This window comes from Pseudomonas sp. SST3 (assembly GCF_003325755.1).
On the sequence record NZ_QORI02000008.1, the window covers coordinates 115,344 to 228,759 of the forward strand.

The 113,416-nt window shown below is 60.2% G+C and carries 97 protein-coding genes and 7 pseudogenes (1 of these 104 running past the window's edge); 64 read left to right on the top strand and 40 right to left on the bottom strand.

Going from position 1 to position 113,416, the window contains the following annotated elements:
* From DQ405_RS10320 to DQ405_RS10330, 3 genes are all read left to right on the top strand, one after another.
* Positions 1-106, top strand: partial view of a helix-turn-helix domain-containing protein gene (locus DQ405_RS10320; protein ID WP_168424139.1) — the 3' end only. It extends 323 nt beyond the left edge of the window; the window shows 106 of its 429 coding nt (coding positions 324-429); its start codon lies beyond the left edge, outside the window; it ends in the stop codon at positions 104-106.
* A gap of 242 nt (positions 107-348) precedes the next feature.
* Entirely contained in the window at positions 349-795 is a 447-nt protein-coding gene (locus DQ405_RS10325) for an SRPBCC family protein (protein ID WP_168424140.1), read from the top strand.
* Between the two features lie 234 nt (positions 796-1,029).
* Positions 1,030-1,773 carry a class I SAM-dependent DNA methyltransferase gene (locus DQ405_RS10330; RefSeq protein WP_168424141.1) on the top strand — a complete coding sequence of 248 codons (744 nt, stop codon included), beginning with the start codon at positions 1,030-1,032 and terminating at the stop codon, positions 1,771-1,773.
* A 222-nt stretch (positions 1,774-1,995) separates the two neighbouring features.
* On the opposite strand, the gene DQ405_RS10335 is transcribed toward DQ405_RS10330, so the two are convergent.
* Positions 1,996-2,439: a DUF2846 domain-containing protein gene (locus DQ405_RS10335; protein ID WP_168424142.1), complete on the bottom strand. Its 444-nt coding sequence runs from the start codon at positions 2,437-2,439 to the stop codon at positions 1,996-1,998.
* 215 nt (positions 2,440-2,654) lie between these two features.
* Positions 2,655-3,349, bottom strand: a pseudogene (locus DQ405_RS10340) (GNAT family N-acetyltransferase).
* A 258-nt stretch (positions 3,350-3,607) separates the two neighbouring features.
* Here DQ405_RS10340 and DQ405_RS10345 point away from each other — a divergent pair.
* Positions 3,608-4,525 (top strand): hypothetical protein, encoded by a 918-nt coding sequence (locus DQ405_RS10345; protein WP_168424144.1) that lies wholly within the window; start codon positions 3,608-3,610, stop codon positions 4,523-4,525.
* A gap of 255 nt (positions 4,526-4,780) precedes the next feature.
* Here the strand turns inward: DQ405_RS10345 and DQ405_RS10350 are convergent, their stop codons facing one another.
* Positions 4,781-5,506, bottom strand: coding sequence for an FMN-dependent NADH-azoreductase (locus DQ405_RS10350; protein ID WP_168424145.1), 726 nt, complete (start codon positions 5,504-5,506; stop codon positions 4,781-4,783).
* Positions 5,507-5,623: 117 nt separating this feature from the next.
* Here DQ405_RS10350 and DQ405_RS10355 point away from each other — a divergent pair, with 117 nt between their 5' ends.
* Positions 5,624-6,529, top strand: coding sequence for a LysR substrate-binding domain-containing protein (locus DQ405_RS10355; RefSeq protein ID WP_168424146.1), 906 nt, complete (start codon positions 5,624-5,626; stop codon positions 6,527-6,529).
* A 164-nt stretch (positions 6,530-6,693) separates the two neighbouring features.
* On the opposite strand, the gene DQ405_RS10360 is transcribed toward DQ405_RS10355, so the two are convergent.
* The 6 genes from DQ405_RS10360 to DQ405_RS10385 form a co-directional block, all read right to left on the bottom strand.
* Positions 6,694-8,319, bottom strand: a complete 1,626-nt coding sequence (locus DQ405_RS10360; protein ID WP_168424229.1) for a BCCT family transporter — start codon at positions 8,317-8,319, stop codon at positions 6,694-6,696.
* A 448-nt stretch (positions 8,320-8,767) separates the two neighbouring features.
* Positions 8,768-9,625 carry a DMT family transporter gene (locus DQ405_RS10365; protein WP_168424147.1) on the bottom strand — a complete coding sequence of 286 codons (858 nt, stop codon included), beginning with the start codon at positions 9,623-9,625 and terminating at the stop codon, positions 8,768-8,770.
* Between the two features lie 196 nt (positions 9,626-9,821).
* Positions 9,822-10,280, bottom strand: coding sequence for an ABZJ_00895 family protein (locus DQ405_RS10370; RefSeq protein WP_168424148.1), 459 nt, complete (start codon positions 10,278-10,280; stop codon positions 9,822-9,824).
* Positions 10,281-10,970: 690 nt separating this feature from the next.
* Positions 10,971-11,369 carry a hypothetical protein gene (locus DQ405_RS10375; RefSeq protein ID WP_168424149.1) on the bottom strand — a complete coding sequence of 133 codons (399 nt, stop codon included), beginning with the start codon at positions 11,367-11,369 and terminating at the stop codon, positions 10,971-10,973.
* Complete coding sequence (locus DQ405_RS10380; protein WP_241729920.1) at positions 11,366-12,391, bottom strand: hypothetical protein; 1,026 nt, start codon at positions 12,389-12,391, stop codon at positions 11,366-11,368. Before DQ405_RS10380 ends, DQ405_RS10375 begins: the two co-directional genes overlap by 4 nt.
* Positions 12,392-12,879: 488 nt before the next feature.
* The gene (locus DQ405_RS10385) at positions 12,880-13,233 is read right to left on the bottom strand and encodes a MerR family transcriptional regulator (protein ID WP_045162980.1); all 354 of its coding nucleotides are present in this window, start codon (positions 13,231-13,233) and stop codon (positions 12,880-12,882) included.
* Between the two features lie 84 nt (positions 13,234-13,317).
* On the opposite strand from DQ405_RS10385, the gene DQ405_RS27470 reads away from it, so the two are divergent.
* Positions 13,318-13,578 carry a hypothetical protein gene (locus DQ405_RS27470; RefSeq protein ID WP_241729922.1) on the top strand — a complete coding sequence of 87 codons (261 nt, stop codon included), beginning with the start codon at positions 13,318-13,320 and terminating at the stop codon, positions 13,576-13,578.
* Positions 13,542-14,132 carry an aminotransferase class IV gene (locus tag DQ405_RS10390; RefSeq protein ID WP_241729924.1) on the top strand — a complete coding sequence of 197 codons (591 nt, stop codon included), beginning with the start codon at positions 13,542-13,544 and terminating at the stop codon, positions 14,130-14,132. The genes DQ405_RS27470 and DQ405_RS10390 overlap by 37 nt, the downstream gene beginning before the upstream one ends.
* A 203-nt stretch (positions 14,133-14,335) precedes the next feature.
* Here the strand turns inward: DQ405_RS10390 and DQ405_RS10395 are convergent, their stop codons facing one another.
* Positions 14,336-15,373, bottom strand: coding sequence for a Kelch repeat-containing protein (locus DQ405_RS10395; protein ID WP_206678903.1), 1,038 nt, complete (start codon positions 15,371-15,373; stop codon positions 14,336-14,338).
* A gap of 80 nt (positions 15,374-15,453) precedes the next feature.
* Positions 15,454-15,900 carry an ester cyclase gene (locus tag DQ405_RS10400; protein ID WP_168424152.1) on the bottom strand — a complete coding sequence of 149 codons (447 nt, stop codon included), beginning with the start codon at positions 15,898-15,900 and terminating at the stop codon, positions 15,454-15,456.
* Between the two features lie 94 nt (positions 15,901-15,994).
* Here DQ405_RS10400 and DQ405_RS10405 point away from each other — a divergent pair, with 94 nt between their 5' ends.
* Complete coding sequence (locus DQ405_RS10405; RefSeq protein WP_168424153.1) at positions 15,995-16,906, top strand: LysR family transcriptional regulator; 912 nt, start codon at positions 15,995-15,997, stop codon at positions 16,904-16,906.
* A 17-nt stretch (positions 16,907-16,923) separates the two neighbouring features.
* The gene (locus DQ405_RS10410) at positions 16,924-17,439 is read left to right on the top strand and encodes an aminotransferase class IV (protein WP_168424154.1); all 516 of its coding nucleotides are present in this window, start codon (positions 16,924-16,926) and stop codon (positions 17,437-17,439) included.
* A gap of 155 nt (positions 17,440-17,594) precedes the next feature.
* Here the strand turns inward: DQ405_RS10410 and DQ405_RS10415 are convergent, their stop codons facing one another.
* The 5 genes from DQ405_RS10415 to DQ405_RS10435 all read right to left on the bottom strand — a co-directional run bounded on the left by DQ405_RS10415 (position 17,595) and on the right by DQ405_RS10435 (position 26,344).
* A complete protein-coding gene (locus DQ405_RS10415; RefSeq protein ID WP_168424155.1) occupies positions 17,595-18,506 on the bottom strand; it encodes a hypothetical protein in 912 nt (303 codons plus the stop codon).
* A 259-nt stretch (positions 18,507-18,765) separates the two neighbouring features.
* Positions 18,766-19,287 carry an REP-associated tyrosine transposase gene (locus DQ405_RS10420; protein ID WP_168424156.1) on the bottom strand — a complete coding sequence of 174 codons (522 nt, stop codon included), beginning with the start codon at positions 19,285-19,287 and terminating at the stop codon, positions 18,766-18,768.
* Between the two features lie 185 nt (positions 19,288-19,472).
* Complete coding sequence (locus tag DQ405_RS10425) at positions 19,473-21,719, bottom strand: nSTAND3 domain-containing NTPase (RefSeq protein ID WP_168424157.1); 2,247 nt, start codon at positions 21,717-21,719, stop codon at positions 19,473-19,475.
* Between the two features lie 95 nt (positions 21,720-21,814).
* Positions 21,815-23,062: a ribonucleotide-diphosphate reductase subunit beta gene (locus DQ405_RS10430; protein ID WP_168424158.1), complete on the bottom strand. Its 1,248-nt coding sequence runs from the start codon at positions 23,060-23,062 to the stop codon at positions 21,815-21,817.
* Positions 23,063-23,449: 387 nt separating this feature from the next.
* Positions 23,450-26,344 (bottom strand): ribonucleoside-diphosphate reductase subunit alpha, encoded by a 2,895-nt coding sequence (locus DQ405_RS10435; RefSeq protein WP_168424159.1) that lies wholly within the window; start codon positions 26,342-26,344, stop codon positions 23,450-23,452.
* 726 nt (positions 26,345-27,070) lie between these two features.
* Here DQ405_RS10435 and DQ405_RS10440 point away from each other — a divergent pair.
* Positions 27,071-27,793 (top strand): response regulator, encoded by a 723-nt coding sequence (locus DQ405_RS10440; RefSeq protein WP_168424160.1) that lies wholly within the window; start codon positions 27,071-27,073, stop codon positions 27,791-27,793.
* Positions 27,790-29,391 (top strand): ATP-binding protein, encoded by a 1,602-nt coding sequence (locus tag DQ405_RS10445; RefSeq protein WP_168424161.1) that lies wholly within the window; start codon positions 27,790-27,792, stop codon positions 29,389-29,391. Before DQ405_RS10440 ends, DQ405_RS10445 begins: the two co-directional genes overlap by 4 nt.
* Positions 29,392-29,501: 110 nt before the next feature.
* Here DQ405_RS10445 and DQ405_RS10450 read toward each other — a convergent pair whose 3' ends face one another.
* Positions 29,502-30,257, bottom strand: a complete 756-nt coding sequence (locus DQ405_RS10450; protein WP_168424162.1) for a 4'-phosphopantetheinyl transferase family protein — start codon at positions 30,255-30,257, stop codon at positions 29,502-29,504.
* A 182-nt stretch (positions 30,258-30,439) separates the two neighbouring features.
* Positions 30,440-31,342, bottom strand: a complete 903-nt coding sequence (locus DQ405_RS10455) for an HTH-type transcriptional regulator ArgP (RefSeq protein WP_168424163.1) — start codon at positions 31,340-31,342, stop codon at positions 30,440-30,442.
* Positions 31,343-31,465: 123 nt separating this feature from the next.
* Between DQ405_RS10455 and DQ405_RS10460 the strand changes: the two genes are divergently transcribed.
* Together DQ405_RS10460 and DQ405_RS10465 are read left to right on the top strand one after the other, a co-directional pair.
* Complete coding sequence (locus DQ405_RS10460) at positions 31,466-32,092, top strand: TRIC cation channel family protein (RefSeq protein WP_168424164.1); 627 nt, start codon at positions 31,466-31,468, stop codon at positions 32,090-32,092.
* Positions 32,093-32,222: 130 nt separating this feature from the next.
* Positions 32,223-34,976, top strand: coding sequence for a response regulator (locus DQ405_RS10465; RefSeq protein ID WP_168424165.1), 2,754 nt, complete (start codon positions 32,223-32,225; stop codon positions 34,974-34,976).
* 70 nt (positions 34,977-35,046) lie between these two features.
* Here the strand turns inward: DQ405_RS10465 and ggt are convergent, their stop codons facing one another.
* Positions 35,047-36,837: a gamma-glutamyltransferase gene (gene ggt / locus DQ405_RS10470; RefSeq protein ID WP_168424166.1), complete on the bottom strand. Its 1,791-nt coding sequence runs from the start codon at positions 36,835-36,837 to the stop codon at positions 35,047-35,049.
* Between the two features lie 218 nt (positions 36,838-37,055).
* Here ggt and cysM point away from each other — a divergent pair, with 218 nt between their 5' ends.
* The 5 genes from cysM (at position 37,056) to DQ405_RS10495 (ending at position 43,605) form a co-directional block, all read left to right on the top strand.
* Positions 37,056-37,958, top strand: coding sequence for a cysteine synthase CysM (gene cysM, locus DQ405_RS10475; RefSeq protein WP_168424167.1), 903 nt, complete (start codon positions 37,056-37,058; stop codon positions 37,956-37,958).
* Between the two features lie 30 nt (positions 37,959-37,988).
* Positions 37,989-39,344, top strand: a complete 1,356-nt coding sequence (gene rlmD, locus DQ405_RS10480; RefSeq protein WP_168424168.1) for a 23S rRNA (uracil(1939)-C(5))-methyltransferase RlmD — start codon at positions 37,989-37,991, stop codon at positions 39,342-39,344.
* A 99-nt stretch (positions 39,345-39,443) separates the two neighbouring features.
* The gene (relA, locus tag DQ405_RS10485; RefSeq protein WP_168424169.1) at positions 39,444-41,690 is read left to right on the top strand and encodes a GTP diphosphokinase; all 2,247 of its coding nucleotides are present in this window, start codon (positions 39,444-39,446) and stop codon (positions 41,688-41,690) included.
* Between the two features lie 422 nt (positions 41,691-42,112).
* Entirely contained in the window at positions 42,113-42,943 is an 831-nt protein-coding gene (gene mazG, locus DQ405_RS10490) for a nucleoside triphosphate pyrophosphohydrolase (protein ID WP_168424170.1), read from the top strand.
* 122 nt (positions 42,944-43,065) lie between these two features.
* Complete coding sequence (locus tag DQ405_RS10495; RefSeq protein WP_168424171.1) at positions 43,066-43,605, top strand: DUF2058 domain-containing protein; 540 nt, start codon at positions 43,066-43,068, stop codon at positions 43,603-43,605.
* Positions 43,606-43,935: 330 nt separating this feature from the next.
* Here DQ405_RS10495 and DQ405_RS10500 read toward each other — a convergent pair whose 3' ends face one another.
* Both DQ405_RS10500 and DQ405_RS10505 read right to left on the bottom strand, forming a co-directional pair.
* Positions 43,936-44,619 (bottom strand): phosphoribosyltransferase, encoded by a 684-nt coding sequence (locus DQ405_RS10500; protein WP_168424172.1) that lies wholly within the window; start codon positions 44,617-44,619, stop codon positions 43,936-43,938.
* 3 nt (positions 44,620-44,622) lie between these two features.
* Positions 44,623-45,954 (bottom strand): erythromycin esterase family protein, encoded by a 1,332-nt coding sequence (locus DQ405_RS10505; RefSeq protein WP_168424173.1) that lies wholly within the window; start codon positions 45,952-45,954, stop codon positions 44,623-44,625.
* 184 nt (positions 45,955-46,138) lie between these two features.
* Here DQ405_RS10505 and DQ405_RS10510 point away from each other — a divergent pair, with 184 nt between their 5' ends.
* Complete coding sequence (locus DQ405_RS10510) at positions 46,139-46,372, top strand: hypothetical protein (RefSeq protein ID WP_168424174.1); 234 nt, start codon at positions 46,139-46,141, stop codon at positions 46,370-46,372.
* 4 nt (positions 46,373-46,376) lie between these two features.
* Here the strand turns inward: DQ405_RS10510 and pdeM are convergent, their stop codons facing one another.
* From pdeM to mfd, 8 genes and pseudogenes are all read right to left on the bottom strand, one after another.
* Entirely contained in the window at positions 46,377-47,033 is a 657-nt protein-coding gene (gene pdeM / locus DQ405_RS10515; protein WP_168424175.1) for a ligase-associated DNA damage response endonuclease PdeM, read from the bottom strand.
* Between the two features lie 356 nt (positions 47,034-47,389).
* Positions 47,390-49,986, bottom strand: a pseudogene (locus tag DQ405_RS10520) (ligase-associated DNA damage response DEXH box helicase).
* A 244-nt stretch (positions 49,987-50,230) separates the two neighbouring features.
* A pseudogene (locus DQ405_RS10525) lies at positions 50,231-51,939 on the bottom strand (ATP-dependent DNA ligase).
* A gap of 229 nt (positions 51,940-52,168) precedes the next feature.
* Entirely contained in the window at positions 52,169-53,182 is a 1,014-nt protein-coding gene (locus DQ405_RS10530) for a ligase-associated DNA damage response exonuclease (RefSeq protein ID WP_168424176.1), read from the bottom strand.
* 195 nt (positions 53,183-53,377) lie between these two features.
* Positions 53,378-53,940: pseudogene (locus DQ405_RS10535) on the bottom strand (hypothetical protein).
* Between the two features lie 168 nt (positions 53,941-54,108).
* The gene (locus DQ405_RS10540) at positions 54,109-56,439 is read right to left on the bottom strand and encodes a DEAD/DEAH box helicase (protein ID WP_168424177.1); all 2,331 of its coding nucleotides are present in this window, start codon (positions 56,437-56,439) and stop codon (positions 54,109-54,111) included.
* Between the two features lie 18 nt (positions 56,440-56,457).
* Positions 56,458-56,757 carry a hypothetical protein gene (locus tag DQ405_RS10545; protein ID WP_168424178.1) on the bottom strand — a complete coding sequence of 100 codons (300 nt, stop codon included), beginning with the start codon at positions 56,755-56,757 and terminating at the stop codon, positions 56,458-56,460.
* 31 nt (positions 56,758-56,788) lie between these two features.
* Positions 56,789-60,235 (bottom strand): transcription-repair coupling factor, encoded by a 3,447-nt coding sequence (gene mfd / locus DQ405_RS10550; protein WP_168424179.1) that lies wholly within the window; start codon positions 60,233-60,235, stop codon positions 56,789-56,791.
* A 157-nt stretch (positions 60,236-60,392) separates the two neighbouring features.
* Between mfd and DQ405_RS10555 the strand changes: the two genes are divergently transcribed.
* The 10 genes from DQ405_RS10555 to sthA all read left to right on the top strand — a co-directional run bounded on the left by DQ405_RS10555 (position 60,393) and on the right by sthA (position 70,831).
* Positions 60,393-61,844, top strand: coding sequence for a glyceraldehyde-3-phosphate dehydrogenase (locus DQ405_RS10555; RefSeq protein WP_168424180.1), 1,452 nt, complete (start codon positions 60,393-60,395; stop codon positions 61,842-61,844).
* A gap of 309 nt (positions 61,845-62,153) precedes the next feature.
* On the top strand, positions 62,154-63,491 hold the full coding sequence (locus DQ405_RS10560; RefSeq protein ID WP_168424181.1) for a Na(+)-translocating NADH-quinone reductase subunit A: 1,338 nt from the start codon (positions 62,154-62,156) through the stop codon (positions 63,489-63,491).
* A gap of 3 nt (positions 63,492-63,494) precedes the next feature.
* The gene (locus DQ405_RS10565; protein ID WP_168424182.1) at positions 63,495-64,706 is read left to right on the top strand and encodes an NADH:ubiquinone reductase (Na(+)-transporting) subunit B; all 1,212 of its coding nucleotides are present in this window, start codon (positions 63,495-63,497) and stop codon (positions 64,704-64,706) included.
* A complete protein-coding gene (locus tag DQ405_RS10570) occupies positions 64,699-65,487 on the top strand; it encodes a Na(+)-translocating NADH-quinone reductase subunit C (RefSeq protein WP_168424183.1) in 789 nt (262 codons plus the stop codon). The genes DQ405_RS10565 and DQ405_RS10570 overlap by 8 nt, the downstream gene beginning before the upstream one ends.
* Complete coding sequence (locus DQ405_RS10575) at positions 65,484-66,158, top strand: NADH:ubiquinone reductase (Na(+)-transporting) subunit D (protein ID WP_174824663.1); 675 nt, start codon at positions 65,484-65,486, stop codon at positions 66,156-66,158. The genes DQ405_RS10570 and DQ405_RS10575 overlap by 4 nt, the downstream gene beginning before the upstream one ends.
* The gene (nqrE, locus tag DQ405_RS10580; protein WP_168424185.1) at positions 66,158-66,766 is read left to right on the top strand and encodes an NADH:ubiquinone reductase (Na(+)-transporting) subunit E; all 609 of its coding nucleotides are present in this window, start codon (positions 66,158-66,160) and stop codon (positions 66,764-66,766) included. The genes DQ405_RS10575 and nqrE overlap by 1 nt, the downstream gene beginning before the upstream one ends.
* Before the next feature lie 12 nt (positions 66,767-66,778).
* Positions 66,779-68,005, top strand: coding sequence for an NADH:ubiquinone reductase (Na(+)-transporting) subunit F (nqrF, locus tag DQ405_RS10585; protein ID WP_174824666.1), 1,227 nt, complete (start codon positions 66,779-66,781; stop codon positions 68,003-68,005).
* A gap of 1 nt (position 68,006) precedes the next feature.
* The gene (locus tag DQ405_RS10590; RefSeq protein ID WP_168424187.1) at positions 68,007-69,032 is read left to right on the top strand and encodes an FAD:protein FMN transferase; all 1,026 of its coding nucleotides are present in this window, start codon (positions 68,007-68,009) and stop codon (positions 69,030-69,032) included.
* Complete coding sequence (gene nqrM / locus DQ405_RS10595; protein ID WP_168424188.1) at positions 69,029-69,259, top strand: (Na+)-NQR maturation NqrM; 231 nt, start codon at positions 69,029-69,031, stop codon at positions 69,257-69,259. The genes DQ405_RS10590 and nqrM overlap by 4 nt, the downstream gene beginning before the upstream one ends.
* 177 nt (positions 69,260-69,436) lie before the next feature.
* The gene (gene sthA, locus DQ405_RS10600) at positions 69,437-70,831 is read left to right on the top strand and encodes a Si-specific NAD(P)(+) transhydrogenase (protein WP_168424189.1); all 1,395 of its coding nucleotides are present in this window, start codon (positions 69,437-69,439) and stop codon (positions 70,829-70,831) included.
* 124 nt (positions 70,832-70,955) lie between these two features.
* On the opposite strand, the gene DQ405_RS10605 is transcribed toward sthA, so the two are convergent.
* The 3 genes from DQ405_RS10605 to DQ405_RS10615 are packed head-to-tail and all read right to left on the bottom strand — an operon-like array spanning position 70,956 to position 72,556.
* Complete coding sequence (locus DQ405_RS10605) at positions 70,956-71,678, bottom strand: glycerophosphodiester phosphodiesterase family protein (protein ID WP_168424190.1); 723 nt, start codon at positions 71,676-71,678, stop codon at positions 70,956-70,958.
* Entirely contained in the window at positions 71,675-71,980 is a 306-nt protein-coding gene (locus tag DQ405_RS10610) for a phosphodiesterase (protein WP_168424191.1), read from the bottom strand. The genes DQ405_RS10605 and DQ405_RS10610 overlap by 4 nt, the downstream gene beginning before the upstream one ends.
* Before the next feature lie 3 nt (positions 71,981-71,983).
* A complete protein-coding gene (locus tag DQ405_RS10615) occupies positions 71,984-72,556 on the bottom strand; it encodes a PilZ domain-containing protein (protein WP_168424192.1) in 573 nt (190 codons plus the stop codon).
* A 100-nt stretch (positions 72,557-72,656) separates the two neighbouring features.
* On the opposite strand from DQ405_RS10615, the gene DQ405_RS10620 reads away from it, so the two are divergent.
* Genes DQ405_RS10620 through DQ405_RS10630 form a run of 3 tightly spaced genes read left to right on the top strand, consistent with a single transcriptional unit; the run spans position 72,657 to position 75,857 of the window.
* Complete coding sequence (locus DQ405_RS10620; RefSeq protein ID WP_168424193.1) at positions 72,657-73,904, top strand: lipoprotein-releasing ABC transporter permease subunit; 1,248 nt, start codon at positions 72,657-72,659, stop codon at positions 73,902-73,904.
* A gap of 7 nt (positions 73,905-73,911) precedes the next feature.
* Positions 73,912-74,610 carry a lipoprotein-releasing ABC transporter ATP-binding protein LolD gene (gene lolD, locus DQ405_RS10625; RefSeq protein WP_168424194.1) on the top strand — a complete coding sequence of 233 codons (699 nt, stop codon included), beginning with the start codon at positions 73,912-73,914 and terminating at the stop codon, positions 74,608-74,610.
* Positions 74,610-75,857 (top strand): lipoprotein-releasing ABC transporter permease subunit, encoded by a 1,248-nt coding sequence (locus tag DQ405_RS10630; RefSeq protein ID WP_168424195.1) that lies wholly within the window; start codon positions 74,610-74,612, stop codon positions 75,855-75,857. Before lolD ends, DQ405_RS10630 begins: the two co-directional genes overlap by 1 nt.
* Before the next feature lie 9 nt (positions 75,858-75,866).
* Here the strand turns inward: DQ405_RS10630 and DQ405_RS10635 are convergent, their stop codons facing one another.
* The gene (locus DQ405_RS10635; protein ID WP_168424196.1) at positions 75,867-76,382 is read right to left on the bottom strand and encodes a DUF2062 domain-containing protein; all 516 of its coding nucleotides are present in this window, start codon (positions 76,380-76,382) and stop codon (positions 75,867-75,869) included.
* Between the two features lie 180 nt (positions 76,383-76,562).
* On the opposite strand from DQ405_RS10635, the gene DQ405_RS10640 reads away from it, so the two are divergent.
* The 8 genes from DQ405_RS10640 to murB all read left to right on the top strand — a co-directional run bounded on the left by DQ405_RS10640 (position 76,563) and on the right by murB (position 83,398).
* A complete protein-coding gene (locus tag DQ405_RS10640) occupies positions 76,563-78,788 on the top strand; it encodes a DNA internalization-related competence protein ComEC/Rec2 (RefSeq protein WP_174824664.1) in 2,226 nt (741 codons plus the stop codon).
* Between the two features lie 71 nt (positions 78,789-78,859).
* On the top strand, positions 78,860-79,492 hold the full coding sequence (locus tag DQ405_RS10645; protein WP_168424231.1) for a MotA/TolQ/ExbB proton channel family protein: 633 nt from the start codon (positions 78,860-78,862) through the stop codon (positions 79,490-79,492).
* Entirely contained in the window at positions 79,489-79,917 is a 429-nt protein-coding gene (locus tag DQ405_RS10650; protein WP_168424197.1) for an ExbD/TolR family protein, read from the top strand. The genes DQ405_RS10645 and DQ405_RS10650 overlap by 4 nt, the downstream gene beginning before the upstream one ends.
* Positions 79,917-80,921: a tetraacyldisaccharide 4'-kinase gene (gene lpxK / locus DQ405_RS10655; protein WP_168424198.1), complete on the top strand. Its 1,005-nt coding sequence runs from the start codon at positions 79,917-79,919 to the stop codon at positions 80,919-80,921. Before DQ405_RS10650 ends, lpxK begins: the two co-directional genes overlap by 1 nt.
* A 47-nt stretch (positions 80,922-80,968) precedes the next feature.
* Entirely contained in the window at positions 80,969-81,154 is a 186-nt protein-coding gene (locus tag DQ405_RS10660) for a Trm112 family protein (protein ID WP_168424199.1), read from the top strand.
* Positions 81,151-81,915, top strand: coding sequence for a 3-deoxy-manno-octulosonate cytidylyltransferase (gene kdsB, locus DQ405_RS10665; RefSeq protein WP_168424200.1), 765 nt, complete (start codon positions 81,151-81,153; stop codon positions 81,913-81,915). The genes DQ405_RS10660 and kdsB overlap by 4 nt, the downstream gene beginning before the upstream one ends.
* Before the next feature lie 2 nt (positions 81,916-81,917).
* Complete coding sequence (locus DQ405_RS10670; protein WP_168424201.1) at positions 81,918-82,382, top strand: arsenate reductase/protein-tyrosine-phosphatase family protein; 465 nt, start codon at positions 81,918-81,920, stop codon at positions 82,380-82,382.
* Complete coding sequence (gene murB / locus DQ405_RS10675) at positions 82,379-83,398, top strand: UDP-N-acetylmuramate dehydrogenase (RefSeq protein WP_168424202.1); 1,020 nt, start codon at positions 82,379-82,381, stop codon at positions 83,396-83,398. Before DQ405_RS10670 ends, murB begins: the two co-directional genes overlap by 4 nt.
* A 317-nt stretch (positions 83,399-83,715) precedes the next feature.
* Here murB and rne read toward each other — a convergent pair whose 3' ends face one another.
* On the bottom strand, positions 83,716-86,835 hold the full coding sequence (rne, locus tag DQ405_RS10680) for a ribonuclease E (RefSeq protein ID WP_196240172.1): 3,120 nt from the start codon (positions 86,833-86,835) through the stop codon (positions 83,716-83,718).
* A gap of 552 nt (positions 86,836-87,387) precedes the next feature.
* Between rne and rluC the strand changes: the two genes are divergently transcribed.
* The 3 genes from rluC to sppA are packed head-to-tail and all read left to right on the top strand — an operon-like array spanning position 87,388 to position 89,996.
* Positions 87,388-88,341 carry a 23S rRNA pseudouridine(955/2504/2580) synthase RluC gene (gene rluC / locus DQ405_RS10685; RefSeq protein WP_168424203.1) on the top strand — a complete coding sequence of 318 codons (954 nt, stop codon included), beginning with the start codon at positions 87,388-87,390 and terminating at the stop codon, positions 88,339-88,341.
* Positions 88,334-89,023: an HAD-IA family hydrolase gene (locus tag DQ405_RS10690; protein WP_168424204.1), complete on the top strand. Its 690-nt coding sequence runs from the start codon at positions 88,334-88,336 to the stop codon at positions 89,021-89,023. Before rluC ends, DQ405_RS10690 begins: the two co-directional genes overlap by 8 nt.
* The gene (gene sppA / locus DQ405_RS10695) at positions 89,013-89,996 is read left to right on the top strand and encodes a signal peptide peptidase SppA (RefSeq protein WP_168424205.1); all 984 of its coding nucleotides are present in this window, start codon (positions 89,013-89,015) and stop codon (positions 89,994-89,996) included. The genes DQ405_RS10690 and sppA overlap by 11 nt, the downstream gene beginning before the upstream one ends.
* Before the next feature lie 15 nt (positions 89,997-90,011).
* Here sppA and DQ405_RS10700 read toward each other — a convergent pair whose 3' ends face one another.
* Positions 90,012-90,593, bottom strand: coding sequence for a Maf family protein (locus tag DQ405_RS10700; protein ID WP_168424206.1), 582 nt, complete (start codon positions 90,591-90,593; stop codon positions 90,012-90,014).
* 103 nt (positions 90,594-90,696) lie between these two features.
* Here DQ405_RS10700 and DQ405_RS10705 point away from each other — a divergent pair, with 103 nt between their 5' ends.
* The 14 genes from DQ405_RS10705 to DQ405_RS10770 all read left to right on the top strand — a co-directional run bounded on the left by DQ405_RS10705 (position 90,697) and on the right by DQ405_RS10770 (position 102,471).
* Positions 90,697-91,224, top strand: a complete 528-nt coding sequence (locus DQ405_RS10705; RefSeq protein ID WP_168424207.1) for a YceD family protein — start codon at positions 90,697-90,699, stop codon at positions 91,222-91,224.
* A 12-nt stretch (positions 91,225-91,236) separates the two neighbouring features.
* The gene (gene rpmF / locus DQ405_RS10710) at positions 91,237-91,419 is read left to right on the top strand and encodes a 50S ribosomal protein L32 (protein WP_019342480.1); all 183 of its coding nucleotides are present in this window, start codon (positions 91,237-91,239) and stop codon (positions 91,417-91,419) included.
* Between the two features lie 3 nt (positions 91,420-91,422).
* Complete coding sequence (gene plsX / locus DQ405_RS10715; RefSeq protein ID WP_168424208.1) at positions 91,423-92,493, top strand: phosphate acyltransferase PlsX; 1,071 nt, start codon at positions 91,423-91,425, stop codon at positions 92,491-92,493.
* A gap of 60 nt (positions 92,494-92,553) precedes the next feature.
* Positions 92,554-93,492, top strand: a complete 939-nt coding sequence (gene fabD, locus DQ405_RS10720) for an ACP S-malonyltransferase (RefSeq protein WP_168424209.1) — start codon at positions 92,554-92,556, stop codon at positions 93,490-93,492.
* Positions 93,493-93,506: 14 nt separating this feature from the next.
* Positions 93,507-94,250 carry a 3-oxoacyl-ACP reductase FabG gene (gene fabG / locus DQ405_RS10725; protein ID WP_168424210.1) on the top strand — a complete coding sequence of 248 codons (744 nt, stop codon included), beginning with the start codon at positions 93,507-93,509 and terminating at the stop codon, positions 94,248-94,250.
* Between the two features lie 191 nt (positions 94,251-94,441).
* Positions 94,442-94,678, top strand: coding sequence for an acyl carrier protein (gene acpP / locus DQ405_RS10730; protein ID WP_003283670.1), 237 nt, complete (start codon positions 94,442-94,444; stop codon positions 94,676-94,678).
* Between the two features lie 183 nt (positions 94,679-94,861).
* A complete protein-coding gene (fabF, locus tag DQ405_RS10735) occupies positions 94,862-96,106 on the top strand; it encodes a beta-ketoacyl-ACP synthase II (RefSeq protein WP_168424211.1) in 1,245 nt (414 codons plus the stop codon).
* On the top strand, positions 96,106-96,924 hold the full coding sequence (gene pabC, locus DQ405_RS10740) for an aminodeoxychorismate lyase (protein ID WP_168424233.1): 819 nt from the start codon (positions 96,106-96,108) through the stop codon (positions 96,922-96,924). The genes fabF and pabC overlap by 1 nt, the downstream gene beginning before the upstream one ends.
* Positions 96,921-97,988, top strand: coding sequence for an endolytic transglycosylase MltG (gene mltG / locus DQ405_RS10745; protein WP_168424212.1), 1,068 nt, complete (start codon positions 96,921-96,923; stop codon positions 97,986-97,988). The genes pabC and mltG overlap by 4 nt, the downstream gene beginning before the upstream one ends.
* Positions 97,985-98,617 (top strand): dTMP kinase, encoded by a 633-nt coding sequence (gene tmk / locus DQ405_RS10750; RefSeq protein WP_168424213.1) that lies wholly within the window; start codon positions 97,985-97,987, stop codon positions 98,615-98,617. The genes mltG and tmk overlap by 4 nt, the downstream gene beginning before the upstream one ends.
* Positions 98,610-99,599 carry a DNA polymerase III subunit delta' gene (locus DQ405_RS10755; RefSeq protein ID WP_196240173.1) on the top strand — a complete coding sequence of 330 codons (990 nt, stop codon included), beginning with the start codon at positions 98,610-98,612 and terminating at the stop codon, positions 99,597-99,599. The genes tmk and DQ405_RS10755 overlap by 8 nt, the downstream gene beginning before the upstream one ends.
* A 31-nt stretch (positions 99,600-99,630) precedes the next feature.
* On the top strand, positions 99,631-99,987 hold the full coding sequence (locus DQ405_RS10760) for a PilZ domain-containing protein (protein ID WP_019342489.1): 357 nt from the start codon (positions 99,631-99,633) through the stop codon (positions 99,985-99,987).
* A gap of 124 nt (positions 99,988-100,111) precedes the next feature.
* Positions 100,112-100,897, top strand: coding sequence for a TatD family hydrolase (locus DQ405_RS10765; protein ID WP_168424215.1), 786 nt, complete (start codon positions 100,112-100,114; stop codon positions 100,895-100,897).
* A 176-nt stretch (positions 100,898-101,073) separates the two neighbouring features.
* The gene (locus DQ405_RS10770) at positions 101,074-102,471 is read left to right on the top strand and encodes an amino acid permease (RefSeq protein WP_168424216.1); all 1,398 of its coding nucleotides are present in this window, start codon (positions 101,074-101,076) and stop codon (positions 102,469-102,471) included.
* Between the two features lie 224 nt (positions 102,472-102,695).
* Here the strand turns inward: DQ405_RS10770 and DQ405_RS10775 are convergent.
* Positions 102,696-103,828 (bottom strand): annotated as a pseudogene (locus tag DQ405_RS10775) (aminotransferase class V-fold PLP-dependent enzyme).
* 70 nt (positions 103,829-103,898) lie between these two features.
* Between DQ405_RS10775 and DQ405_RS10780 the strand changes: the two are divergent.
* Complete coding sequence (locus DQ405_RS10780) at positions 103,899-104,519, top strand: TetR/AcrR family transcriptional regulator (RefSeq protein ID WP_168424217.1); 621 nt, start codon at positions 103,899-103,901, stop codon at positions 104,517-104,519.
* Between the two features lie 228 nt (positions 104,520-104,747).
* Here the strand turns inward: DQ405_RS10780 and DQ405_RS10785 are convergent, their stop codons facing one another.
* Both DQ405_RS10785 and DQ405_RS10790 read right to left on the bottom strand, forming a co-directional pair.
* Positions 104,748-105,644 (bottom strand): MBL fold metallo-hydrolase, encoded by an 897-nt coding sequence (locus DQ405_RS10785; protein WP_174824665.1) that lies wholly within the window; start codon positions 105,642-105,644, stop codon positions 104,748-104,750.
* Between the two features lie 128 nt (positions 105,645-105,772).
* Positions 105,773-106,762, bottom strand: a complete 990-nt coding sequence (locus DQ405_RS10790; RefSeq protein ID WP_168424218.1) for a GlxA family transcriptional regulator — start codon at positions 106,760-106,762, stop codon at positions 105,773-105,775.
* Between the two features lie 106 nt (positions 106,763-106,868).
* On the opposite strand from DQ405_RS10790, the gene DQ405_RS10795 reads away from it, so the two are divergent.
* Entirely contained in the window at positions 106,869-107,417 is a 549-nt protein-coding gene (locus DQ405_RS10795; RefSeq protein WP_168424219.1) for a cysteine hydrolase family protein, read from the top strand.
* A gap of 129 nt (positions 107,418-107,546) precedes the next feature.
* Here DQ405_RS10795 and DQ405_RS10800 read toward each other — a convergent pair whose 3' ends face one another.
* Positions 107,547-107,798, bottom strand: a complete 252-nt coding sequence (locus DQ405_RS10800) for a hypothetical protein (protein ID WP_168424220.1) — start codon at positions 107,796-107,798, stop codon at positions 107,547-107,549.
* Positions 107,799-107,912: 114 nt separating this feature from the next.
* Between DQ405_RS10800 and DQ405_RS10805 the strand changes: the two genes are divergently transcribed.
* From DQ405_RS10805 to DQ405_RS10815, 3 genes and pseudogenes are all read left to right on the top strand, one after another.
* The gene (locus tag DQ405_RS10805; protein WP_168424221.1) at positions 107,913-108,872 is read left to right on the top strand and encodes a GlxA family transcriptional regulator; all 960 of its coding nucleotides are present in this window, start codon (positions 107,913-107,915) and stop codon (positions 108,870-108,872) included.
* A 115-nt stretch (positions 108,873-108,987) separates the two neighbouring features.
* Positions 108,988-109,589: pseudogene (locus DQ405_RS10810) on the top strand (DUF4823 domain-containing protein).
* Positions 109,590-109,598: 9 nt separating this feature from the next.
* Entirely contained in the window at positions 109,599-110,162 is a 564-nt protein-coding gene (locus tag DQ405_RS10815) for a DUF1285 domain-containing protein (protein WP_168424222.1), read from the top strand.
* 72 nt (positions 110,163-110,234) lie between these two features.
* Here the strand turns inward: DQ405_RS10815 and DQ405_RS10820 are convergent, their stop codons facing one another.
* Entirely contained in the window at positions 110,235-111,890 is a 1,656-nt protein-coding gene (locus DQ405_RS10820; RefSeq protein WP_168424223.1) for an electron transfer flavoprotein-ubiquinone oxidoreductase, read from the bottom strand.
* Between the two features lie 333 nt (positions 111,891-112,223).
* On the opposite strand from DQ405_RS10820, the gene DQ405_RS10825 reads away from it, so the two are divergent.
* A complete protein-coding gene (locus tag DQ405_RS10825) occupies positions 112,224-112,973 on the top strand; it encodes an electron transfer flavoprotein subunit beta/FixA family protein (RefSeq protein ID WP_168424224.1) in 750 nt (249 codons plus the stop codon).
* A pseudogene (locus DQ405_RS10830) lies at positions 112,974-113,416 on the top strand (electron transfer flavoprotein subunit alpha/FixB family protein); the annotation flags it as partial.

The following is a 113,416-nucleotide window of genomic DNA, read 5'->3' on the forward strand; positions in this document are numbered from 1 at the left end:
GCCGAGTCATGCCGAATGTCCCACCTTTCAGCGATTGCTCGGTGCGGCGGTGCCGGGACCCCGTAAGCGCGGGCAGACCACGCGCGTCGGTCGCGTGGAAAAGTGATCGAACGATACATGGCGCCTAAGCGTCCTCGGGCTCGCCATGCAGCGGCCTCGTCCGGCGGATTCGCGGCGCTGCTCAACGGGATGGGGTCGACGTGAAACGGGGGGACGGGGGACACGACCTTCTTGGCAGCCACGGCGCAGCGCTGATCTGGCAAAAATGTTGGCGCGGTGTCGAAATCCGCTTGCTCCTTTCGACTATCAGAGCCATTGCGGCAAACACCCAGCCAAAGGAGACCCGCCATGCCCAGCACTATCCGCCTTCATCGCGTATTGCGAACTACGCCCGATCGCCTCTACCGCGCATTTTTAGACCCGGACGCCAAGGCCAAATGGCTGCCGCCGAATGGCTTCACCGGCAAGGTGCATGAGATCGACGCTCGTGTCGGTGGTCGCTACCGGATGTCCTTCACCAATTTCTCCACGGGCGCGACCCACAGCTTCGGTGGCCGATACCTCGAACTGCTGGAAAATCAGCGCATCCGTTACGAGGACACCTTCGATGATCCGGGCCTACCGGGCACCATGGAAGTGACGGTGACGCTCACCTCGGTTTCCTGCGGCACCGAGCTGAACATTACTCAGGAGGGCGTCCCCGACATGATTCCAGCCGAAGCCTGCTACCTCGGCTGGCAGGAATCGCTGACGCTGCTGGCGAAGCTGGTCGAGGCAGAGATTCCGGATGAGTGATTGACCGCAAAGGAGAGGATGGGAGGCGAAACTTCAGGTGCTTTGCGGCGAAGGGGCCTGCCATCTTTCTCTTATCTACACGGCTGCTTCGTTATATCAGGCGCCTGGGGGCGGGCATGTTCTCCGGTATGTCCCCCCGTACCTGACAGCCGCCACCATGGCGATTCCCTCATGGCGGGGTTGAGATTATGATGCGCGCCCGCCAACGCCTCACGTCTAAAATCTCAGGTCATCATGCCCGGCAATGCGCTCTATACCGACTTGTCGGGTTATTACGACCTTATGTGTGCCGATATCGACTACAGAGCGCAAAGCCACTGTGTTCACCGACTTCAGCGCCTATTCGGTAACGCCGGAAACCGGCACCTGGATCTCGCCTGTGGTACCGGACCGCATGTCCGGCATTTCATCGATGCCGGCTACGAAAGCAGTGGCCTCGACATCAATCAGCCCATGTTGAACCGAGCAGCCATTCGCTGCCCCGAAGCGCGCTTTACCCTGCAGGACATGTGTGAGCTCACCGTGGCTGAGCCGGTCGACCTGGTTACCTGCTTCCTGTACTCCATCCATTACAGCGGTGGTATCGAGCGCCTGAAAGCCTGCATCGCCAGTGTGCATAGTGCGCTGATAACGGGTGGGCTTTTCTGCTTCAACGCCGTCGACAAACACAGCATCGACAACCGCTCATTCGTCTCGCACAGCGCCCAGCACGCCGAGGGCCTGTTCAGCTTCAGCTCCGGTTGGCATTACTCAGGCACTGGCGAGCGGCAGTCGCTCAAGCTGCGCATCGAGAAAACCATTGCCGGCGAAAGCCAGCTATGGCACGACGAACACGCCATGGTAGCGGTCAGTTTTGACGAACTGATCGAGCTGCTGCAGCCGTACTTCGAAATCCACGTGCTTGAGCATGATTACGAGAAGATCGCTCCTTGGGATCAGATTTCCGGGAATGCGATATTTGCTTGCGTGAAGGTTTGACAGATGATTCGTCGGGGAACGAGCATTGCTAGGGTTTACGTCACGTGAGTGGCTGTGCTTCTTTCCCTTTTTTGTATGCCGAGGATGATCCGAACATTACTACCGAGCGATGAAAAAGCCCCGCGATTGCGGGGCTATCTTTGCAGCGGTGGCGGGTTCGGCCCGGGCTTGTAGCGTGCCGGGATCAGCAATCTGCCGGGCATTCCCGCTCGAACATATGAACTAGCGCGCTAGTTCGGTTCCCGCCACAGCTTTCTGGCCTTCGCTTTCTGAGACTTCGGTCAGCTTGGCGCCGCCGACGAACAGCCCCATCTTGATTGACTGACGTACGTAGTGGTTTTTACCACCCAAGGCATTCAGTTCAAGAAGGTTGTCGCTGAACTCCGACTCGGTGGCCAGTGTGTGTGGCCCTGGCGTGACGAGGCGATAGAAGTAGGTGTTGGCGGCGGTTTCGCCGATGACTTCACCGTCTATCTTCACGGACTTCTTCAGCGCAGCCCCAAGCATGGAGTCGCGGAAAATGTACAGACCGGCCTGATCCTGCGGTGGGGCCGGGAAAGCCTTGAACGCCTGGTCTTTTTCGGGGGATTCCATTGGTACCGACGCGCAGCCGGACAACACGGCGAAGCTCAGCGCCGCGGCGCTCATCATAAAGTGCTTGAACATGGATACTCGTTCCTGAGTGTTAGGCAGAGAGCTGGTGAGATATTAAATTGCCGGCACGCGCACATTAGTCTCGAAATCTAAGCGAACAAGGTTTGGTAGGGGGTTTGGTGGTACGGATCACGCTTTTTACGCTACGCCGGACAGACGGTGCTGCTGAGCGCTCTGGGTACGCAGCTACAAAACGACGGCGTCTTGGGGGCCGCCTGATCAGGCGATCAGTGCAAGCGTTTGGCTGCGCGTGGGTCTGGATCAGGTGTTCGGCCTGCAGGGCCAGTTCGTCGAATAGATGATCACGGTCTTTCTCCGCGTCGCCCATGGCTTGAGCACCGTGTTGCTTCACCAGATAGCTGTGAATCTGCCGGACCTCCTGAGACTGGAAAATCGGCTGCAGGTCCTGCACCGCCACCGTGCCGCTAGATGCCTGGCTCCGGGTGTTCATCACCACTTGTGGGCCGCGAGCCGCTAACGGCATGAAGCCCAGCGCTTCGAAGTACGGCACTTTGCCCGCCACGCACGCCACTTCCGCATGGGGATAACGCGCCATCATTGCCTCGGCCATGGCCCGGCCAATGCCCTGTCGGCGATGGCTGGCCTGGACCGCCAGATAAAGCAGCGCGCAGGCTTCGGCATCATCGACATAGGGCAGGTACAGCGCAAAACCCAGCAGGCTGGCCGGGTCGTCAGCATCCAGGGCCATGATCAGTTCGGGCTTGCCCGGCTGCGCGCCGTCCATGCTGTCCAGATAGCGATGCACCTCATAACCCACCACGTATTGATAGAGCTGATACAGCGGGTTGCTCGGTGGAAGCGATACCGGACTGATGTCACCCAGATAGTCCACTACCATCTGGAGCACCTGGCTCTTCATTGATTCCGGTGGCGGGGTGGTCAGGTGGGTGAGGGTGAACATAGTCGGAGGCTCTGGAATGATGCATAAGGGCGGCATTGTACCGGGCGAGGTGGAGGAGGCTTGGTGATTCTGCGTGCGTACTGATCGCAAGGACCGGCGATCTGCCAGTGGAAAATCCGCCGTTCGGTTTATGGTTGGTGGAGGCGACGGCGGCTATCTTGCCGATGCCGTGCCGTATCACGGTCGGTATTCCCCAGTCCCGAGCGGATTGGTTGTGGGAACAGGATGTAAACCACTACTCCCCGATTGGAGCTACACATGTTCAATAAAAAAACGCTACTTGCTCTCCTTATCTCTGCCGCTTCTGCCAACGCCATGGCGGCGGCCAGCGAAGCTTACGTAGACCAGACTGGTGATAACCAACAGGCTACCGTGACCCAGGCTGGCAGCACGCAATTGTCGTTGGTTTACCAGGATGGTGACGGCAACATCGGCACTACCGACCAGACTGGCTCGGACAACCGCTCCGGTGTCTACCAGTCGGGCAATACGAACCAGGCTGCTGTCACACAAAACAGCGTGAGCTCCGACTCCACGGTCGCCCAGGCTGGCGATTCAAACCAGGCCTTGATCGTGCAAGTAGCGTCTGACAATACATCCCTGGTCTTCCAAACCGGCGAAGGCAACGAGGCCCAGGTCACTCATGGCGGTGGCGGCCATCACTTCTCAATCGTGACTCAGGACGGCACAAGTAACGATGCCAACCTTAGCCAGGGTGGCAATGGGAACTGGTCGTTCATCACGCAGAGCGGTAACGACAACGTCGCTAACGTTGGACAATATGGCGACGGCAATCTGTCGAATGTATTTCAGGCCGGCGACGACAACGTTGCTACTGTCAACCAAAAAGACACCGGTATTGTTTCTGCAGAGCAGTTCGGAACAAGCAACGAGCTGCGTGTTACCCAAGGCGATTTAGCCACGGCTGACATACTCCAGGTTGGTGACGATAACTACGCTGAGATTGACCAGACAGGCAGCGGCAACTACGCCAATGTTGACCAAGATGGCCAGCTAAACGACGCCTTTATCACTCAATCTGGCATGACCAACGAGGCATATATTGCTCAAAGCGGCATGAGCAACACCGCCTTCGCCGTGCAGTCTGGTATGAATGATCACGCTTCGATCATTCAGGCTGGCTCCAGCAACTTGGCAACCATCACCCAGCAGTAAGTGCAATTGCAGTGATGCAAAGCCCGGCAAGTGCCGGGCTTTCTGCATTTAGTCCGTTGACGGCCCAAAAGGTCTGGTCACGCCGGTGTTATTCGGCGCGCCATTGTTCGCGTACAGCTTGAAGGCGTCAGCGAACAGAGCTCGCTGAGCGTATTGTTTTTTTTTGCAGCAGGCCTTCTCGCCGCTTCCTGTTGATAAATCTCGTTGCGCAGGGTGGCATTTGGCGGCCTTTTCCCATGTCTCATCCGGGCTGTCTCACTGGATAGGTTCGACCTCCCTTTGGAAGGTCTGGCTCAGAGCAGCACTCTCAAATTCTCCCTGAAGCTCCGCCACCAAGGCATCGACCTGACGTTGCGCCTGAGCCACCGAAGTAGCCAGCAGTTCGCCACCGAGTTCCTGCCCCTCGATCGCGATCTGGTGCATGCGGGTAATCCCGATAAAACCAAGCGCCGTCGCCAGGCTCGGCTCCAAGTGGTTCATGTGAGCCATCTCCCCGCCGGGGCCAAAACCTATGCCGCCCCTGGCGGTAAGAATGACCGCGTGTCGCGGCCGGTCCGCCAGCATTGGAACGTAGGGATCGGGCTGTATGCTTTCGTCGAACCCAATCGTCCGGCCCAGGCGCACCACTTGATCGATCCAGGCCTTGAGCGCCGCGGGCATGCCGAAGTTGTAGAGCGGCGTGCCGATTACCAGCACGTCGGCAGCGATCAGCTCATCCACCAGCTGGTCGCTTTCTGCCAGCGCCTCCTTCATCCACGGCTCGCGGCGCTCTTCGGGCGTGAAGGCTGCGGCGATCCAGTCGTGGCTGACGAAAGAGGGCGGGTTTTGGCCTATATCCCGATAGCTCACGCTGTCCTGCGCGCGGCGGGATAGCCATTGGCTGACGAAACGCTGGCTGATATTGCGGCTGTGAGAACCGTGTGCGTCCTTGCCGGCAAGGCCGGGGCGGGCGCTGGCATCGAGGTGCAGAAGGTGCGTCATGGTGGGTCTCCTCTGTAGATGAATTCACCTGTCATTCGCGGTAGACCCAGGCTAGGTTTAGGCTCTGTAGGCGACAAACGATGATTATTTCCGGGTACAGATGAGGAAAACTCAGCCATGGCGAACCGTCGATTACCTTCGCTTTCCGCACTGCGGGCCTTCGAAGCGGCCGCCCGCCATGAGAGCGCCAAACAGGCAGCAGAGGAGCTGTCCGTCACCGCCACGGCCATCAGTCACCAGATTCGTTTGCTGGAAGAATCGCTCGGTGTTGCGCTATTTCTGCGAAAGCCACGAAAGCTGGAGCTGACCGACCCGGGGCGTGAGTTGCAACAGACGCTGGAAACGGCATTCGACACCATCAGCGCAACGGTTGAACGACTCCGCGCGGGGCCCTGCCGTCAGGCGATCACGCTCAGTACCACTCCGGCTGTGGCGGTGCGCTGGTTATTGCCGTGGGTGTGCATGCTGCGCGATTCCCGTCCCGATATCGATCTGCGCTTCCACGCCTCGCATGAGCCGGTGGCGCTCGATGGTGCCACGGCGGATATCGCCATTCGCTATGGCGATGGCCGCTGGCCGGGGTTGGTGGCAGAAGAGCTGTTCGACAACACCTTCGTCCCGGCTTGCAGCCCATTGCTTGGCTTGCGCGATGCCGCCGAGCTACCCAAACACTCGCTGATTCACTTCCGTCCCCAGGGCGCGGCATCCGCCCCGATTCATTGGGCTTCGTGGCAGAAGCTGGCCAATGTGCCGGGGCTGGACGTCAGTGCTGGGCTGGTCTTCTCCGACGAAACCCACGCCATATCAGCCGCCATTGGCGCCCAAGGAGTGGCCCTGATGAGCCGTCAGCTGATTGAGGATGAGCTTAAGGACGGGCGGCTGGTGCAGCCGTTTGGGCCGGAGATAGAGGGCAAGCCGTTTCACCTCGTGTATCCGGAAAGCCGTCGGGACGATCCGACGATTCAGGCAGTGCGGGATTGGGTGATGGCGGTGCCGGGCGGGTTGTGTGAGTTGACGGGATGATACCGACAACGCCGGGCCGCGCTACGCGAGGTCCGGCCGTAGGGTGGAAAACGGCGAAGCCTTTTCCACGCGTATCTTCCAGGCTACTTGCTAGCTCTCCAGCGCGCTAAATGCACAACGAGGCGGAGGAAGACGCGGCGCGGTGTAATCGCGCCGCCCTTGCATCAGGTTCGGCGCGGTGCGATGAGCTCGCTTTTCAGGCCGATGATGATGCTGACGCACATCAGCAGCAGGACAAAGGTGAACGGGAAGCCAGTCGTTACCACCATGGACTGCAGGGCTTTGAGGCCACCACCCAAGAGCAGAGCGATGGCAACGAGGCCTTCGAACACGCACCAGAATACGCGCTGGGGAATTGGGCCGTCGTCTTTGCCGCCTGAGGTAATGGTGTCGATGACCAGCGAGCCGCTGTCCGATGAGGTGATGAAGAAAACGGCGACAAGCACGATGCCCAACAGGGACATCGCTTGAGTAAACGGCAAGAGGTCGAACATTGCGAAGAGTTTTACCTCCAGCGCTGCATCCGCCACCGCGCGGTAACTGTCATTGATGTATTGGTCGAAGGCGACGCCGGAAAAGATCGACATCCAGAGGATGCAGACGGCAGAAGGCACGATAAGCACGCAGATCATGAATTCGCGCACCGTGCGGCCGCGGCTCACCCGTGCGATGAACATCCCAACAAACGGTGACCACGAAACCCACCACGCCCAGTAGAACGACGACCAGCCCTGTGCGTAGTTCGCGTCCTCGCGACCAAAGGGCTGCGACAGTGCCGGCAGATAGGCGAAATAGCTCACGACCGAGTCCGCGACCCGCTCCACGATGGCGCCTGTCGGGCCAAACACGAACACGGCGACCAGCAGTACGAACGCCAGGATCATGTTGATTTCCGAGGCACGCTTGACGCCGCCTTCGAGTCCACGCAGGACGGAATAAGTCGCGATACCGGTGATCACCGTAATCAGCACGATTTTCGTCGTGTCGCTAACCGGAACACCATAAAGGAAGAACAGGCCCGCGTTGATCTGTTCGGCGCCAAGCCCAAGCGAGGTCGCAAGGCCGAATAGCGTCGCAAGCACGGCCAGAATGTCGATGGTATGGCCGACCCAGCCCCAGACCCGCTCTTTGAAGATCGGATAGAAGGTGGATCTTATCGCCAGCGGAAGGCCTTTATTGAAGGCAAATAGCGCTAGAGCAAGCCCTACGACGGCATAGATGGCCCACGCCTGAAGTCCCCAATGGTAGAGCGTGGCGGCAAGCCCGAGCCTAGTAGAGCCTTCCACATCGCCGGGCAATCCACCCAATGGAGCCCAACTGTCAGGGCTTCCGGCGTCCTCCGCTACGGAGCTCACGAAGTGCGTCATCGGCTCACCGACGCTCCAGAACAGGAGCCCGATACCCATGCCCGCCGCGAACAGCATGGAAAGCCATGCGAGTACGGAGAAATCGGGTTTCGCATTCACTCCGCCGAGCCTGACCTTGCCATAGGGCGACAGAGCAACCGCGATGGCGAACACCAGGAAGATGTTGGAGGCAAGGATGAATAGCCAGTCGAAGCGGACCGTCACCCAACTCATCGCGGCGGTGAAGATGCCGGTGGCGAAGTCTGGAAACCCGAGCGTGAAGATGACAAATATGATCGTCATCAGACCGGAGATAGCAAACACAGGGTTGTGGATGTCGACATCGAAGGGGCCGATGTTCGTGACTAGATTGTCCTGGCCGATCTGATAATCGGTGTCGATCAGATTCCCGCCTGGCGCCGGGATTTCGCTGGTATCGGCCATTGCTTGTTCTCCAGTGATGTTGAAACCTGTCCGTGCGCGCGTACTGCCCCGCGCTTGCTTTCCACCCTTGGTATCGGTATTGACGAGTTTGCTGGCCGTGAGGCCAACAAGAATAACCACGGTTCCGGCACCAGTGGTTCCTGCCTGCTTGTGCAGCCATCCTTACACAGGATTCATAGCCGAAACCGCTCCCCTTGCGACAGCGGCGTCTTTGTCACCGTCAACAGTGGCGTTTATTTCGAGCGTTCAGGGAACTGACCGGCCTTTGTTCGAATGCACGGCGTTTGGCCGGTTGCGGCGTGGATATGCTCCTGACTGCCCATCGATGCGTGAAGAGGGCGGTCTGCCGGAGCAAGCCTTCCCGTGCTTCCTTCGGGCTGGCTCGCGCGAGGCAGCCGAGCTAGCCATGCACCAATCCAGGCGGTTATCCGGACGGCTCGCGGCTCGTTCAGGCCGGCAGCGCCGAGCGTGGGCGCAACGTCCAACCGGCGTGTACCACCAGCGTTGCGATGACCAGTGCTCCGCCGTAGAGCGTCGCACTGGCGGGCATCTCCTGCAGGAAATACCAGGCCCACAGCGATCCCAGCACGCTCTCCAATAGATAGAAGAGCGCCACTTCAGCCGAGGGCAGATAGCGGGTCGCGTTATTGATCAGCAGCGTGGCCAGCGGCATCTGGACCAGACCCATGAGGGCCAATACCCAGTAGCTGGTGGCGCCCAGGCTAAACGGCTGGGAATTGGGTAGGGCAATCAGCGCGGCGGCCAACCCGCCGAGCGCGATCAGCGGCATCCGATCAATAGCCGGATGGCGGCGTAGCAGCGTGAGGTTGGCGCCCACCGCCGCCGAGGACAACAGCGCATAGCCGTTACCGGCCAGATCCGTCGGGGTGAAGGCGCCGGCGAATACAATCATGATCCCCAGCGCCGCCACGCCGATCGCCAGCCAGGTGTGCAGCCCCACGTGCTCGCGCAGGAAAAAGCGCGTGAACAGGGCGGCAAACAGCGGCGCCGTGCTGAGCACGACCACCACATTGGCAACCGTGGTGTGAATAACAGCCAGCACGAAAAAGATCGAAGTAAACGCCAGCAGCAGTGCGGAGCCAGCGCTGATCAGCGGTTGCGCCTTGATACTTGCCCGGCTTTTGGCGGACAGCGAGAACACGCCCAGGGCCACGAACATCAACAGCCCGCGCCAGAACACGATGTTCCAGCCGTCTGCCTGCGCCAGACGCACCAATAGGCCATCGAAGCTGAGTAAGACGATACCGCTCGTCACGAGCAACAAACCGCGTGCTGAATCTTTCAATCGTATTCCTCGGCGTGCCGCTGACCGGCGTCGTGGCCTAGCCCGGGCGCGCCCTTGAAGTAGGTCGTCCAGACGCTGCGACGATGATGGCCTTGGTTGTCTTCTCGAACCTGTCCAGAAGCGCCCCCGGGTGCTGCGGTTCGCGACCTGTATAAGTCATCACGCTAATGAACGACCGGGTCAAGCGATTGTTACGCTATCCCTTTAACTGAGATTTCGTGGCGGTTTTATTCGCATGCCATCCAAAAGAGAGGTTTAGCATTAAATAATAGAGCAAACTTACTGCGGTTATAATGACGAGCCACGTCAGCGTAGACAATGCGGGAATAATGCTTGTTATTTCAGTAAGCCCTTGTGGGCCTAATGCAACGGAAATAAATATCGCAACGCCAGCAGCCGATATGGTAACTGATGATAATAGGCAGCCTAATATCAACTTGTTTTTTTCTGTCTTATCTGGAGCTCTTTTGTTGATTGCTACAAATTGATTGGAGGTGACTATAGAAGCGCCCATAAGCATTGCTATGTTTGCTCCGGAGCCAAGGTCAATGTCGAAGCCGTGCGCAAGCACGTTAAAAAAGACCATCAATATTGTATTTAATAATGCAAATAGTCCTACATATTTAGCTACTGATACTTCGTTTTTTGATGTCATGGAACGTCCTTGTAGTGTATGTTGAATGGATAAGCTAGAAAAAATTCAGCTTTTGTAGTCTAGTTGCAAAGCGATCAATTGAATTGTGGTGGATGCTGGTGTGTCGTCTTCAATCTGCCGTGAGCTTTAGTAGGCCAACTGTCAAAAGTAGCCAAGTCATACCAGCAAAGCATAGCCACCAAGCTATTACCATGCGGGGTTTAATGAAGCGGGGCAAGTTGCGAACTTCGCTTTCCAAAAGGTCTCCGCGGTTTATGTGACCATTGAGGAACAATGCTAGCTGCCAAACTGCTGGTTAGAATAAAACGAGAGTAAAGACCGCTATTACCCCAGAGCATTTTCTGTCTTAGCACATATTCGCTGTTCGGTAACGTGTGGAGAATCGTGTCGAGATTTCGGTATGCCATGACAAGAATCATGAGCATGCCGGAGGACCCAATCACGAACGGAGCCAGAAGAAAGGCGATTTGGAAGTCTAAGGGCCAAGTTTCAAACCAAGCACTGAAATTTATCACTGGCTCCTTTTGAAAATTTTGTCCCCGGCCAGTTCTCCCGCCCAGCCATCACCGGCACCGCCAGCAACCGAAGCCGCCCGGCTACTACCAGATCGCAAACAATTCCATCTTCGCCACCCGAAGCTATTCCTATCGCAGCACAAATCGGTGGTGTATGAATCGACTGCCGGCCTCTTCAGCTTCCGGCGTACTTGATCAGGACAAATGCCAAAGAAAGCCACGCCATGCCAATAAATGCGAGCTTGGTGGACAACGTCATGATTCGCCGTAGCGAGGGTGGAAAGTTGCTGACATCGTTGGCATCGAGCACACCTTTACGGACGTTGAATTCTGAGAGGAGCAGGGCTCCGCTGAGCGAACTGACCAAGTAGCATCGCGAAGCCAGACTCGTTGTTCCCACAATATCCTGCTGTCTTGCCCAGGCGCTGTTTGGAAGCGCTGAGAGCATCGTGTCGAAATGCCGGGAACAGGCTATGTAGATACCAATGGCCACACCAGATAGTCCAATCACGAAAGGGGCCAGCAAAAAAGCAAATGCCAATCCAGGGTGCCATGTATCGATATCAAAATTCATGGCTGCATCCACTCGTACAATATTTCTCCGCCCTTTTCCCCGGATCCGCCGCCAATAGCTCCTCCCGCCGCCGAAGCTCCGCCTACTACAACTAGGGCGCAAATAACACCGCCGATACCGCCAGAGCCCAGTCCGATGGCTGCGCAAATAGCCGGGGCAGCGCCGCTCCCCATCCAAACGCCTACAGATCCACCACCCAACGCTCCAGCAACACTTCCCGTCTCTGTAAATCTAATCCTCTGACATGCCTGGGTCTCGCCGGCCTGACAAACCTCTTGGACTTTCAAGGCAGAGGCCGTGCCGCCCAGGGCAATACCTATATAGGTGCCGTTCTTGAGGTACTTCGCCGCCTTAGCAATTTCATTCATGTGGGTCGCGTATCCGGGAATCTGCCCCGGTGCGCCGCCTTTGCTCCAATGGTGCACCAAGCTACGGGTGGAAATACCGAGGTCCTGGCGCAGGGTTGGGTAGTTGCCCAGTCCCAGTTGCTTGCCGAGAAAGGTCGCCTTCAGCTGATTGTCGAGCTGTCGGTATAGCTGTTGGCGGGACGTGAAGAATAGCTGGCTGCGTAGATGACCATGCGCTGCGAACTCGCGCTGATGAAGGTATTCGATATCGCGCAGCGTGTTCTCGATTTGCTTCAAGCCGTTCCCGAGCACGTCAGTGCCGAGCCCCAGCGACCCGCTTGCGCCACCCACCATCAAAGCGATTTCGGCTTGATGGTCAGCCATGAAATTGGCTTCGCTCTCGCTCAATGACTTCAGAGCCGCGCGCACCTCGGCGGCAGCCGCCATTAGGTCAGCTTCTTCACGTGAGCACGCGGCTGGGTTGATCAGGTTGCCCAGGACGAACATTTCCCCGGCTTTGAAGCCTTTCGCAAAGGTTGGATTCAGCGCCTTGATGCGATTGACCAGGTGTTTGTGAGGCGCGTCGGCGAACAGCCTGGCAAGCACCCGCTCGCCGGACATGCTGCGCGGCACCCGGTAGAAGCCGGGCGGCAAAGCCTCGGGAACCTTGAGCATATCGGGCGGCGGCCAATCCGATAGTTCTGGAGCGGCTTCGACCTTTTGCTCCCAGGCGGCAAAGGAGGCGCCACCGCTACCGGGCTTGCTCTTCGGCATCTCAGCCTGTCGGCTCCAGCCACGATCAGGCAGCCAACTTGAATCGCGGCTGCCAGTGCTGTCAGGCTTCCAGCCGGTGTCCAGATCCCACCCCTGATCGAACGGGTAGGCTGCGTCTTTGAGGGTGTCCGTCCCCATGAAAATCTTCCTTGTGCTGTCGAATCAGGGGCAGTCTATCTGTATGAGGGCCTCGGCTAATCAGCGCTTGTTCACGAAAGTTGCGCGTGACGCTGCCAGTGGCTATTTCGTTCGGAGTCAATACCTGCCTGTCACTGTCGCTTCTTCCGCCCACTTCGCACGTCGTGCAAAGGCGAAGCTGTCGGTAGGGCTGACGGAAGTGAGGCAGGACCCAGTGATAGGGCCAGGAAATAACTAGTGCCCAGGACTGCTTAGCCTCGCTCAACTTCGTGCAGAAAACTCTCCAGAACCTTTCGGCTTTGAGCCAGCTCTGCGGCCTTCTGATCGGCAACGCGGATTTGCTCATACAGGACGTTACGCAGCTCGTCACAGGGCTCGAACGCCAAGCCTTCGCCTCTCACGCATGGCAAGAACTTCAATATGGTCGCTAGGGTCATGCCGGCCGCGCCCAGTAACCTTATGCGCTCGACGGTGCGTAATTCTTCCGGAGCATAATCGCGATACCCGCTGGCTGTGCGTTTGGGTTTCAGCAGTCCTTCGCCTTCGTAGTAACGGAGCATTCTGACACTGACGCCAGAACGCTTGGATAGCTCGCCTATTTTCATCGTTTGTTTCGCCTTGACTCTGACAGCGCTGTCAGAGTCGATGATAGGGGCTCGATCAACTGAGCACCATCAGGAGCTGTTCTCATGGCGACCCAACCGAACCCTTACCCTTCATTCATCAATGGTCAACCTGTCACCGCGTTGCAACTCAACCCGCTGGCTTTTGCTGGGTTTGCACACTTCACGGCGATGCAGGTGAGAAACGCCAAGGTCAAGGCGCTGGATCTTCACCTGGACCGTCTGCGCAATGCCTCCCTGGCGTTTTTTGGCCGGGCGCGTCTGATGAGCTTCTGCGCTCATACATTCGGATGGCGATTCAAGAGGGGGCGAGAGACCAGTCGCTGACGGTCACCGTCTTCTCTCCCCATGGCGAATTCACCGCCGATAGCATGGATGTTGAGCCTGGCGTGCTCGTGCGTACCGCCGCTCCGTCTGATGGACCGAAAGGCCCGTTACGCTTGAGTGCCATCGCGCACCAGCGGCCTCTGGCCACGATCAAGCATGTCGGCGAAGTAGGCAAGACCTACTACCTGCACCAAGCTATACGGCAGGGCTTTGACGATGCGGCGTTTCTCGATGATCGCGGGCATCTGAGTGAGGCCACCATCTGGAACCTGGTGTTCTGGGATGGAGATACGGTGATCTGGCCCCGGGCCGAAATGCTGAAAGGCACCATGATGGGCATGGTTCAGCGTCAACTTGCACGCCTGAATGTGCCGCAGCGCCACGAGTTCATCACGCTTGAACGCCTGAACGAACTCTCCGGTGCGGCGGTGATGAACTCATGGACGCCGGGGATTCCCGTTACCGCGATCGCCTCCCATACCATTGACGAGGCAAGACCTTTCATCGAGCTGCTGCACAAGGCCCACGAGGCTGAGCCAGCCGAGTTTCCCTAAGAATGGCTGGAGACATTGCCCCCTGATATCCCGCCGGCTTTGGCGGGTTCCCTCGTTGCTCGAGGGGCACCGAGCGCTGCTTAACCTGTTAGTCGGGTCGAGGAAAACGTGAGCGGAAAGAGGACAGGAAAATAAATCTGTCCCCTTTTCCAGTGATGATACGAGCACTCTTAATGTTATTCCTAATGCACATGAGCAGGTTTTTATCGAGCCGGGATTACAAGCACTTCATGGACGCGGCTGGCCTGAGCGCCGCCGACTTTCTCGCCCCCACCGATCAAGAAGATTCGGTCATCTACCGTCGCGGCACCGAGTCCATGCCGCGGCGTAGGCAGAGGGGGAAGCTCCGACCATTTGTCCTCACCCGGGTCGTAAGCCCAGGCTTCGGCGAACACCTTCTTGTCTGGCACCCACTGTTCCCCACCGAAGACGTACAACCGTCCTCCATGCGCTGCAGCTGCCAGGCCGCCTCGGGCCTGAGGCATCGGTGCTTTGACCTCCCAATGGTCGCTGGCAGGGTCGTAGACTTCCAAGGTTGCCACGTTCACCTGGCGCAGACTGCCATCTGGCTCCTTCAATGCCTGGCGCCCGCCGACGACGTAGATTTTGGCGTCGATGACAGCAGCAGCGGCGCTATTTCGGGCGCTGGGCGCGTCTGCGGTTCGGGTCCATTGGCCGGTCAGTGGATTCAGCACGTCCGCGCGAGCCGTATCAGCATGGTCATTGAAATGCGAGGCACCAGGCGTTGCAGCGGCACGCCCGCCAATCGCATAGATTTTTCCATTCACGTTCGCCACCACGCCTTCGGCACGCGCCACCGGCAAGGCTGGGCCCGTGGACCAGCGGTCGGCGCGGGGGTCGTAGACAAACACGGTGGCCTGCGCGTACCAGAAGGGAAATCCGCCGGAGAATCCCCCAACGCCATAGATCAGCCCTCCGGCTTCGGCAAGGGCAATGTGGTGCCGCGCCTCGGGCAGCGGCGTCAGCGGGGTCCAACGGTCCGACTTTACGTCATATGCTTCGAAGTGCGCCGAGAAGCCCGTTGGAGGAGTCAGTACACCGCCTGCGACATAGACATTGCTATTCAACACGGCTGGATAGATTTCCTGGCGCGCTAGGGACGCGTCGGCTGCACGTGACCAGCGAAACGATGTGCCCGCTTCTGCATTTAACTCCGCCGAGGCTTTGTCAGGACTTGCCGCGAGTGCCACAGCAAGCAGCACTGGAAAAATCGGTTTCAAAATAAGGACTCCTTTAGTTTTTGGAGTGAGCTGTAGGCACATATCCGGCGGAGGTTTCCGATTGTCCTGGGAAATCCAGATCAGGCCTGTGGCGGGAATTGGTTGAGCTGGAGGAAAAGGCCGAACCAGTCCTCCAAATGCCATGTGGTGGTGATGCGCCCTCCGTCGAGGGAGTGAAACTCGTGCAGGCGAAAGCTCACCTTCTTGCCGGTGGGTGCGATGCGGAAGAGTTCACCCTGATGCGTGCCGCTGATTTCGGCGCGCACGGCAGTCCGTCCGGGCTCCTGAACCATGTCGTGGACGGTGACCTCTACGTCCGGAAACGCATGGATGACACTGCGGATGATGGACTTGATACCTTCCGGCCCAGGCCCTTGGCCCGGCGCCAGCGGAATGTCATCCCATGCAGGCGCGAGGACTTCATCCACCAAATCGGGATTTTTGTCACTGAACGCGCGATAGAAGGTTTCCACTGCTAGTCGCTCAACGCGGAGTCGGTCGGAGACGTTAATGCCGGATGTATTCATGGTCGGTGCTCACTGGGTGATGCGGATAGTGGCATCGTGTCGTTGTTGGTAAAATCCGTCTAACAAATAATCGATATAAATGCATATTTGATTTATGAATTTTCACGGCATTGACCTAAACTTGCTGGTGGCCTTCGACGCCTTGATGAGCGAGCGAAACGTGAGTCGCGCTGCTGTCCAAGTTGGCGTGAGCCAGCCCGCCATGAGTGCGGCGTTGTCGAGGTTGCGAAAGCTCTTCGGTGACCCGCTATTCCTGCGTAGCGCCAAAGGCTTGCTGCCCACCCCGCGCGCAAGGGATCTGGCCGAACCGATCGCGCAAGCCTTGCTACAGATCGAATCCACGCTCGTGGAGAAGCCCACGTTTTTACCCGGAAAGGCAGCGTTGACGTTCAAACTGGGGCTATCGGACTACCCGGCCTTCGTGCTGCTGCCCTTGCTGCTGCAAGCGCTTGCGGAGATAGCGCCCGGAGTGTCTTTGAACGTACATGCGTTCACGGACCGAGATCACGCTGTCGATCTGTTGGATGCAGGCGTGATCGACGCGGCCATCGGCGTGCCGCCAACACAGGCCGATGGCCGGATACTAACGCGTCGGTTACTCAGGGACGAGTTCGTCACGATTGTCTCCAGCGGTCACCCGGCTGCCAGGCATGGGATGACCCTGAGAAACTATCTAGATCTACCGCACGTTCTCGTGTCTCCCGAAGGGGAGTTATACGGCCTTGTCGATCAAGCGCTCGCGCAGCAGGGCAGGAAACGCAAGCTCGGACTGACGCTCCCACAGATGTTTGCCGTACCGGCGATCGTGGCGCGAACCAGCATGTCGGCCACGGTATTGAAGCGGGTTGCTCGCTACTCGCCGGCTGGGCAAGAACTGATGTTATTTCCGCCCCCGGTCCAGCTGCCCGAGGTCGTATTCGACCTCATCTGGCATAGACGCAGTGATTCTCATCCTGCTCAGTGTTGGCTCAGGAACTTTATCGACGAGCAGGCTAGGTTTCTGTAACGACCAATCAGCTAAAAGTGCAGTTTCGAGAATCCGCTTATGTTCAATGGGCTAGGGCGTTTGTTCGCTTTCGCAAGCGTCGCCATCCTGCGGAGATGGGAGCGGCCGAAGTCGAGCATTTTTTGACTCACGTCGTGTTAGAGCGGAATGTATCGGCCTCGATCCAGAACCAGGCCATACGGCAGGGCTTTGACGATGCGGCATTTCTCGATGATCGCGGGCATCTGAGTAAGGCCACCATCTGGAACCTGGTGTTTTGGGATGGCGAAACGGTGATCTGGCCCAGGGTCGAAATGCTGAAAGGCACCATGATGGGCATGGTTCAGCGTCAACTTGCACGCCTGGATGTGCCGCAGCGCCACGAGTTGATCACGCTTGAACACCTGAAAGAACTCTCCGGTGCAGCGGTGATGAACTCATGGACGCCGGGGATTCCAGTTACCGCTATTGCCTCCCATACCATTGACGAGGCAAGACCGTTCATTGAGCTGCTGCACAAGGCCCACGAGGCTGAGCCGGCCGACTTTCCCTGAGGATGGCTGGAGAGATTTTGTCCCAGATAACCCGCCCGGCTTGGGCGGGTTCCCTTATTGCTCCAGGGGTCCGAGCGGTGCTTAACCTGTTAGTCGGGTCGAGGAAAACGTGAGCGGGAAGGGAGCAGGAAAATAAATCTGTCCCCTCTTTCTCGTTAGTCCGCTGGTTTGATTATTGCCCGAACGAACCTGGAGGGAATCTGTATAACGCGACCGTCGTCGCGCCGCAGTATCAATGTCTCGCCAAGGGCCCATATGACGTGGATGTCATTCATCGCACAGGCTGCATCCAAGGGCAGGTGCTCCACTTGCTCGTCACAGTAGTCCCGGTCCAAGAGAATCGCTTCGGCTTGAAAGTTACCCAGCCCCAGTGCACGTACCGTCTTCTCGGGCAAAGTAGTTAGCAGACCGCTGTAGAGCGCAATCAGCAGTGCGAAGAAAATGGAGAAGTGCAGGGCTGCGTTCCAACCCGCAACGAAAACGAACGCGCACAAAGCTGCTATGAGCGGAACGACTAAAACTACGGCTACGTAGATTGCCCATTTCCACACGCCGATCTCAAAGCCTCCAATGATCGGAGCGGATTGACCGAGCGTAAAGGTCGTCAGAAGGCCTGCAATCATCACCCCAATGTCTGCTGCCCACATGTATCGAAGAAAGCTGAACGGCTTCAGTTCGAAGACGATTTGGATGATCAGGCCAAACAAAAGTGTTACCACTATCGGGACCAGAACGACTGATAACGGGAATAGTGATGGCGCCAGGATTAGCATGGCCATCAGGCCTAACGTGCAAGCTATGAACGGCCCCCAAAAAACCAGGCTTCCTAGTTTTAGAACCCACCAACCTCGACGGTCTTCCAGATACGGCAGTGAGTACTTGAGATCGCCTTTGACCTGCTTGTGCTGGAGAAATTGGTAATAGATCCATATGCCTGGACTAAACAAGGCCAAGACAAGCAAGCCGATAATCGTGAATCCAATAGCGGCCGCGGCGATCAATAGCGAGGAAAATTGGAAAAGATCGAAGCTCGGATAAAACTGATGACGGTAGAAATAGAAAGACAAATATCGCGAAGCCGAACAGTGGTGGCCCGGCCTTGAGAATGATCGATATATGCCGATTGAGGAACGCGCTGGATGATTCAAGAAAGCGGTCAAACACCTCTTCATCTGACGCTGGCTGGTCGATCCATCGCTGTTGCATCACGTCATCCTTGAAGCCGATTCGAAGGCGGCCACGCTACGGGAGCGCGCGGAGCGCTGCAATATACATCGCGCGGAATGCGTTAGTTCTTACCTTGGGTCACAGCATATGGGCTTGTGCTTAAGGCATTGGAGCAGGCAGCTTTTCCCCGCCCCAGTCGCTGGGATAAACCCCAGCCCTGACGGCACGATGAAAGCTGGAGTAGGGCCAATCGGCGACGCGGGTAACCCAACCATGCTTCAGCGGATTTAGGTGGACATAGTCGACGTGATGGCGGTAATCGCGTTCGTCACGAATCAGATGCTCCCAATAGCGCCGTTGCCAGATCCCTCGCTCACCACGGGATCGTTGCGTTGCGGTCAGTACCTCGGTTTTTGGCAGGCGTCTGGCGAAGGCGAATTTGATGACCTTCCAGCGTAGCGCGAAATCAGCGTCGCCTTCCGGCAGCGTCCAGACGCAATGCATGTGATCCGGAAGGACAACCCAGGCATCGATATGAAACGGGTGGCGTTCCCTGGTGGCCCGCACCGTCTCGCGGAGAAGGTCGATGTGACGGACAAGAAGATCGCTTCGGCGATTACGCAAGTTGATCGTGAAGAAATAGGTTGCGCCCGGCACTTGGGCGCGGCGGTATCGGGACATGCGGCTCATCCTTGAGCGTTGTGTTGGCGGTAAGTCCGTATTGGTGGATAAGAAAACGTTATCCACCCTACGCCATCTCACCCGCCCACACCGTCGACGCATCGACGTTGCCGGAGCGTAGGGTGGGAAACGGCGGAGCCTTTTCCACGCGCCTCTTCCAGGCTACCTCGCTGTTCCCTTGTCGCTCAGTTGCGGGCAAACAAGTCGTCTATTTCGTCGATGTAGCTGTGTTGCCTTGGATAATTTCTGGAATAATTTTGTTCGTCGGGAGAAAAGTAATTATCCCTTCGTGAGAATACATCATAGGCATCGGTTATGGATGAGTGGTCTATGTCCCAGTCAATTCCTAACTCAGCGAATTTCTCTACTATAATTGTCGAGAGATTTTCTTCTGCGGATTGAATGTCTATATAGCCTTGATGGCCGAAAACCCTGCTGTCTTCAAATTCATCGTGCGCATGTTCTTCGAAGTAAGCAATGATTGCTTCCTCTAGATGACAGCGCAGCACATCCACAGGGGTGTCATTAGGCAGTTCTTTGTACATGGACAGCAAGCTTCCGAGCTCATCGATAGTCGGTGATTTATCACACGCTTCGATTACGAACTCAATCGCCCTCTCAGTGGTAATAATTTTTTTTGGTAAAGCTAGCTTGAAAGCGAGAGCCGTGAACTCGAAGTATGTAGGTGTTGGTTCTGAGCAGACAAAAGCTATTGCTCTATCCAGTACCGCCGAAACGTTATGGGTGACAGCATGATCGGCTATATTTACCACTGCGTTGGCAATATATTCCGGGTGATAACCAGCAAAGTCTAGTCGCGATGCATGGCGCAGTATTTCTAGTCGGATGCTTTGGTGCGTAGAGGCGGAAATTATTTTGTTTGAGGCTAGGTTTTCTAGAGTTGAAAGTGATGAGTTAGATCTAAGGCAAATGAAAGCCGATCGTAGCGTTGGAGTATCGTGCGAGTATCTTTTTAATAGATAGTCGCCTAGCGAAGGGTTGAATAGGTCAAAAAAAACGTCGCTGGTTTTAGGTTTTATAATTCTATTGAGCAGCGAGCCGGTTAAATGCCTGGTATTTGTCACAAAGTCTCTGCGGCCGCTTAGGCTTGAATTCTCCGGTAAAGATATGTATCGAGAATATGCTTCTGATAGATCAGCTTCAGAAACTGCTCTTCCATTCAGGGAAACTATGAGAGTCAAAGCTCTAGAGAAATCGTCTTGTTGCGCGTTAAAAGGGTTCTCCCAGACATCGATTGGATCTCGAAGTGTTTTAGTTATATAAGTCCAATATTCCGAGGCGGGGACGTGGGTTATTCTTTCTGGATCGAGAATGAACCTAATGAGGCGGGGATTGAAATTGCGATGGCTAATTATTGTTCGGTAGCGTTTGTCTAAGTATATTTCATCCATGTGCTCGGCGCTTATTCCGGAATGCCACATGTGGTTGTATAGTATTTTTGCCTTGTCTATTTCTGTCAGTTGGCTTGCTGATAGTTCGTATTCATTCTTGTCGATATTTTGGCTTTTGAACAAGTCAATTAATATCTTCCCTTGGTTCAGGATGGTGCTTCTTGAAGTTAATATGAATCTTTTTGAGCTCTTGTCTTTGGATATTCTTCGCATGAAGTTAACGATATGGCTGCCTTCGTGGCCAGACAGGGCTTCAAGATAATTTCTTCCAAGAAAGTCGTCGAAATAGAAAGCTTGTTTTTTTTCTATTTCGAATAACGACTCGGCTTCTCTGATCTCATCTGATATCTTTATTACTTCAAAGTCTTGAGTTGCGTAACTTAGACATAGCTGTTCAGCGAGAGTGGTTTTTCCGATCCCGGGCTCGCCTGTTATTATAACAGTGCCTAGCTCTTCAAGTTTCCGAATGGCATTTTGGTGATTGGATGTCAAAACATATATTTGAGAGTTAGCAAGTGCTTCTTCTAATGCGAAAGAGCTTCTATCTGCTATTGCTTTATTTAGTAGGTGTTTTAAGACAGTAGTACTGCTGATCCAAAGCTTGTAGTGCCTGAGTTCGATCTCGCTATTTTTAGAGAGGAGATCGTTTAAATCTTCTCTTCCAAAAATGTCGCTGTCATTTGTGATGTGCGGGGCCAGCGCAGTTTGTAAAAGTTTTTTGTCTGCTCTTGATAATGGATTGGAGACTGCCAAGAAATAACGGGTGGGATTCAGTTTTTCTACTTTTGATAATTCTTTGGTTCGGAGATGTCTAATCAGTTGCTCTATAGGCGTATTTGCCCAATGTTTGCATTGAATTATCATCTCTTCTGTTGGTGCGGTAAAAAATCTTCCGTCAACGCCGGAGTCTCGGCCTGGTTTGAAGCGCTCGAAACGTTTGCCTAGCTGGGAGCCTATTAGATCAACACATAAAGCTTCGAACTCTTTGTCATTTAACGCTTTAAAATCATATTCTTGCATACGAGTCTCAACGATCCTTACAAAGACTGTATGCGAAAAGCCCCGCTGAAGGCGGGGCTTTTCGCTTTATAGATCCGTCTTCTCAGTGGAGAAAGTCAATCCCAGCTCAAAGCCCCACCCGTCTGATACTCAATAACCCGCGTCTCAAAGAAGTTCTTCTCCTTCTTCAAGTCCATGATCTCGCTCATCCACGGGAACGGGTTGGTGGTGCCTGGGTACTCTTCCTTCAAGCCAATCTGCGTCAGACGACGGTTGGCGATGAACTTGAGGTAGTCCTCCATCATCGAGGCGTTCATGCCGAGCACGCCGCGGGGCATGGTGTCGCGGGCGTATTCGATTTCGAGCTGCGTACCCTGGAGGATCATCTGGGTCGCTTCGTCCTTCATAGCGGCGTCCCACAGGTGCGGGTTTTCGATCTTGATCTGGTTGATCACGTCGATGCCGAAGTTCAGGTGCATGGACTCGTCGCGCAGGATGTATTGGAACTGCTCGGCGGTGCCGGTCATCTTGTTGCGGCGGCCCATGGAGAGGATCTGGGTGAAGCCGCAGTAGAAGAAGATGCCTTCGAGTACGCAGTAGTAGGCGATGAGGTTGCGCAGGAACTCTTTATCCGTCTCGACGGTGCCGGTCTGGAAGGTCGGGTCGGAGATGGAGCGGGTGTACTTGAGGCCCCAGGAGGCCTTCTTCGCGACGCTCGGGATCTCGTGGTACATGTTGAAGATCTCGCCTTCATCCATGCCCAGCGATTCGATGCAGTACTGGTAGGCGTGGGTGTGGATCGCCTCTTCGAAGGCCTGGCGCAGGATGTACTGGCGGCACTCGGGGTTGGTGATCAGGCGGTACACGGCCAGCACGAGGTTGTTGGCGACCAGGCTGTCGGCGGTGGAGAAGAAGCCGAGGTTGCGCTTGACGATGCGGCGCTCGTCTTCGGAGAGGCCGTCCGGCGTCTTCCACAGGGCGATGTCGGCGTTCATGTTCACTTCCTGCGGCATCCAATGGTTGGCGCAACCATCCAGATACTTCTGCCAGGCCCAGTCGTACTTGAAGGGTACGAGCTGGTTGAGGTCGGCGCGGGCGTTGATCATCTGCTTGTCGCCGACGTGAACGCGGGCGGAGGCGCCTTCGAGGTCGTCCAGGCCTTCCTGGATGTCGAGGTCGTCCAGGGCTTTCTTGGCGCGGGCGACGGCCGCGGAGTCGTCAGAGGCGACGGCGCGGGCTTCTTCGACGGAGCCGGCGGCGTCCTGGTCGAGCTTGGCCGGCACGTCAGTATTTGCGGCAGCGGCTTGCGGTGCAGCCGACGTGGCGGTGGTGTCTTCTTCGTCGAATTCGTCCCAGCTCAGCATGGCGGTTTCTCCTGATTGGGGACCGGTCGTGGCCGGTCGGAAGTGTTTGGGTGGCTTTTGGTTTGCGCGCAAAAGCGGAAAAAAATTAATGGGCGGTGGGTGCCCGGTGCCGCCGCGGTGTTATCCGATGGATCGGAGCGGCGGCGGATCGCGAGCAAGCTCGCTCCTACAGGTGACTCAATCGCGAGCAAGGACTAGGCGTCCCCCTCGTCCTACGAAAAGCAAAAGCGGACGCAGCGGCGGCTCGGTGCAAGCGGTTTCCAGGGCGAGGCAGCGCTAGGCGCCTGGCGGGACGGAGCCCCTGAGCGTACGCATGTACGTGATGGGGGCCGGCCTGCCGGGCAACAACGCGCGGTCCGCTCTGGGGACCGCGACTTCCTTAACTACTTATTGGCAGGCTTCGCAGTCTGGTTCATCAATCGCACAGGCTTTTGGGACCGGTGCTGGGCCGGCGGACATTTCAGGTGCCGGGGCTGCTTTGGCCGGGGCGTTGCTGAAGCCGTCGCCGCTACCGTTGGAGACTGCGTTGAGCTTGCCGGTGTTGACGGTGGACTTCTCGGTGCTGGTCGCGGCCAGGGCACGGAGGTAGTAGGTGGTTTTCAGACCACGGTACCAGGCCATGCGGTAGGTCACGTCCAGCTTCTTGCCGCTGGCGCCGGCAATGTAGAGGTTCAGCGACTGGGCCTGGTCGATCCACTTCTGGCGGCGGCTGGCGGCGTCGACGATCCACTTGGTTTCCACTTCGAAGGCGGTCGCGTAGAGGTCTTTCAACTCCTGCGGAATGCGCTCGATCTGCTGCACGGAACCGTCGTAGTACTTGAGGTCGTTGATCATGACCGCATCCCACAGGCCGCGCGCCTTGAGGTCGCGAACCAGGTAGGGGTTGATCACGGTGAACTCGCCCGAGAGGTTCGATTTCACGTACAGGTTCTGGTAGGTCGGCTCGATGGACTGCGACACGCCGGTGATGTTGGCGATGGTCGCGGTCGGGGCGATGGCCATGATGTTCGAGTTACGGATGCCGTTCTTGACGCGGGCACGCACCGGGGCCCAGTCCAGGGACTCGGTCAGGTCGACGTCGATGTACTTCTGGCCACGCGCTTCGATGAGGATCTGCTGCGAATCCAGCGGCAGGATGCCCTGGCTCCACAACGAACCCTGGAAGGTCTCGTAGGCACCGCGCTCGTCGGCCAGGTCACAGGAAGCCTGGATGGCGTAGTAGCTGACCGCTTCCATGGACTTGTCGGCGAAGTCGATGGCGGCGTCGGAACCGTAGGGGATGTGCTGCAGGTACAGCGCGTCCTGGAAGCCCATGACGCCCAGGCCCACGGGGCGGTGCTTGAGGTTGGAGTTGCGCGCCTGCGGCACCGAGTAGTAGTTGATGTCGATGACGTTATCGAGCATGCGCACGGCGGTGCGCACGGTGCGCTCCAGCTTGGCGGTGTCGAGCTTGCCGTCGACGATGTGGCGCGGCAGGTTGATCGAGCCCAGGTTGCAGACGGCGATCTCGTCCTTGTTGGTGTTCAGCGTGATCTCGGTGCAGAGGTTGGAGCTGTGCACCACGCCGACGTGCTGCTGCGGGCTGCGCAGGTTGCACGGGTCCTTGAAGGTCAGCCATGGGTGGCCGGTTTCGAACAGCATGGAGAGCATCTTGCGCCACAGGTCTTTGGCCTGCAGGGTCTTGTAGTTCTTGATCTTGCCGTATTCGATCAGGGCTTCGTAGTACTCGTAGCGCTCCTCGAAGGCCTTGCCGGTGAGGTCGTGCAGGTCGGGTACTTCGCTTGGCGAGAACAGGGTCCACTTGCCGTCGTCGAAGACGCGCTTCATGAACAGGTCCGGAATCCAGTTGGCGGTGTTCATGTCGTGGGTACGGCGACGGTCGTCACCGGTGTTCTTGCGCAGCTCGAGGAATTCCTCGATGTCCAGGTGCCAGGTTTCCAGATAGGCGCAGACCGCGCCCTTGCGCTTGCCGCCCTGGTTGACCGCGACGGCGGTGTCGTTGACCACTTTCAGGAAGGGCACGACGCCCTGGGATTTGCCGTTGGTGCCCTTGATGTAGGCGCCCAGTGCACGCACCGGGGTCCAGTCGTTGCCCAGGCCGCCAGCGAACTTGGAGAGCAGAGCGTTATCGCGGATGGCGTCGTAGATGCCGCCCAGGTCGTCCGGCACGGTAGTCAGGTAGCACGAGGACAGCTGCGGACGCAGGGTGCCAGCGTTGAACAGGGTCGGCGTGGAGGCCATGTAGTCGAAGGACGACAGCAGGTTGTAGAACTCGATGGCGCGGGCTTCGCGCTGTTCTTCCTCGATGGCCAGGCCCATGGCGACGCGCATGAAGAAGATCTGCGGCAGCTCGAAACGCACGCCATCCTTGTGGATGAAGTAACGGTCGTAGAGGGTCTGCAGGCCCAGGTAGGTGAACTGCTGATCCTGCTCGTGGTTGATGGCGGCGCCCAGCTTGGCCAGGTCGTATTCCTTCAGGCGCGGGTCGAGCAATTCGAATTGCACGCCTTTTTCCACGTAGGCCGGCAGGGCCTCGGCGTAGAGGTCAGCCATTTCGTGATGGGTGGCCGATTCGGCGACTTCCAGGAAGCTCAGGGCTTCGGCGCGCAGGGTGTCCATCAGCAGGCGAGCGGTGACGTAGGAGTAGTTCGGCTCACGCTCGACCAGGGTGCGGGCGGTCATCACCAGGGCGGTGTTGACGTCGGTCTGCTCGACACCGTCGTAGAGGTTCTTCAGGGTTTCTTTCTGGATCAGCGCGCCATCGACTTCTTCGAGGCCTTCGCAGGCTTCGGTGATGATGGTGTTCAGACGGCCCAGGTCCAGCGGTGCCAGGCTGCCGTCGGCACGCTTGATGCGAATGCTCGGGTGGGCTTCAACCGGTGCGTCGACCGCGCCGCGCTTGCGCTCCTGGCTGCGGGATTCACGGTAGATCACGTAGTCGCGGGCGACTTTCTGCTCGCCGGAACGCATCAGGGCCAGTTCGACCTGGTCCTGGATTTCTTCGATATGGATGGTGCCGCCGGAAGGCATGCGGCGCTTGAACGTGGCAGTGACTTGCTCGGTCAGGCGGGCCACGGTGTCATGGATGCGCGACGAGGCGGAGGCATTGTTGCCTTCCACTGCGAGAAACGCCTTGGTGATGGCGACGGTGATCTTGTCATCGGTATAGGGGACGACAGTACCGTTGCGCTTGATCACGCGCAGCTGGCCCGGCGCAGTGGCGGCCAGGTCCAGCGTGCTGTCGGCTGCCTGCGGGTTCTCGCGAATGGACTCGTTCTGCATGGGGTCTCCGGATTCTCTCTGTCTCGGTAGCTCGTTAGGTGTCAGGGCCTTTCTTCAGCGGCCCGCGGTCTCGTATTGCATGAACCATGCCCCGGCGAGCGGGCGCATGGGTGTTCCAAAAAAGGGATGACTCGCGCGCGAGGGCGGCGAATCGAATGTCACGAAGAATAGTCACGACTCATGCAGATCACAACTCTAAAACACTACATGTAGTGTGACGTACTCATCGGCTCCACCATTGCTGGACTTGAGCGAAATCAACGTCGGGCTAGGCAAGCCTGGGGCTTGCGGGGGTAGATTTTCTGCACCCAAGGGGTGTTGGCCGGCAAAAGAACAAGGCAAAACTTTTTTGCTTGCTTTTTTCGGCGTTTGTGTCTGCTGGGCTGTTTGCACCCTACATATAGGGTTGAAACGGCCAGGAGCGACACGATAGTGGCGCCTCAGAGCTAAAGCAAGGCGCCCAGGATGAACAACCTGTGGATAACATGTGGGCGATTTGTGGGCGAAGGGCCGTTTCCGGAGGCGAGACCGCAGTGGCAAAGGGCTGCACCGCAACCCGACGAACTACCGAGTATTTTCAAGGATTTGCAGCGCGATTTCGGTACGGCCCTTAACACTATATGTTGTGTTTTTTGCAAGTCCTTTCGAGGGGCTCGTCTGGCGGGTTTGCTTGAGTACAATGACCCGCCCCTCGACGGGCGTGGCGGTGCTGTTGCGGAGGCGCAAATGGATCAAGAGGCTTGGCGAATTCTCATCGTCGAAGATGATCAGCGGTTGGCCGAGCTGACCCGGGAATATCTCGAAAGCAATGGCTTGCAGGTAACGATCGAAGCGGACGGTGCTCAGGCAGCCGAGCGGATCATCAATGAGCGACCCGATCTGGTCGTACTCGATCTGATGCTGCCAGGCGAGGACGGCCTGTCCATCTGCCGCAAGGTGCGAGACCGCTATGACGGGCCGATCCTGATGCTGACCGCCCGCGCCGACGATCTCGATCAGGTGCTCGGCCTGGAAATCGGCGCAGACGATTACGTTTGCAAGCCGGTGCGGCCGCGGCTGTTGCTGGCGCGCATTCGGGCGCTGCTGCGCCGGCGCGAAGGAGCGGAGACGCCCACGGCAACGAGCAGCAAACGGTTGCAATACGGCCCGCTGGTGGTCGACAGCGCGCTGCGCGAGGCCTGGCTGCGAGGCGAGGGCATTGAGCTGACCGGGGCGGAGTTCGATTTGCTGTGGTTGTTGACCTCCAATCCCGGGCGCATCATGTCCCGCGAACATATCTTCACCGAGCTGCGTGGGATCGAATACGACGGCCAGGATCGCTCGATCGACGTGCGTATTTCACGTATCCGTCCGAAGATCGGCGACGATCCGGATCATCCCCGATTGATCAAGACGGTGCGCGGCAAGGGCTATCTGTTCGTATCCGAAGCGGCTGAAGCGCTGCAGTGAATTCAATCTTCCTGCGCATCTACGGCGGCATGCTCGCCGTGTTGGTGCTGGTCGGGCTGCTGGGCGCCGGCGGTCTGCATCTACTCAACGAGGTGCGTGCCGACCGGCACCGCGAGGCGCTCGCTGGCGGCACCTTTCGCCTGATGGCGCACAACATGAGCAGCATGACGCCGATCGAGCGGCGCCAGGCAGCCAATCTCTGGGGGCGTTTGCTGGGCATACCGCTGCGGGTCCGTACGCTGGGAGACCTCAGCCTGGAAAGCCGATTGGAGACCCGGCTGCTGCATGGGCAGGTGCTGGTGGAGCAAATGCGTCCGCACAGCGTTACGGTGTTCTCCCTGGTCAGCGCCGAGGACCGTCTGGTGCTGACCGGCGAGGTCGAACAGCTCAGTGAGCAACTGGCGCGCGCGACCATCTATCTGCTGATCGACGAGCTGATCCGCTATCCCGAAGATGAACAACCCCAGCGCCTGGCTGAACTCAAGGAGGTGCGCGGTTTCGGTTATCCACTGGAACTGCTGACCCGTAACAGTGCCAGCCTCGATGACGATCAGCGCCGACGGCTGGATGAAGGCGACACGGTGATGGCGCTGGTCGGTGGTGGCGAGGCCATTCGGGTATTCGCGGCGATCGCCGGGACGCCCTGGATCATGTCCATGGGGCCGCTGTACCAGTTAAATCCCTATCCGCCGCAATTGCTGGTGCTGATCGGCGTGCTCGGCCTGTCGCTGATCGGGCTGATGGTCTACCTGCTGGTGCGTCACCTGGAGCGACGTGTGCGTGAGGTAGAAAGCGCCGCCACGCGTATCGCCGGTGGGCATCTGGAAGCTCGCGTGCCGGATGCCGGCACGGATTCGGTCGGGCGGCTGGCGAAGGCATTCAATGGCATGGCCAGCCACCTGCAGCGCCTACTGGCGGTCCAGCGGGAAATGGTCAGTGCGGTGGCTCATGAGCTGCGCACGCCGGTCGCGCGGTTGCGCTTCGGGCTGGAAATGGCCGGTTCGGCGCAAACGCCGGAGGCGCGAACCCGGTACCTCGACGATATGGACGGCGACATCGACGACCTGGATCGTCTGGTGGACGAGATGCTGGTGTACACGCGTCTTGAGCGCGGTTCGCCGGAACTGACCTTTCAGAGGGTCGACCTCCGTGCGCTGGTGGATCAGGTCATTGGTGAGCTGGCACCCCTGCGGCCAGACGTACGGGTAGAGCGCGGGCCCTGCGTGACGTTCGATGACGGCGGCAGCCTTGTCGAGGCCGAACCGCACTATCTTCGCCGTGCCTTGAGCAATCTGGTGACCAACGCCATGCGCCATGCTGAAACGCGGGTACAGGTGAGCTTCACTATTGATAACGAACGGGCGCAGCTTGCCGTCGACGATGATGGCCCGGGCGTGCCAGAGGAGGCGTGGGAGAAGGTCTTCGCGCCGTTCCTGCGCCTGGACGACAGCCGCACCCGCGCCTCTGGCGGGCATGGCCTCGGGCTGTCCATTGTCCGGCGGATCACCTACTGGCACGGCGGCCGCTCGCAGATCGGCCACAGCGAACTGGGCGGCGCTCGCTTCAGCCTGGTCTGGCCGCGCAAACAGTCGGGATAGTTCTGAGGCATCGGTGCGAATCGATTCATCGAGACTGCAAAGAACGACATGCGGATGATGGGTTGCACCGATTGGCGTCGATGTCCTGCCGGGTGGGTCGTCATCAGCCGTCAAGCCGGGGGCGAGGGTTTTCGACGATGTTCGCGTTCTGAGGCGGCCGGAATGCTGACCAGACTGAGCAGGTAATCGTCGAACTGCACGAACTGGCCTTCCAGTTCTGCGCCGGTTCTCCATTCTTCCGAGAGGTCATTGAGCAGGCGCAGACGCGCGTTGCCGTCTGTGTCGTGGTGGGTCAGTTCGGCCTCCTGAAAATAGAAGCGCGTCTTCACCAGCGGATAGAGCGCCTTGAACAGGCTTTCCTTGATCGAAAACGTCAGCGTCACCCGCATTGCCCGCTGCGCGTCATCGAGCCCGGCATAGCCTTCCAGCTCCCGCGGCGTGAGAATCTCAGCGGCCAGCCGGTCGGCCCGAGCGACGGGCAGCATCTTCTCTACATCGAGGCCAAGTCCGCGCCACTGATCGCTCCGTGCCACGACCACCGCGGCCCAGCCGGCGCCGTGGGTAATCGAGCCGACTATTCCGGACGGCCAGCAGGGCGAGCGGTCTTCCGCGGTCGTCGGAATGCCCGGCACGCCGGTAACCCTGCGCAGGGCTTCGTAGGCGCAGATGCGTCCGGCGAGAAATTCGGTCTGGCGCTTGCTCACCGCCCTCATGGCAGGAATGCCCCAGCGGTCGAAATCCTCCGGGTCGAGCAGGTCCGGTTCGAAGCGAGTGCTGATCAACTGCACACCCGACAAGGCAAGCGGCAGCGGCCAGTGATCCCGCAGTGGCGTGCAGCAGGCGGGATGTGGGGGATGGGAATTCATGGCGCTAGTGTGCCTCACTACCGGGCCCTGTGCAGTTCCGGAAATGCACTTCCCGTTGCATGGATCTCTTCGCGAGCAAGTTCGCTCCTACGCTGCCGAGGTTAGCGCCTGACCGTTTTGTAGGCACGAGCTTGCTCGCGAACCAGGGGCGCGCTGGCGGGGTGATCAACCGGCCTCGTGCACTACGTCCCCTCAGGCCGGGCGAGAATTTTCGGTGCGGCCTCGACGATCTGCCGCGACAGGTTTTCCATCCGTGGCGATTGCACCTTCCAGGTATGCCAATACAGCGAAATATCCAGCGGTGTGTCCGCGGCCAGATCGACCACCTCACCCTGATTCAGCGCATTGTGCAGCAGCAGCTCCGGCACCATGCCATAGCCCAATCCACAGCGAATCGCATTGAAACGTGGCTCTGAGCCTGGCACGTAATGGCAGGGATAGGCGCCTTCCGGCAGGCCCAGCTGGCGCAGCAGGAACGACGAGGTGAGACGGTCCTTGCGCGTGTAGGCGACTACCGGCGCCTTGCGCGCGGCATTGCGGGTCAGGCCATTGGCGAAGTGCTGCTGGCGAAACGCGGCGGATGCCACCAGGCGATAACGCATGCTGCCCAGTGGTTTGGCCGTACAACCACGCATGGGCTTGGGTTCGGTGCTGATGCAGCCGATCGCCAGGCCGGTTTCCAGCAGGCTGTAGGTATGGTCCTGGTCCTCGATGGTGAGATCCAGCAGCACCCGCTCGCGGATCAGCACGTCGGCCAGCGCCGGAAAGAACCAGGTGCCCAGGCTGTCGGCGTTAAGCGCGGCGACCACCACCAGCGGCGCATCGCTGCGCTCGGCGAGGTCCGCCATCAGGTCGGCTTCCAGCAAAGTGGCACGCTTGAGGTACTGCAACAACCGCTGGCCGGTCTCGGTTGGCCGGCACGGCCGGCTACGCACCACCAGCGCATTGCCCAGAGCACTTTCCAAGGCACGCACCCGTTGGGAAATCGCCGGTGGGGTCAAATGCAGGCGCAGGGCCGCCTGCTCGAAGCTGCCGGTATTGATGACAGCGCGGAAGGCTTCGGTCTGCTTCGGATCGAGATTCAAGTGGCTTCTTCCAGCTTAAGAAAATGTTTGTATAGCCTAAATTTACTTAGCTGAGTCGATTAAACCCGGGTCGGGCCCATAATGGCGCACCTTTCACTGTTATGCCCCGTTTGGAGTCTCGCTGTGACGCTGCTGCACATCATCTATCTGATCGCCATCACGGCCGAAGCCATGTCCGGCGCCATCATGGGCATGCGTCGTGGCATGGACCTGTTCGGTATCTGCCTGCTGGGCACCGTCACCGCGCTGGGCGGCGGCACGGCGCGCGATGTCCTGCTGGGGCATTACCCGATTGGCTGGATCGCCAACCCCGAATACCTCGGCTTTACGGTCGGCGCGGCGATTGTCACCGCCATGGTCGCGCGCCACATGCACCACCTGCGCCAGGTATTTTTGCTGGTCGATGGCCTGGGTCTGGTGGCCTTCACGGTGATCGGTTGCGGCGTGGCGATGGAGATGGGCGCGCACCCCACGATCGTCGTGCTGGCCGGCTTGATTACCGGCATATTCGGCGGACTGCTGCGCGACATCCTCTGCAATGAGGTACCAATGGTGCTGCAGCGCGAGCTGTATGCGACCGTGGCGCTGTTTACCGGCGTGCTTTACGTCGGCCTGTTGTGGCTGGGCGTCAGCAACTCCATCGCCTCGCTTGCCACGCTCTGTGCCGGCTTCCTGTTCCGCGTGCTGGCGATGACGTTCCAGTGGAGGCTTCCGCATTTTCAAGGGCGCGACATCCGCGGTCTGGACTGAGCGACAGCGACCCGCCCCAGGCGACAGGGGCGGATGGATCTCTCACGGTTGTCACTCGGCCGCTCTGGCAGGCAGATTCCCGCTCGGGGAGCCGCTACACTAGCGCTCTGGCCACCAGGGGAATGGATCCGTGCTGAAAGATCTAGGAATAAAGAGTCGCGTACTGGTGCTGATATTGCTGCCCAGCACGGTGCTGGCCGTGGCGCTCGGCATCTACTTCACCTGGATGCAGCTGTCGGAGATGCGCCACCAGCTGGACGAGCGCGGCAAGCTGGTCGCCGAACAGCTTGCGCCACTGGCGGCGCCGGCCATGGCGCAGGGTTATGGCAAGCGCCTGCAGCGAATCCTCAATCAGGTGCTGGACCAGCCCGATGTGCGCGCGGTGTCTATCCTCGATACCGAGCGCAACATGCTGGCCCATGCCGGGCCGAACATGATCACCCCCTCGCCGCCGACCGACCCGGAGGCGCTGACCCAGGTCAGTAGCGTCGACACCACGCGCATCCTCTTGCCGGTACTCGGCAAACACCTGAATCTTGCCGCGGACGATCCGGAAGACGACCTCCGCCAGATTGGTTGGCTGGAGCTGGAACTCTCGCACCAGGGCACCTTGCTGCGCGGTTACCGCAGCCTGTTCACCAGCCTGCTGCTGATCGGCGCCGGGCTGATCATCACCGCGCTGCTGGCGCTGCGTATGAGCACGGCGATCAGCAAGCCGCTGCACAAGGTCAAGGTCGCTGTGGCGCAGCTCAAGGACGGCTATCTGGAAACCCGGCTGCCGCCGCTCGGCAGCCACGAGATGGATGAGGTTGCAGCGGGTATCAACCGCATGGCCGAGGCCCTGCTCAGCGCTCGCGAAGAACTGCAGCAAAGTATCGACCAGGCCACTGAAGACGTTCAGCAGAACCTGGAGACCATCGAGATCCAGAACATCGAACTGGACCTGGCGCGCAAGGAGGCGCTGGAAGCCAGCCGGATCAAATCCGAATTCCTCGCCAACATGAGCCACGAAATTCGCACCCCGCTCAACGGCATCCTCGGCTTCACCCATCTGCTGCAGAAGAGCGACCTCACGCCGCGACAGCAGGATTATCTGTCGACCATCGAGAAGTCCGCCGACAGCCTGCTGGGGATCATCAACGAGATTCTCGACTTCTCGAAGATCGAGGCCGGCAAGCTGGTGCTCGACAGCATTCCGTTCAACCTGCGCGACCTGATCGAGGACACGCTGACCATCCTCGGCCCGGCGGCACATTCAAAGCATCTGGAGCTGGTCAGCCTGGTCTATCGCGACACGCCGCTGTCGCTGGTGGGCGATCCGTTGCGGCTCAAGCAAGTGCTGACCAACCTGGTCAGCAACGCCATCAAGTTCACCAACGAAGGGACCGTCGTCGTTCGCGCCATGGTCGAGGACGAACGCTCCGATCGCGCGCAGCTGCGCATCAGCGTGCAGGACACCGGGATCGGCCTGACCGATCAGGATCTGCGCGCGCTGTTCCAGGCCTTCAGCCAGGCGGATAACTCGCTGTCGCGTCAACCCGGCGGCACCGGGCTCGGGTTGGTGATTTCCAAGCGTCTGATCGAACAGATGGGCGGGGAAATCGGGGTCGACAGCATTCCGGAGGAGGGCTCCGAATTCTGGATCAGCCTGAGCCTGCCCAAGGCTCGCGACGATATCGAGGACCTGCCTCGCGCGGCGCTGCTGCAACGCAGGGTCGGCTTGCTCGAACAGCATCCGCTGGCGCGTCAGGCCTTGCAGCATCAGCTGGAAAGCTGCGGTCTGAACGTGCTGCCCTTCGATACTCTGGATCAGCTGCAGGAGGCGGTTGCGACGGCACAGTCAACCGACACGCCAATCGAAATCGCCGTGCTCGGCGTGACCCACCGCGAAATCGCACCCCAGCAACTCTGCCAACGGCTATGGGAATTTGAGGCGCTGGGCTGCAAATGCATCGTGCTCTGCCCAACCAGCGAGCAGGCGCAGTACCACGAAGCCCTGCCCGAGTCGCACACGCATACCCAGTTGCAGAGCAAGCCAGCCTGCACCCGCAAGCTGCAGCGGGTCTTGCTCGATCTGCTGCGTCCGCCACAGGCGCTGGCCGAGAACATCGTCATGCCCGAGACGCGGCCGCCTCGCGTGCTCTGCGTCGACGACAATCCGGCCAACCTGTTGCTGCTCGAAACCCTGCTGACCGACATGGGCGGCGAAGCCGAGGCGGTAAGCAGTGGCAGGGAAGCGCTTGAGGTGGTCAAGCGCAAGCCTTTCGACCTGGTGTTCATGGACGTGCAGATGCCTGGCATGGACGGGCGTCAGACCACCGAAGCGATTCGTCGCTGGGAGGATGACAGCGGCCAGCCACCGATGCCGATCATCGCGCTCACGGCACATGCGCTGTCCAACGAAAAGCGTTCGCTGTTGCAGAGTGGTCTGGACGATTACCTGACCAAGCCGATCAGCGAGCGGCAATTGGCGCAAGTGATTTTGAAGTGGACTGGCCTGCCGCTGTCGCGCAGCTTCCTCGCCGCACCAGCCGATGTGCTGCTGCCGGACAATAACCTCAAGGTACTGGACGCCGAAGAGGGCCTGCGCCTGGCGGCAGGCAAGGCCGATCTGGCGGCGGACATGATGAGCATGTTGCTGGCGTCGCTGGAGGACGACCGTCAGGCCATTCGCGAGGCGCGTCTGATAAACGATCGTCAGGCGATGATCGACCGGGTGCACCGTTTGCACGGCGCCACCCGCTACTGCGGTGTTCCGCAATTGCGGGCGGCCTGCGAGCGCAGCGAAACACTACTGAAACAGAACCACCCGAGCGCGGCCCAGGCGATGGATGAGCTCGACAGCGCTATCGAGCGCCTGGAGGTCGAGGCCCGAGTCGTCTAGGCCTTGGCGTTCGCTTGAATCCATTCGCCCCGCGGCGAATGGTGGCCGCAGGCCTGTCCGGCGGTCTGGTTCAGTCGCCCATCACCACGCCTTCCCGACGCGGGTCGGCTCCGCCGAACCAGCCGCTGTCGGTGCGCTGGATGGCTTGCAGGCCGCTGGTCATCTCCGTCTCGTTGACCTGATGGCCTCGCGCTTTCAATGACTCCACGGTGCTAGCTGGAAAACGCCCGGCTTCGAGGACGGTCGGGCCATTGAAGCTGCCGAAGTTCGGCAGATCGATCGCCTTTTGCGCATTCAGGCCCCAGCCATACATGCCCAGCAGCGTCTTCGCCGTGAAGTGAATGATCGCCGCACCGCCGGGCGAGCCGACGCTGGCAAGCAGCCGGTTGCCGGCGGCGTCGAATACCAGCGTCGGGCTCATGCTCGAACGGGGTCGTTTGTTCGGCTCGACGCGATTGGCAACCGGCCGGCCCTGAGCGTCACGCGGCTCGAAAGCGAAATCGGTGAGTTCGTTATTCAGCAGATAACCGCCGGGCAAGCCGGTTCCGCCGTCATTGAGCAGGCGTGAGCCGAACGCCTGTTCGATGGTGGTGGTCATTGCCAGGGCATTGCCTTGATCGTCGACGATGCTGATGTGGCTGGTGCCGTATTCCGGTTGCGCAGGCTGGGAAGCGAAGGCGATGGGCATCGTTCCAGGCTCGCCCGGTTCGGCGGTGCCCATGCTGCGCGGCCCGATCAGCCCGGCGCGCTGCTTGAGGTAGTTGGGGGCGAGCATGCTGTTCCATGTGCGCCCCGGTACCGGGACGAAATCCGGGTCGGCCAGGTACTTGGCACGGTCTGCATAGGCCAAGCGCGACGCTTCGGTATAGCGGTGCAGGAACTCTGCCGATGGCACACCCTGATCCAGTGCCGGTAACGGCGACAGCTGCTCGAGAATCCCGAGAATCTGCATCTGGGTGATATGCCCGGAGGACGGCGGAGGAAAGCCGCACACCTGATAGCGCTGCTGCCAGAGGTTACAGAGCGGATCACGCTGGCGCGGTTCATAGACCTCCAGATCGCTGAGCGTGATGGTCCCGCGGTTGTGGTGTTCGCTCACCTGCCGGACCAGCGCCTGGGCGTTAACGCCGCGATAGAAGGCGTCGCTGCCTTGCTCGGCAATGTTGCGTAGCAGCTCGGCGAGCGCGGGGTTGCGCAAACGATGGCCCACCGGCCAGGGCGAGCCGTCCGGTTGGTAATAGAAGGCCGCTGCCGGCGGGTTGTCGCGAAGCGCCGGGTCGCTCTTGAGTAATCCATGCAGGCGCGGGCTGATCTCGAAGCCGTCCTCGGCGAGCCGGATAGCCGGCTGCAGCAATTCTCGCCAGGGCAGCTCGCCGTATTGTTGGTGCGCCTGTTCGAGCATTTTTACCGTGCCGGGGACCCCCACTGAGCGGCCACCGACGACTGCCTCCTGGAAAGCCATGGGCGTGCCGTCGGCTTTTATGAACAGGTTTTCGTCGACTGCGGCCGGGGCCGTCTCGCGCCCGTCCAACGCGGTCACCTGTTCGCCATCCCAATGCAGCAGAAAGGCGCCGCCGCCGAGACCGCTGGATTGCGGTTCGACCAGCGTCAATACCATCTGCACGGCAACAGCCGCGTCCATTGCGCTGCCGCCGGCCTTGAGAATTTTGTAGCCCGCCTCGGTGGCCAGCGGATTGGCGGCGGCCACGGCAAAGTGTTCGGCGGCCCAGCCGGCTTTGGGGGTATAGCCGCTAGAGCCTTCCGGCGCAGGTGGCGTCTGGCTAGGGGAGTCCGACGTGGTGCAGGCGGTCAGACTGGCGAAGAGAAAGGTAAAGACCAGTGCAGCAGGACCGGCGGGCATAAGGGTTTCCTTGTGGAAGAGTGGATAGAAGTGCTGCTTATAGAGCTAGACCACTGACAACTATCTGCCAAGCCTGATCGCTGCGTTTGATACGAGATAGCGCCGATTGCAGCGGCTCAGGAGTGCTACAGCTGCGACGAAGGCTAAGCGGTCTGCCCGTGTCCGGTCGTTGCCGGTATCATGTGCGCCTTCCAAATGCCGCTCGGTTCATCGACGCCATGACAATTCAGTACCCGACCATTGCCGATTGCGTCGGCAACACGCCCCTGGTTCGCCTGCAGCGTCTGCCTGGCGAAACCAGCAACACCATTCTGGTTAAACTCGAAGGCAACAATCCCGCGGGTTCGGTGAAGGATCGCCCGGCATTGTCGATGATTGCGCGTGCAGAGGCGCGCGGGGACATCAAACCCGGCGATACCCTGATCGAAGCCACTTCCGGCAATACCGGCATTGCCTTGGCCATGGCCGCGGCAATCAAGGGCTACAAGTTCATCCTGATCATGCCGGACAACTCCAGCGCCGAGCGCAAGGCAGCGATGACCGCCTACGGCGCCGAGCTTGTTCTGGTGAGCAAGGAAGAGGGCATGGAAGGCGCCCGTGACCTGGCGGTGAAGATGGCAGCCGAAGGCCGCGGCAAGGTCCTCGATCAGTTCGCCAATGGCGACAACCCCGAAGCGCATTACAGCAGCACCGGCCCCGAGCTGTGGCGGCAGACCGGCGGCAGCATCACTCACTTCGTCAGTTCCATGGGCACCACCGGCACCATCATGGGCGTGTCGCGCTACCTGAAGGAGCAGAACCCGGCGATCCAGATCATCGGCCTGCAACCCATGGAGGGCGCGGCGATCCCTGGAATTCGTCGTTGGCCGCAGGAGTACCTGCCGAAGATCTACCAGGCCGAGCGTGTCGATCGCATCGTCGACATGGCCCAAGCCGAGGCCGAACACGTCATGCGCCGTCTGGCGCGCGAAGAAGGCATCTTCTGCGGCGTGTCATCAGGCGGTGCGGTTGCCGCTGCGCTGCGGCTATCGCAGGAAGTCGAGAACGCGGTGATCGTCGCGATCATTTGCGACCGTGGTGATCGCTACCTGTCGACGGGCGTGTATGACCAGCCCAACTGACCAGGCGATACGCGAAGGCGGTAGCTGCTGATGGCCAAACGCAGCGGCGGTTTGCGCTTCCAGCCCAGCGGTGGCGAGAAAAAGCCTCAGATTCCGACCGGCAAGAAGCAACGTCTCAGCATCGAGCGCCTGGCCAACGACGGTCGTGGTATCGCCTTCGTTGATGGACGTACCTGGTTCGTCGACGGCGCCTTGCCGGGCGAAGAGGTCGAGGCGCGGGTTATGGGCGCGCGCAGTCAGATCGTCGAGGCGCGCAGTGAGCGGGTGTTGGCCGCCAGCGCGCAGCGCCGCATGGAGCCTTGTCCGCATGCGCGCGTTTGCGGCGGCTGCAACCTGCAGCACCTTTCGGCTGCCGATCAGTTGGCGCTAAAACAGCGCAGCCTCGCCGAGCAGTTGTCGCGGCTGGCGGGTATCGAACCACAGGTCTGGGCGCCGCCGTTGAGCGGGCCCGAGTTCGGCTATCGCCGCCGCGCCAGGTTGGCGGTGCGCTGGGATAACAAGGCGCGGCGGCTGGACGTAGGCTTCCGCGCCGGCGCCAGCCAGGACATCGTTTCGATCCGTGAATGCCATGTGCTGGTACAGCCCTTGCAAACGTTGTTGCCGGCTTTGCTGTCCGTATTGCATGCGCTGGACAAGCCGCAAGCGATCGGGCACGTGGAACTGTTCAGCGGCACAGCCGACGCGGTACTCGTGCGTCACACAGCCGCGTTGGCCGAGGCGGATCTGCAGCGGCTGACGGCCTTTGCCCAGGCGCAGGGCGTGCAGCTCTGGCTGCAGGGCGAAGGACCGCCGCAACCGCTGGATCCCGCCTATGCGCTGGGCTATCGCCTGCCGGCCTGGGATCTGGAGCTGGCGTGGCGGCCGGGTGATTTCATCCAGGTCAACGCCTCGGTGAACGAGGCGATGGTGGCGCAGGCGCTGGATTGGCTCGCACCAGAGGCGGGCGAGCGGGTACTGGACCTGTTCTGCGGCCTCGGCAATTTCGCGTTGCCGCTGGCACGTCAGGGGGCGACAGTCGTGGCGGTGGAGGGCGTTGATGAGATGGTTGAGCGGGCCCGCACCAATGCGGCGCATAACGGTCTGGTGAATGCGCACTTTTATCGGGCGGACCTGTCGAAGCCGCTGGCCGACGCGCAATGGGCCGACGGCGGCTTCGCGGCCGTGCTGCTGGACCCACCGCGTGACGGCGCGCTCGAACTGGTTCGGCAGATGGCGACTTTAGGCGCAAGGCGCGTGGTCTATGTTTCGTGCAATCCTGCAACGCTGGCACGTGATGCGGCTGAGTTGGCCCGCCAGGGGTATGAACTCAAGCGGGTCGGGGTGCTGGATATGTTTCCGCAAACGGCACACGTCGAGGCGATGGCTCTTTTCGAGCGGTTGGCTTAGCGGTTTTTTCTGACAGGCAGGCAGCCTGTGGTTCAACCGACCGACTCCCAGAAAGTCGGCGTATTCGACGCAGATCATGCGTAGAGGGAAGGTATATAGATGGTCCAGGTCAGAGCGCTTCAGCCGGTCAACACCGACGGCAGCATCAACCTCGATGGCTGGCTCGATCATGTGCTGGGGATGGACCCAGCACTCGACCGCGATGCACTCAAGCAGGCCTGCGAGTTCGCCCGAGCGGCGGAACAGCAGGCTAACGCGGTACAGAATCTGTGGAGCGAAGGCACCTCCAGTTACCAGACGGGCCTGGAGATCGCCGAGATACTCGCCGACCTCAAGCTCGATCAGGACAGCCTGGTCGCCGCGGTGATCTACCGAGGCGTGCGCGAAGGCAAGGTTCAGCTGGCAGAAGTGCACCAGCAGTTCGGGCCGGTGGTGGCCAAGCTGATCGAAGGCGTACTGCGCATGGCCGCCATCAGCGCCAGTCTCAACCCGCGAGAATCACTGGTGCTGGGCACCCAGACTCAGGTGGAAAACTTGCGCAGGATGCTCGTGGCCATGGTCGACGACGTGCGCGTCGCGCTGATCAAGCTGGCCGAGCGCACCTGCGCGATCCGCGCGGTGAAAAATGCCGACGACGACAAGCGTCACCGCGTCGCCCGCGAAGTCTTCGATATCTATGCACCGCTGGCTCATCGCCTGGGCATCGGTCATATCAAGTGGGAGCTGGAGGATCTGTCCTTCCGCTATCTCGAACCCGAGCAGTACAAGCAGATCGCCCAGCTGCTGCATGAGCGCCGGCTGGATCGCGAGCAGTACATCCAGAGCGTGGTTCAGCAACTCAGGGATGAACTGACCGCCACCGGCATCCATCCGGAAATCGATGGTCGCGCTAAACACATCTATTCGATCTGGCGGAAGATGCAGAAAAAGGGCCTGCAGTTCAGCCAGATCTATGACGTTCGCGCCGTGCGCGTGCTGGTGCCGGAAGTCCGCGACTGCTACACCGCCCTGGGTATCGTGCATACCCTGTGGCGACACATTCCAAAGGAGTTCGACGACTATATCGCCAACCCCAAGGAGAATGGCTACCGCTCGCTGCATACCGCCGTGCTCGGCCCGGAGGGCAAGGTGCTGGAAGTGCAAATCCGCACCCAGGCCATGCACGAGGAAGCCGAACTGGGCGTCTGTGCGCACTGGCGGTACAAGGGCACCGACGTCAACTCCGGCTCCAATCACTACGAAGAGAAAATTTCCTGGTTGCGTCAGGTGCTCGAATGGCACGAGGAACTGGGTGATATCGGCGGCCTCGCCGATCAGCTGCGAGTGGATATCGAGCCGGACCGGGTCTATGTGTTCACCCCGGATGGCCATGCGATCGACCTGCCCAAAGGTGCGACGCCGCTGGATTTCGCTTACCGCGTGCACACCGAGATCGGCCATAACTGCCGTGGCGCCAAGATCAACGGGCGCATCGTACCGCTGACCTACAGCCTGCAAACCGGCGAGCAGGTCGAAATCATTACCAGCAAGCATGGCTCGCCGAGTCGCGACTGGCTGAACCCCAACCTGGGCTACATCACCACCTCGCGCTCGCGGGCGAAGATCGTCCACTGGTTCAAATTGCAGGCTCGTGATCAGAACGTCGCGGCCGGCAAGGCGCTGCTCGAGCGCGAACTCGGACGCCTCGATCTGCCGCCGGTGGACTTCGACAAGCTGGCCGAAAAAGCCAACCTGAAGACTGCCGAGGACATGTTCGCCGCGCTGGGTGCCGGTGATCTGCGCCTGTCGCAGCTGGTCAACCATGCGCAGCAACTGGTGGAGCCGGATGGCCACGCCGCCGATCAGCTCGAACTGATTCCCCGTCGACCCACCAGCACCAAGCCGGGCAAGCGCGGCGATGTACAGATCCAGGGCGTCGGTAACCTGCTCACGCAGATGGCCGGCTGCTGCCAGCCGCTGCCGGGCGACCCCATCGTTGGCTATATCACGCTGGGTCGGGGTGTCAGTATTCATCGCCAGGACTGCGGCTCGGTACTGCAGCTCGCCGGGCGCGAGCCGGAGCGGATCATCCAGGTCAGCTGGGGCCCGATCCCGGAGAAAACCTATCCGGTCGATATCGTCATTCGTGCCTATGACCGTTCCGGCCTGCTGCGCGACGTCTCGCAGATTCTGCTCAACGAGCGAATCAACGTGCTCGCCGTCAACACCCGCTCGAACAAGGAGGACAGCACGGCCCAGATGACGCTGACCATCGAGATCCCAGGGCTGGACGCGCTGGGCCGACTGCTTAGCCGCATTTCGCAGCTGCCCAATATCATCCAGGCCAAGCGCCAACGCACCACCTGACCTGCTGCGCTCGGCCATATGGCGTTGCAAGCCTGCTGAAAAATGCTCATTGGCAACAGCCAACTCCGCTTTTTCAGCAGGCGTGCGCCTTGTCTGGCCTTCGCTCGCGACGGTCAGGCCAGTGTATGGTTAAAGCGATCCGCTCCAGGCTGCTGCGCTCGATCTGGCGTTGTTAAAGGCCTACCGAAAATGCTCATTGGCAAAAGCCAACTCCGCTTTTTCAGCTGGCTTGCGCCTTGTCTGGCCATCGCTCGTGACGCTCGGGGCCGGGCGCGCGCACGTCTGAATCCGTAACGCAGAGCGCACGTAGGGTGGATGTCGCTTTTTACATCCACATGATGAGGCGGCGGTGGATGGGTGAAGCGTCATCCACCCTACGTTGGCCGCAAACTTCGATCTTCAAGCTTTCACCGAGGATTTTCATGTACCAGCTCAACGACCTCCTGCATCTGATGGCTCGGCTGCGCGACCCGCAGCATGGCTGCCCTTGGGATCTGCAGCAGGACTACGCCAGCATCGTGCCGCATACGCTCGAAGAGGCTTATGAGGTGGCGGATGCCATCGAGAGCGGTGACTTCGATCATTTACCGGGCGAGCTGGGCGACCTGTTATTTCAGGTCGTGTATTACTGCCAACTGGCGAGGGAGGAGGGGCGGTTCGAATTCGATTCGGTGGTCGACGGCATCACACGCAAATTGCTGCGGCGCCATCCTCATGTTTTCCCTGACGGTGATCTCTACGGCTCGCCTGAACTGCCACGTCTCGACGAGGCGACGATCAAGCAGCGCTGGGAAGAGATCAAGGCGGAGGAACGCGCAGAAAAATCCGCCGAGCCGGAGCAGCTGTCGTTGCTCGATGACGTGCCCAGTGCGCTGCCCGCCTTGAGCCGCGCGGCCAAACTGCAGAAGCGCACCGCTCAGGTCGGTTTCGACTGGCCGGACGCGTTGCCGGTGGTCGACAAGGTCCGCGAGGAGCTCGACGAAGTGCTGGAAGCCATGAGCGAGAACGACCCCGAGGCCATCGCCGAGGAGATCGGCGATCTGCTATTCGTCACGGTGAATCTGGCACGCCATCTGAAAGTCGACCCCGAGAATGCGCTGCGCGCGGCCAACCGAAAGTTCGAGCGACGCTTTCGCTTCATCGAACAAGCCTTGCGGGAAAGTGGCCGCGCCATCGAGAATTGCGACCTGGAAACGCTCGACGCGCTGTGGGGCGAGGCCAAGAAGGCGGAAAAGTCGCCTTCCTGCGGTTAACAGCAATGGCGCTTTGTAGGGTGGATGTCGCTTTTCACATCCACCACAATGCTGCCCGGTGGATCGGTAGCGCATGATCCACCCGACGTCTAATTTGAATCCACGACGAGACGAGCCGAAACATGAGTCTTTCCCTTCGCGATCAGCTGCTCAAAGCCGGGCTGGTCAATGAGAAGCAGGCCAAGCAGGCCGGCAAGCAGCAGCAGAAACAGCAGCGCCTGGTGAAGAAAGGCCAAGCCGAAAAGGATGACTCTCAACGTGAAGCGGCACTCAAGGCTCAGGCCGAGAAGCTCGCCCGCGATCAGGAGCTGAACCGTCAGCAGAAGGAAAAGGCCGAGCAGAAGGCACGCACGGCTCAGATCAAGCAGCTGATCGAAACCAGCCGTCTGCCCAAGCTGACCACCGAGGATTACTACAACTTCGTCGACGACAAGAAGGTCAAGCGTCTGTCAGTGAACAAGCTGATGCGCGACAAGCTGTCCAGCGGCTCGCTGGCCATCGTCCGGCACGGTGGCAGTTACGAAGTGATCCCGCGAGAGGCGGCGCTCAAGATTCAGGAGCGCGATCCGCGCCGTATCGTCCAGCTCAATGTTCAGACCGAAGCCCCGGACGCGGACGATCCTTACGCCGCTTACCAGATTCCCGACGATCTGATGTGGTAAGGGCTGTTTCCGACAGACCTCCCGCCACGGCTCCTTCGCTTTTGAAGGAGCCAGCTTGCTGGCAATCCGCTGTCAGCTGCTGCCACGCCGACAAAAGGACGGATTTCTGCCGGCCATAGAGCCTCTACTGCTATAGCCAATCCGGGCTTTCCGGTTACAGCAGGAGGACAGCGACATGGAAACCATCCCTTATACGGACGAGACGCTCAGTTGGCAGGCCCAGGGCGTGCCGGGTGACCCGGAGGAGCCGGCGTGCCGGATCTACCGAGTGAACCCGGCGAGCCGACCATTCCAGACCAGCCACCGCCGGCGCCGGTGGCCTGAATCGCGCTATAGCGGCGCGTCTGTGAAAGTCTGAGCCCGCTCGAGCAGGTCGATGACCTGCTCGTCGTTCGTCTGATCGAAATCTCCGTAATGGCGTCCGACGCCAATGAACGGCTCGGGCATTGCCAGACAGACCAGTTCGTCCACTTCCGATCTCAACATCTCCATTTCTGCGCGCGGACCGACCGGTACGGCGAGGACTATTTTGCTCGGGTTCGATTGCTTCAATCCCTTCAATGCGGCCCTGACCGTCGCACCCGTGGCGACACCATCGTCGATCACGATCACGCAGCGGTCGTTGAGCACCGGCGCAGGCCGGCCGCCACAGTAACGTTGCCGGCGACGTTCCAATTCGGCCAACTGGCGCTGCATTTCCTCCTCGAACCAGTTCGGCGGCGGTGCGATCTGGTTGATCAGCTCCTGATTGATCACCCACTTCGGTTCGGCGCCGTCGATCACCGCGCCCAGTGCCAGCTCTTCGTTGCCGGGCGCGCCGATCTTGCGCACCAGGACCAGATCGAGCGGGGCATTCAGCCGGTGCGCCACCTCGAAGGCAACGGGCACGCCGCCACGTGGCAAGGCCAGCACCAACGGTTTCAAGTCGGCCAGGTGTTGCAGCGCTTCGGCCAGTTCCTGGCCTGCATGGCTGCGGTCGCGGAATAGATAGGATTCAGGCATGAACGCACGCATGACTTACTCTCCGAATGGGTAGGTATCCGGAACGATCTGGTCGTCGATCAGCTGCGGGCCGATTGGCGTTACCGCAGTGGTCTGTTCCAGCCAGATCAAGGCATCGAACTGTTCGGACAGTATGGCCTGGAAATAGTGACTCTGCCGCTCGGTAGCTGGGCGGTAAATAACCCCGATCGCCCGTTCCAGACGGGGTCTGGCCAGCGCCTGACGTAGTGAGGCATCGTTGCGCCAGGTGGTCAGCGACGCCGCGATACCGGTACGCAGGAACAGCTGCTCCCAGCTGTCCGGACGCGATGGGCGAACCTGCTTGATCTGCATCGGCTCGTCCCAATTATCGGCAGCCGCAACTTCGCCCCGATCGGTGGCCATGCCGATCAGCACAGCGTCGTTGCCGAAGGCGGTACGGCACAGCTCGCCGATATTGAATTCTCCGCCCCAGCCCATGGAGGTGGATGCCGCATTGCCGATGTGCGAATTGTGCGCCCATACGACTGCCTTGGCGTTTTCGCCGCGGTGTTCCAGCAGGGCGCGAAGGGTGTCGAACATGTGCCGGTCGCGCAGGTTCCAGGATTCTGCCGAGCCCTGATACATCGCCCGGTAATACTGTTCCGCGGCGAGTACCACTCGGGCGTTTCGCTCGGCGTTGAAGAAGCTGCCGCCGCCTCGCTCCAGGTATTCCAGCCGCTGATCGAGCAGTGCGCGCAGTTGCTCGACTACGGCGTCTTCGCAGGACGGCTCGCCAAGCATCACCTTGTGACCGTAGATGGCCGGTTCCTCGTGCCATGGACTGAGGCAGCCGTAGCGACGACGCGCGGCGCTGGCGGCTTGCGGGTCGACGCCGTCGAGATATTCCAGCACTTCCCGTATCGAGGAGCCGAGGCTGTAGACGTCCAACCCACGAAACTCGACCCGCTGCTCGGGGCCCAACGCCTCGTTGTGATTGCGCAGCCAGGCGGCGAAATCTGCGACTTCCTGATTGCGCCACATCCAGGTCGGGAAGCGTTTGAAGCCTTCTTCGACCCAGGTCGGGGGCTGTTGGTGACGCACGTAGCAATCGATTTTCGTTGCATCCGGCCAATCCGCTTCCGCAGCGATGATATTGAAGCCGTGGTGCTCGACCAGTCGTCGGGTAATTTGCGCCCGGGCGCGGTAGAACTCCGACGTCCCATGGCTGGCCTCACCGATCAGCACCACTTTCGCATCGCCGAACTGGTCGAAGTGCTCGGCAAAGGCCGGGTCGTCGATGGCCGGAAGCGGCGTCGCATGGTGGCGTAGCTGCTTGACCAGCTGTTCTTCGGGGATCTCGGTGGATCGTGGGCGTGAACCAATCATGGCCTTTACCTCCTGTCTCATATCTACCGATGACCTGCGTCCCAGAGCCCTGTTCAGACCGTTCAGCAGGTCGTCTGATCAAGCGTAAGCGGCAGAACTGAATACGACGGGCTAGTCTCTAAACAGAGCGACGCCAATCTCGGCGAGCGGCTTAGCCGAAGGCGCTAGAAAAAAGGGGGCATCAATGACGACCTGGATCATCGCGTACAGCAAAGACGGCAACACATCCATTCTCAGGACCGAATCCGATCGCCAGCCGGATATAGAGGAGGCAGTAGCGCTGGTAACGCAAAAGGCCGAACGTGACTATGCCGGAGAGGAGGATGCGTACGAGCATGACCCGGATGTAGAGGAGACACCGGCCACTCGCCTGGCCGAACGCTTCGGTATCACCGTCACAGGCATCTCCCAGGCCTGATCGATCAAGCCACCCGCCACACGCTGTTATCCCCAACCACGTACAGACGCCGACCGGGGTCGGCGTCGACTTCCATCATGCCGGTGAAGCTGCCGAAGGCTGGCAGCAGACTCATGCGCTCGCCAATGCAGAAGCAGGGCAGGCGCAGGCTCTGCCGTCCGCGGCCGCTGAGTCGAAAAGCGGGATGCAGATGGCCGGCAAGGACATGATGGCTGGGGTGCGGATCGGGTTCGTGCTGCAGAGCAAAAGGACCGAGCAGCAGCGGCTCGGGGACGACATTCATCCCGAGGCTGGCGGGCGGATCCCCGGCTCGGCGGTCGTGGTTGCCGCGGATCAGGGTGATCGCCAGATCGGTGTGGATGGCGCGCCAGTCATGCAGCTGGCTGAGCGTGGCGGGCGTCTGCGACTCCGGCGCGTGCAGGAAGTCGCCGAGAAAGATCAGCTGCCCGCAGCGGTAACGGGCGAGCAGGGCATCAAGCCGCTGCAGGTTGGCCTGGGTAGTACCGTGGGGCACGGGTTGGCCAAGGCGACGGTAGGCGGCGGCCTTGCCGAAATGGATGTCGGCAATCAAGAGCGCCCGCTGTGCGGGCCAATAGATGGCCTTCTCGGCGAGCAGCCAGAGCTCGGTCTGTTCCAGCTCGATGGGCAGGTGGGGCGTCATGCCGGCAGTTTATCGCGCACGAGTGGCGGTTCCTATGCCGGTGCGGGCTGCTTTTGACGTTGTGCGGGAGGCCCGCCTCTAGACGAAGCCTTGCTTGTTGGGCGTTCGCCAGCTTGCTTTCGCCGCGGGGCGCGCCTCCCACAAAAGCGGTGTGTGCGGGCTGCTCTTGATCTTGCGGGAGGCCGCCTCGAGACGAAGCTTTGCTTGGGGGCGTTCGCCAGCTTGCTTTCGCCGCGGGCGCGCCTCCCACAAAAGCGGTGTGGTGCGGGCTGCTCTTGATATTGTGGGAGGCCCGACCCGGGGCGAAGCTTTGCTTTTGGGGGCGGGCGGGAACTCATCTTCACGTCAGGACGTTTTCAGTGCATACGCCGCGCCTTTTTCGGCCGTGGCGTGCCGTCCTTGGTCGCGCGAGGTTTGCGCTTCGGGCTGGTGTCGCGTTCGACCGCGATGCTGGCGTTCGCTTCCGGCTGATAGCCGCCAGGGCCGGCGGCTTTGTCGAGTTCGGCAACCATCCTACGGATACGGTCGGCCAGCTTTTCCGAACTCAAGCTTTCACGGAAGCGTTCGACCATCAACGGGAACGCCAGCGGGGTGGTGCGTCTGACGACGTGCAGGTCCAGCTGGCGGCTCTGGAGCCGGCTCAGTGTCTGTTCCAGCCGCTCGACATCGAGTTCCTGGCGCAGCACCTCTTCCTCAGCCTGGGTCAGCAGCAGGTTGGCCGGGTCGTATTGGCGGAACACGTCAAAGAACAGTCCGCTGGAGGCCTGTAGCTGGCGGGCACTTTTTTGGGCGCCGGGATAGCCGGAAAAGACCAGCCCGGCGATGCGCGCAATCTCGCGGAAGCGCCGGCGTGCCAGCTCGCCGGCATTGAGGCTGGCCAGCACGTCGTGCAAGAGAGCGTCCTGGCTGAACAGCGCTGGCGTCAGCCACTGCTGCCAGTCCACCTCGGTGCCGAGAGCAGCTCGAATCCGTAGTCGTTGACGGCAATGGAAAAGGTCAGCGGCTGGCGCTGGCCGATGCGCCAGGCCAGCAGGCTGGCGAGGCCCAGGTGTACGTGGCGCCCGGCGAAGGGGTAGAGGAACAGGTGCCAGCCCTCGCGGGACTTCATCACCTCGGCCAGCAGGGTGGTCTCGGTGGGCAGTGCCGACCAGTCCAGCTGCACCCGCAGCAGCGGCTCGACCAGGCGCATCTCGGGGCTGACGAATTGGCCGCGCGAGGCGGCGCCTAGCTGCTCGACCACCGCATCGGCGAGTTCGCTGGAAAGCGGCATGCGGCCACCGTTCCAGCGCGGTACTGCAGCTTTCCGGCCCGTCGCGCGGCTGACGTAGGCGGTCATGTTCTCGACGCGCACCAGTTCGAGCAAACGCCCGCCGAAAAGGAAGTTGTCACCGGGACGCAGGCGGGCGATGAAGCCCTCCTCAATGCTACCCAGCGAGCGGCCGCTGCCACCCTTGGCCCAGAATTTCACCGTCAGGCTGGCATCGCTGACGATGGTGCCGATGCTCATTCGATGGCGCAGCGCCACGCGGCGACTCGGCACCTTCCATAGCCCGGTCTCATCCGGCTCGACGCGCTGGTAATCGGGATAGGCGGTCAGCGAATGGCCGCCATGGCGGACAAAGGCCAGCGCCCATTGCCAGTGGTCATCCGTCAGGTCGCGGTAGGACCAGGCCTGGCGCACTTCGGCGAACAGCGCGTCGGGACGGAAGCCGCCGCCCAGCGCCATGCTGACCAGATGCTGGACCAGCACGTCCAGCGGCCGATGCGGCGCGCTGCGGGCTTCGATCCGTCGTTCGGTGATCGCCACCTGGGCGGCGGCGGCTTCCACTACTTCCACGCTGTGCGTCGGCACCAGGGTGACTCGTGAGGTGCGCCCCGGCGCGTGGCCGGAGCGCCCGGCGCGCTGCATCAGCCGCGCCACGCCTTTCGGCGATCCAATCTGCAGCACGCGCTCGACCGGGAGGAAGTCGACCCCCAGATCCAGGCTCGACGTACAGACGACCGCTTTGAGCGCGCCTTGCTTGAGCCCCTGTTCGACCCAGTCGCGGACTTCACGCGCCAGCGAACCATGGTGCAGGGCAATCAGCCCGGCCCAGTCAGGGCGCGCTTCGAGAATCGCCTGATACCAAAGCTCGGATTGCGAACGGGTGTTGGTGAACACCAGCGTGGTGGCCGCCGAGTCGATCTGCTCGACCACCTGCGGCAGCATGCGCAGGCCGAGATGCCCGGCCCAGGGGAAGCGCTCGATACTCGGCGGCAGCAGCGTATCGACGCGCAGGTCCTTGTCGACCTTGCCCTGCACCAGGCGACCATTGCCCGGATGCAGCAGTACGTCCAAGGCATGAGGCTGATTACCCAACGTCGCCGACAGCCCCCAGACGATCAGCTCCGGCATCCACTGGCGCAGCCGCGCCAGCGCCAGTTGCAGCTGCACGCCGCGCTTGTTGCCCAGCAGCTCATGCCATTCGTCCACCACCAGCATGCGCAGCCCGGCGAAGGCCTGGCGCGCGTCGGCGCGGGTCAGCAGCAAGGTCAGGCTCTCTGGCGTGGTGACCAGAGCGCTGGGCAGGCGTCGACCCTGACGCGCGCGTTCGGCACCGCTGGTGTCACCGGTCCGCAGGCCAATGCTCCAGTTGATGCCGAGATCGACCAGCGGGGCCTGCAGGGCACGGGCGGTGTCGGCTGCCAGCGCACGCATGGGGGTGATCCAGAGGACCGTGAGCGGAGCGGGCTTGTCCGCCGCGGCGGGTTGCCGTGGGTCCGATGTGGGCGCCGCAAATTGGTTCAATGCAGCTAGCCAGACGGCATAGGTCTTGCCGGAGCCGGTCGTGGCGTGCAACAGGCCGGACTCGCCGTCCGCTACGGCCTGCCAGACGTCACGTTGAAACGGGAAGGGCGTCCACCCGCGCTCATCGAACCAGCGTTCGCCGATCGTGGCAGGCGACGTGCTCATGCCTGACGCCGCGCCCGGTATGAGATCGGATCGTGGTGCTCTTCGTAGGAGCGAGCTTGCTCGCGAAGCTGGAACTGCGCGTGGCAGCGGATCGCCAGCAAGTTGGCTCCTACAGGTGCGGCGGGCTTGTGCTTTTCGTAGGAGTGAGCTTGCTCGCGATCAGGAGATACCGCGTGGCTATGGATCGCCAGTAAGGAGCTGGGAGTTCCCTCGGCTCCGAGAGGAGGGTATTGCTGCGGCAAGGTCATCCAAGCAGTTCCTTCAGCGTCTCCAGCGTATCAGCCTCGTCCACTGGCTTGTCGTGACGCCAGCGCAGCATGCGCGGGAAGCGCACGGCGATGCCGCTCTTGTGCCGGCTGCTGGCAGCGATGCCTTCGAAGCCGAGCTCGAATACCAAGGTAGGCGTCACGCTGCGCACCGGCCCGAACTTTTCCACGGTGGTCTTGCGCACGATGGCATCGACCTTGCGCATCTCCTCGTCGGTCAGGCCCGAATAGGCTTTGGCAAAGGGCACCAGCTTGCGCTCGGGATCGCCCGGCTCGCCATCCCAGACGGCGAAGGTGAAGTCGGTATAAAGACTGGCGCGCCGACCATGGCCGCGTTGGGCGTAGATCAGCACAGCGTCAACGGAATAGGGATCAATCTTCCATTTCAACCAGACGCCGACGTCTTTGGTACGGCCCACCCCGTACTGCGCGGCCTGCGCCTTGATCATCATGCCCTCGACACCGAGCGCGCGCGAGGCTTCGCGCTGGCGCGCCAGCTCTTGCCAGTCACTACCCTGTACCAGCGGTGAGGTCATCAGCCGTGGGTTAGAGCACCGATCGACCACAGCCTCGAGCTGTTGCCGGCGCTCGCGGTGCGGGCGCTGCCTCCAGTCGTCACCTTGCCATTCCAGCAGGTCGTAGGCGAGCACCGCGACGGGCGCGTCCTGCAGCACCTTTGCGGTGAGGTTCTTGCGGCCGATGCGTTGCTGCAACAGGGCGAACGGTTGCACCCCGAATCGCTCGGTTGCGGGCGTCGTATCGCCTTCTGGCGTTATGAACAGCCCATCTGACGGCGCGTCGGGCGCAGCTTTCCAGACCACAATTTCGCCGTCGATCACCGTGCCGTCCGGCAGGCAGCCAGCCAGTTCGCAAAGCTCCGGAAAGCGATCGCTGACCAGCTCTTCGCCACGCGACCAGATCCAGATTTGCTCGTCACGCTTGACCAGCTGGGCGCGGATACCGTCCCACTTCCACTCGACGAACCAGTTCTCCGGCGCGCCGAGCAAGGTGTCGAACTCTTCCACTGGTGTTTGCAACGAGTGCGCGAGGAAAAACGGGTAGGGCTGGCCGCCGCGCTGGGCATGTTCGTGTTCGGACTCATCGGCGATCAGCGCGAGATAGCGTTCGGCGCTGGGGCGATGGGACAGGTCGGTATAGCCCACCAGCCGCTGGGCCACGCGTTTGGGATCGAGCTCGACCAGCGAGGCGAGCGCGCGGGTGACCAGCAGTTTTGAAACGCCGACGCGAAAGGCGCCAGTGATCAGCTTGATACAGACCATCAGGCTGAGTCGATCCAGCTGCGCCCAAAGGGCCGGCAGGCGCTCCGCCAGTTCCGCCGGCGGCAGGCCACGCAGTGGCAGCAGTTTGTCCTGCATCCAAACGGCGAGCCCGTCGTTAGAGCTGTGCTCGGCTTCTGGGATCAGCAGGGAAACGGTTTCGGCGATGTCGCCAACAGCCTGATAGCTCTCCTCGAACAACCACTCCGGTAACCCCGAAGCCTGCACAGCGGTTTCGCGCAACACACGGGCCGGCACCAGCTGGCGGGGCCGGCGCCGCGAGAAAAATAGACCGCCCAGGCCGCATCGGCGGGGTCGGCTTCGCGGAAATAGTCGCGCATGGCCGCGAGCTTGGCGTTGCTCGACGTGGTGGCATCGAGTCGGCTGTAGAGGGTGGCGAAGGCTTTCATGCAGCACCGCCGTCGTGCATTGGCGGGGCCGGATCGCCAGCAAGCTGGCGCCTACGAGAGCGGTGTGGTGGTCTGTGTTGGTCAGGTATCCGTAGGCGCCAAGGGGACGGCCTGCTCGTTGACGATAATGGGAAATGTAGGATTGTCGGATCGCGAGCAAGCTCGCTCCTGCAAGAGCAGTGCGGTATGCCGTGGGTCTGCGAACGGGACTGAGCGGTGGAATGCCGGATCATTCGGCCCCCTGAGCGGCATCGTCTTCTTCACCGTATTCGGTTTCAAAGGCCTGCGCATCGAGGCCGCGCATTTCGCGCAAATAGCGCACCAGCACCGCTACCGAGCCGTGGGTCACCATCACCCGTTCGGCGCCGGTCTGTTCGATGGCCCAGAGCAGGCCGGGCCAGTCGGCATGGTCGGACAGCACGAAGCCGCGATCGACACCGCGCCGCCGTCGGGTGCCGCGCAGCATCATCCAGCCACTGGCGAAGGCGTCGGCATAGTCGCCGAAACGACGCATCCAGGTGCTGCCACCGGCCGACGGCGGCGCAAGGATGATGGCCTGCTTCAAGAGAGGGTCGCTTTTCTTCAGGTCGCCGGCATAGACGGTGGGGGGCAAATAGATGCCACCCTCACGGTAAACCTTGTTCAACGGTTCCACCGCACCGTGGACCACGATCGTGCCGATGCTTTCGTCAAGCCCGTGCAAGATGCGCTGCGCTTTGCCGAAGGCATAGCAGAACAGCACGCTGGGGCGGCCTGCCGCAGCGTTAGCCCGCCACCAGTCGTTGATCTCTCGGAGTACCTCGGTTTGCGATGGCCACTTGTAGATCGGCAGGCCGAAGGTCGATTCGGTGATGAAGGTATGGCAGCGCACCGGCTCGAAGGGCGCGCAAGTGCCATCAGGCTCGACTTTGTAGTCGCCTGAAGCGACCCATACCTCGCCCTTATATTCGAGGCGCACCTGGGCCGAGCCCAGCACATGTCCGGCGGGGTGGAAGCTCAAGCGGACGCCGTGATGTTCGACCGACTCGCCATAGGCTAGCGTTTGCAACGGCATGTCGGAGGCGATGCGTGAGCGCAGAATGCCTTCGCTGTCGCTGGAGGCCAGGTAATGACCCATGCCCCACCGCGCATGGTCGCCGTGGGCATGGGTGATGACGGCACGGTCGACCGGGCGCCAAGGATCGATGTAGAAATCCCCGGGCGGGCAGTAGAGGCCTTCGGGGCGAGCGACGACAAGGTCCATTACATACAGGCACTTTGAGGGCTTGTAGCGTTGGAGCCCGGCGTAGCGCTGCGAGTTCGCTTGGGGTGACGCTGGTGGGCTAAAGCCCACGCTACGGCGGCGTGCGCACCAAGCTTCAGCGTTACCGTATGGACGGCGATGGGTAGGGTGGGCCGGGCGGCGTTCCGCTTCAGCCCACCGCCTGGATACGGGCGATCATTCCTGCAGTTTGATATGCGAGGTATCTGGCACGGGCGCATCGCTGGCGCGGCGCCGTTCAGCCAGATCGCTGCCGACCGGCGCCAAGCTGAATTGCGACAGGTCGACGGCCGGCGGTTGCGCTGCTGGGCGAGCGTCCTGCAGGTCGCGCCCACGGGCGCGATGCCAAAATCTGGCGCCTCGACATCGACGAAGGCGGCCATGTACTCGTCGCGGGGGGGTACCTTAAGCGGCTGCGGCGATGACCCAGAGCCGGAAGCAGCCGATGGCTGCGGTGCGGCGGCAGGCGCTTCGTCAGGTGGCGGGGCAAGGACGATCTCCTCGACCTCCACCGGCATCGGCCGGACCTCGGCGACTGCACCTGCACGGGCCATGGCCTGGCGGTATTTCTCGACACTGGCGTGGTCGAGGTCCTGCTTGATCACGATGCGGCGGCCGGAAAACAGCGCGGCAATCCGCTTGGCATCGGCCTGAAATAGCCGGGCCAGGTTGGCCTCGACCTGCTCCAGGGTGGCGCCAGGCGCGAGCTCGCCGGAGAAAGCGATTTCGTAGCGACTCATGAAGGGGTTCCTCGTTTGGCGAAGCCTTTGCCGCAGATACTAGCCGTTCCTGCGTTGTCTCGGACAAGGCGCCACGGCTATACGCGGGGAAATTGAATGAAATGAGGCGGGGCTGGCAAAACCACCGCTGTGCTCTTGCCTTCGCTCACTTCGCGCCCCGTACATAGCTCATGGCAGGGGCGCGAAGAGGGCGTCGATATCGCTCTGCTGCACATCCCAGTCACCGTCGACGTTGCCCTCCAGTACGCCCGCCGCCAGTTCGGCCTTGCGCCGCTGCAGTTGCTGGATGCGCTCTTCGACCGTGCCACGGGTGATCAACCGATAGACGAACACCGGTTTGTCCTGCCCGATGCGGTAGGCGCGGTCGGTGGCCTGATTTTCCACGGCCGGGTTCCACCAAGGATCGTAGTGGATGACGGTGTCGGCGGCGGTGAGGTTGAGGCCGGTGCCGCCGGCCTTCAGGCTGATCAAGAACAACGGGACTTCGCCGGCCTGGAAGCGATCGACCGGGGTGCGCCGGTCGCGGGTCGCGCCAGTCAGCTTCACATAATCGATGCCGCGCTTATCCAGCGCTTGCTCGATCAGTGCCAGCATCGAGGTGAACTGTGAAAACAGCAGCACGCGCCGGCCTTCGTTGAGCATGCCGGTCAGAATTTCCAGCAGGCTGTCGAGCTTCCCGGAGCTGCTGCTGCGCGAAGGGGCGGCTGGCTCGTTCTTGACCAGGCGAAGATCGCAGCAGACCTGGCGCAGTTTCAGCAGGGCCTCAAGGATGACGATCTGGCTGCGTGCCAGTCCCTTACGGTCGATCTCGTCGCGAACCTTGCTGTCCATGGCGAGACGGACGGTTTCATAGAGGTCGCGCTGGGCATCGCTGAGTTCCACCCAGTGGATGATTTCGTTCTTCGCGGGCAATTCCCGGGCAACGTCTTCCTTGTGCCGCCGCAGCAGGAAGGGCTTGATTCGCGACTTGAGGTGGGCGAGCCGATGCAGATCGCCGTGCTTTTCGATCGGCGCACGGTAGCGGCGGGCGAAACTCTTGGCATCATCCAGCCAGCCGGGCATCAGGAAGTCGAACAGCGACCAGAGCTCGCCAAGGTGATTCTCCAGCGGCGTACCGGTGAGACACAGCCGTTGGCGCGCGTCGAGCTGGCGTATCGCATGGCCGGCCTTGCTCGATGGGTTCTTGATGTTCTGCGCTTCGTCGAGGATCAGTACGTGGAATGGTTGATGCTGCAGTGCGTCGACATCGCGCGGCAGCAGGGCATAAGTAGTCAGCAACAGATCATAGTCGCCGAGGTGGGAAAACAGCTGGCGCCGTGACGGACCCTGAAGCGCCAATACGCGCAAATCTGGCGCAAAGCGCGCTGCTTCGTCCTGCCAGTTGGGAATCAGGCTGGTCGGCATCACGACCAGCGCCGGACGGTCCAGACGCCCGGCCTGCTTCTCTAACAGCAGGTGGGCAAGGCTCTGCAGCGTTTTGCCCAGCCCCATGTCGTCACCCAGAATGCCACCGGCACCCAGTTCCCGCAGGGTCTGCAACCAGTTGAGACCCTGCAGCTGATAAGGCCGTAGTTGTGCCTGCAGACCCAGCGGCGGGTTCACGGTCACGCGTTGCAGATTCTGCAGTCGGTCAGCGAATGCACGTAGCGCCTCGCCGCCTTGCCATTCCATCGGTAGCTCGCCGAGCCCGGCCAGCCGAGCCGCGTCCCCATGGCCCAGGCGCAGGCGCGAATCCACTGGCTGGTCGTGCAGGTAGAGTTCGCTGAGCGTGGCGAGGATTGGTTTCAAACGCCCATACGGCAGCGCCACCTGCAGCGGATGGCCGTCACTACGACGTAGTTGGTCGAGCTGCACCCGCAGTTGATCAATGTCACTGTGCTGTTTCAGGCTCTCGGGACTGAGCAGCTCCGGACTTTGGCGGATCAGCTTGAGCAGCACCGGCAGCAGGCTGATTTGCTGACCATCGACAACAATACCCAACTCCAGCTCGAACCAGTTCCGATCGTCCGATTCGTGGATGTTCGCGAACCAGGACTGGACCGGCGTCAGGTCAAACAAGAACCCTGGGGCGATCTCGATTTCCCAGCCCTGGGTGCGCAGTTGCGGCAGGATCTCCTGGACGAAGCGCAGCCAGCCATCGTCATTGGCCAGCTGATACATTTCCGCCGAATCCTTGGGCAGGGCCAGGCTTTGACGCAGTGCCGGACGAAAACCGAATTGCTCGAGTTGCTGCCGAAACGCCTGCTCCGTCTGTGGCTGGCGCCGGAAGATGATCACTTCTTCGTTGCGCAGATGCCGTACCGGCTCACCGTCGCGCTTGCCGTGCACAAGGGCGTCGTCGTACCGAAAACTGAGGCCGGCCCGATGCTGGTATTCGCGCGCCATGCGCTGATTGCCTGGCTGATAATGAGCCGCCAGATGGCTGCCCAGACTCAACTGCGGAACCGGGACGATCGGGCCGAGGTGGCGTTCGGGACGCGGAGGAAGAGGCGGAGCCATATGCGCGGTGCTCCGTCGTCAGAAGGGCTCGCTCAGCCAGCCGAGGCTATGCTGAGCGAGGTCGCTGAATCTGCCGGGTTCGACGCTATTGCCATTCGCCGGGCTGAAATAGAGGGCAGGTTCGCTGTGCGGTGATTGCAGCCGCTGCGATCCGTTCAGGCGCACTGCATCCGGCGCCCGATCGCCAGGCACCGACTGCCTGGCCGGCGGCGACGAAGCCTGACGAAAGGGGACCCTTTTCGCCCGATACAGCTGCTCTGCCAGTGCTGCTGGCGATACCAGCAGCGACAGCAGGGCGAAACGGGACAACCACTGCATACGCTTCCTTAATTTCCTTGCGCGTCTTCGATTACTTTGAACCGGCCGCGAGCCGCTCCAATAGAGCTTCCAAGGTGTTGAAGCGTTCCTCCGCCCGTTCCATGGGTACCTGAAATTTGAACACCGTAGCGCCTTCGAACTTGTAGCGGTTGGGCTGGCTCTGGATCAGCTTGATCAGCGTCATCGGATCGACGCTGGTGTCGGCGGCGAACTCGATGCGTCCGCCTTGCGGGCCGGCATCGATCTTGGTGATGCCCAGGCTCGATGCCTGCAGCTTGAGCAGCGTCAGCCTGACCAGATGCTTGGTCGGCTCCGGCAGCAGGCCGAAGCGGTCGATCATCTCCACCTGCAGTTCGCGCAGACCGTTCTCGTCAGCGGCGTTAGCGATGCGCTTGTAAAGGATCAGCCGCGCATGGACGTCCGGCAGGTAGTCCTCGGGGATCAGTGCCGGTACGCGCAGGTTGATTTCCGGGCCGCCGCCTAGCGGCTGGTCGAGGTTCGGCTGCTCGCCTTTCCGGATCGCCTTGACCGCACGCTCGAGCATTTCCATATAAAGGGTGAAACCGACGGCCTGGATCTGTCCACTCTGGCCGTCACCCAGCAGCTCGCCGGCCCCGCGAATTTCGAGATCATGGGTGGCGAGCACGAACCCGGCACCCAGATCCTGCGCGTTGGCGATGGCTTCCAGGCGCTTTTCGGCGTCTGGGGTCATGGCCTTGCGTGGCGGGGTCAGCAAATAGGCGTAGGCCTGGTGGTGGCTACGCCCGACGCGTCCGCGCAGCTGGTGCAGCTGAGCCAGGCCGAACTTGTCGGCGCGCTCGATGATGATGGTGTTCGCGCTGGGCACGTCGATACCGGTTTCGATGATGGTCGAGGCGATCAGCACGTTGAAGCGCTTGTGATAGAAGTCCCCCATCACCTGTTCCAGCTCGCGCTCTCGCATCTGTCCATGGCCGACACCAATCCGTGCTTCGGGCACCAGCTCGGCGAGGTCGGCGGCGCACTTCTCGATGGTCTTGACGTCGTTGTGCAGGTAGTAGACCTGGCCGCCGCGCAGCAGCTCACGCAACAGGGCTTCCTTGATGACCGAGTTCTGCTGCTCCATCACGAAGGTGCGCACCGACAGCCGACGCGCCGGCGGTGTAGCGATGATCGACAGATCGCGCATGCCGGCGACCGCCATGTTAAGCGTCCGCGGAATTGGCGTGGCGGTAAGCGTGAGGATATCCACCTCGCTGCGCAGGGCCTTTAGCTGCTCCTTCTGGCGCACGCCGAAACGGTGTTCCTCGTCGATGATGACCAAGCCCAGGTTGGTGAACTTCACGTCATCCTGCAGCAGCTTGTGGGTGCCGATGAGAATGTCCACTTTACCTTCAGCCAGCTGATCCACGGCTGCCTGGATTTCCTTGGCGGACTTGAATCGGCTCATCACTTCGACCCGCACCGGCCAATCGGCGAAGCGGTCGCGAAAGCTGTTGTAATGCTGCTGCGCGAGCAGGGTGGTCGGCACCAGAACCGCGACCTGGCGTCCGCTGTGAACCGCGATGAAAGCGGCGCGCATGGCTACCTCGGTCTTGCCGAAGCCGACGTCACCGCAGATCAGACGGTCCATCGGTTTGGGCGCTAGCATGTCGCTGCGCACGGCTTCGATGGCGGCTTGCTGGTCCGGCGTTTCCTCGAACGGGAAGCCGGCGCTGAAGGTTTCGTAATCGAGCTGGGGATCCTCGAAGGCATAGCCCTCGCGCGCGGCGCGACGGGCGTATATGTCGAGCAGCTCCGCGGCGACGTCGCGCACTTGTTCGGCGGCCTTGCGCTTGGCCTTCTGCCAGGTTTCCGAACCCAGCCGGTGCAACGGTGCCAGGGCATCGTCGCTGCCGGTATAGCGCGCGATCAGGTGCAGGCTGGCCACCGGCACATAGAGCTTGGCTTCCTCAGCGTACTGCAGCTGGAGGAATTCGGCAGCCTGGCCTTCGATTTCCAGCGTGACCAGCCCTTGATAGCGACCGACGCCATGGTCGATGTGCACCACCGGCGCGCCTTCGCGCAGCTCGGTAAGGTTTTTGATGACGTTCTCGCCAGCGTCGCGACTCTTCTCACGGCGCCGACGTTGCATGATTCGCTGGCCGAACAACGGGCTCTCAGCGATCAACGCCAGGGCCGGGTCTTGAAGCAGGAGTCCGTCATCCAGCGGGGCGATAGCGATCGCCAGGCGCTCCTGGCTCTCGACGAACTGCGGCCAGCCAGCCACTTCCTGCGGACGCAACTTCAACCGTGCCAGCAGTTCCAGCAGCACTTCGCGACGCCCGGCGGACTCAGCGGTAAAGAGCACGCGGCCAGGGAATTCATCGAGGAAACGCCGCAACGCACCCAGCGGCTCGCTGGCCTTGGCGTCTATCGCCAGTTCGGGAAAGCGGCTGGCGGGAAATCTTTCACGGCCGATACCGGTTTCCACGTCATCCTGGCTAGCCACTACGCGTGGCCAGGATTTTAGATGAGCGAAGCAATCTTCCACCGGCATGAACAGCTCGGCGGGCGGCAGCAGCGGCCGCTCGGGATCGACGCGACGCTCCTCGTAACGGTTGCGCACGTCTTTCCAGAAATGCTCAGCAGCCTGCTCGATTCCCGGCAGTGAGAACACCTGGGTGTCCTCTGGGAGGTAATCGAACAGCGTTGCTGTCTCGTCAAAAAACAGCGGCAGGTAATACTCGATGCCCGCCGGCGTGATGCCGGTGGACAGGTCCTGGTAGACCGGGCAGCGACGGAAGTCCACATCGAAGCGCTCACGGAAGCGAGCGCGAAAGCCGGTGACCGACTCCTTTTTCAGGGGAAATTCACGGGCTGGCAGCAGGCGGATCGACTCTACCTTGTCGATCGATCGCTGATTCTCTGGATCGAAGGTGCGCAGCGTTTCGATCTCGTCGTCGAACAGATCGATGCGGTAGGGCAGGGCGCTGCCCATGGGAAACAGATCGGTCAGCGCGCCACGCACGGCGAATTCGCCGTGTTCGTAAACAGTATCGACGCAGCGGTAACCGGCCGCCTCCAGACGCAGGCGCATCTGCTCGACATCGAGCTTTTGGCCGATATCCAGCACCAGGCTGGAGCCGAGCAGGAAACGCTTGGGTGCGAGCCTGTGTAGCGCCGTGGTGATAGGAACTACCAGTACGCCGTGGGTCAGCTCAGGAAGCTGATAGAGCGCCGCGATGCGCTGAGAGATGATGTCCTGGTGCGGCGAAAAAACGTCATAGGGCAGCGTCTCCCAGTCGGGAAAGTGCAGGACCGGCAGCGTCGGCGCGAAAAACGCGAGCTCTTCCTGCAGGCGCTCGGCGCTCTGGCTGTCAGCCGTGAGAAGAAGGGTGAATCGGTCTGCGTTGCTGGCTGCTTCGGCGATAGCCAGGCTCAGCGCGGCTCCAGGAAGGTTGCCCCAGGTTTGCTTGCCGCTGGCGGCAGGCATGGGCGGAAGGCGCAATACGGACACGAGTGGGCGTGGCTCCGGTCGAAAAATGGACCGCCCGGATTGTAACTATCCGCGCGGGACGCTGTCAGTGTTTCCGCTGCACAGATTGCCGGCGCTAGGGTGCCCCGGCATAATGTAGCCACTTTTCTCAGCCCCTACATGTTGGAAGGAACTGCCCGTGACTCAGAAGCCCGACCAGTGTCTTGGTGAATGGATTGATCGAGAAGCCCTCGCCGAAGCGATGATTCCGCTGATTGGTCAGCTGTATCGTAACAATAACGTAGTGACTTCCATCTATGGCCGCGGTCTGATCAATCGTTCGGTCATCGCGCTGCTCAAAGCACATCGCTTTGCCCGCCACCGTCAGGCTGACGAAGCTGAGCTCTGCGTAAACGAGACACACCAGATTCTCACCACCATGAGCGACATGAATCTGGGTGCTGCCTCCGTCGACCTCGGCAAGGTCGTGGCCAAGTACAAGGCCGAGGGTAATGGTCGCACCCTCGACCAGTTCGTGCGTGACGAGCTCGCAGACGTTGCCGGCAAGCGCAACACCTCGGGCACGCATAAAGGCACTGACGTCGTGCTCTATGGTTTCGGTCGTATAGGCCGTCTACTGGCGCGCATCCTCATCGAGAAGACCGGTGGTGGCGACGGCCTGCGCCTGCGGGCGATTGTCGTGCGCAAGGGCGCCGAAAATGATCTGGTCAAGCGTGCCAGTCTGCTGCGTCGCGACTCGGTACATGGTCCGTTCGACGGCACGATTCATATCGATGCCGAAAACAACACCATCACTGCCAACGGCAACCTGATCCAGGTGATCTACTCGAACGATCCGTCCTCGGTTGACTACACCCAGTACGGCATTGAGAACGCGCTGCTAGTCGACAACACCGGCAAATGGCGCGACGCCGAAGGCCTTGGTCAGCACCTCAAGTGCCCGGGCGTTGCCCGCGTTGTACTGACGGCACCCGGTAAGGGCGAGCTGAAGAACATCGTGCATGGTATCAACCATGGCGAAATCACCGCCGATGACAAGATCGTATCGGCAGCGTCATGCACCACGAACGCTATCGTGCCGGTACTCAAGGCGGTCAACGACCAGTACGGCATCGTGAACGGTCATGTGGAAACGGTGCATTCTTATACCAACGACCAGAACCTGATCGACAACTTCCACAAGGGCAGTCGTCGCGGTCGTAGCGCTGCGCTGAACATGGTCATCACCGAGACCGGGGCCGCCACTGCCGCTGCCAAGGCGTTGCCGGTACTCAAGGGCAAGCTGACGGGCAACGCCATTCGCGTTCCGACGCCTAACGTTTCCATGGCGATTCTCAACCTGAATCTCGAAAAGGCGACGTCCCGCGACGAAATCAACGAGTACCTGCGCCAGATGGCCATGCATTCGGATCTGCAGAAGCAGATCGACTTCGTCAATTCCCAGGAGGTGGTTTCGACGGACTTCGTTGGTTCGCGTCATGCCGGCGTGGTCGATGCCGAAGCTACCATCTGCAGCGATAACCGAGTCGTTCTATATGTCTGGTACGACAACGAGTTTGGCTATAGCTGCCAGGTCGTTCGTGTGATGGAAGACATGGCCGGAGTTAATCCACCCGCCTTCCCGCGCTAACGCATCGGGTGGTAAGCAAAACGGGAGCTTCGGCTCCCGTTTTGCATTTCGTCGGAAAAATCCGTCGTGCATGACCTTTCAGTAGGCCGCGTCAATAGTTAGTTACAGCGAAACGCTTGTCCCCAGTCAAAAAATTGAAAGACCTTGGGTGGTCAGTCACGGGTCGCGACCTCTATAATCGGGCGGATTTCTACCTGGGCCCGCGGCATAGCGTCGCGCTGATAACTTTTCAGTGCGTGTTGTGCAATTCGACTTTAGCCAAGCCGCGTGGCTCGTAAAAAGCCTTTTAAATCAGTGGTTAGCGAACCGATGATCAATATAAAACGTGGGCTTGATTTGCCCATTGCAGGTGCGCCGGCGCAGCGTATCGAGGCTGGAAGGCCCGTGCGAAGCGTCGCCGTATTGGGGTTTGACTACCCCGGCATGAAGCCGACCATGGACGTTCAGGTCGGTGATCGGGTTAAGTTGGGACAGGTGCTGTTCTTCGATAAGAAGACACCAGGTGTCGCGTTCACCGCACCCGGCGCTGGCGTCGTCAGCGCCGTCCATCGCGGTGAGAAGCGCGTCCTTCAATCGGTAGTCATTGACCTCGACGGCACCGATGAGATGACATTCAGTCAGTACGATGCCGCCGAGCTCGAAGGGTTGAGCGATGCCCAGGTTCGCGAGAACCTGCAGCAGTCGGGTCTCTGGACCGCACTGCGCACGCGTCCCTACAGCAAAGTGCCAGCCGTCGATGCCGTGCCCAGCTCCATTTTCGTCACGGCAATCGATACCCATCCGCTTGCCGCCGATCCGGTCACCGTTATCGGTGAACGTACCGCTGACTTCGAAGCGGGCCTCAAGGTTCTCGGTAATCTCGGCAAGCTGTTTTTATGCAAGGCTGAGGGTGCCTCGCTGCCGGGCGAGCAGCTCGCCAAGGTTACGACTGAAAGTTTCTCCGGCCCCCATCCTGCCGGTTTGGCTGGCACCCACATTCATTTCCTTGATCCTGTCAGCGCGAGCAAGAGCGTCTGGACCATCGGCTATCAAGATGTGATCGCCATCGGCGCGCTGTTCACCAGTGGCCGCCTGTCAGTCGAGCGTGTGGTATCGCTTGCCGGTCCTGTGGTGGAGAAGCCGCGCCTGGTGCGTACCCGTCTGGGGGCGAGTCTCGACGAGCTGACCGCCGGTGAGCTGCAACCCGGTGCCAATCGCGTCGTGTCTGGTTCTGTGCTGGGTGGTCGTACGGCGCATGGTGCCTTCGCCTACCTGGGCCGCTATCACCAGCAGGTTTCCTGCCTGCGTGAGGGCAAAGAGCGCGAGATGCTGCATTACCTGCGGGCCGGTAGCGACAAGCACTCGATCCTCAATATCTATATCTCCAAGCTGATGGGCGGCAAGAAGTTCGCCTTCTCGACGTCCACCAACGGCAGCCCCCGCGCCATGGTGCCGGTCGGGAACTACGAGGAGATCATGCCGCTCGACGTGCTGCCGACTCAGTTGCTGCGTTCCTTGATCGTCGGAGATACCGAGGTCGCACAGAAGCTCGGCTGTCTTGAGTTGGATGAGGAAGATCTGGCGCTGTGCACCTATGTCTGTGCCGGAAAATACGAATACGGCCCGATCCTGCGGGACAACCTGACTCGCATCGAGAAGGAGGGGTAAGGAATGGGCATTCGCGAATTCCTCGACAAGATCGAGCACAATTTCGAGAAGGGCGGCAAGTACGAGAAGTGGTATGCACTCTACGAAGCCGCAGATACCTTCCTTTATCGTCCGGGCAGCGTGACCAAGACCACCGCTCATGTACGTGACGGCATCGACCTCAAGCGCATGATGATCACGGTGTGGCTGTGTACTTTTCCGGCAATGTTCTTCGGTATGTGGAACACCGGTTACCAGGCCAACCTGATATATGCGGCGAACCCCGATCTCCTCGCGGCACAGGACGGCTGGCATTTTGCGCTGATCAGTGCCTTGGCTGGCTTCGACCCCGGCAGCATGTGGGATAACTTCGTTCAGGGCGCGGCTTACTTCCTGCCGGTCTACGCGGTGACCTTCATCGTCGGCGGCTTCTGGGAAGTGCTGTTCGCCTCGATCCGCAAGCATGAAGTCAACGAAGGGTTCTTCGTCACATCGGTGCTGTTCGCCCTGATTCTGCCGCCCAGCATTCCGCTGTGGCAGGTCGCCTTGGGTATCAGCTTCGGTATCGTGATCGGCAAGGAGATCTTCGGCGGTACCGGCAAGAACTTCCTCAACCCGGCTCTGACCGGCCGTGCCTTCTTGTTCTTCGCTTATCCAGCGCAGATGTCGGGGGACGAGGTCTGGACTGCGGTGGATGGCTTTTCCGGTGCAACCGCGCTCAGCCTGAGCTTTGCCGGCGGCATGGACAATGTGATCGCCAGCGGTATCACCTGGATGGATGCCTTCGTCGGAACCATGCATGGTTCGATCGGGGAAACCAGCACGCTGGCCATCCTCATTGGCGGTGCGGTGCTGCTGATGACCAAGATCGCGTCCTGGCGGATCGTCGCCGGCGTGATGATCGGCATGATCGCGCTGAGCTATCTGTTCAACCTGATCGGCTCGGACAGCAATCCGATGTTCGCCATGCCCTGGTACTGGCATTTGGTGGTGGGTGGTTTCGCCTTTGGCCTGATCTTCATGGCGACCGATCCGGTTTCAGCCTCGATGACCAATACAGGTAAATGGGTCTTCGGCATTTTAATTGGCGTGATGGTGGTGCTGATCCGGGTGGTAAACCCGGCATTTCCGGAGGGCATGATGCTGGCGATTCTGTTCGCCAACCTGTGCGCACCGTTGATTGACCACTTTGTCATTCAGGCCAACATCAAGCGGAGGCTGGCGCGTAATGTCTAGTCAAAAAGAATCCACTGCCCGCACCCTGGTAGTGGCACTGTTGGTTTGCCTGGTCTGCTCGGTGTTCGTCGCCGGCGCGGCTGTGGCGCTACGCCCGACGCAGCTGGAAAACCGCCAGCTGGACAAGCAGCGCAGCATTCTGGCAATCGCCGGTTTGGGCGAAGCAGGCATGTCTGCCAACCAAGTCAAGACCTTGTACGGCGAGCGCATCGTGGCGAGGTTAATCAACCTGGAAACTGGCGAGTTCAGTGACGAGTTCGACCCGAATAGCTTCGATCCACTGGTCGCTGCCAAGGATCCCGAACTGTCCAAGGCCCTGCCGGGCGAAGATGACATCGCCTCGATCAAGCGTCGCGAGCGTTACAGCGTCGCCTACATCGTGGAAGAGAACGGTGAGATGGAAACGCTGATCCTGCCCGTGCGCGGTTACGGCCTGTGGTCGACCCTCTATGGCTTTATTGCCGTCAAGGACGATCTCAATACGGTCGCAGGCCTCGGCTTCTACCAACACGGCGAGACGCCGGGTCTTGGTGGTGAGGTGGACAATCCCAGGTGGCGTAGCCAGTGGGAAGGCAAGGAGCTATTCAACGACAACGGCGAACTGGTGATTCAGGTCGTCAAAGGCGGTGTCGATCCGCAGAGTCCAAGGGCTGACCATCAGGTCGACGCCCTGGCCGGTGCAACCTTGACCAGCAACGGGGTAAACAACCTGCTGCATTTCTGGCTGGGCGAAAACGGCTTCGGTCCATTTATCGCTAACCTGCGCGCTGGGGAGGCTTGATCATGTCGCAACCTACTATCAAGGAAGTCCTGTTCAATCCGGTCTTCAACAACAACCCCATCGGCCTGCAGATCCTTGGGATCTGCTCGGCCCTGGCGGTTACCTCCAACCTCAAGACCGCGCTGGTAATGTCCGTCGCGCTGACGTTGGTAGTGGCGTTCTCGAACCTGTTCATCTCGATTATCCGCAGCCAGATTCCTGGCTCGATCCGCATGATCGTGCAGATGGTCATTATCGCCTCGCTGGTAATCCTGGTTGACCAGGTCCTCAAGGCTTATGCCTTCACACTGTCCAAACAGCTGTCGGTATTCGTCGGGCTGATCATCACCAACTGCATCGTAATGGGGCGTGCCGAAGCCTTTGCCATGCAGAACCCGCCGATGCTTTCCTTCTTCGACGGCCTCGGTAACGGTCTCGGCTATAGCGCCATGCTGATCGGGCTCGGGATCATCCGCGAGCTGTTCGGTGCCGGCAAGCTGATGGGGTACACCATCCTGCCGGTCGTTAATGACGGGGGCTGGTATCTGCCGAACGGCATGATGTTGCTGCCGCCTTCCGCGTTCTTCCTGATCGGCCTGTTCATCTGGGGCATTCGCGTCTGGAAAAAAGAGCAGGTCGAGAAGCCTTCCTTCAAGATGGCGCCGCAAGTCTCCAACAAGGAGGCCTACTAATGGAGCATTACATCAGCCTCTTCGTCCGCGCCGTGTTCATCGAGAACATGGCCCTGGCGTTCTTCCTTGGCATGTGTACCTTCATCGCCATTTCGAAGAAGGTGGAAACGGCGATTGGCCTGGGTATCGCGGTTATCGTAGTCCAGACCATTACCGTTCCGGCCAACAACCTGATCTACACCTATCTCCTCAAGGCAGGTGCGCTGTCGTGGGCCGGCCTGCCCGAGGTCGATCTGAGCTTCCTCGGTCTGCTGAGTTATATCGGCGTGATCGCGGCTATCGTGCAGATACTCGAGATGACCCTCGACAAGTATGTGCCGAGTCTCTACAACGCCCTGGGTGTGTTCCTGCCACTGATTACCGTGAATTGCGCCATCTTGGGTGGCACGCTGTTCATGGTCGAGCGCGACTATAACCTCGCCGAGGGCGTGGTTTATGGCATGGGCTCGGGACTTTCCTGGGCATTGGCCATCGCTCTGCTGGCTGGTATCCGCGAGAAGCTCAAATACAGCGATGTTCCGGAAGGCTTGCAGGGGCTGGGGATCACGTTCATCACCATCGGACTGATGTCGCTGGGCTTCATGTCTTTCTCTGGCGTACAGCTGTAAGGACGGGATGAACTGATGAGTTACGAAATTTTCCTCGCTATTGGGATGTTCACCGCCATCGTGCTCACGCTGGTCCTGATCATCCTGGCAGCACGTGCCAAGCTGGTCTCCAGTGGTGATATCAGCATCGAGATCAACGGCGAACGCACCATCACCGTACCCGCGGGCGGCAAGCTGCTGCAGACGCTCGCTGCGAACAACATCTTCCTCTCGTCCGCCTGTGGCGGCGGCGGTACCTGCGCGCAATGCAAGTGCATCGTCGAGAGCGGTGGTGGCGAGATGCTGCCGACCGAGGAGTCGCATTTTACCCGTCGTGAGGCGGGCGAAGGCTGGCGGCTATCCTGCCAGACTCCGGTCAAGGCGGACATGAAGATCGAGGTGCCCGAAGAAGTGTTCGGTGTGAAGAAGTGGGAATGCACCGTGCTGTCCAACCCGAACGTGGCGACCTTCATCAAGGAGCTGACGCTGAAGCTGCCGGAAGGCGAGAACGTCGACTTCCGCGCAGGTGGTTACGTGCAGCTGGAATGCCCGCCGCATGAGGTTCGCTATAAGGACTTCGATATTCAGGAGGAATATCGCGGTGACTGGGACAAGTTCAACCAATGGAAGTACGTATCCAAGGTCGACGAGACCGTGATTCGTGCCTATTCCATGGCGAACTACCCGGAAGAGGTTGGCCTGGTGAAGTTCAATATCCGTATTGCATCACCACCACCGGGCAAGGACGATTTGCCGCCAGGCAAGATGTCATCCTGGGTGTTCAGCCTCAAGCCAGGCGACAAGGTTACCGTCTACGGTCCGTTCGGTGAATTTTTCGCCAAGGACACCGATGCGGAAATGGTTTTCATCGGCGGTGGTGCCGGTATGGCGCCAATGCGTTCGCACATCTTCGACCAGCTCAAACGTTTGAAATCCAAGCGCAAGATGAGCTTTTGGTACGGCGCGCGCTCGATGCGCGAGGCGTTCTACGTTGAGGAGTACGATCAGCTGCAGGCGGAGAACGAAAACTTCCAGTGGCATCTCGCACTGTCCGATCCGCAGCCGGAAGACAACTGGGACGGCCCTACCGGCTTCATTCACAACGTGCTGTACGAGAACTATCTGAAGGATCATCCAGCGCCGGAAGATTGCGAGTTCTATATGTGCGGCCCGCCAATGATGAACGCCTCGGTGATCAAGATGCTCACCGATCTGGGCGTCGAACCGGAGAACATCCTGCTCGACGACTTCGGCGGCTAGCATGACCCACGCGTTACTTCAGCCCGTCATCGTTGCCGCCCTGGCGGCAGCCCTGACGGGTTGTCTGTTTCAGGATAAGGTAGAAAACTTCGGCGGCCCGACCATGGGCAGCACCTACTCGGTGAAGTATGTGGCGACGGACGGGGCGGCCGACAAGGCGCAGCTGCAACGCGACACCGAGTCGATACTCGCCGAGATCGACAAGCAATTGTCGACCTACCGTGCCGATTCGGATATCGAGATCTTCAACGCCTTGCCTGCGAATAAGTGCATGGCCATGCCAGACAGCGTTCGTGAACTGATTCTGGCGGGGCGGCGGCTATCAGAAGAAAGCAGCGGGGCGCTGGATCTGACCATCGAGCCTCTGCTTAATCTCTGGGGTTTTGGTCCGCAGGGACGAAGCGAGCGAGTGCCATCTGCGGAGGAAATTGCCGAGGTTCGGCAGGATGTCGGTCAGCATCATCTTCGGGTCGATGGCGAGCATCTTTGCAAGGATCGGGCTGTTCAGGTCGATTTCAACAGCATTGCGGCAGGCTATGCCGTGGATCAGGTGGCTGCAACGCTCGAGGCCTCTGGTGTACGTAGTTATCTGGTGGAAATCACCGGGGAGCTCAAGGCTCGGGGGCGCAAACCGGACGGATCGCCCTGGCGCATCGCTATAGAAGCGCCACGGGATAATGAACGGGTTGCCCAACGGATCATCGAGCTGGACGGTTTCGCCGTATCGACCTCTGGTGATTACCGCAACTATTTCGAGCGCGATGGTAAACGTTATTCACATACGCTCGATCCGCAGAGCGGTGCACCAATTGATCATCATCTAGCCGCTGTGACGGTCGTCGATCCCTCGACATTAAGGGCGGACGGGTTGTCTACTGTGCTTATGGTGCTGGGCCCTGAACGGGGGATGGCATACGCGGCGGAGCGAAAGATTGCAGCGCTCTTCGTCATTCGCGAAGGGCAGGAATTCGTAAGCAGAAGCACCGAAGCCTTCGATGAGCTGTTCGGTGCGGGAGCAGAGCAATGACTTGGTTAATCGTTTTTCTGGTCATGTTGTTGGTTGTGTTTGGCATGTCAATTGGCGTGATCATGGGACGCAAGCCCATCGCAGGCTCCTGTGGGGGCATCGCCAATCTCGGCATCGAGAAGGAATGCTCAATCTGCGGAGGTAGCCGGGAAAAATGTGAAGAAGTAAATGCGCAGCCGAACCAGGACACAAAAGCCGATCTCGCATACGACGCGACCAGACGCTGATTAGTCGGTGCTGATCCGGCCGGTGGCTTGGGCCACTGGGCTCGGGCATGCGCGCGCAGCGCCGATCCGTTCGTGTTTGGCGCAACGATCCAGACGGTAGTGCGGGCAATGCACCGTTTCTGGATAACGAATTCGTTAACAGCGGCAGGGCTGCCTGCTGCGTGTTCAGGGGTGAATATGGCTGTCTACAATTACGATGTAGTGGTATTGGGCTCGGGCCCTGCCGGTGAAGGCGCGGCGATGAACGCGGTCAAGGCAGGGCGCAAGGTAGCCGTGGTTGATAGCAGACCGCACGTCGGCGGTAACTCCACCCATCTGGGTACCATCCCGTCCAAGGCGCTGCGCCATTCGGTGCGGCAGATCATGCAGTACAACACCAACCCGCTGTTTCGCCAGATCGGTGAGCCGCGCTGGTTTTCGTTTCCCGACGTTCTGAAAAGCGCCGAGAGCGTAATCGGCAAGCAGGTCACCTCGCGCACTAGTTACTATGCACGCAACCGTATCGACATCTTCTTCGGTACTGCGAGCTTTACCGATGAGCAGACGGTGGAAGTGGTCAGTGCTAACGGCATGGTTGAAACATTGGTGGCCAGCCAGTTCATCATCGCGACCGGCTCGCGACCCTATCGGCCCGCCGATGTTGATTTCTCGCACCCACGCATCTACGACAGCGATACCATTCTCACCCTGAGTCATACCCCGCGCCGCCTGATCATCTACGGAGCCGGCGTGATCGGCTCCGAGTACGCGTCGATCTTCAGCGGTCTCGGTGTATTGGTCGACCTGATCGACAACCGTGACCAGTTGCTCAGCTTCCTGGACGATGAAATCTCCGACGCGCTCAGCTACCACCTGCGCAACAACAACGTGCTGATTCGCCATAACGAGGAATACGAGCGCGTCGAGGGCATCGATAACGGCGTCATCCTGCATCTGAAGTCAGGTAAGAAGATTAAAGCGGATGCCTTCCTCTGGTGTAACGGGCGGACCGGTAATACCGATAAGCTTGCCTTGGAGAACATCGGTCTGAAGGTCAACAGCCGTGGGCAGATCAAAGTCGACGAGCACTACCGTACCGACGTTGGCAATATCTACGCAGCAGGCGATGTGATCGGCTGGCCGTCGCTGGCCAGTGCCGCGTACGATCAGGGGCGTTCGGCCGCCGGCAGCATCGTTGAAAACGACAGCTGGCGTTTCGTCGATGACGTGCCCACCGGTATTTACACCATTCCGGAAATCAGTTCGATCGGCAAAAACGAGCGCGAGCTCACCGAAGCGAAGGTGCCATACGAGGTGGGCAAGGCGTTCTTCAAGGGGATGGCGCGCGCCCAGATTTCAGCCGAGCCGGTGGGCATGCTGAAGATCCTCTTCCACCGCGAGACGCTGGCGGTGCTTGGCGTGCATTGCTTTGGTTATCAGGCTTCAGAAATCGTACATATCGGGCAGGCGATCATGAATCAGCCCGGTGAGGCGAACACGATCAAGTACTTTATCAACACCACCTTCAACTATCCGACCATGGCGGAGGCTTATCGGGTCGCTGCGTTCGATGGACTGAACCGGCTTTTTTGAGCGGCTCCGACCGGTGGCCTGAGCCGGTCGGAGAGGATACCCGAGACTGGCGCTGGCCAAATCGGGAGAGCTTCTAAGGGCAAGTAAAGCGCAGGCCGCCGGGGCGTGGCGGCCATGCGTTACCTTATGCGTTTCGCAGCGTGGTGACCGCCAGACCGGGATAATCGGTAATCAGGCTGTCGACGCCGAAATCCGCGAGCCGACGCATTAATGCCGGTTCGTTTACCGTCCAGACCGATACGTGCAAACCTTGCTGGCGAGCCTTTGCGATCCGCTCGGGTGTGCACAGCGTCCACTTCAACGCCAATAAGTCACAGTTATACTGTTTGGCCACTTTCAGCGGATCGAGCCAGCCGTACTCGGCGACCAGTCCGCACGACAGTTCGGGAGTCAGCCGCCTCAGCGCTCGCAGTACCTCTCGAGACCCTGATGTGACGGTGATCCGATCAAGCATCCCGTGGCGCTCGGCCAGCTCCCGGATCGCAAGCACCGAACGCGCGGCGCGGACCCTGGAGGCGCTTTTGACTTCCAGCTGCCAATGTTCGAACGCACATTTCTCGAACAGCTCCGCCAGGCGAGGAATAGGGCAGGGGCGTTTCCAGCCAGGTCCTCCGTGGCGCGCGTCGTAACGAGTCAGTTCGTCGGCGTCGTGTTCCACGACCTTGCCGCGTTGCCCTGTGGTGCGCTTGAGGGTCGGATCATGGATGACCATCAGTTCGCCATCCTTGGACAGATGCAGATCCAGCTCGCAGCGGCGCACGCCGTGAGCGAGGCACTGCTGAAAACCGACCAGGGTATTCTCCGGCGCCTCACCCTTCGCGCCACGGTGGCCGTAAATCAGTGTCACGGTTGTATGCCTCGCTGAAGCGGCGTGATGCGCTGGTGATGCTGAACGCTGTTGATGACCCGGTTGCTTTCGAAATAAACCGAGAATTCACGATAATCCCAACGCGTGATAGGCGGCTGTCCGACGGCGGGATGCTCCTCATCAGCGAGGCCGAAGCGCTCGAGCACCTGGTCCTTCGAGTCGCCCCGGCTGGGTAGGGTCAGTTCGGCCTGGCCTTGCTGACCAACGGGGATGCGGATGATTTCGGCATGTGCCGGGACGCAGAGAGCAATTGTCAGGAAGGGGATCAGTAACCGCTGCATGTTTCAGGTTCCTTGCAGACTTTCACGGGCCAGGCGTCGTTCGGTCGCCTGTTTCTGCAGGATATGCCGCGCGAGCAGTTGCCGTTGTGCATCAGTCAACGCTTCGAAGGAAGTGCCAATGGCAAATCGCCCGTCATCGAGTGGCTGGCAGGTTGCTATGCGCGCCGTCAACAACATACCCAGGCCTTGCGGCATCAATGCCAGTTTCAGCGTCCGGACCGAACCCTCGTCGAGTGGCTGATCATTAATGAAGCTGATGCCGCCTTCCGAGAGAACCACTTCGCGCGCCGGCCCGAGGTGCTTTAGCAGGTCCTGTGCGAGCACCTGGCCGATCAGATCGATGCGCTTGTTCTGCACTTTAAGATAGTTGGCGAGCGTGCGGTTACCCTCGGCTATCTGACGCAGCAGATGCTGTGCTTCGAAGTCGAGCTGGTGCAGTTCACCAAGCAAGTCGAACAGTTGCATCGAACCTTTACCGGAGACTGTTTCGGCGTGTTCCGGTGGCAGTATTTCCAGTGCGATCATGTCCTCGATACGATAGTATTCGCGGCGATCTTCGGTGTCTTCTGTGGGCATGTCGATCCCTGGGCTGCAGTGATGGCTTGAGTGTATCAGGCCGCTTGGCAACGTCATTCAGCTTGTTATTTTCCGCCAGCGTAAGCGAACCCATCGATCTATGTTCAGACCGCTGTCCGTGTATATCGGGGCGCGCTACACGCGCGCCAGACGTCGCAGCCTCTTCGTCTCCTTCATTTCCTTCACCTCGATGATTGGGCTGGCACTGGGCGTGCTGGTTATGATCGTCGTGCTGTCGGTAATGAACGGTTTCGATCATGAAATGCGTACCCGCGTGCTGGGCATGGTCCCGCACGCCACTATCGAAAGCCCGACGCCGATTGACGATTGGCGAACCCTGGGGCAGCGACTTGTGCAGCATCCGCAGGTTTCAGCAGTGGCGCCGTTCATACAGATGCAGGGTCTGCTGACTCATCGTGGTCAGGTCACCAAGACACTTATCAATGCGGTGGATCCTGAAATCGAGTCGGACGTCTCGATCATCGGCCAGTTCTTCCGCGAGGGCTCGCTGGCAGATCTGGCGCCCGGCGAGTTCGGTATCGTTATCGGTGACAAGGCGGCCGACAAGCTTGGCGTCGGTATCGGCGACAAAGTCACCTTCGTGGCTCCGGAAGTAACGGTCACCCCGGCGGGCGTTTTTCCGCGCATGAAGCGCTTTACCGTGCGTGGCATCTTTCATGTCGGCGCGGGTGAGATTGATGGTTATGTGGCGATGGCCAATATTTCCGATTTAGCACGGCTGCACCGTTGGAAGCCAGATCAGGTTCAGGGGCTGCGCCTGCGTTTCGATGACCTGTTCCAAGCACCGCGCATTGCCTGGGAGCTGGCCGGCCAGCTGGGCGATGAGTTCTATTCCCGGGACTGGACCCGCACCCACGGCAATCTCTATCAAGCGATACGCATGGAAAAAGCCATGATCGGCTTGTTGCTATTGCTGATCGTCGCGGTGGCGGCTTTCAATATCATTTCGACGCTGGTCATGGTCGTGACTGACAAACGTGGCGACATCGCCATTCTGCGAACGCTTGGCGCGACGCCCCGGCAGATCATGGCGATCTTCATGGTTCAGGGCACGGTGATCGGTGTTGTCGGCACTCTGGTGGGCGCTTTGCTCGGCATCTTCGCCGCGCTCAACGTGAGCAGCTGGATCGCTGCGCTCGAGCGGCTGATCGGGCACAAGTTTCTTAGCGCCGATGTGTATTTCATCGACTATCTGCCGTCCAGGCTGATGACCACCGATGTGGTACAGGTCTGCGTCGCGGCGCTCGTCCTGAGTTTTTTCGCCACCTTGTACCCGGCATGGCGTGCGGCCCGTACCCAACCGGCCGAAGCGTTACGATATGAGTGAGCTGGTTATGAATGAAAAGTCTTCGAAGGATGGCGCGGTGCTGAGTTGCCGCAATCTTGGCAAGCGCTATGAGCAGGGTCCGGAGTCGGTCAGTGTGCTCTCCGGATTGCAGCTGGAGCTTTTCCCTGGTCAAAGGGTCGCCATTGTCGGCAGTTCAGGCTCGGGCAAGAGCACGCTACTGAACCTGCTTGGTGGTCTCGATACACCCAGCGAAGGCAGTGTCTGGTTGGCGGGAGAGGAGCTTTCCGCGCTCAGCGAGAAGGACCGCGGCCTGTTGCGTAACCGCGCACTGGGCTTCGTCTACCAGTTCCATCACCTGCTGCCAGAGTTCACCGCCCTGGAGAACGTGTGCATGCCGCTCCTGATTGGCAAGACGCCGATCCCGGAAGCTCGGGGGCGAGCAACCGAACTTTTGCAACGAGTGGGGCTTGGTCACCGGTTGGCGCATAAGCCGTCCGAGCTGTCAGGGGGCGAGCGGCAGCGTGTGGCGATTGCCAGGGCGTTGGCCAACCGTCCGGCGCTGGTATTGCTTGACGAGCCTACCGGCAACCTCGATCACCATACGGCCCAGGGCATTCAGGATCTGATGTTGGAATTGAGCAGCTCGCTGCGTACGGCCTTTCTCGTTGTTACCCACGATCCGCAACTGGCCGGGCAGATGGATCACATACTGCGCCTCGAAGACGGCCGGCTGGTGGCTGGCTGATGTTCAGGCCGCTCAGCATTTTCATTGGCAGCCGCTACACGCGGGCCAAGCGTCGTAATCATTTCATCTCGTTCATTTCGCTGACTTCGATGATCGGTCTTTCGCTGGGTGTATTGGCGATGATCATGGTGCTGTCGGTGATGAACGGTTTCCAGCGCGAGATGAGCAACCGCATTCTCGGTATGGTGCCGCATGCCGTGATCGCCGGCGACGGACAGCCTGTGGACGATTGGCAATCGCTGGCTGAGCGGCTCCGGGCGCATCCCGGGGTGCTCGGTACCGCGCCGATCACCCAGCTCGAGGGCATGCTGTCGTTCAAGGGCTCGATGCAGCCGATCGAGGTCAAGGGCATCGATCCGCAGGCGGAAGGGGATGTGTCGATCCTCGGTTCGAAGATGATCGCCGGCAGGCTCGATGACCTCGAGCCAGGCGAGTCCGGGGTGATCCTCGGGCTGATGACCGCGCGTCGATTCGGCCTCAAGCTGGGCGACAAGCTCACCCTCATCGTGCCCGAACTCAGCGATGCGCCCGGCGGCATCACGCCGCGGATGCAGCGCCTGAACGTCGTTGGGGTGTTCAAGGTCGGGGCCGAGCTGGATGGCAGCCTGGCGATGATTCATCGGGTCGATGCGGCACGGATGCTTCGCTGGGAGCCGCATCAGGTCGAAGGCGTGAGAGTCAGGCTGGCTGATCTGTACCGGGCGCCAGAAATCGCGGCAGAACTCGTTGGTGAGCTCGGTGAGGATTACCGTGGCGAGGATTGGTCGCTTACTCAGGGCAGCCTGTTCAGCGCGATGAAGATGGAAAAGACCATGATCGGTCTGCTGCTCTTGTTGATCGTCGCGGTTGCCGCCTTCAACATCATCGCCACGCTGATCATGGTAGTGGCCGATAAGCGTGCCGATATCGCGATATTACGTACTCTCGGGGCGACACCCCGAGAGATCATGGCAATCTTCATGGTTCAGGGCAGCATCATCGGCTTGACCGGTACCTTGATAGGAACCGTACTCGGGGTACTTGGTGCCCTGAACGTCAGCGCGCTGGTGGCTTGGCTGGAAAAGGTGTCGGGTCAGCACATTTTCAGTTCGGATGTGTATTTCATTAGCACGTTGCCGTCAGAACTGCGGCTCGAAGATGTCCTGCTCGTGACCCTGGCAGCGCTGACGCTCAGCTTTCTGGCAACGATCTACCCGGCGTGGCGCGCTGCACAGACTCAGCCTGCCGAAGCCTTGCGCTACGAATAGAGTGGTGTATCAGCGGCGGTCCAGCTGCCGCTTGCGCCAACTGCGGCTGACCCACCAGCGCCAGTAGATCTGCGTAGCGAGGTAGCCCAGTACGGCGATCACGATACCGACGACAAATGAGCCAAGGAACAGCGGCTGCCAATGGCTGTTAAGCATCTGGCGAACCCAGGCGAGGCTGAGCTCCATTGGCATCGGCGACACAGGGGTGTCCATCAGCCAGGCGCCGACTTTATAGTTGCAGTAAAACACCGGCGGCATCGTCAGCGGATTGGTCAGCCAGGCCAGGCCAACAGCAATCGGCAGGTTGGCCCTGGCCAATACGGCACACAGCGCCGCGGCCAGCATCTGCATGGGCATCGGAATCATGGCCCAGAACAGGCCGATCGCCATCGCCCTGGAAACCGAATGCCGATTGAGATGCAGCAAATTGGGGTCATGCGTCAGTGTGCCGAGAAACCGCAACGACTTGTGCGTCTTTAAGCGGTCAGGGTGCGGCATGTAGCGTTTGAAAAAACGACGCGGCATGAAGATTCTCTAGCGGGGTGAAGCGCGCCCGATTATGCCTGAAACGAGACTCGGCGCTGAGAGGAGTTTGTGACATAAATTCTACACTGTGGGGCCGACAGGACGTCGGTCAGACCACAACGACCCGGCCTCCGACCCTGTCGGATGTGCCTTCGCTGGAATGGAATCCAGGAGAACCCCATGCGTACAGCGATGCTGGCGCTGGCCGCAGGCCTTCTACTGCTACGCTTTCTACCGCAACTGCCACCCGTATCGACGCTACCCTTCCTGTTCGTGGCGGGTCTGGCCTTGTTGCCGTTCCGCGGGCGAGCGATCGGGTGTTTCCTTTGCGGGTTTGCCTGGGCCTGTCTGAGCGCTCACTGGGCCCTGGACGACCGCCTCCCGACGGAACTCGACGGCCGCACATTCTGGCTCGAAGGGCAGGTAACCGGCCTGCCGGATGTTCGTGGCGGTGTGGTGCGCTTCGAGCTCGTCGACATTTCGTCCCGGCATAGCGGTCTGCCTTCGCGGTTGCGCCTGGCCTGGTACGGCGGGCCAAAGGTGCAGGCGGGTGAGCGATGGCGGCTTGCCGCGAAATTGAAAAGGCCGCGCGGGCTGGTCAATCCACATCCGTTTGATTACGAGGCTTGGCTTCTTGCTCGGCGAATCGGTGCCAGCGGCACGATCAAGGCTGGTGAAAGACTATCGGCCGCTGCAGGAGACGAGGTGTGGCGCGATCAGCTGCGCCATCGGTTGATGGCTGTTGATGCACAGGGGCGCTCGGGAGCAATCGCAGCGTTGGTGGTTGGTGATGACAGTGGCCTGTCCACATCCGACTGGCGCATTCTTCAAGACACCGGCACCGTGCATCTAATGGTCATCTCGGGGCAGCATGTGGGGATGCTGGCCGGTTTGCTCTATGGCCTGGTTTCATTATTGGCGCGCTGGGGAATCTGGCCGCCGCGAATTTCTTGGCTGCCCTGCGCCTGCGGCCTCGCGCTGGGCGGTGCGCTCGCGTATGGTTGGCTGGCGGGCTTCGAGGTCCCGGTTCAGCGAGCGTTGGTGATGGTCGCGCTGGTGCTTGCGTGGCGCCTGCGGTTTCGGCATCTCGGTGTCTGGCTACCGTTGTTGATCGCGCTTGATGGTGTTCTGCTGATTGATCCGCTGGTCGGTCTGCAATCTGGGTTTTGGTTGTCGTTCCTGGCCGTGGCGGTGCTCGCACTTATCTTCCGTGGCCGCATTGGCAACTGGAGTTGGTGGCAGGCGCTGGGTCGCGCGCAGTGGCGTATGGGACTCGGCCTATTGCCGGTATTACTCGCGCTGGGTTTGCCGGTCAGCCTGAGTGGCCCGGTTGCCAACCTATTCGCGGTCCCGCTGGTCAGCGCGCTGGTCGTGCCGCTGTCGCTGATGGGCTCCGCGCTGCTGTGGTTGCCGGGCATTGGGGAGGCGTTGCTATGGTTGGCGGGTGGGCTGCTGGCGTTTCTGTTCGATGCGCTGGAGTGGCTCGCTGGCTGGCAGCCCGCGTGGCTCTCGGCCTCGTTGCCACTGTGGGGCTGGTTGCTGGTGGTATTGGGAATGCTGCTCGTCCTGTTACCGGACGGAGTGCCGTTTCGGGCACTTGGATTGGTGCTTCTCACGCCATTGCTGTTTCCGCCGACCAATCGGCCCGCCGCGGGGCAGGCGGAAGTCTGGGTGTTCGATGTTGGCCAGGGTCTGGCCGTGCTGGTGCGCACGCACGAACACGCATTGCTGTATGACGCGGGACCACGCTACGGTGACTTCGATATCGGTGAGCGAGTTGTGTTTCCGTCGCTGCGAGCACTGGGAGTCGCCGATCTTGACCTGCTGGTCCTTAGTCACGCCGATAGCGATCACGCCGGTGGGGCTCAGGCGATCCAGCGACAGATGCCGGCCGCGCGAGTGCTCAGTGGCGAGCCGGAAAGGCTACCTGCGTCGTTGAAGGCCGAGGTATGCCGCTCCGGAGCGAGCTGGGAATGGGATCGTGTCATTTTCACGTTTTGGCGGTGGTCCCAGGCTCAGGATGGAAACCAATCCTCCTGTGTGCTTCTGATCGAGGCGGATGGCGAACGCTTGCTGCTCACCGGCGACATTGATGTGTCGGCCGAGCAGGCGCTGCTGGCGAGCGATATGCCGCTCGACGTGGACTGGCTGCTTGTGCCGCATCATGGCAGTCGCAGCTCGTCTTCGACCGTATTCATCGAGGCGACAGGTGCCGACGGTGCGTTGGTTTCGCGCAGCTTGCACAACGCCTTCGGCCACCCGCATCCTGATGTCGTGCAGCGCCTGCAGGCATCCGGTGCGCAGCTACATGACACAGCTGAGCAGGGTGCGCTGCAGATCCGTCTTGGACGTTTCGAGCCCGTTCGAGGAATGCGCGCCGAACGTCGGTTCTGGCGGGAAAAATGAGAACAGGGGCCGTCGGCGGCCTGCCGACCCTATGCTAGAGTGGCGCCACTTTTTCGAGGGGGATGCATCTCGTGTGGGAGCTGGTTAAAGCGGGCGGCTGGATCATGCTGCCAATCATTCTGTGTTCCGTTGCGGCCGCCGGCATCATCGCCGAAAGGCTATGGACGCTGCGGCCGAGCCGCGTGACCCCGCCGCATCTGCTCGGCCAGGTGTGGAAATGGATCAAGGACAAGAAGCTCAGCAACCAGAAGCTCAAGGAGCTGCGCGCCGATTCACCCTTGGGCGAAATTCTGGCAGCCGGGCTGGCCAACTCCAAGCATGGTCGGGAAATCATGAAGGAGTGCATCGAGGAGGCTGCGGCTCGCGTCGTCCATGACCTCGAACGCTACCTCAACGCGCTGGGTACCATCGCGGGCATCGCACCGTTGCTCGGGTTGCTAGGCACGGTGCTCGGCATGATCGAGATCTTCAGCGCCTTCATGGGCTCCGGTATGGCCAATGCACCCTTGCTCGCGGCGGGCATTTCCAAAGCGCTGATCACCACTGCCGCAGGCTTGATGGTCGGTATCCCCGCATTGTTCTTCCATCGCTTCCTGCTGCGCCGCGTCGAAGAGCTGGTGGTGGGTATGGAGCAGGAGGCGATCAAACTGGTCGAGGTCGTGCAGGGTGATCGTGACGTCGATCTGGGAGAGGGCAAGGCGTGAAGTTTCGTCGCAAGGCGCGGGAAAACGTCGACATCGGCCTGGCCCCGCTGATCGATGTGGTGTTCATCCTGCTGCTGTTCTTCGTCGTGACCACCACCTTTACCCGCGAAACTCAGCTCCAGGTGGATCTGCCAGAAGCGGCCAGCGGTACACCGCCGCAGGAGGCGGAGAAGAAACGGTTGGAAGTGGTCATCGATGTCGATGGTAGCTTCAGCCTCAATGGCAAGACGCTGATCAAGCATGACCTGAGCACGCTAATGGCGGCGCTCAGCAAGGAGTCGGGCGGCGATACCAGCCTGCCGATGATCATCAGCGCCGACGGCAAGACGCCACATCAGGCAGTCATTACTGCCATGGATGCAGCCGGGAAGCTGGGTTTCGCACAGCTGCGTATCACTACCGTCGAGGCCCAGCCGGAGCCCTGATGTCTTTAGCTGATCGTCTGCAGCGAGCCTGGTACGAAGGGCATCCGGCTTTGGCCTTGCTCGCCCCGCTGGAGGCGCTCTATCGGCGCGTGGTTATTGCCAAACGGAAGAAGTTCGTCAGCGGCGCCATCGATTGCTATCGGGCGCCGGTGCCTGTGCTGGTGGTGGGCAATATCACCGTTGGTGGTACCGGCAAGACTCCATTGATTCTCTGGCTCATCGAACACTGCCGCCGGCGCGGCTTGAAAGCGGGGGTGGTCAGCCGCGGCTACGGCGCCACGCCACCGTCACATCCATGGCGGGTGAGGCCGGAACATTCGGCGGTCGAGGCGGGCGACGAACCACTGCTGATCGCGCAGCGAACGGGTGTACCGGTCATGATTGATCCGGACCGCGCACGCGCGGTTCGCGAGCTGCTCAAGCAAGAACCGCTCGACCTTATTTTGTCCGACGATGGATTACAGCATTACGGGCTCGCACGCGACCTCGAACTGGTACTCATTGATGCGGCACGTGGCCTGGGCAATCGCCGTTGCCTGCCGGCCGGTCCCCTGCGTGAACCGGTGGAGCGGCTGGAGTCAGTCGACGCGGTGCTGTTCAACGGGGCGGCGGTCGGTGACCCCTCCGGTTATGCCTTCACTTTACAGCCGTCACGACTGATAGAGCTCGTTAGCGAAAAGGTCTGGCCGCTTGATCATTTTCCACCTGGGCAGCAACTGCATGCGGTCGCCGGGATCGGCAATCCGCAGCGTTTCTTCACCACGCTCGAGGCGCTACACTGGCGGCCGATTCCGCACCCCTTCGCCGACCACGCCTGTTATAGCCCGGAGCAGCTGAGTTTCAGCCCCGAGCTACCGCTAGTGATGACCGAGAAGGATGCGGTCAAATGCCGGGCATTCGCGCTGCCAGGCTGGTGTTATCTGCAGGTGCAGGCCGAGCCATCGGCGGCGTTCGTGACCTGGTTCGATGCCCAGCTGGACCGCTTGTTGCCCGCACACCCCTAAAGCTGCTCGATCTGCCAGGTGCGGTCGACGGCACCCAAGGAATGCGCATGGATACCAAACTGCTCGACATTCTCGCCTGCCCGCTCTGCAAGGGTCCGCTGAAGCTGACCGAGGACAAATCCGAATTGATTTGCAAGGCCGATGGCATGGCCTTTCCTGTGCGAGACGGTATTCCGGTGATGCTCGAAAGCGAAGCCCGCACCCTTGACGTGGATGAGCGTCTGGACAAATGAGTAACGCTTACACCGTCGTGATCCCGGCGCGCTATGCGTCCAGTCGCCTTCCCGGCAAACCGTTGCAGGACATCGCCGGCAAGCCGATGATTCGCCATGTATGGGAGCAGGCCAGCAGAAGCGGTGCACAGCGAGTGGTGGTCGCCACCGACGACAGGCGCATCCTGGAGGCGTGTGAAGGCTTCGGCGCGGAGGCGCTGCTGACCCGCGTCGAGCATAATTCAGGTACCGATCGGCTCGCCGAAGTGGCGAAAAAGCTGAGCTTGGCGGCTGACGCGATAGTCGTCAACGTGCAGGGTGATGAGCCGCTGATTCCGCCTTCGGTGATAGACCAGGTCGCACTCAATCTCTCCGCTCACCCGGAGGCGGCAATCGCCACGCTCGCCGAACCCCTTAGCGATTCGAAAGCGCTGTTCAATCCGAACGTGGTAAAGGTTCTCAGTGACATTAACGGGTTGGCGCTCACCTTCAGTCGAGCGCCGTTGCCGTGGGCGAGGGATGAATTCGCGACTGACCGGGATGCGCTTCCGCCGGCTGTTCCGTACCGTCGACACATCGGCATCTATGCCTATCGGGCCGGATTTCTGTCTGACTTCGTTGCGTGGGGGCCTTGCTGGCTGGAAAACACCGAGTGCCTTGAGCAGCTGCGTGCGCTCTGGCACGGCAAGCGTATTCATGTCGCCGATGCGGTCGAGGCACCTCCGGCCGGCGTCGACACCGCCGAGGATCTCGAGCGCGTCCGCAAGCTGCTCGGAGTCTAAACGTGAAGGTTCTGTTCGTTTGCATGGGTAACATCTGCCGCTCGCCCACTGCCGAGGCGGTATTTCGCAAGTACGTGCAGGACGCTCAGCTGGACACTCGAATCGCCATCGATTCGGCTGGAACCGGTGACTGGCATGTTGGCAAGGGGCCGGATCAGCGCGCTTGCCAGGCCGCGGCCAGACGAGGCTATGACCTCAATGCTCTAAGGGCACGTCAGGTAACTGTGGAGGACTTCCAGCGCTTCGATCTGATCCTGGCGATGGATCATGACAACCTGAGGCGACTGCAGGTACTACGTCCGTCAGACTCCCATGGGGAACTTGATCTGTTCCTGCGCCGATACAAGCTAGGCGCAGACGCTGTGCCCGATCCGTATTACGGGGGCGAGGATGGTTTCGAGCAGGTGCTCGATTTGGTCGAAAGGGCATCTGCGGCGCTGCTCGACGAGCTCCGAGGGCGCCTGTGAATCTTCTCATCGAGCACAATCGCTCACTCAAGCCTTTTAATACCTTTGCTATCGACGCCTGCGCGGCGCACTTTGCCGAAGCGCAAGACGACCAGGCGGTCATTGAAGCGCTCGCTGAGGGAAGGCGCCTTGGCGTTCCGCTGCTGATACTCGGCGGGGGCAGCAATCTGGTGCTTACGGGGGATGTGGATGCGTTGGTGCTGCGTATGCATAGCCGGGGCATCCGAATCGTCGAGGACGATGGTGTGCGGGTAGTGATTGAGGCGGAGGCGGGAGAGCCCTGGCATCCCTTCGTGGTGCACAGCCTGGCGCTTGGCTTATCCGGATTGGAAAACCTCAGCCTGATCCCAGGCACCGTCGGCGCGGCGCCGATCCAGAATGTCGGCGCGTATGGCGTCGAGATCAAGGACGTCTTTGCCGGGCTGACTGCGCTGGACCGCGAAACCGGAGATGTTGTTGAGTTCGACCTACCAGCATGCGAGTTCGGCTATCGCGATAGTGTGTTCAAGCGTCAAGCCGGACGCTACGTCATTCTGCGGGTGCGCTTCTCGCTACAGCGGACGGAGGACCTCAAGCTGGATTACGGACCACTCCGTCAGTGGCTGCAACAGCACGGTATCGAATCACCCACAGCGATGGATGTCAGTCGGGCGGTGTGTGCGATTCGCAGCGAGAAACTGCCGGATCCCCAAGTCCTCGGTAATGCCGGCAGTTTTTTCAAGAACCCATTGGTCCCGCAAAGGCTAGCGGATGCCTTACGCGAGCGTTACCCGGACCTGGTAGCGTTTCCGCAGGGTGATGGGCAGGTCAAGCTCGCGGCTGGCTGGCTGATCGAGCGCGCGGGGTGGAAAGGCTATCGGAAAGGCGATGCGGGCGTGCACCAGCTGCAGGCTCTGGTACTCGTCAACTACGGTCAGGCCTCTGGCCGAGAGATCTTGCAACTTGCCCATGAGATCCATGCCGATATTGCCGAACGTTTTGGCGTCTGCTTGGAAATCGAGCCGAACGTCATCTAACTCAAAACTGCCGAGTTGCGCCATTTCTGTTCAGCGTGATGAATATTTCGCACACCGGGCTTGTCGATCGCTTCTCATCGTCGTGGCCCTCAGTGGGCAGAGGCCCATTCAGCCCCATCTAACTGCGGCTGCCCACGCCACTGTCTCGCCTGGCTGAAGTGATTGATGGCCGTATGGTCATCGTGTATCCGCTGGCTACGCCTTTCTGCTGCTTCCATCGCAGCCTCCTGAAGATCAGAAGATGTAAACCCTATTCAGGGCGGAACACAGAAACAAAAAAGGGATGCCGAAGCATCCCTTTCTCATTGTCGCGCTTGTCAGCTTTGACGCTTGTCGTCGTCCCGCTCGATGGCTTGTTCGGTCGCCTCAGGTTCATCAGCTTCAGTGTTGGGCTTGAGCGACTCCACTTCAGGCTGGACGGCTTCTGCGACGACCGGTTCTGCTTCCGGTTCTGCCGGTGCTGGTTCAGGCTGCGAAGCAGCTTCTTCTTCGCTATCGTTGGTTGTGACAACCGGTTGCTCGGCTGCGATCTCAACAACCGGTTGGCTGGCAACGATCTCGGGGCTGGTCAGCTCGGCGGGCGCGTCGGCTTCGGTTTTCGCTTCGGCAGCTTTCGCTTGCGATTCGGCCGCTTCCTTGGCCAAGCGCTCCTGCTCAAGGCGGCGACGGCGCACTTCGCGCGGGTCGTTAGGCGCGCGGCCGCTCGCCGTCAGGACCGGTGTTGCGGCAGGCTCGGTCGGCACCGGAGCGGGCTCTTCAACAGCTGTAGCTGCTGCTTCGACGATCTCGGACTCTACTGGCGACGGTGCTGGCTCTGGCTGGCTGACTTCCTGCGGGGCAGGGGTTGGCTCTGCTGCAGGCTGAGCGGCTTCAGCTGTCGGCGCTGCGATGGTGGCATCGGCTGGCTCGGCAGCTACCGCTTCATCGGTAGCTTCGTTGGCGGTCTCGGCTGGCGCTGGTACCTCTGGCGCAGCTTCGGTTTGAAGCACGGTGGGTGCCGTGTCGGTATCGGCGGTGTTGGCCGCGAGGGCGGCGGCAGTCGCGGCAATGGCGACCTGCTCTGATTTCACCGGCGCGTTACTTTCGCTACCCTCGGCAGCGCCGGTCTCGCCTTCGCCAATCTCGTTGCCATTGGCATCGCGTTGACGATCACGGCGGTTGCTACGACGACGCTGACCACGGGAGCGACGACGTGGACGATCACTGCCCTCGGTTGATTCCTGCTCATCCTCGGCAGTTTCTGCTGCTTCACTCTGCTGCAGTTCTTCCGTGTTTGCGATCTGCTCTGCGCGAGGCTTGCGCTCTTCACGAGGCGGGCGCGGTTTACGCTCGACGGTCTCCTCGCTGGCAGGCGCGGCTGAAACTGCTTGGGTGGGCTCGTCCAGTGGTGCGCGCAGTTCACGCTTGCGCTCTTCGCGGGGCTGACGGTCCTCGCGTGGGGTGCGCTCGCGACGGGGCTGCGGCTGCGACTGCGGGGTGCTATCGCTGGCTTCGACCGGCTCACGGGGCTCGCGAGGCTTGCGCTCTTCACGCGACGGGCGTGGTTGGCGCTCTTCGCGAGGTTGGCGTTCTTCACGCGGTGCGCGTTCCTCGCGTGGCTTGCGTTCCTCGTCGCGATTGTTGCGCGAGTCACGGCGGCGGTTCTGTTGACGACCGCTGCGTCGCTCATCGTTGCGCTGCGGGCGGTTGCTTGCCGAGGGCTTCTTCTCGACTTCAACAGCCGGAGCTTCCGGTTTGCCAGCGAAGAGACCCACCAACGATTTGACCAGTCCTTTGAACAGGCTTGGCTCTTGGGCAGCAGGTGCGGCGGCTTCTGCGGGGGCGGCGACAGGGGCTGGTGCGGTACGCTGTGGTGCAGTTTTTACCGCTGCTTCCTGGCGAACCAGCGTGCGCGTCGAGCTGACCGGCTGAGCTTCCTCAACCTCGGTCGGGCTCATCTCGTAGCTTGCCTGTCCGGCCATGATTTCCGGACTGTCGTCACGCAAGCGCTGTACTTCGAAATGCGGCGTCTCCAGATGGTCGTCCGGCAGGATGAAGATGCGCGCGCGAGTGCGCAGCTCGATCTTGGTAATGGCGTTGCGTTTCTCGTTGAGCAGGAAGGCGGCGACCTGAAAGGGCACACGCGCTCGAACCTCGGCGGTGCGATCCTTAAGCGCTTCTTCTTCGATCAGGCGCAGGATTGCCAGCGATAGCGATTCGACGTCACGGATGATGCCCTGACCGTTACAGCGTGGGCAGACGATGCCGCTGGTTTCACCCAGCGATGGACGCAAACGCTGGCGGGACATTTCCAGCAGGCCAAAGCGCGAAATACGGCCAACCTGGATACGCGCGCGGTCGGCTTCGAGCGCTTCACGAACCTTTTCTTCGACGGCGCGCTGGTTCTTCGCCGGTGTCATGTCGATGAAGTCGATGACGATCAGGCCACCGATGTCACGCAGGCGTAGCTGGCGGGCGATTTCCTCGGCCGCTTCCAGGTTGGTCTGCAGTGCTGTTTCTTCGATGTCGCCGCCTTTGGTGGCGCGCGCCGAGTTAATGTCGATGGAGACCAGTGCCTCGGTCGGATCGATTACGATGGAGCCGCCGGACGGCAGCTTCACTTCACGCTGGAATGCGGTTTCGATCTGACTTTCGATCTGGAAGCGGTTGAACAGCGGCACGCTGTCTTCGTACAGCTTGATCTTGCTGGCGTATTGCGGCATGACCTGCTGGATGAAGGAAAGCGCCTCGTCCTGTGCTTCGACGCTGTCGATCAGCACTTCGCCGATGTCCTGACGCAGATAATCGCGGATAGCGCGGATGATGACGTTGGATTCTTGATAGATCAGAAACGGGGCGGGGCGGTCCTGGGAGGCCTCCTTGACGGCGCTCCACAACTGCAGCAGGTAATCCAGATCCCATTGCATTTCTTCGCTGGAGCGGCCAAGACCGGCTGTCCGGACGATCAGCCCCATGTCGGCGGGAACATTGAGACCGTTCAATGCCTCGCGCAACTCGTTACGCTCCTCACCCTCAATGCGGCGGGAAATGCCGCCTGCACGTGGGTTGTTCGGCATCAGTACGAGGTAGCGGCCAGCCAGGCTGATGAACGTGGTCAGGGCTGCGCCCTTGTTACCGCGCTCTTCTTTCTCGACCTGGACGATGACTTCCTGGCCTTCGCTCAGGACGTCCTTGATGTTGACGCGACCTTCCGGAGACTTCTTGAAGTACTCGCGGGAAATTTCCTTGAGAGGGAGAAAGCCGTGGCGGTCGGCACCGAAGTCAACGAAGGCGGCTTCGAGGCTGGGCTCGACGCGGGTGATTTTGCCTTTATAGATATTGGCTTTTTTCTGTTCGCGGGCGCCGGATTCGATATCGAGATCGAATAGGCGCTGGCCGTCGACCAGTGCGACACGCAACTCTTCGGGCTGAGTTGCGTTAATTAGCATTCTTTTCATGTAGTACCGTCGGTTTCCAAGGCAGCGGAAACGGCGTTCGGCACACACGACTCTCGCGGTCGGTGTCAGGTGAGTCAGGAATGGTTGTAAAGCACTCCAGTGTCCAGCGATGTGAGGCCAGTTGGGCCAGCGTCGCGACGACGTCTCCTGCTTGCTGTCGGAACAGAAGCAATGGTTCGGGAGGAGGAATCAGCAATCGGTAGCGGACGGAATGAAGCGTCTATGAAAGCCTTTGCTACGCAATCCGATGGCTGTACATCTCCACCCAACACTCATACTTTGAAAATCGGGTGCCGCTCGCAGAATCCGGGAGCGGGTTGTCGATTATCGCGATTCCCCATCGGGGGCACGCATCATGTCTTCAAGGCTTGTTTCGGTACTTCTGCTACTTAGTAGAGAAGCATCGTCGGACGGCCTCACGTCCTCGAACATTGCTGAGTCGGGAATGGCGGTTTCGCTGGCATTCCTCGACCTGACCACTTTTGGCGGCGTCTGGACTATAACAGCAATGTTTAAGTGCTTCAAATAACGGAAAATTGATATCATCCGCGGATGACCAATACCCCTTCTCCGACCTCTGGCGTGCAAATGCTTGAGGTCTCGCCGGAGCTTGCCGGCCAGCGCATTGATAACTTTCTTCGCACTCAACTCAAGGGTGTGCCCAAAACCCTGATCTACCGCATTCTGCGCAAAGGCGAAGTGCGGGTGAACAAGGGGCGGATCAAGCCCGAATATAAGCTTCAAGCGGGCGATGTGGTGCGTGTACCGCCGCTTCGGTTGCCCGAGCGGGACGAGGTGGTTCCGGTCGCGCAGGGCCTTCTCGAGCGTCTGAGCGCGGCAATCGTCTATGAGGACAAGGCGCTTATCGTGCTGAATAAGCCCGCAGGTATCGCAGTGCATGGCGGCAGCGGGCTTAGCTTTGGTGTCATCGAGGCGCTGCGTCAGCTGCGTCCGGATGCCAAGGAGCTGGAGTTGGTACATCGTCTGGATCGGGACACGTCCGGGCTGTTGATGGTCGCGAAGAAGCGCAGCATGCTGCGTCACCTGCATCAAGAGCTGCGCGGCGACGGTATTGATAAGCGCTACATGGCGCTTGTCCGGGGGCGCTGGGAAACCAGCAAGAAGCAGGTGAATGCTCCGCTGTTGAAGAACACGCTGCGCTCGGGCGAGCGGATGGTCGAAGTCGCTGACGAGGGCAAGGACGCGCTGACGCTTTTTCGCGTGCTGCGCCGTTTCGGTGATTTCGCCACGCTGGTCGAGGCCAAGCCGGTAACGGGGCGTACTCACCAGATCCGCGTGCATGCCCGCCATGCAGGTCACGGCATCGCCGGCGACAATAAGTATGGAGACGAAGAGTTCTCCAGCGTTATTCGTGAGTTGGGGGGCAAGCGCCTGTTCCTGCATGCCTATGCGTTGAGGGTGCCGCTGCCCGACGGCGGCGAACTGAGTCTGGAAGCGCCGGTCGACGATGTCTGGACGCGGACGCTGGAGAGGCTTGGTGAATAAGTACGACCTGTTGATCTTTGACTGGGACGGCACCTTGGCGGACTCGATTGGGCGTATCGTCGAATCCATTTCTGTTGCTGCAGCCAATTGTGATCTACCGCCCCTTGATGAGGGTGTCATCAAGGGGATCATAGGGCTCGGTTTGCCAGAGGCAATTGCGGCGTTATATCCCCATATCACAGATGTGCGAACGGCTGAGGCGTTTCGTCGTGCCTATGCCGATCATTATCTATTGCTGGATGCTGAGCCTTCGGCACTCTATCCGGGCGTCGCGCTAGCGCTGCAACAGTTTCGTGAACAGGGACACATGCTCGCCGTAGCGACAGGTAAAGGGCGGCGCGGATTGGATAGGGTGCTGACGGCGCAAGGGTGGGGCGGTTTCTTCGATGTGACGCGTTGCGCGGATGAGACAGCGAGCAAGCCTGATCCGCTGATGATTCATGAGATTCTGGGGCACTGTGGGGTCAGTCCCGAGCGAGCCGTGATGATTGGCGATTCAGTATTCGATCTCGAGATGGCCAGGCGAGCAGGCATCGACAGCGTTGCGGTTACTTATGGCGCGCAGTCCGTCGAGGTCTTGCAGGCATGCTCGCCATGCATGACTATCAAACATTTTTCGGAGCTCGGCCGCTGGCTGTGCTCTGCTGATTCAGCTGCTGAGGTAGTTGCGTATGTCGGATGAATGGAAGGCGCCGGTGAATGAGGTCAAGGAGGATCGCAATAGCTGGAAGTTGCTGGAAAAGACATTGCTTGCCGGGGTGCAAGAGCAGCGGCGGGCCCGGCGTTGGGGGATCTTTTTCAAGCTGTTGACCTTCATCTACCTCTTCGGCGCCCTGCTGATGTTCTCGCCTTTGTTGCGTATGGGTGACGGTAAGGTCGCTAGTGACAGTCATACCGCAGTCATCAACGTCCGCGGAATGATTGCGGATGAAGAGGCGGCGAGTGCGGATAACATTGTCGGGGCGCTCCGGGCCGCCTTCGAGGATTCCAGTACCAAGGGTGTGGTGCTGAGGATCAACAGTCCGGGTGGCAGTCCCGTGCAGTCAGGCTATATCTACGACGAGATTCGTCGGCTGCGTGACGAATATCCGGCCACAAAGGTCTATGCGGTGATTACCGATCTGGGGGCTTCGGGTGCCTACTACATCGCCAGTGCTGCGAATGAAATCTACGCTGATAAGTCCAGTCTGGTTGGCTCGATAGGGGTGACCGCGGCGACTTTCGGTTTCGTCGAGACGATGGACAAACTGGGTGTGGAGCGTCGGGTCTACACCTCAGGCGAGCACAAGGCGTTCCTTGATCCGTTTCAGCCGGAAAATCCGGAGGAAACCGAGTTCTGGCGCAGTGTGCTTGCCACTACACATCGGCAATTCATCGATAGCGTGAAGCAGGGGCGTGGAGACCGACTCCAGGTCGCTGAGCATCCTGAGCTATTTTCTGGGCTTATCTGGTCCGGCGAGCAGGCCCTTGAGCTCGGGCTGATTGATGGTCTCGGCAGTACCAGCTACGTGGCCCGCGAGGTTATCGGAGAGGATGAGCTGGTGGACTTTACCGTCAAGGATTCTGCTCTGGATCGTTTCACCAAGAAGCTCGGTGCCGCCGTTGGTTCGCAGTTGGCGATGTGGATGGGCTTTCAAGGGCCGCAACTGCGTTAGCTTTCTCGCGGCCTGTCACGGCACTTCGATGCCGGCGTGGTTGAGCATATCGACCAGCCGGATCAGTGGAAGCCCGATCAGGCTCGTGACATCTGATCCTTCGGTGGTGCGAAACAGGCTGATCCCCAGGCCTTCGGCCTTGAAGCTGCCTGCGCAGTCGAAGGGCTGTTCGGCCAGCAGATAGCGTTCGATCTGCTGATCGTTGAGCGCTCGGAAATGGACGGTGAACGCGATGCAGTCGACCTGGGCGGTTCCTGTCCGGCTATCCAGCAGCGCTAGGCCGGTCAGAAAGCTCACGCTTTTGCCGCTGCAGGCTTGCAGTTGCTGCTTTGCTCGCTCGAAGGTATGAGGCTTGCCGAGGATGTTGTGCTCAAGCACGGCAACCTGGTCCGAGCCAATGATCAGATGATCCGGATGGGCCTCTGTCAGTGCTTGGGCTTTCTCACGAGCCAGTCGGCGTACTAGCTGTTCCGGGGGCTCTCCGGCATGCGCGGTTTCGTCTATTTCCGGCGCGTTGCAATCGAATGTCAAACGCAATCGCGAAAGCAGTTCGCGCCGGTAGGGGGAGCTTGATGCGAGAAGCAGATGGCGGCGCATTTTCCTTCCTTTATATAGGTATTCGATTGCTGGTCGGCTGAAGCCAATTGTGCGGCTGAATTCCTTTGACAGTCGAGAGGCGCATCCCTAGAATGCCGCGCTTATGTTGAAAGGACCAATACCTCCGCACGTTGACCCGCGCAAGCTCGCTGACCGAGCGGCCGCCCTGAAGGGTGAGCTGCAATTGTCCGAGCTCAAGCGGCTCGTCGATCCTCTCGAGGACGATAAGGGTGTGGTGCGTGCCAGTTTTGATTTCGGGCGCGACGAGCAGCGCACTGTGGTCATCCACAGCGAGCTGGATGTTGAGGTCACAATGATTTGCCAGCGTTGTCTGGAGCCGGTTGTTCTGCCTATTCACAGCGAGTGCGATTATGCCGTGGTGAATGAAGGGTCGAGCAGTCAGCACCTGCCCAAGGGCTATGACGTGCTGGAAGTGGGAGAGGATCCTCTGGATCTGCTGGCGCTGGTTGAAGAGGAGCTTTTGCTCGCTCTTCCGATTGTTCCACTCCATGACCAAGAAGTTTGCCAGCCGCCGGTTGGGCCTGATGAGCCCGAGCCGAATGAGGACGAGGTATCGCGGTCCAACCCGTTCAGCGTACTGGCTCAGTTAAAGCGTGACCCAAACGTTTAGGAGTTGATCCCAATGGCTGTTCAGCAGAACAAAAAATCCCGTTCCGCCCGTGACATGCGTCGTTCGCACGACGCGCTCGAGCCGAACGCCCTGTCCGTGGAAAAGAGCACCGGTGAAGTTCACCTGCGTCACCACGTTTCCCCGGAAGGTTTCTACCGTGGTCGTAAAGTGATCGACAAGGGCGCTGACGAGTAAACCTTGTCTGCTCCGATCATAGCGATCGATGCAATGGGTGGGGACTTCGGTCCCCACTGCATTGTTCCGGCCAGTCTCAACTGTCTGGCTGAAGCCCCCTCGCTGCATCTGGCTCTCGTTGGCCAATCCTCCCTTATTGAAGAAATCATTGATCGCCACCCTGGTGTGGATCGCGCTCGCCTGACCATTGTCGATGCCGGCGAGGTGATCGGCATGGACGAACGTCCCACCCATGCGCTGCGGACCAAGCCACGGTCATCCATGCGTGTCGCGCTGGAGTTAGTGCGTGATGGTCAGGCTCAGGCGTGTGTCAGTGCCGGTAATACGGGTGCGCTGATGGCGCTTGCTCGCCACGTCCTGAAGACGCTGCCAGGAGTTGATCGTCCGGCCATGGTGACCGCGATCCCTACGCTAGAAGGCGCATGCCTGCTTCTTGACCTGGGCGCGAATGTGGACTGCACTGCCGAGCAGCTGTATCAATTTGCAGTGATGGGGTCGGTTGCAGCTCAGAGCCTTGGTATCGAGCGACCACGGGTCTCGTTGTTGAATGTGGGCACCGAAGAGATAAAGGGAAACCAGCAGGTCAAGGCGGCCGCAGGGCTTTTGCAGCAAGCCTGTGATATCAACTATCAAGGCTTCATCGAGGGTGATGGGCTGTTTCGCGGCGAGACTGATGTGGCGGTGTGCGATGGGTTTGTTGGCAATGTATTGCTCAAATCCAGTGAGGGCTTGGCGGATATGGTTGCCTTGCGAGTCGAGGCGCTTTTTCGTCGCTCGCTGATTTCGCGAGCAGTGGGCGCGCTGGCATTGCCGCTGTTGCGTCAGTTGCGGGCTGACCTTCGTCCGGCACAGTACAATGGTGCTAGCTTTCTGGGGCTTCAAGGCATCGTAGTCAAGAGTCATGGCAGTGCGGGCGCAGAGGGCTTTCGGTCGGCGATCCTGCGCGCCGCCCAGGACGTTCAGCACAACCTGCCGGCGCAACTGCACAGTCGGCTTGAACACCTGCTCGTGACCAATCGGTCGATAAACGGCGCCGGTGATGTGACCACCTCCGGCGGGTCGCCATCCAACTGACAATTCGGTGCGTCCTGGTGGCGTATTCCTTTCGACGAACAACCACAAGAGAGCCGTTTCATGTCCGCATCACTTGCATTCGTCTTTCCCGGCCAGGGCTCCCAGGCCCTTGGCATGCTTGCTGAGCACGGTGCCCAACAATCCATAGTCATCGATACCTTTGCCGAAGCGGCATCCGTGTTGGGCTACGATCTCTGGGCGCTTTGTCAGCAAGGGCCTGAGGAGCAACTGAATCAGACCGACAAAACCCAGCCGGCCATTCTTACCGCCTCGATTGCTCTGTGGCGCTTATGGCTGGCGGAGGGAGGGGCGAAGCCGGCGTTTGTCGCGGGTCACAGCCTGGGTGAATACTCCGCTCTGGTGGCTGCGGGCAGCCTCCCATTCGCTGACGCGGTGAAGCTGGTCGAGTTGCGTGGTCAGCTTATGCAGCAGGCCGTTCCAGCCGGCAGTGGTGGTATGGCGGCGATCCTGGGGCTGGAGGATGTCGATGTTCTGGCAGCCTGTAGCGAAGTGGCGCAAGGTGAGGTCGTCAGTGCGGTTAACTTCAACGCGCCTGGTCAGGTCGTGATTGCCGGTAATGCTGCGGCCGTCGACCGTGCTATCGAGGCTTGCAAGGCCAAGGGTGCCAAGCGCGCCATGCCACTGCCGGTCAGCGTGCCTTCGCATTGCGATCTGATGCGACCGGCGGCAGAGCGTTTCGCGGATTCCGTCACCGGAGCCGCCTGGCAAGCGCCCGAAATCCCCCTGGTGCAGAACGTCAGTGCCGCGATCGTTTCGGATCTCGACTCGCTCAAGCGCGACCTGCTGGCGCAGCTTTACAGCCCGGTTCGCTGGGTCGAGACCATTGTTGCGTTGAGCGAGCGCGGAGTGACCGGTCTGGTCGAGTGCGGCCCGGGCAAGGTGCTTTCCGGTCTAAACAAGCGCTGCGTCAAGGGCATCAATACCTACAACCTGGACACCCCAGAAGCTTTTGCAGCCACTCGTGGCGCATTGGTCTGAACAAGGAGACATCTATGAATCTGCAAGGCAAGGTCGCGCTGATAACAGGGGCCAGTCGCGGCATCGGTCAGGCCATCGCGCTCGAGTTGGGCCGCCAGGGCGCCATCGTGATCGGCACGGCGACCTCTTCTTCGGGAGCCGAGCGCATCGCCGAGACGCTCAAGGAGAACGGCATCGAAGGTGCTGGATTGGTTCTAGATGTCAGCAGTGATGAGTCCGTTGCGACTACGCTGGAGCATATTCAGCAGCATCTTGGTCAACCGGCTATCCTGATCAACAACGCGGGTATTACACGTGACAACCTGATGCTGCGGATGAAGGACGATGAATGGCACGACGTTATCGACACCAATCTCAGTAGCCTCTACCGCCTGACCAAAGGGGTTTTGCGTGGTATGACCAAGGCGCGCTGGGGGCGGATCATCAGTATTGGTTCGGTGGTAGGTGCGATGGGTAACGCAGGGCAGGTAAACTACGCCGCCGCTAAAGCAGGGCTCGAAGGCTTCAGTCGAGCATTGGCTCGCGAAGTTGGCTCGCGTGGTATCACGGTCAATGCCGTGGCGCCGGGTTTCATCGATACAGACATGACGCGTGAGCTGCCAGAAGCTCAGCGTGACGCACTGCTGGGGCAGATCCCGTTGGGTCGCCTGGGGCAGGCGGAAGAGATTGCTAAGGTCGTCGCCTTTCTAGCTTCTGACGGCGCTGCCTATGTTACCGGGGCGACAGTTCCGGTGAATGGCGGCATGTACATGAGTTAATGTGACGCCCGACGCATGTTTACAGTCATAACGGCTGATTCGTTTCGTTATAAAACTGTGGTTTGTTTATAGACAGAAGGTTGAAGGCTGGTTCATGCTTGCCCGCTTTCAGCTTGAAATGCGGAAAACGCTTTCTATACACTACCGCGCAGACCAGCTGCCTGATTTTTCCATAGGAGTGAAAACAAGGTATGAGCACCATCGAAGAACGCGTCAAGAAAATCGTTGCCGAGCAACTTGGCGTCAAGGAAGAGGAAGTCACCAACAGCGCTTCCTTCGTTGAAGACCTGGGTGCCGACTCCCTTGATACCGTTGAGCTGGTAATGGCTCTGGAAGAGGAATTCGAGACTGAAATCCCGGACGAGCAAGCCGAGAAGATCACCACTGTTCAAGAAGCTATCGATTACATCAACGCGCACGCGCAGTAAGTTGTAATCCTGCTTCGAACCAGTAAGCCGCACTGCCTTGAACGGGGCAGTGCGGCTTTTGTTTGAGTTAGTTGAATTCAGCTGGTCGCGCACCTGCGTGCGACGCCTGATGGTTGGCCCTCTGCCCGTTGCAATGGTGGCGGAGCTGAACGAGCCAAAAATGTAAATGTAAGGAGAATTGCTGTGTCGCGTAGACGCGTCGTAATCACCGGGATGGGCATGCTATCGCCGCTGGGTAACGATGTGCCAAGCAGCTGGCAGGGGATTCTCGCCGGCCGCAGTGGTATCGGCCTGATAGAGCATATGGACCTCTCCGCCTATTCCACTCGCTTTGGCGGATCGGTCAAAAACTTTGACGTCGAGCAGTATTTGCCTGCGAAAGAAGCTCGCAAGCTCGACCTATTCATTCAGTACGGCCTGGCTGCCAGTTTTCAGGCAGTACGGGATTCCGGATTGGAAGTGACCGATGCCAACCGCGAGCGCATCGGTGTTGCCATGGGGTCGGGAATTGGCGGCCTGACCAATATTGAAAATAGCTGCAAGTCTCTAATCGAACAGGGCCCGCGGCGAATTTCGCCATTCTTCGTGCCAGGCTCGATCATCAACATGGTGTCGGGCTTTCTATCGATCCATCTGGGCCTCCAGGGGCCGAACTATGCGATCGCCACGGCCTGTACCACCGGCTCGCATTGCATCGGCATGGCCGCTCGGAATATTGCCTACGGTGAAGCTGACGTCATGGTAGCAGGGGGCTCGGAAATGGCCGCCAGTGGCCTTGGGATTGGTGGCTTCGCCGCAGCGCGTGCGCTTTCCACCCGCAATGACGATCCGGCTGCGGCCAGTCGGCCATGGGACAAGGGGCGGGATGGCTTCGTGCTGTCGGATGGTGCTGGCGCGCTGGTGCTAGAAGAGCTGGAGCATGCCAAGGCGCGTGGGGCGAAAATCTACGCGGAGCTGATCGGCTTCGGCATGAGTGCTGATGCGTTCCACATGACTTCACCGCCGGATGATGGCGCGGGTGCCGCTCGCTGCATTCGCAATGCGATCATGGACGCCAAGATCGATGCAGCCCAGGTGGATTACATCAATGCTCACGGCACTTCGACCCCCGCTGGTGACAAGGCCGAGGCCGCCGCGATAAAAACCGTATTCGGTGATCACGCCTATGAGCTGTCAGTCAGCTCGACAAAGTCCATGGTTGGCCACTTGCTGGGTGCTGCGGGTGCCGTCGAGGCGATCTTCAGTGTGCTGGCCATACGCGACAAGGTTGCACCGCCGACGATCAACCTGGATGAGCCAGATGACGGCTGCGATCTGGATTTTGTACCGCACGAAGCGAAACCGACGACAATCGATATCGCCATCTCCAATTCCTTTGGTTTCGGTGGCACCAACGGTTCGCTGGTTTTTCGCCGGTTCAGCGAGTGATACCGAGCTGGGTGGACGGACAGCCCGCCACCGGGTTGCCCCTCCAGGATCGAGGATTTGCGTATGGCGACGGTCTGTTCGAGACCATAAAGGTCGTTAATGGCTATCCGGAGCTGCTGGACCGCCACTTGGAACGTCTTGATCTTGGTTGCCAACGCTTCGCTATCCCCTGCGACATGGCGTCTCTCCGAACCCAAGTTATCGCGTTTGGCAACGCGCTTGGTACTGGCGTGGCCAAGCTGGTTCTGACGCGTGGCGATGGGCGGCGCGGTTACGGGCCGCCAGCGGCCTGCCAGCCGCGAGTCGTTCTAATGGGTTCGCCGCAACCAGATTATCCGATCGAGCATTCCGAAAATGGCGTACGCCTGTATGCCTGTACGACTCGTCTCTCCGAGCAGCCAGTGTTGGCCGGGCTGAAACATCTCAATCGACTAGAGCAGGTGTTGGCGCGAGCAGAATGGCAGGATCCCGATTTTGCCGAAGGCTTGATGCGCGATATCTCGGGGCGTGTCATCGAAGCGGTCTTCAGCAACCTCTTCATCGTGCAATCGGGCGTGCTGCTGACTCCCTCGCTCGATCGGTGCGGCGTGGCAGGCGTAATGCGTGCGGAGCTTCTTCATCGGGCTCGGCAGGCAGGGATTCACGCGAAGGTCGGCGATATCTCGCTCGACCAATTGTTCGGCGCCGACGAGGTTTTCGTTTGCAACAGCCTGTACGGCATCTGGCCTGTGCGGCAGTTCGAAGCCAGCGTCTGGCCGGTGGGGCCGCTCACACGTAAACTCCAACGCCTAGTTGCTGATCTGTCGAGTAATACGTGATTCGAAAATTGTCTTTCGCGCTCATGGGGGCCGCACTGGTCGCCGCGCTGGCGCTCGGTCTGGTTGCCTGGAAGCTTCACGCCGCATTGGAGCAGCCATTGCAGCTCAGCGAGGCGCAGACGCTAGACGTCAAACCCGGCGATACGCCCAGCGGCTTGTTTCAGCGTCTGGAGCGAGAAGGGATGCTGAGCGGCTCGTTTTGGCTGCGGCTGCACTGGCGGTTGAATCTTTCCGGACACACCTTGCACAGCGGCGAATATCAGCTGCGCCTGGGAATGACCGCGCGTGAACTGCTCGGGTTGTGGCAGCGTGGTGAGGTTGTTCAACATACCCTGACAATTGTTGAGGGTTGGAATTTCCGCCAGGTTCGCGCGGCGCTGGAGGCAACGCCGACGATTCAGCAAACGCTCAACGACTTATCCGATCGCGAGATTATGGCGATGCTCGGTCAGCCGGAGTTGCATCCGGAAGGGCGATTCTTTCCTGATACTTATAGTTTCACCCGTGGCGTAACCGATCTCGAATTGCTTCAGCGGGCCTTTGCGCGGCTGGAGGCCGTTCTGGCCGAAGAGTGGCAGCAGCGCAGTGAAGGGTTGCCTTACCAAGAGCCTTATCAGGCGCTGATCATGGCTTCAATCATCGAAAAGGAAACCGGTGTGCCGTCGGAGCGCGGCGAGATCGCTGGCGTCTTTGTTCGTAGGCTGGAGCAGGGTATGTTGCTGCAGACCGATCCGACGGTGATTTACGGCATGGGCGAGCGGTACAAGGGACGGATTACCCGTAACGACCTGCGCAGGCCAACCCCCTACAACACCTACACCAACAGTGGGTTGCCGCCGACGCCGATTGCCATGGTCGGTCGCGAAGCCATTCACGCCGCGTTGCATCCCACCGAAGGGAAGAGCTTGTATTTTGTGGCGCGTGGCGACGGCAGTCATGTATTCAGTGATTCGTTGAGTGAGCACAATCGTGCAGTGCGGGAGTACCAGCTCAAGCGCCGCGCCGACTATCGCTCCAGCCCACCGCCCCGGCAAGCTCCGGCGCCGATCGAGAACACGCAGTGACAGGACTTTTTATCACCCTGGAAGGGCCCGAAGGCGCGGGCAAGAGCACCAACCGTGAATATCTCGCCCAGCGCCTTCGCGATCACGGCATTGATGTCGTGCTGACCCGAGAGCCTGGCGGAACACCATTGGCCGAGCGGATCCGCGAGCTTCTATTGACGCCCGTGGATGAGCCCATGATCAGCGATACTGAGCTGCTTCTGGTGTTCGCCGCGCGTGCACAACACCTTGCCCAGGTGATCCGCCCCGCGCTGGCGCGTGGCGCCGTGGTACTTTGCGATCGATTCACCGACGCCACTTATGCCTATCAGGGCGGGGGGCGCGGGCTGTCCTGCCAGCGCATCGAGCAGCTTGAAAACTTTGTGCAAGGTGACATGCGCCCGGACCTGACGCTGATCTTCGATCTGCCTGTAGAGATCGGGTTGAGCCGCGCCGCTGCGCGTGGACGGCTCGATCGGTTTGAGCAGGAGGGGCTGCAGTTCTTCGAGGCCGTGCGTAGCGCGTATCTCGATCGTGCTCACCAGGTTCCGCAGCGCTATCGGGTGATCGATGCCGGTCAACCTTTGTCCGCGGTGCAACAGGATCTGGATAGGCTCTTGCCCGAGCTGCTGGAGCGTGCGCTTGGCTGATGGCATCCTTCCATGGCAGACCGATCTTTGGCAGCTGCTAGCGGGGCGCCAACAGCATGCTCACGCTTACTTGCTGCACGGACCCGCCGGCATCGGCAAGCGCACACTGGCCGAACAGTTGATGGCGCTCCTGCTGTGTCAGCAGCCGGCACCGAGCGGAGCCTGCGGCTCCTGCAAGGGCTGTACGCTGCTCGCTGCCCATACTCATCCTGACCATTACATTCTGGAGCCGGAGGAGGTCGATAAGGCCATCCGTGTCGATCAGGTCCGCCAGCTGGTTGGCTTTGTCACCCAGACCGCGCAGCTCGGCGGCCGCAAGGTGGTTTTGCTCGAACCGGCCGAGGCGATGAATCTGAACGCGGCCAACGCACTCCTCAAAAGCCTCGAAGAACCCGCAGGCGACACGGTGCTGCTATTGATCAGCCATCAGCCTAGCCGACTGCTGCCGACGATCAAGAGTCGCTGCGTGCAGCAAAGTTGCCCCTTGCCCGGTCGCCAGCAGAGCTTGGACTGGCTCGCCGGCAAGCTTCCGGACCTCTCGGCGGGCCAGCGCGAGGAGTTGCTGGCATTGGCGGCGAATTCGCCTCTGGCAGCACTGAAGCTGCACGGTGTGGGCGTGCTGGCGATGCGTGTGCAGGTCGTCGAGGGGGTGAAAAAGCTCCTCAAACGGCAGCAATCTCCCAGTCAGCTTGCTGAAGCGTGGAATCCGTTGTCACTGATCCTGCTATTTGACTGGTTCTGTGAATGGGCACATCTGATTTTGCGTTTTCAGATGACCGGTGATGAAGCGGGGCTTGGCGCTGCCGATATGCAAAAGGTTATTCAATACCTGGCACAGAAGACTTCTCCTGCCAGACTGCTGGCACTGCAGGATTGGTTGTTGGCCCATCGGCAGAAAGTGCTGGGCAAAGCCAACCTCAACCGTGTCTTGCTTCTCGAAGCGCTCCTGGTGCAGTGGGCAAGCTTGCCCGGGCCAAGCTAGAATCCACCGGAACTGTTGTTAGGAATACCGCATGAGCCTGCCTGCAAATCTTGGTCCGCGTAATGGCATCCTGTCCCTGACCATCAAGGACAAATCGGTGCTCTACGCGGCGTTCATGCCGTTCATCAAGCATGGTGGATTGTTCATTCCCACCAACAAAAGCTACAAGCTCGGCGATGAAGTGTTCATGCTGCTGAGCCTGATGGATGAGCCCGAAAAGATCCCTGTCGCCGGCAAGGTTGTCTGGATCACCCCAAAAGGGGCGCAGGGTAACCGGGCCGCCGGCGTTGGCGTGCAGTTCAACGAGGGTGACTCGACCGCGCGCAACAAGATCGAAACCTATCTGGCCGGCGCGATGAAGTCTGATCGGCCAACGCATACCATGTAGCGCAGTTGCGGATATTTGCTCTGCAACCTTCCAAGCCTTCCTCGTTTTCGGTATCACCTGACCTCGTTGCGTCCGATCGGCTGCTTTGCTCTACAATGGCGCGTTTTCGGTTTGGGTATTTTCCATGCTGGTCGACTCGCATTGCCATCTCGATCGTCTCGATCTCGCCGTGCACGGCGGCTCGCTGGACGCAGCATTGGATGCTGCACGTCAGCGTGGCGTCGGGCACTTTCTGTGCATAGGCGTCAGTGCCGACAATACCGCAGCGGTCAAGGCGCTTGCGCAGCGCTACGAAGATGTCGACTGTTCGGTCGGGGTGCATCCGCTGGACCTTGAGCCCGGTGCTGAGCCCGCACTGGATTGGTTGTTGAGGGAGCTGGACGGGCCTGGTGTAGTGGCGATCGGCGAGACCGGGCTTGATTATCACTACGAGCCCGAAGCCGCCGAGCTTCAGCAGCAGTCCTTCCGCCTGCATCTCGAGGCCGCTCGGACCTGTGGCAAACCTGTCATCGTTCATACCCGCGCAGCCCGTGCTGACACGCTGGGGCTGCTCCGCGAGGCGGCGTTGCCACAGGCCGGCGTACTGCATTGCTTCACTGAAGACTGGGAGATGGCCAAGGCCGCGCTGGATCTCGGCTTCTACATTTCGCTGTCCGGCATCGTGACCTTCCGCAATGCCGATGCGCTTCGCGACGTAGCCCGGCGCGTTCCAGCAGATCGCCTGCTGGTCGAGACGGATTCGCCGTACCTGGCTCCGATTCCCTACCGCGGCAAGCCGAACCTGCCCCAGTACGTTCGGGAAGTTGCCGAGTTTCTTGCGGAATTGCGCGGAGTCGAGTTCGATGCCCTGGCTGCGCAAACCACCGAAAACTTCAAACGGCTATTCCCCTTGGCCCGAATCGGGGCGTGATCGACCCCTTACGTTCGAAACGATGTGGCGCAACGCGCCATCCGCGGATGCCGTGTACAATCCGCGCCGCTTCGGTTCGCATGCCTGGCATGCGGGCATGATGATTCAGTTCGGCCCCGTTTCGTCGCTCAATGGGCCGTATCGTCTTCACGTCACAGACCAGACAAGGTGACGCCATGTCCAGCGATACGCTGCACACCGGTCCGCTTCAGCGTGGCCTAAAAAACCGGCACATTCAGCTGATCGCGCTCGGCGGGGCAATTGGCACGGGACTTTTTCTCGGTTCGGCCGGCGTGCTTCGCAGTGCGGGGCCGTCGATGATTCTCGGTTATGCCATTGGCGGAATCATCGCTTTTTTGATCATGCGTCAGCTTGGCGAGATGATCGTCGAAGAACCCGTCGCCGGATCCTTCAGCCATTTTGCGCACAAATACTGGACGCCCTATGCGGGCTTTCTATCCGGCTGGAATTACTGGGTCCTCTACGTGCTGGTGGGGATGGCCGAGCTGACAGCGGTGGGCAAATACGTGCAGTTCTGGTGGCCGGAGGTGCCGACCTGGACCACGGCGGCGGCATTTTTCGTGGTGATCAATCTCATCAATCTAGTGAACGTGAAGACGTTCGGTGAGACCGAGTTCTGGTTCGCGATCATCAAGGTTGGTGCCATCATCGGCATGATCGCGCTGGGTCTGTATCTGCTGTTGAGCGGCGAGGGCGGTGAGCAGGCCAGCTTCAGCAACCTCTGGAGTCATGGCGGGTTCTTCCCCAATGGCATCAGTGGAATGGTCATGGCGCTGGCAATCATCATGTTTTCCTTCGGCGGGCTCGAACTCGTAGGGATCACCGCCGCCGAAGCGTCAGATCCGAAAACGGTCATCCCCAAGGCCATCAATCAGGTGGTTTACCGCATCCTGATCTTCTATATCGGTGCGTTGAGCGTGCTGCTGGCGTTGTATCCCTGGGACAGCTTGCTGGAAACCCTGGGTGCGGCCGGTGACCCTTACAGCGGAAGCCCCTTCGTGCAAATCTTTTCGCTGATCGGTAGTGACACCGCGGCGCATATCCTCAACTTCGTGGTGCTGACCGCGGCGCTGTCGGTGTACAACAGCGGTGTCTATTGCAACAGCCGGATGCTATACGGTCTGGCGGAGCAGGGGGACGCGCCGAAGGTTTTGATGACCGTGAACCGTCGCGGAGTACCTGTTTTGGCAATCGCGCTCTCGGCGCTTGTGACCATGCTCTGCGTGCTGGTGAATTACCTGCTGCCGCAGACTGCCCTCGAGCTGCTCATGTCGCTGGTGGTTGCGGCGCTGCTGATCAATTGGGCGATGATCAGCCTCGCACACCTGAAGTTTCGCAAGGCGATGGCAGCGCAGGGCATTGAGCCGTCGTTCAAGGCCTTCTGGTATCCGTTCAGCAATTACCTTTGCCTGGCTTTCGTGGTGCTGATCGCGGTGGTCATGCTTTCGATGCCTGGGTTGCGCACATCGATAATCGCGATACCGTTCTGGGCGTTGTTCATCTGGATCTGCTTCCAGCTCCGGCTTTTTAGTCGGCGTGCCAGGCCTGTCTGATCCGCGATTCATGTCGCCCTCCGGGCAAAAAAAACCCGGCCTCGCGAGGAGCCGGGTCAAGACCATTAGGAGTATGAGGTCACGTTCCTCGCTCCCTCAGCTGGCCGAGCATTGGGGGGATTGCGCGGCCAGTGCCTGAAGTATTGGCCCTGATCGGCAACTCTGCAGGCCGAATGGCACCGTTTTTAAAACGGATTTGGAATAGTTGCGCCCAAGTTGATCGCTCACTTTGCAAGCAGCCCGTGAACCACCGCCAACGTTTGCTCAATGACGTTCGGGTGGGTATAGAAATGCGGCGAGAGCCGTACGCCTCCGCCACGAAGGGCACAGACGATCTGCTCCGCATTGAGACGTTCGAACAGCGCTGGGTTTTCCCAACCCTCGACTCTGAAGGTCATGATGCCGGCTCGTCGAAGCGGATCCGCCGGGCTCAGCAGTTCAACGCCCGGCATGGCATTCAGCTCGTATTGCAGATGATCGATACGTTCGGCCAGTGCTCGACCCACCTCGGTCATGCCGACATCCTCCAATAGCGACAGACTCGCCTCCAGCGCCATGGCACCGAGCAGGTTCGGACTGCCGCACTCGAATCGGCGTGCGCTGCGGGCCGCTGCCAATCCTGTCGATCATAGTCGCCGGCGTGCTCGAGCATATGCCAGCCGTACTCGTGGAGCTTCAACTTGGCACGCAGATCGCTGCGGCAATAAAATACGCCGAGCCCTTCGGGACCTAGCAGCCATTTGTGCCCATCCGCCATGGCGAAGGCGCACCGGTATTGCTGAACATCGAACGGCAGTGCGCCGAGCTGTTGAATCGCATCGATGCACAGCAGCACGTCACGTTGTTCACATCCTTCGCCGAGTCGGGGCAGATCGAGGCGCAGGCCGCTAGCGTATTGCACGGCACTGATTGCCATCAGGCGCACGTTCGGTCCGCAGGCTGCCAGCAGAGCCGCTTCCGGATCATTGCCCTTGAGGCTGACCTGGATCACTTCCACACCTTGGGGTCGCAGGGCCTCCCAGACCACCCGGTTGGATGGAAACTCTTCGTCACTGATGATGATCTGGTCACCTGCTTTCCAGTCCAGGCCGAACGCCACGAATGAAAGTGCTTCGGACGTGTTTTTGACCAGCGCGATGTCTGCCGAAGCGGGTGCGTTCAGCAATCTGGCCAGGCGGTTACGCAATCTGGTTTCAACTGCGAGCCACTGCGGGTAATCACGCGCGCCGAGCGTCATATTCTGTTCGGCGAACGCCACCACGGCTTCGGTCGCCCGGCGAGGCCAGGGCGCGACGGCGGCGTGATTTAGGTATCGTAATCCTTCGATTTGAGGGAATTCGTCATTCAATGTACTCATGGGCAATGTTCCGTGCATTTTCTGACTAGATAGGCATAATCATCTGCTTCGATTCCAGCCGCAGCCTCTTATGCAAAATGAACCCCGGAAGGTCCGTGAATTTCGCCGTCGCGAACAAGAGATTCTTGATACCGCGCTTCAGCTGTTCCTCGATCAAGGAGAGGACAGCGTCACGGTCGAGATGATCGCCGACATGGTTGGCATCGGCAAAGGCACCATCTACAAGCATTTCAAATCCAAGGCCGAAATCTACTTGCGGCTTATGCTCGACTACGAGCGGGACTTGAATGAGCTCCTGCATTCACCGAGCCTCGATCAGGACAAGGAGGCGCTGTCACGCGCCTACTTCGAATTCCGCATGCGCGACCCCCAGCGCTATCGTCTGTTCGATCGCCTCGAAGAGAAGGTCGTCAAGGGCAATCAGGTTCCGGAGATGGTGGAAGAGCTCCATCGTATTCGCGCATCGAACTTCGAGCATCTGACCCAGCTGATCAAGGGGCGCATCTCAGAGGGCAAGCTGGAAGACGTGCCGCCGTACTTCCACTATTGCGCCGCCTGGGCGCTGGTGCATGGCGCTGTAGCGCTTTATCACTCCCCGTTCTGGAGTAATGTCCTGGAAGATCAGGAAGGCTTCTTCCAGTTTCTGATGGATATCGGCGTACGCATGGGCAACAAGCGCAAGCGCGACTGACCCGTTATCGCCGTTGACAACTCTAGTGACCCCGACCTCCAGTCTGATGGTACTGGGAAGCTCAGCGGGTCATTAGCCCCGTTTCGGATGTCATTGCGGAATCAGGCCCCGTCAATGCAATGACGGATTACCGCCAGTGGGGCTGAACAAAAACGTAACTCACGGTCTGGGATGGGTTGACCGCTGCAAGCAATAAGGCCGCCCTGTAGAGGCGACCCGAAGTTGCTCTTAAAACTTGACCACAGCCCCATCTTCCGGAATGTCTATCCGGTCTTGAATACCTTTCTCCGTAACATAGGCCTTCAGCTCGTTGCGGGTCTGACCCATATGGTTGATGGAGTCCATATGCGTTGCCACGATCCTGGCGTCAGGTAACGCCTGGGCAGCGCGAACAACATCTTCCTTGCCCATGATGATGGCGCCGTCGTAGCCAGTTACCAGTGCGTAGCCCGCGTTAACGACCACGATTTCTGGGTTGTACTGAGTCAGCGCCTGATCAACTTCGTCACGCCAGATGGTGTCACCCACCAGATACGTGGTCATCTGGCCAGGGGCTTCGAAAACGACACCCATCGCTTCGCCAAGGCTGTTTGCGAGCTGTGGATCGGCGTACATCTTGTCGGTTCCGTGCTGGCCGCCGGTCTTGCTCAGGGTCACTCCGCCAAACTCTGCTCCGTCCTCCAGAACACGAACGTCTTGAAAGCCTTGATCACGGATGATCTTCGCATCGGACTCGTTCTGTACGAACAAAGGGAGATTCTTGGGCACCAGTTGCTGAGCCGCGTCGTCCCAATGGTCGAGGTGGGTGTGCGTAACGATGACCGCATCCACGCCAGCCAGTACTTCCGGCGTCGACACCGGTAGCTCGACCAGCGGATTGCGCAGCTCGCTGCGATACGCGCCTTCAAAACCGGGATAGGTGCCTTTTTTGGCCAGCATCGGATCGACAAGGAACGTGGTATCGGCGTAGCTGATTTTCATCGTGGCATTGCGAATCTGCTGCATCTGCACCGCGGCACTGGCCGAGGCGGATGAACGGGTGTTTATCTCCTTGGCCCAGCTAGCGCCAGCGGTGAGGCTGAGAGCAAGTACCAGAGAACTTGCGAAAGTCCGTTGAAACAGCATGAGGGCGACTCCTAAGGGTGTCCTGTTGAGGGAATGTGCATTGTGGGGATCGGGCCTGAGAGGTGAAATCGGCCTGAAAGACAATTAGCGATAAATTCGGGCCAAGCTGTTATTGAAAACCGCTGGGTTCAGCGCGCCGTGCCTGGCTCCGTGCCAAAGCGGCGTCGGTAGGCGCCGGGTGTAAGCCCGACGACGCGCGTGAACACTTTCCTGAATGCGCCAGGGTCCGCATAACCGACCTCCCAGGCGACCCGTTCGATAGGCAGGCGGCTGGTCTGCAGCAATTCGCGGGCGCGACCGACGCGTAGCCGCTGGCAGTAGTCTGTGGTGGTCATGCCCGTGGCCTTGCGAAAACGCCTGAGAAAGGTCCGCTCTTCCAGCGCTGCGCGTTGTGCTAGCTCGGCCAGGGCAGTCTCCCCGGCAGCGGTCTCTTGCAACCATTGCTGGACGGCTAGAATGGCGCTGTCGCCGTGGTTCAGTCGCGGTGAAAAGGCGCTGTAGTAACGCTGCTGCCGGCCCGGCGGGTCGATGACCAGCATCTGCGCGGTGTCGATCATCGCTTTTGCGCCCAGGTAGCGGTCGACCAGCCGCAACCCCAGATCGGTCCAGGCCATGAGCCCGCCGGCGGTGATGATGTCGTCGGCGTCGATGATGAGCTGGTCGGCATTCAGGCGTACGTCAGGGAAGCGGGCCATGAAACGCTCGACATACAGCCAATGGGTGGTCGCGGTACGTCCGGCCAGCAGTCCGGTTTCGCCAAGCAGGAATGCCCCAGCGCATATCGACGCCAGCCGGACGCCGGCCTGGTGGTGCTGGCGAAGCCAATCCAGATAGGGACGCGCAGCCTCGGCAGAAATCGGCTCCTCCAGGCTGGGCGGGAGGATCAGCACGCTGGGTTCGCCGCAGGCGTCGGGGTGGGAGTCATGGACCCGCTTGGCTGCCTGATCGGTTTCGCCCAGTTGCCAATGGCTGATGCGCAGCGGTAGTCGGTCGGGATCGGCCGCCGCGCCGTCGAACCGCCCGGCGATGCCGAACAGATCCGTAAGGCCGAGTACGGTCGCCATCTGTACGCCGGGGTAGAGCACGATACCCAGTTCGATTTGCGGTTGATTTAGCATCTGTCGATAGCGCCCTCGAAGTTGTCGGTCCCACCCCTTCGCAGTGCTGCGCGAATGACCAATGATGTTTTCGACATTTCATACAGCATCTTCGCAGGAGCTAGCCATGAGCAAGCGTGCACTGGTCGTAATCGACCTTCAGAACGAATACCTACCAACGGGCAAGTTGCCGCTCAGCGGCATCGAGGCCGCCGTGGCTAACGCGGCAAAAGTGATCGCCGATGCCCGCGCCAAGAACACTCCAGTCATCCATGTCCGTCATGAGTTCGCCCACGATGAGATGCCGGTGTTCGTTCCCGGCAGCGAGGGCGTGCAGATCCAGGCCGCCGTTGCGCCACAAGCGGGTGAGCCGGTGGTCGTGAAGAACTACCCGAACTCCTTCCGCGACACGAATCTCAAGCAACTGCTGGACGAGCAAGGCGTTGGTGAGTTGGTCGTGGTTGGTGCCATGAGCCACATGTGTGTCGACGCTGGTGTACGGGCGGCGGCCGACATGGGATACCCGGTCACCGTCATCCATGATGCCTGTGCCACCCTGGACCTTGAGTTCGGCGGTGTTCAGGTGCCGGCGGCTCAGGTCCATGCCGTGATGATGGCAGCCCTGGGCTTCGCTTATGCCAGCCTGACGTCGACCGAAGAATATCTTGCGGCCTGAGTCTTTGTGCTGACAGATGATTCCGGCCCGCGCGATCGCGGGCGGGTTGCTGAAGAATGTAGGCCAAGCGGTATTCAGTTCGTCGACGAGCTCAGTGCATGCAGCCGTGTGCCGCTTTGCTCGACCAGATCATCGAGGGCGATTCGTCGATTTGACGAACGCACCAGCGCGGTCTCGCCGGTATCTCCGTGTACTGCAATAAACCGTCTCGCTCAGGCCGGTACCTAACTCAATGCCCCAGCCGCCAGCCGCCAGCCGCCAGCCGCCAGCCAGCCAGCCGAGCCCAGCACCGACCAAAGCGCCCAACTGCTCAGCTGTGGCACCGATCATCACACCGGTTATCGCGCCGACAGATTTGCCGGCGGTGTGGTCGTCGGCCACGGCGATGGTTCATAAACGAGCCGTTGGCCCAAGTTATAGCCTCAGAAATATACGGGCCAAAAATCCAGAGCTTGTGCGATACTCGCTGGCCATTTACTCCGCTGCGGTATCCCCATGTCTTCGTTGAATGTCTGTGTTGTCGCTTTCGAAGGGGTGAGCCTGTTCCACCTGTCAGTGCCTGCTATGGTCTTGGGGGCTGGGGATGCAGGATCGAGCGGCGCTCGTTATGAGGTGTCTTATTGCGCGGCGCAGCCGGGCAAGGTGCACTGCGATCAGGGGCTTACGATCGACGTGCCGGATGGAATGGCGCCCATGGCGCGCGCCGACATTGTCATCGTCCCCGCCTGGAATGATCCTGAGGTGCCGGCCCCTGCGGCGCTGATCGACGGCTTGCGTCAAGCTCATGCGCGCGGCGCCTTGATTGTCGGGCTGTGTCTTGGTGCCTTCGTGCTGGGCGACGCCGGGCTGCTCGATGGGCGAGAAGCGACCACGCACTGGGTGGCTCGCGAGGTGTTTGCCCGGCGCTTTCCGCGAAGCTATTTCCGGCCCGACGTGCTCTACGTGGCGGACGATAACGTCATCACCTCGGCTGGCACAGTCGCCGCCATTGATTGCTGCCTCCATTTGCTGCGTCAGCGTCACGGCGCGGACGCAGCAAACCGGATCGCGCGGCTCTTGGTCACGCCCCCGCATCGTCAGGGGGGGCAGGCCCAGTACATTGAACAGCCGGTACCCCAACTGCCGAGCGAGAGCCGGCTACCGGAAGTGCTGGCATGGGCGCGGCAGCATTTGGAGGAGGCCCTGTCACTCGATGCCCTTGCCGAGGTCGCCCACATGAGCCGCCGAACCTTCACGCGGCGATTCCGCGAGGCGACGGGCACCACCTTCATCAAGTGGCTCAATGCCGAGCGAGTAGCAAGGGCCCAGCAGTTGCTGGAAACGACGGAAATGCCCATCGAATGCGTTGCGTCGCAGGTCGGCTTCGGCACCACGTTGTCGCTCCGTCAGCAGTTCGCGGCCCAGCTGGGCACCACGCCGTCGGACTACCGGCGTACCTTCCATGCGGTGGGTTGACTGAAACTGGTTAATGAACAAGTAAGCGGACGTGGAAGCTACTTTGTGTGGAGCTGGCTTGTTTGCTGCATCGCTTCGCTATTCGCCGGTTTTCCGTCAGCGGCAGGAGCAAAAGATGAAAGTGTTTAGCCTTATCGCGGCCATGCTCGTGTTGAGTGGGTGCATGAAGGTGAGCGACATGGCTGAGGGCACTCGCCATCAATTGCGAGATGTGGGTTTCCTCGATCACAGCGAGACCGTGAGGTCTGCCTCCTGGCGGCTGCAGCCCGATTCGTTCATCTATATCGCTCAGGGTCACTTCGTCCCGCCCGGTGACGCCTACCCCCGGCCGAACGTAGTCGCGGAAGAAGCCTTCAAGGGGTTCGTCGAGTACTTCCCGCTCGTGCGGCGCGCTCCAGAGCCGGCCGGGTTGGAAGAGGCATTGAACCAGGCGCCGCGGTCGGTGCCCATTACTTGCTGTATACGCGATTTGCTGCTGCCGACGACCGCATCGGCAGTTTCGACGAATTCAACGATCAGCGTGCGCTCGATCGTCTGGGTGTCGATACCAGCGTGGTTCAATTGATGCTGATCGAGACAGGCAATCGTTATCTGGTCGATACCGCACGAATTCGCAGCCGCGGCGGGCTGCTGAACATTTATGACGCGACGCCACAGGTGCTGCTGGGGCCGCCCTTGCGCGACTATGCTCGGCGCCTGACAGGCCTCAGCCGTTGAGGAGGGCTTATGAGCGATTCTGGTAAAGCAGGGGATTTGCTGGGTCAGATCCCGAAAACCGAGAAGGGCTTGCCACCGGTGCATCTGTGGAACCCGCCGTTTTGTGGTGATCTGGATATGCGGATCGCCCGCGACGGTAGTTGGTTCTACATGGGGACACCGATAGGACGGCCAGCCATGGTGCGGCTATTTTCCACTGTGATTCGGCGAGACGGCGACGACTACTTCCTGGTGACGCCGGTAGAGAAGGTTGGCATTAAAGTGGATGATGCGCCGTTCGTGGCGATCGAATTAGCGGTAGAAGGGAGCGGCGACGCCCAGGTGCTGCGCTTCATCACGAATGTCGGTGACGAGATCGAGGCTGGAGCGGAGCATCCGATGCGGGTCGAGCTCGATTCAAAGAGCCAGGAACCGGCGCCCTACGTGCATGTGCGCGCCAATCTTGAGGCGCTGATTCATCGCAACGTTTTCTACCAGCTGGTTGGGCTGGCGGTGCCGCGCGAAATCGATGGTGCCAGTTGGCTGGGGGTGTGGAGCCACGGGGAGTTCTTCCCTATTGGTCGGACCGAATAACCAGAACGGAGCGAGGCGATCGCTCAAAACCCACCGGCAAGAAAAAGGCTCCCGAGGGAGCCTTTCTGGTTGTTACATGTTGGGGTAGTTGGGGCCCCCGGTGCCCTCGGGTGCGACCCAAGTGATGTTCTGTGCGGGATCCTTGATGTCGCAGGTCTTGCAGTGCACGCAGTTCTGCGCGTTGATCTGGAAACGCTTGCTGCCGTCGTCATTGTCCACCACCTCGTAGACGCCGGCCGGGCAGTAGCGCTGGGCGGGCTCGTCGTACAGCGGTAGGTTCTTCTCGATCGGGATGCTCGGGTCGGTCAGTTTGAGGTGGACCGGCTGTTCCTCTTCATGGTTGGTGTTGGAGAGGAACACCGAACTGAGCTTGTCGAAGCTGAGCTTTCCGTCAGGCTTGGGATAGTCGATCTTTTTCGATTCGGCTGCAGTTTTCAGGCACGCATAGTCCGGCTTGGTGTCGTGCAGCGTGAACGGAATTTTGCCGCCAAAGATGTTCTGATCGATAAAGTTGAACGCACCGCCCTTTACCGCGCCCCACTTGTGAATCGCGGCGCCGAAGTTGCGGCTCGCATACAGCTCCTGGTAGAGCCAGCTGGCCTTGAAGCCTTCTTCATAGCCGGTCAGCTCATCACCACCTTCGCTACCTGCGAACAGGGCGTCCGCTACCGCTTCGGCGGCCAGCATGCCGGACTTCATCGCGGTATGGCTGCCCTTGATCTTGGCGAAGTTCAGCGTGCCCGCATCGCAACCGATCAATGCGCCGCCATTGAATACCATCTTCGGCAGCGAATTGATGCCGCCCTTGGCGATGGCACGTGCACCGTAGGAGACCCGCTTGCCACCTTCGAGATACTGTTTGATCACCGGATGGTGCTTGTAGCGCTGGAACTCATCGAACGGGGAGAGGAAGGGGTTGCTGTACGACAAGTCGACGATCAGGCCGACTACGACCTGGTTGTTCTCCAAGTGATAGAGGAACGAGCCGCCCGTGTTGGCGTCATTCAACGGCCAGCCCGCGGTGTGCACCACCAATCCCTGCTCGTGCTTGGCCGGGTCGATGTCCCAGAGCTCCTTGATGCCAATGCCGTAGTGTTGCGGATCGACGTTGGCATTGAGCTGGAAGCGATTGATCAGTTGCTTGCCGATATGGCCGCGGCAGCCCTCGGCGAACAGGGTGTACTTGGCGCGCAGCTCCATGCCGGGGGTGTACATGCCTTCCTTTGGATTGCCTTCACGGTCGACGCCGAGGTCGCCAGTGATAATGCCGCGGACCACGCCTTGTTCATCGATAAGCGCTTCCTGCGCGGCAAAGCCTGGGTAGATCTCTACCCCGAGGTTTTCAGCCTGCTGGGCCAGCCAACGGCAGAAGTTGCCCAGGGAAATAATGTAGTTGCCCTCGTTGTGCATGGTTTTCGGAACCAATGCATTGGGCAGTTTGCGAGCGGCTTCGGCGCTCTTGAGCAGGTAGATGTCGTCGCGCTTGACCGGGGTATTCAATGGCGCTTCGAGCTCTTTCCAGTTGGGAAACAGTTCATTCAACGCGCGCGGCTCGAACACGGCACCGGATAGAATGTGGGCGCCAACTTCGGACCCCTTCTCAACGACGCAGACGCTGATTTCCTTTCCGGCATCGGCGGCTCGTTGCTTCAGTCGGCAGGCAGCGGACAGGCCCGCGGGGCCGGCGCCGACGATGACTACGTCGAATTCCATGTATTCGCGTTCCATTGGCTATCTCCTACTCAAGGCTTGATTATTCTGTAGATAGTGAAGGCTGGATCGTTTTTCCCTGACCAGGCCGAGCTGCGGCATTATATATAGCCGCCGGAAAGGGTCCAATACAAACGTTTGTTTGAATTTTCTTCCAGCCTGTTAGAATCCGGAAACTGCGGCTTATAGCGGGGTATTTGCGTTGTTGACCCCGGCTATTGCCTGCAGTCAAGATACGGGCAGTTTTGTGCTCGCCGAACAGGTCCTGGGGCTGAATTGACGGCCCGGATCTCGAGCATGGCTCGGTTCGCCTCGGCGAAATTCTATTCACCGGAGAGTAACGAGGAATCCATGAAGATTCTTGTAGCTGTCAAACGAGTGGTCGATTACAACGTCAAGGTTCGCGTCAAGGCGGACAACTCCGGCGTCGACCTGGCCAACGTCAAGATGTCGATGAACCCCTTCTGCGAGATCGCCGTGGAAGAAGCCGTGCGCCTAAAAGAGAAGGGTGTAGCGAGCGAAATCGTCGTGGTTTCCATCGGTCCTACCGCTGCCCAGGAACAACTGCGTACCGCGCTGGCACTGGGTGCAGATCGCGCCGTACTGGTCGAGTCGACCGAAGAGCTGAACTCTCTGGCCGTCGCCAAGCTTCTGAAGGCCGTGGTCGACAAGGAGCAGCCACAGCTGGTGATTCTCGGCAAGCAGGCCATCGACAGCGACAACAACCAGACCGGCCAGATGCTGGGTGCGCTGACTGGCTTCGCCCAGGGCACCTTCGCTTCGAAGGTCGAAGTGTCGGGCGATAAGGTTAATGTCGAGCGCGAAATCGACGGCGGCGCGCAGACCGTTGCGCTGAACCTGCCGGCCATCGTCACCACCGACTTGCGCCTGAACGAGCCGCGCTACGCGTCGCTGCCGAACATCATGAAGGCCAAGAAGAAGCCGCTGGAAGTTCTGACTCCAGACGCGCTTGGCGTATCTACCGGCTCCACCGTCAAGACCCTGAAAGTCGAAGCGCCGGCTGCTCGCAGCGCCGGCATCAAGGTCAAGTCCGTGGCAGAACTGGTCGAGAAACTGAAGAACGAGGCGAAGGTAATCTAAATGACTATCCTGGTTATCGCTGAACACAACAATGCCGTTCTGGCCGCTGCGACCCTCAACACCGTGGCTGCTGCAAAAGCTATCGGCGGCGACATTCACGTGCTGGTTGCCGGCTCCGGCTGCGGAGCCATCGGTGAGGCGGCTGCCAAGATCGAAGGCGTTTCCAAGGTGCTGGTGGCCGACGATGCGGCCTATGCCCATCAGCTGCCTGAAAACGTCGCGCCACTGATCGCGGGACTGGCCAAGGATTACAGCCACGTGCTGGCTGCTGCCACCACCAATGGCAAGAACTTCCTGCCGCGCGTCGCTGCTCAGCTGGACGTCGACCAGATCTCCGAGATCATCGCCGTCGAGAGCGCTGATACCTTCAAGCGCCCGATCTATGCCGGCAACGCCATCGCGACTGTTCAATCCAGCGCTGCGATCAAGGTCATTACCGTGCG

Coding starts and splice junctions, on each gene's coding strand:
- DQ405_RS10405 (WP_168424153.1), top strand. CDS start 15,995: ATGAATTTTCACGGCATTGACCTAAACTTGCTGGTGGCCTTCGACGCC.
- DQ405_RS10435 (WP_168424159.1), bottom strand. CDS start 26,344: ATGCAGAACGAGTCCATTCGCGAGAACCCGCAGGCAGCCGACAGCACG.
- sppA (WP_168424205.1), top strand. CDS start 89,013: ATGTCGGATGAATGGAAGGCGCCGGTGAATGAGGTCAAGGAGGATCGC.
- DQ405_RS10380 (WP_241729920.1), bottom strand. CDS start 12,391: ATGCTCAAGGTTCCCGAGGCTTTGCCGCCCGGCTTCTACCGGGTGCCG.
- DQ405_RS10805 (WP_168424221.1), top strand. CDS start 107,913: ATGTCTTCGTTGAATGTCTGTGTTGTCGCTTTCGAAGGGGTGAGCCTG.
- DQ405_RS10390 (WP_241729924.1), top strand. CDS start 13,542: ATGGCGATTCAAGAGGGGGCGAGAGACCAGTCGCTGACGGTCACCGTC.
- DQ405_RS10430 (WP_168424158.1), bottom strand. CDS start 23,062: ATGCTGAGCTGGGACGAATTCGACGAAGAAGACACCACCGCCACGTCG.
- nqrE (WP_168424185.1), top strand. CDS start 66,158: ATGGAGCATTACATCAGCCTCTTCGTCCGCGCCGTGTTCATCGAGAAC.
- DQ405_RS27470 (WP_241729922.1), top strand. CDS start 13,318: ATGGCGACCCAACCGAACCCTTACCCTTCATTCATCAATGGTCAACCT.
- fabG (WP_168424210.1), top strand. CDS start 93,507: ATGAATCTGCAAGGCAAGGTCGCGCTGATAACAGGGGCCAGTCGCGGC.
- acpP (WP_003283670.1), top strand. CDS start 94,442: ATGAGCACCATCGAAGAACGCGTCAAGAAAATCGTTGCCGAGCAACTT.
- DQ405_RS10615 (WP_168424192.1), bottom strand. CDS start 72,556: ATGCCCACAGAAGACACCGAAGATCGCCGCGAATACTATCGTATCGAG.
- DQ405_RS10590 (WP_168424187.1), top strand. CDS start 68,007: ATGACCCACGCGTTACTTCAGCCCGTCATCGTTGCCGCCCTGGCGGCA.
- DQ405_RS10620 (WP_168424193.1), top strand. CDS start 72,657: ATGTTCAGACCGCTGTCCGTGTATATCGGGGCGCGCTACACGCGCGCC.
- DQ405_RS10785 (WP_174824665.1), bottom strand. CDS start 105,644: ATGCTGTTTCAACGGACTTTCGCAAGTTCTCTGGTACTTGCTCTCAGC.
- DQ405_RS10370 (WP_168424148.1), bottom strand. CDS start 10,280: ATGACATCAAAAAACGAAGTATCAGTAGCTAAATATGTAGGACTATTT.
- DQ405_RS10765 (WP_168424215.1), top strand. CDS start 100,112: ATGCTGGTCGACTCGCATTGCCATCTCGATCGTCTCGATCTCGCCGTG.
- DQ405_RS10770 (WP_168424216.1), top strand. CDS start 101,074: ATGTCCAGCGATACGCTGCACACCGGTCCGCTTCAGCGTGGCCTAAAA.
- DQ405_RS10440 (WP_168424160.1), top strand. CDS start 27,071: ATGGATCAAGAGGCTTGGCGAATTCTCATCGTCGAAGATGATCAGCGG.
- DQ405_RS10610 (WP_168424191.1), bottom strand. CDS start 71,980: ATGCAGCGGTTACTGATCCCCTTCCTGACAATTGCTCTCTGCGTCCCG.
- DQ405_RS10355 (WP_168424146.1), top strand. CDS start 5,624: ATGGCGAACCGTCGATTACCTTCGCTTTCCGCACTGCGGGCCTTCGAA.
- DQ405_RS10700 (WP_168424206.1), bottom strand. CDS start 90,593: ATGCGCCGCCATCTGCTTCTCGCATCAAGCTCCCCCTACCGGCGCGAA.
- DQ405_RS10425 (WP_168424157.1), bottom strand. CDS start 21,719: ATGCAAGAATATGATTTTAAAGCGTTAAATGACAAAGAGTTCGAAGCT.
- DQ405_RS10640 (WP_174824664.1), top strand. CDS start 76,563: ATGCGTACAGCGATGCTGGCGCTGGCCGCAGGCCTTCTACTGCTACGC.
- DQ405_RS10420 (WP_168424156.1), bottom strand. CDS start 19,287: ATGTCCCGATACCGCCGCGCCCAAGTGCCGGGCGCAACCTATTTCTTC.
- nqrM (WP_168424188.1), top strand. CDS start 69,029: ATGACTTGGTTAATCGTTTTTCTGGTCATGTTGTTGGTTGTGTTTGGC.
- DQ405_RS10500 (WP_168424172.1), bottom strand. CDS start 44,619: ATGCGTGCGTTCATGCCTGAATCCTATCTATTCCGCGACCGCAGCCAT.
- DQ405_RS10760 (WP_019342489.1), top strand. CDS start 99,631: ATGAGCCTGCCTGCAAATCTTGGTCCGCGTAATGGCATCCTGTCCCTG.
- DQ405_RS10400 (WP_168424152.1), bottom strand. CDS start 15,900: ATGAATACATCCGGCATTAACGTCTCCGACCGACTCCGCGTTGAGCGA.
- pdeM (WP_168424175.1), bottom strand. CDS start 47,033: ATGACGCCCCACCTGCCCATCGAGCTGGAACAGACCGAGCTCTGGCTG.
- DQ405_RS10325 (WP_168424140.1), top strand. CDS start 349: ATGCCCAGCACTATCCGCCTTCATCGCGTATTGCGAACTACGCCCGAT.
- DQ405_RS10545 (WP_168424178.1), bottom strand. CDS start 56,757: ATGCAGTGGTTGTCCCGTTTCGCCCTGCTGTCGCTGCTGGTATCGCCA.
- DQ405_RS10630 (WP_168424195.1), top strand. CDS start 74,610: ATGTTCAGGCCGCTCAGCATTTTCATTGGCAGCCGCTACACGCGGGCC.
- sthA (WP_168424189.1), top strand. CDS start 69,437: ATGGCTGTCTACAATTACGATGTAGTGGTATTGGGCTCGGGCCCTGCC.
- cysM (WP_168424167.1), top strand. CDS start 37,056: ATGACAATTCAGTACCCGACCATTGCCGATTGCGTCGGCAACACGCCC.
- DQ405_RS10820 (WP_168424223.1), bottom strand. CDS start 111,890: ATGGAACGCGAATACATGGAATTCGACGTAGTCATCGTCGGCGCCGGC.
- rlmD (WP_168424168.1), top strand. CDS start 37,989: ATGGCCAAACGCAGCGGCGGTTTGCGCTTCCAGCCCAGCGGTGGCGAG.
- DQ405_RS10530 (WP_168424176.1), bottom strand. CDS start 53,182: ATGGACCTTGTCGTCGCTCGCCCCGAAGGCCTCTACTGCCCGCCCGGG.
- DQ405_RS10505 (WP_168424173.1), bottom strand. CDS start 45,954: ATGATTGGTTCACGCCCACGATCCACCGAGATCCCCGAAGAACAGCTG.
- DQ405_RS10825 (WP_168424224.1), top strand. CDS start 112,224: ATGAAGATTCTTGTAGCTGTCAAACGAGTGGTCGATTACAACGTCAAG.
- lpxK (WP_168424198.1), top strand. CDS start 79,917: ATGTCTTTAGCTGATCGTCTGCAGCGAGCCTGGTACGAAGGGCATCCG.
- DQ405_RS10815 (WP_168424222.1), top strand. CDS start 109,599: ATGAGCGATTCTGGTAAAGCAGGGGATTTGCTGGGTCAGATCCCGAAA.
- rpmF (WP_019342480.1), top strand. CDS start 91,237: ATGGCTGTTCAGCAGAACAAAAAATCCCGTTCCGCCCGTGACATGCGT.
- DQ405_RS10510 (WP_168424174.1), top strand. CDS start 46,139: ATGACGACCTGGATCATCGCGTACAGCAAAGACGGCAACACATCCATT.
- DQ405_RS10565 (WP_168424182.1), top strand. CDS start 63,495: ATGGGCATTCGCGAATTCCTCGACAAGATCGAGCACAATTTCGAGAAG.
- rne (WP_196240172.1), bottom strand. CDS start 86,835: ATGAAAAGAATGCTAATTAACGCAACTCAGCCCGAAGAGTTGCGTGTC.
- DQ405_RS10660 (WP_168424199.1), top strand. CDS start 80,969: ATGGATACCAAACTGCTCGACATTCTCGCCTGCCCGCTCTGCAAGGGT.
- DQ405_RS10705 (WP_168424207.1), top strand. CDS start 90,697: ATGTTGAAAGGACCAATACCTCCGCACGTTGACCCGCGCAAGCTCGCT.
- rluC (WP_168424203.1), top strand. CDS start 87,388: ATGACCAATACCCCTTCTCCGACCTCTGGCGTGCAAATGCTTGAGGTC.
- DQ405_RS10335 (WP_168424142.1), bottom strand. CDS start 2,439: ATGTTCAAGCACTTTATGATGAGCGCCGCGGCGCTGAGCTTCGCCGTG.
- relA (WP_168424169.1), top strand. CDS start 39,444: ATGGTCCAGGTCAGAGCGCTTCAGCCGGTCAACACCGACGGCAGCATC.
- DQ405_RS10570 (WP_168424183.1), top strand. CDS start 64,699: ATGTCTAGTCAAAAAGAATCCACTGCCCGCACCCTGGTAGTGGCACTG.
- lolD (WP_168424194.1), top strand. CDS start 73,912: ATGAATGAAAAGTCTTCGAAGGATGGCGCGGTGCTGAGTTGCCGCAAT.
- DQ405_RS10780 (WP_168424217.1), top strand. CDS start 103,899: ATGCAAAATGAACCCCGGAAGGTCCGTGAATTTCGCCGTCGCGAACAA.
- ggt (WP_168424166.1), bottom strand. CDS start 36,837: ATGCCCGCCGGTCCTGCTGCACTGGTCTTTACCTTTCTCTTCGCCAGT.
- mazG (WP_168424170.1), top strand. CDS start 42,113: ATGTACCAGCTCAACGACCTCCTGCATCTGATGGCTCGGCTGCGCGAC.
- fabD (WP_168424209.1), top strand. CDS start 92,554: ATGTCCGCATCACTTGCATTCGTCTTTCCCGGCCAGGGCTCCCAGGCC.
- DQ405_RS10790 (WP_168424218.1), bottom strand. CDS start 106,762: ATGCTAAATCAACCGCAAATCGAACTGGGTATCGTGCTCTACCCCGGC.
- DQ405_RS10450 (WP_168424162.1), bottom strand. CDS start 30,257: ATGAATTCCCATCCCCCACATCCCGCCTGCTGCACGCCACTGCGGGAT.
- DQ405_RS10495 (WP_168424171.1), top strand. CDS start 43,066: ATGAGTCTTTCCCTTCGCGATCAGCTGCTCAAAGCCGGGCTGGTCAAT.
- DQ405_RS10635 (WP_168424196.1), bottom strand. CDS start 76,382: ATGCCGCGTCGTTTTTTCAAACGCTACATGCCGCACCCTGACCGCTTA.
- DQ405_RS10795 (WP_168424219.1), top strand. CDS start 106,869: ATGAGCAAGCGTGCACTGGTCGTAATCGACCTTCAGAACGAATACCTA.
- DQ405_RS10345 (WP_168424144.1), top strand. CDS start 3,608: ATGTTCAATAAAAAAACGCTACTTGCTCTCCTTATCTCTGCCGCTTCT.
- DQ405_RS10385 (WP_045162980.1), bottom strand. CDS start 13,233: ATGAAAATAGGCGAGCTATCCAAGCGTTCTGGCGTCAGTGTCAGAATG.
- DQ405_RS10540 (WP_168424177.1), bottom strand. CDS start 56,439: ATGGCTCCGCCTCTTCCTCCGCGTCCCGAACGCCACCTCGGCCCGATC.
- DQ405_RS10360 (WP_168424229.1), bottom strand. CDS start 8,319: ATGGCCGATACCAGCGAAATCCCGGCGCCAGGCGGGAATCTGATCGAC.
- DQ405_RS10350 (WP_168424145.1), bottom strand. CDS start 5,506: ATGACGCACCTTCTGCACCTCGATGCCAGCGCCCGCCCCGGCCTTGCC.
- DQ405_RS10375 (WP_168424149.1), bottom strand. CDS start 11,369: ATGAATTTTGATATCGATACATGGCACCCTGGATTGGCATTTGCTTTT.
- kdsB (WP_168424200.1), top strand. CDS start 81,151: ATGAGTAACGCTTACACCGTCGTGATCCCGGCGCGCTATGCGTCCAGT.
- DQ405_RS10560 (WP_168424181.1), top strand. CDS start 62,154: ATGATCAATATAAAACGTGGGCTTGATTTGCCCATTGCAGGTGCGCCG.
- DQ405_RS10330 (WP_168424141.1), top strand. CDS start 1,030: ATGCCCGGCAATGCGCTCTATACCGACTTGTCGGGTTATTACGACCTT.